At 68.2% G+C, this 86,453-nt stretch carries 94 protein-coding genes, 4 tRNA genes, 4 pseudogenes and 1 riboswitch; of the genes and pseudogenes, 55 read left to right on the forward strand and 47 right to left on the reverse strand.

From position 1 onward, the window contains the following. The coding region (locus PGN37_RS20535) for a phytoene desaturase family protein (RefSeq protein ID WP_335332846.1) at positions 1 to 1,186 on the forward strand (1,186 nt) is incomplete at its 5' end. 6 nt (positions 1,187 to 1,192) lie between these two features. On the opposite strand, the gene PGN37_RS20540 is transcribed toward PGN37_RS20535, so the two are convergent. The 6 genes from PGN37_RS20540 to pdxH all read right to left on the reverse strand — a co-directional run bounded on the left by PGN37_RS20540 (position 1,193) and on the right by pdxH (position 7,276). Beyond that, complete coding sequence (locus PGN37_RS20540) at positions 1,193 to 1,612, reverse strand: MarR family winged helix-turn-helix transcriptional regulator (RefSeq protein ID WP_335332847.1); 420 nt, start codon at positions 1,610 to 1,612, stop codon at positions 1,193 to 1,195. Continuing rightward, on the reverse strand, positions 1,602 to 3,035 hold the full coding sequence (locus tag PGN37_RS20545; RefSeq protein ID WP_335332931.1) for an MFS transporter: 1,434 nt from the start codon (positions 3,033 to 3,035) through the stop codon (positions 1,602 to 1,604). The genes PGN37_RS20540 and PGN37_RS20545 overlap by 11 nt, the downstream gene beginning before the upstream one ends. 176 nt (positions 3,036 to 3,211) lie before the next feature. After that, positions 3,212 to 4,516 (reverse strand): citrate synthase, encoded by a 1,305-nt coding sequence (locus tag PGN37_RS20550; protein ID WP_335332848.1) that lies wholly within the window; start codon positions 4,514 to 4,516, stop codon positions 3,212 to 3,214. 123 nt (positions 4,517 to 4,639) lie between these two features. Next, complete coding sequence (locus tag PGN37_RS20555; RefSeq protein WP_335332849.1) at positions 4,640 to 5,221, reverse strand: TetR family transcriptional regulator; 582 nt, start codon at positions 5,219 to 5,221, stop codon at positions 4,640 to 4,642. 127 nt (positions 5,222 to 5,348) lie between these two features. After that, positions 5,349 to 6,620: an MFS transporter gene (locus PGN37_RS20560; RefSeq protein ID WP_335332850.1), complete on the reverse strand. Its 1,272-nt coding sequence runs from the start codon at positions 6,618 to 6,620 to the stop codon at positions 5,349 to 5,351. After that, on the reverse strand, positions 6,620 to 7,276 hold the full coding sequence (pdxH, locus tag PGN37_RS20565) for a pyridoxamine 5'-phosphate oxidase (protein ID WP_335332851.1): 657 nt from the start codon (positions 7,274 to 7,276) through the stop codon (positions 6,620 to 6,622). The genes PGN37_RS20560 and pdxH overlap by 1 nt, the downstream gene beginning before the upstream one ends. Before the next feature lie 68 nt (positions 7,277 to 7,344). On the opposite strand from pdxH, the gene PGN37_RS20570 reads away from it, so the two are divergent. The 4 genes from PGN37_RS20570 to PGN37_RS20585 all read left to right on the forward strand — a co-directional run bounded on the left by PGN37_RS20570 (position 7,345) and on the right by PGN37_RS20585 (position 10,425). After that, on the forward strand, positions 7,345 to 8,463 hold the full coding sequence (locus tag PGN37_RS20570) for a citrate synthase 2 (RefSeq protein ID WP_335332852.1): 1,119 nt from the start codon (positions 7,345 to 7,347) through the stop codon (positions 8,461 to 8,463). Next, complete coding sequence (locus tag PGN37_RS20575; protein ID WP_335332853.1) at positions 8,460 to 9,074, forward strand: maleylpyruvate isomerase N-terminal domain-containing protein; 615 nt, start codon at positions 8,460 to 8,462, stop codon at positions 9,072 to 9,074. Before PGN37_RS20570 ends, PGN37_RS20575 begins: the two co-directional genes overlap by 4 nt. Positions 9,075 to 9,143: 69 nt before the next feature. Continuing rightward, the gene (locus PGN37_RS20580; protein WP_335332854.1) at positions 9,144 to 9,596 is read left to right on the forward strand and encodes a VOC family protein; all 453 of its coding nucleotides are present in this window, start codon (positions 9,144 to 9,146) and stop codon (positions 9,594 to 9,596) included. A 52-nt stretch (positions 9,597 to 9,648) separates the two neighbouring features. Next, positions 9,649 to 10,425 carry a bestrophin-like domain gene (locus tag PGN37_RS20585; protein WP_335332855.1) on the forward strand — a complete coding sequence of 259 codons (777 nt, stop codon included), beginning with the start codon at positions 9,649 to 9,651 and terminating at the stop codon, positions 10,423 to 10,425. Here PGN37_RS20585 and PGN37_RS20590 read toward each other — a convergent pair. Together PGN37_RS20590 and PGN37_RS20595 are read right to left on the reverse strand one after the other, a co-directional pair. After that, positions 10,422 to 12,095 carry a 4Fe-4S binding protein gene (locus PGN37_RS20590; protein WP_335332856.1) on the reverse strand — a complete coding sequence of 558 codons (1,674 nt, stop codon included), beginning with the start codon at positions 12,093 to 12,095 and terminating at the stop codon, positions 10,422 to 10,424. The genes PGN37_RS20585 and PGN37_RS20590 overlap by 4 nt on opposite strands. A 40-nt stretch (positions 12,096 to 12,135) precedes the next feature. Beyond that, on the reverse strand, positions 12,136 to 13,164 hold the full coding sequence (locus PGN37_RS20595; protein WP_335332857.1) for an AurF N-oxygenase family protein: 1,029 nt from the start codon (positions 13,162 to 13,164) through the stop codon (positions 12,136 to 12,138). Between the two features lie 216 nt (positions 13,165 to 13,380). Here PGN37_RS20595 and serC point away from each other — a divergent pair, with 216 nt between their 5' ends. After that, on the forward strand, positions 13,381 to 14,496 hold the full coding sequence (gene serC / locus PGN37_RS20600) for a phosphoserine transaminase (RefSeq protein WP_335332858.1): 1,116 nt from the start codon (positions 13,381 to 13,383) through the stop codon (positions 14,494 to 14,496). Between the two features lie 88 nt (positions 14,497 to 14,584). Beyond that, the gene (sepH, locus tag PGN37_RS20605) at positions 14,585 to 15,415 is read left to right on the forward strand and encodes a septation protein SepH (RefSeq protein ID WP_335332859.1); all 831 of its coding nucleotides are present in this window, start codon (positions 14,585 to 14,587) and stop codon (positions 15,413 to 15,415) included. Here sepH and PGN37_RS20610 read toward each other — a convergent pair. Beyond that, entirely contained in the window at positions 15,383 to 15,667 is a 285-nt protein-coding gene (locus tag PGN37_RS20610) for a DUF2537 domain-containing protein (RefSeq protein WP_335332860.1), read from the reverse strand. The two genes, sepH and PGN37_RS20610, sit on opposite strands and share 33 nt — an antisense overlap. After that, entirely contained in the window at positions 15,664 to 16,482 is an 819-nt protein-coding gene (locus tag PGN37_RS20615) for a TrmH family RNA methyltransferase (RefSeq protein ID WP_335332861.1), read from the reverse strand. The genes PGN37_RS20610 and PGN37_RS20615 overlap by 4 nt, the downstream gene beginning before the upstream one ends. 51 nt (positions 16,483 to 16,533) lie before the next feature. Between PGN37_RS20615 and PGN37_RS20620 the strand changes: the two genes are divergently transcribed. Then, positions 16,534 to 16,782: a DUF2530 domain-containing protein gene (locus PGN37_RS20620; RefSeq protein ID WP_335332862.1), complete on the forward strand. Its 249-nt coding sequence runs from the start codon at positions 16,534 to 16,536 to the stop codon at positions 16,780 to 16,782. A gap of 18 nt (positions 16,783 to 16,800) precedes the next feature. Continuing rightward, positions 16,801 to 17,253, forward strand: coding sequence for an SRPBCC family protein (locus PGN37_RS20625; RefSeq protein WP_335332863.1), 453 nt, complete (start codon positions 16,801 to 16,803; stop codon positions 17,251 to 17,253). A 3-nt stretch (positions 17,254 to 17,256) separates the two neighbouring features. On the opposite strand, the gene PGN37_RS20630 is transcribed toward PGN37_RS20625, so the two are convergent. Next, a complete protein-coding gene (locus tag PGN37_RS20630) occupies positions 17,257 to 18,003 on the reverse strand; it encodes a DUF3027 domain-containing protein (protein ID WP_335332932.1) in 747 nt (248 codons plus the stop codon). A gap of 311 nt (positions 18,004 to 18,314) precedes the next feature. Here PGN37_RS20630 and PGN37_RS20635 point away from each other — a divergent pair, with 311 nt between their 5' ends. Both PGN37_RS20635 and PGN37_RS20640 read left to right on the forward strand, forming a co-directional pair. Continuing rightward, entirely contained in the window at positions 18,315 to 19,982 is a 1,668-nt protein-coding gene (locus PGN37_RS20635) for an MFS transporter (RefSeq protein WP_442932973.1), read from the forward strand. Continuing rightward, the gene (locus PGN37_RS20640) at positions 19,979 to 20,461 is read left to right on the forward strand and encodes a DUF2771 domain-containing protein (protein WP_335332864.1); all 483 of its coding nucleotides are present in this window, start codon (positions 19,979 to 19,981) and stop codon (positions 20,459 to 20,461) included. Before PGN37_RS20635 ends, PGN37_RS20640 begins: the two co-directional genes overlap by 4 nt. On the opposite strand, the gene PGN37_RS20645 is transcribed toward PGN37_RS20640, so the two are convergent. Both PGN37_RS20645 and PGN37_RS20650 read right to left on the reverse strand, forming a co-directional pair. Continuing rightward, positions 20,462 to 21,478, reverse strand: coding sequence for a glutathione S-transferase family protein (locus tag PGN37_RS20645; RefSeq protein WP_335332865.1), 1,017 nt, complete (start codon positions 21,476 to 21,478; stop codon positions 20,462 to 20,464). It abuts the gene before it with no gap. 34 nt (positions 21,479 to 21,512) lie between these two features. Then, positions 21,513 to 21,923 carry a cold-shock protein gene (locus tag PGN37_RS20650; protein WP_335332866.1) on the reverse strand — a complete coding sequence of 137 codons (411 nt, stop codon included), beginning with the start codon at positions 21,921 to 21,923 and terminating at the stop codon, positions 21,513 to 21,515. A 178-nt stretch (positions 21,924 to 22,101) separates the two neighbouring features. On the opposite strand from PGN37_RS20650, the gene PGN37_RS20655 reads away from it, so the two are divergent. The 4 genes from PGN37_RS20655 to PGN37_RS20670 all read left to right on the forward strand — a co-directional run bounded on the left by PGN37_RS20655 (position 22,102) and on the right by PGN37_RS20670 (position 25,722). After that, positions 22,102 to 22,527, forward strand: coding sequence for a YccF domain-containing protein (locus PGN37_RS20655; RefSeq protein WP_335332867.1), 426 nt, complete (start codon positions 22,102 to 22,104; stop codon positions 22,525 to 22,527). Then, on the forward strand, positions 22,524 to 23,588 hold the full coding sequence (moaA, locus tag PGN37_RS20660) for a GTP 3',8-cyclase MoaA (RefSeq protein ID WP_335332868.1): 1,065 nt from the start codon (positions 22,524 to 22,526) through the stop codon (positions 23,586 to 23,588). Before PGN37_RS20655 ends, moaA begins: the two co-directional genes overlap by 4 nt. Before the next feature lie 3 nt (positions 23,589 to 23,591). Continuing rightward, positions 23,592 to 23,840, forward strand: a complete 249-nt coding sequence (locus tag PGN37_RS20665) for a MoaD/ThiS family protein (protein ID WP_335332869.1) — start codon at positions 23,592 to 23,594, stop codon at positions 23,838 to 23,840. Between the two features lie 282 nt (positions 23,841 to 24,122). Then, positions 24,123 to 24,291: riboswitch (cyclic di-AMP (ydaO/yuaA leader) on the forward strand. Between the two features lie 9 nt (positions 24,292 to 24,300). Further along, a complete protein-coding gene (locus PGN37_RS20670) occupies positions 24,301 to 25,722 on the forward strand; it encodes a transglycosylase family protein (protein WP_335332870.1) in 1,422 nt (473 codons plus the stop codon). A 24-nt stretch (positions 25,723 to 25,746) separates the two neighbouring features. On the opposite strand, the gene PGN37_RS20675 is transcribed toward PGN37_RS20670, so the two are convergent. Genes PGN37_RS20675 through PGN37_RS20690 form a run of 4 tightly spaced genes read right to left on the reverse strand, consistent with a single transcriptional unit; the run spans position 25,747 to position 27,330 of the window. Beyond that, a complete protein-coding gene (locus tag PGN37_RS20675; protein WP_335332871.1) occupies positions 25,747 to 26,172 on the reverse strand; it encodes a molybdenum cofactor biosynthesis protein MoaE in 426 nt (141 codons plus the stop codon). Further along, positions 26,169 to 26,675, reverse strand: coding sequence for a MogA/MoaB family molybdenum cofactor biosynthesis protein (locus PGN37_RS20680; protein WP_442932974.1), 507 nt, complete (start codon positions 26,673 to 26,675; stop codon positions 26,169 to 26,171). Before PGN37_RS20680 ends, PGN37_RS20675 begins: the two co-directional genes overlap by 4 nt. Continuing rightward, positions 26,663 to 27,133 (reverse strand): cyclic pyranopterin monophosphate synthase MoaC, encoded by a 471-nt coding sequence (moaC, locus tag PGN37_RS20685; protein WP_335332872.1) that lies wholly within the window; start codon positions 27,131 to 27,133, stop codon positions 26,663 to 26,665. Before moaC ends, PGN37_RS20680 begins: the two co-directional genes overlap by 13 nt. Before the next feature lie 2 nt (positions 27,134 to 27,135). Further along, the gene (locus PGN37_RS20690) at positions 27,136 to 27,330 is read right to left on the reverse strand and encodes a hypothetical protein (RefSeq protein ID WP_335332873.1); all 195 of its coding nucleotides are present in this window, start codon (positions 27,328 to 27,330) and stop codon (positions 27,136 to 27,138) included. Positions 27,331 to 27,385: 55 nt separating this feature from the next. On the opposite strand from PGN37_RS20690, the gene PGN37_RS20695 reads away from it, so the two are divergent. Beyond that, positions 27,386 to 29,650, forward strand: coding sequence for a helicase-associated domain-containing protein (locus PGN37_RS20695; RefSeq protein ID WP_335332874.1), 2,265 nt, complete (start codon positions 27,386 to 27,388; stop codon positions 29,648 to 29,650). Here the strand turns inward: PGN37_RS20695 and PGN37_RS20700 are convergent. Beyond that, positions 29,647 to 30,876, reverse strand: a complete 1,230-nt coding sequence (locus tag PGN37_RS20700) for a hypothetical protein (RefSeq protein WP_335332875.1) — start codon at positions 30,874 to 30,876, stop codon at positions 29,647 to 29,649. The two genes, PGN37_RS20695 and PGN37_RS20700, sit on opposite strands and share 4 nt — an antisense overlap. A gap of 316 nt (positions 30,877 to 31,192) precedes the next feature. Here PGN37_RS20700 and PGN37_RS20705 point away from each other — a divergent pair, with 316 nt between their 5' ends. The 4 genes from PGN37_RS20705 to PGN37_RS20720 all read left to right on the forward strand — a co-directional run bounded on the left by PGN37_RS20705 (position 31,193) and on the right by PGN37_RS20720 (position 35,843). Further along, positions 31,193 to 31,621, forward strand: a complete 429-nt coding sequence (locus PGN37_RS20705) for a hypothetical protein (RefSeq protein WP_335332876.1) — start codon at positions 31,193 to 31,195, stop codon at positions 31,619 to 31,621. 1,509 nt (positions 31,622 to 33,130) lie between these two features. Beyond that, positions 33,131 to 34,780 carry a DNA repair helicase XPB gene (locus PGN37_RS20710; protein ID WP_335332877.1) on the forward strand — a complete coding sequence of 550 codons (1,650 nt, stop codon included), beginning with the start codon at positions 33,131 to 33,133 and terminating at the stop codon, positions 34,778 to 34,780. Continuing rightward, complete coding sequence (locus tag PGN37_RS20715) at positions 34,777 to 35,136, forward strand: VOC family protein (RefSeq protein ID WP_335332878.1); 360 nt, start codon at positions 34,777 to 34,779, stop codon at positions 35,134 to 35,136. The genes PGN37_RS20710 and PGN37_RS20715 overlap by 4 nt, the downstream gene beginning before the upstream one ends. Positions 35,137 to 35,213: 77 nt before the next feature. Then, a complete protein-coding gene (locus tag PGN37_RS20720; protein ID WP_335332879.1) occupies positions 35,214 to 35,843 on the forward strand; it encodes a hypothetical protein in 630 nt (209 codons plus the stop codon). Positions 35,844 to 35,846: 3 nt separating this feature from the next. Here PGN37_RS20720 and PGN37_RS20725 read toward each other — a convergent pair whose 3' ends face one another. The 3 genes from PGN37_RS20725 to PGN37_RS20735 are packed head-to-tail and all read right to left on the reverse strand — an operon-like array spanning position 35,847 to position 38,006. Further along, the gene (locus PGN37_RS20725) at positions 35,847 to 36,839 is read right to left on the reverse strand and encodes an LLM class F420-dependent oxidoreductase (protein WP_335332880.1); all 993 of its coding nucleotides are present in this window, start codon (positions 36,837 to 36,839) and stop codon (positions 35,847 to 35,849) included. Positions 36,840 to 36,861: 22 nt separating this feature from the next. After that, a complete protein-coding gene (locus PGN37_RS20730; RefSeq protein ID WP_335332881.1) occupies positions 36,862 to 37,836 on the reverse strand; it encodes a helix-turn-helix domain-containing protein in 975 nt (324 codons plus the stop codon). A gap of 41 nt (positions 37,837 to 37,877) precedes the next feature. Continuing rightward, entirely contained in the window at positions 37,878 to 38,006 is a 129-nt protein-coding gene (locus PGN37_RS20735) for a hypothetical protein (protein WP_335332882.1), read from the reverse strand. Between the two features lie 64 nt (positions 38,007 to 38,070). On the opposite strand from PGN37_RS20735, the gene PGN37_RS20740 reads away from it, so the two are divergent. Next, the gene (locus tag PGN37_RS20740) at positions 38,071 to 38,496 is read left to right on the forward strand and encodes a pyridoxamine 5'-phosphate oxidase family protein (protein ID WP_335332883.1); all 426 of its coding nucleotides are present in this window, start codon (positions 38,071 to 38,073) and stop codon (positions 38,494 to 38,496) included. Here PGN37_RS20740 and PGN37_RS20745 read toward each other — a convergent pair. Beyond that, on the reverse strand, positions 38,493 to 39,038 hold the full coding sequence (locus PGN37_RS20745) for a TetR/AcrR family transcriptional regulator (RefSeq protein ID WP_335332884.1): 546 nt from the start codon (positions 39,036 to 39,038) through the stop codon (positions 38,493 to 38,495). The genes PGN37_RS20740 and PGN37_RS20745 overlap by 4 nt on opposite strands. 79 nt (positions 39,039 to 39,117) lie before the next feature. Here PGN37_RS20745 and PGN37_RS20750 point away from each other — a divergent pair, with 79 nt between their 5' ends. Then, positions 39,118 to 40,314: an FAD-dependent monooxygenase gene (locus PGN37_RS20750; protein ID WP_335332885.1), complete on the forward strand. Its 1,197-nt coding sequence runs from the start codon at positions 39,118 to 39,120 to the stop codon at positions 40,312 to 40,314. Positions 40,315 to 40,362: 48 nt separating this feature from the next. Here the strand turns inward: PGN37_RS20750 and PGN37_RS20755 are convergent, their stop codons facing one another. The 4 genes from PGN37_RS20755 to PGN37_RS20770 form a co-directional block, all read right to left on the reverse strand. Continuing rightward, positions 40,363 to 42,510, reverse strand: coding sequence for a 3-hydroxyacyl-CoA dehydrogenase NAD-binding domain-containing protein (locus tag PGN37_RS20755; RefSeq protein WP_335332886.1), 2,148 nt, complete (start codon positions 42,508 to 42,510; stop codon positions 40,363 to 40,365). Positions 42,511 to 42,526: 16 nt separating this feature from the next. Next, positions 42,527 to 43,738: an acetyl-CoA C-acetyltransferase gene (locus PGN37_RS20760; RefSeq protein WP_335332887.1), complete on the reverse strand. Its 1,212-nt coding sequence runs from the start codon at positions 43,736 to 43,738 to the stop codon at positions 42,527 to 42,529. A gap of 153 nt (positions 43,739 to 43,891) precedes the next feature. Next, positions 43,892 to 44,080: a hypothetical protein gene (locus PGN37_RS20765; protein ID WP_335332888.1), complete on the reverse strand. Its 189-nt coding sequence runs from the start codon at positions 44,078 to 44,080 to the stop codon at positions 43,892 to 43,894. A 51-nt stretch (positions 44,081 to 44,131) separates the two neighbouring features. Next, a complete protein-coding gene (locus PGN37_RS20770; protein ID WP_335332889.1) occupies positions 44,132 to 45,142 on the reverse strand; it encodes a helix-turn-helix transcriptional regulator in 1,011 nt (336 codons plus the stop codon). Positions 45,143 to 45,356: 214 nt separating this feature from the next. On the opposite strand from PGN37_RS20770, the gene urtA reads away from it, so the two are divergent. Genes urtA through PGN37_RS20805 form a run of 7 tightly spaced genes read left to right on the forward strand, consistent with a single transcriptional unit; the run spans position 45,357 to position 51,652 of the window. Next, positions 45,357 to 46,598 carry an urea ABC transporter substrate-binding protein gene (gene urtA, locus PGN37_RS20775; RefSeq protein ID WP_335332890.1) on the forward strand — a complete coding sequence of 414 codons (1,242 nt, stop codon included), beginning with the start codon at positions 45,357 to 45,359 and terminating at the stop codon, positions 46,596 to 46,598. Positions 46,599 to 46,602: 4 nt separating this feature from the next. After that, a complete protein-coding gene (locus tag PGN37_RS20780) occupies positions 46,603 to 47,310 on the forward strand; it encodes an urease subunit beta (RefSeq protein ID WP_335332891.1) in 708 nt (235 codons plus the stop codon). Between the two features lies 1 nt (position 47,311). Then, positions 47,312 to 49,027 (forward strand): urease subunit alpha, encoded by a 1,716-nt coding sequence (ureC, locus tag PGN37_RS20785; RefSeq protein WP_335332892.1) that lies wholly within the window; start codon positions 47,312 to 47,314, stop codon positions 49,025 to 49,027. A gap of 13 nt (positions 49,028 to 49,040) precedes the next feature. Beyond that, positions 49,041 to 49,661, forward strand: coding sequence for an urease accessory protein UreG (ureG, locus tag PGN37_RS20790; protein ID WP_335332893.1), 621 nt, complete (start codon positions 49,041 to 49,043; stop codon positions 49,659 to 49,661). After that, the gene (locus PGN37_RS20795) at positions 49,658 to 50,485 is read left to right on the forward strand and encodes an urease accessory protein UreD (RefSeq protein WP_335332894.1); all 828 of its coding nucleotides are present in this window, start codon (positions 49,658 to 49,660) and stop codon (positions 50,483 to 50,485) included. The genes ureG and PGN37_RS20795 overlap by 4 nt, the downstream gene beginning before the upstream one ends. Next, positions 50,482 to 50,973, forward strand: coding sequence for an urease accessory protein UreE (locus PGN37_RS20800; protein ID WP_335332895.1), 492 nt, complete (start codon positions 50,482 to 50,484; stop codon positions 50,971 to 50,973). The genes PGN37_RS20795 and PGN37_RS20800 overlap by 4 nt, the downstream gene beginning before the upstream one ends. After that, positions 50,954 to 51,652, forward strand: coding sequence for an urease accessory protein UreF (locus tag PGN37_RS20805; RefSeq protein WP_335332896.1), 699 nt, complete (start codon positions 50,954 to 50,956; stop codon positions 51,650 to 51,652). The genes PGN37_RS20800 and PGN37_RS20805 overlap by 20 nt, the downstream gene beginning before the upstream one ends. Positions 51,653 to 51,676: 24 nt before the next feature. Here the strand turns inward: PGN37_RS20805 and PGN37_RS20810 are convergent, their stop codons facing one another. Next, positions 51,677 to 52,783 (reverse strand): alkene reductase, encoded by a 1,107-nt coding sequence (locus PGN37_RS20810; protein ID WP_335332897.1) that lies wholly within the window; start codon positions 52,781 to 52,783, stop codon positions 51,677 to 51,679. Between the two features lie 59 nt (positions 52,784 to 52,842). On the opposite strand from PGN37_RS20810, the gene PGN37_RS20815 reads away from it, so the two are divergent. Next, on the forward strand, positions 52,843 to 53,760 hold the full coding sequence (locus PGN37_RS20815; protein ID WP_442932980.1) for a DUF5996 family protein: 918 nt from the start codon (positions 52,843 to 52,845) through the stop codon (positions 53,758 to 53,760). A 113-nt stretch (positions 53,761 to 53,873) separates the two neighbouring features. Then, positions 53,874 to 55,044 (forward strand): annotated as a pseudogene (locus PGN37_RS20820) (pyridoxal phosphate-dependent aminotransferase). A 10-nt stretch (positions 55,045 to 55,054) separates the two neighbouring features. Here the strand turns inward: PGN37_RS20820 and PGN37_RS20825 are convergent. Further along, positions 55,055 to 55,495, reverse strand: a complete 441-nt coding sequence (locus PGN37_RS20825) for an SRPBCC family protein (RefSeq protein WP_335332899.1) — start codon at positions 55,493 to 55,495, stop codon at positions 55,055 to 55,057. A 133-nt stretch (positions 55,496 to 55,628) separates the two neighbouring features. Between PGN37_RS20825 and PGN37_RS20830 the strand changes: the two genes are divergently transcribed. After that, positions 55,629 to 56,624 (forward strand): cation diffusion facilitator family transporter, encoded by a 996-nt coding sequence (locus PGN37_RS20830; protein ID WP_442932975.1) that lies wholly within the window; start codon positions 55,629 to 55,631, stop codon positions 56,622 to 56,624. Here the strand turns inward: PGN37_RS20830 and PGN37_RS20835 are convergent. Then, positions 56,621 to 57,061 (reverse strand): SRPBCC family protein, encoded by a 441-nt coding sequence (locus tag PGN37_RS20835; protein ID WP_335332901.1) that lies wholly within the window; start codon positions 57,059 to 57,061, stop codon positions 56,621 to 56,623. The genes PGN37_RS20830 and PGN37_RS20835 overlap by 4 nt on opposite strands. A gap of 71 nt (positions 57,062 to 57,132) precedes the next feature. Here PGN37_RS20835 and PGN37_RS20840 point away from each other — a divergent pair, with 71 nt between their 5' ends. Both PGN37_RS20840 and PGN37_RS20845 read left to right on the forward strand, forming a co-directional pair. Beyond that, a complete protein-coding gene (locus PGN37_RS20840) occupies positions 57,133 to 57,486 on the forward strand; it encodes a UBP-type zinc finger domain-containing protein (protein ID WP_046362304.1) in 354 nt (117 codons plus the stop codon). Between the two features lie 32 nt (positions 57,487 to 57,518). Continuing rightward, positions 57,519 to 57,674: a hypothetical protein gene (locus PGN37_RS20845; RefSeq protein ID WP_335332902.1), complete on the forward strand. Its 156-nt coding sequence runs from the start codon at positions 57,519 to 57,521 to the stop codon at positions 57,672 to 57,674. 1 nt (position 57,675) lies between these two features. On the opposite strand, the gene PGN37_RS20850 is transcribed toward PGN37_RS20845, so the two are convergent. Both PGN37_RS20850 and PGN37_RS20855 read right to left on the reverse strand, forming a co-directional pair. Next, a complete protein-coding gene (locus PGN37_RS20850) occupies positions 57,676 to 59,235 on the reverse strand; it encodes a phytoene desaturase family protein (RefSeq protein ID WP_335332903.1) in 1,560 nt (519 codons plus the stop codon). A 53-nt stretch (positions 59,236 to 59,288) separates the two neighbouring features. Next, a complete protein-coding gene (locus PGN37_RS20855) occupies positions 59,289 to 59,894 on the reverse strand; it encodes a TetR/AcrR family transcriptional regulator (RefSeq protein ID WP_335332904.1) in 606 nt (201 codons plus the stop codon). Positions 59,895 to 60,031: 137 nt separating this feature from the next. On the opposite strand from PGN37_RS20855, the gene PGN37_RS20860 reads away from it, so the two are divergent. Further along, positions 60,032 to 60,817, forward strand: a complete 786-nt coding sequence (locus PGN37_RS20860; protein WP_335332905.1) for an MBL fold metallo-hydrolase — start codon at positions 60,032 to 60,034, stop codon at positions 60,815 to 60,817. Here PGN37_RS20860 and PGN37_RS20865 read toward each other — a convergent pair. Together PGN37_RS20865 and PGN37_RS20870 are read right to left on the reverse strand one after the other, a co-directional pair. Continuing rightward, positions 60,790 to 61,383, reverse strand: a complete 594-nt coding sequence (locus PGN37_RS20865) for a TetR/AcrR family transcriptional regulator (RefSeq protein ID WP_335332906.1) — start codon at positions 61,381 to 61,383, stop codon at positions 60,790 to 60,792. The genes PGN37_RS20860 and PGN37_RS20865 overlap by 28 nt on opposite strands. 1 nt (position 61,384) lies before the next feature. Then, a complete protein-coding gene (locus tag PGN37_RS20870; protein WP_335332935.1) occupies positions 61,385 to 61,909 on the reverse strand; it encodes a chorismate mutase in 525 nt (174 codons plus the stop codon). Between the two features lie 274 nt (positions 61,910 to 62,183). On the opposite strand from PGN37_RS20870, the gene PGN37_RS20875 reads away from it, so the two are divergent. Then, positions 62,184 to 62,639, forward strand: coding sequence for a MarR family winged helix-turn-helix transcriptional regulator (locus PGN37_RS20875; protein WP_335332907.1), 456 nt, complete (start codon positions 62,184 to 62,186; stop codon positions 62,637 to 62,639). Positions 62,640 to 62,649: 10 nt separating this feature from the next. Next, positions 62,650 to 63,312, forward strand: coding sequence for an NAD(P)-dependent oxidoreductase (locus PGN37_RS20880; RefSeq protein ID WP_335332908.1), 663 nt, complete (start codon positions 62,650 to 62,652; stop codon positions 63,310 to 63,312). A gap of 26 nt (positions 63,313 to 63,338) precedes the next feature. On the opposite strand, the gene PGN37_RS20885 is transcribed toward PGN37_RS20880, so the two are convergent. The 3 genes from PGN37_RS20885 to PGN37_RS20895 form a co-directional block, all read right to left on the reverse strand. Next, positions 63,339 to 63,415, reverse strand: a tRNA-Phe gene (locus PGN37_RS20885). Positions 63,416 to 63,462: 47 nt separating this feature from the next. Next, positions 63,463 to 63,536: transfer RNA gene (locus tag PGN37_RS20890), tRNA-Asp, on the reverse strand. Positions 63,537 to 63,570: 34 nt separating this feature from the next. After that, a tRNA-Glu gene (locus tag PGN37_RS20895) sits at positions 63,571 to 63,643 on the reverse strand. Positions 63,644 to 63,768: 125 nt separating this feature from the next. Here PGN37_RS20895 and PGN37_RS20900 point away from each other — a divergent pair. Next, a tRNA-Lys gene (locus PGN37_RS20900) sits at positions 63,769 to 63,844 on the forward strand. A gap of 2 nt (positions 63,845 to 63,846) precedes the next feature. Here the strand turns inward: PGN37_RS20900 and PGN37_RS20905 are convergent. Beyond that, on the reverse strand, positions 63,847 to 64,743 hold the full coding sequence (locus tag PGN37_RS20905) for a serine/threonine-protein kinase (protein ID WP_335332909.1): 897 nt from the start codon (positions 64,741 to 64,743) through the stop codon (positions 63,847 to 63,849). Between the two features lie 75 nt (positions 64,744 to 64,818). On the opposite strand from PGN37_RS20905, the gene PGN37_RS20910 reads away from it, so the two are divergent. Next, positions 64,819 to 65,130, forward strand: coding sequence for a hypothetical protein (locus PGN37_RS20910; RefSeq protein WP_335332910.1), 312 nt, complete (start codon positions 64,819 to 64,821; stop codon positions 65,128 to 65,130). On the opposite strand, the gene PGN37_RS20915 is transcribed toward PGN37_RS20910, so the two are convergent. Further along, positions 65,096 to 65,746, reverse strand: a complete 651-nt coding sequence (locus PGN37_RS20915; RefSeq protein WP_335332911.1) for a L,D-transpeptidase family protein — start codon at positions 65,744 to 65,746, stop codon at positions 65,096 to 65,098. The two genes, PGN37_RS20910 and PGN37_RS20915, sit on opposite strands and share 35 nt — an antisense overlap. A 20-nt stretch (positions 65,747 to 65,766) precedes the next feature. Then, on the reverse strand, positions 65,767 to 66,780 hold the full coding sequence (locus tag PGN37_RS20920; protein WP_335332912.1) for an oxygenase MpaB family protein: 1,014 nt from the start codon (positions 66,778 to 66,780) through the stop codon (positions 65,767 to 65,769). Between the two features lie 58 nt (positions 66,781 to 66,838). On the opposite strand from PGN37_RS20920, the gene PGN37_RS20925 reads away from it, so the two are divergent. The 5 genes from PGN37_RS20925 to phoU all read left to right on the forward strand — a co-directional run bounded on the left by PGN37_RS20925 (position 66,839) and on the right by phoU (position 72,660). Next, positions 66,839 to 67,420, forward strand: a complete 582-nt coding sequence (locus PGN37_RS20925) for a TetR/AcrR family transcriptional regulator (RefSeq protein WP_335332913.1) — start codon at positions 66,839 to 66,841, stop codon at positions 67,418 to 67,420. A gap of 107 nt (positions 67,421 to 67,527) precedes the next feature. Further along, the gene (locus PGN37_RS20930; protein WP_335332914.1) at positions 67,528 to 68,535 is read left to right on the forward strand and encodes an acyl-ACP desaturase; all 1,008 of its coding nucleotides are present in this window, start codon (positions 67,528 to 67,530) and stop codon (positions 68,533 to 68,535) included. 77 nt (positions 68,536 to 68,612) lie between these two features. Next, positions 68,613 to 69,698 carry a tRNA dihydrouridine synthase DusB gene (gene dusB, locus PGN37_RS20935; protein WP_442932976.1) on the forward strand — a complete coding sequence of 362 codons (1,086 nt, stop codon included), beginning with the start codon at positions 68,613 to 68,615 and terminating at the stop codon, positions 69,696 to 69,698. Positions 69,699 to 69,936: 238 nt separating this feature from the next. Further along, positions 69,937 to 71,919, forward strand: coding sequence for an LCP family protein (locus tag PGN37_RS20940; RefSeq protein ID WP_335332915.1), 1,983 nt, complete (start codon positions 69,937 to 69,939; stop codon positions 71,917 to 71,919). Positions 71,920 to 71,991: 72 nt separating this feature from the next. Further along, complete coding sequence (gene phoU / locus PGN37_RS20945; protein ID WP_335332916.1) at positions 71,992 to 72,660, forward strand: phosphate signaling complex protein PhoU; 669 nt, start codon at positions 71,992 to 71,994, stop codon at positions 72,658 to 72,660. An 85-nt stretch (positions 72,661 to 72,745) separates the two neighbouring features. Here phoU and pstB read toward each other — a convergent pair whose 3' ends face one another. From pstB to PGN37_RS20975, 6 genes are all read right to left on the reverse strand, one after another. Further along, positions 72,746 to 73,522 carry a phosphate ABC transporter ATP-binding protein PstB gene (pstB, locus tag PGN37_RS20950; protein WP_335332917.1) on the reverse strand — a complete coding sequence of 259 codons (777 nt, stop codon included), beginning with the start codon at positions 73,520 to 73,522 and terminating at the stop codon, positions 72,746 to 72,748. A 9-nt stretch (positions 73,523 to 73,531) separates the two neighbouring features. Next, positions 73,532 to 74,449, reverse strand: a complete 918-nt coding sequence (pstA, locus tag PGN37_RS20955; protein ID WP_335332918.1) for a phosphate ABC transporter permease PstA — start codon at positions 74,447 to 74,449, stop codon at positions 73,532 to 73,534. Continuing rightward, positions 74,446 to 75,522, reverse strand: coding sequence for a phosphate ABC transporter permease subunit PstC (gene pstC / locus PGN37_RS20960; protein ID WP_335332919.1), 1,077 nt, complete (start codon positions 75,520 to 75,522; stop codon positions 74,446 to 74,448). The genes pstA and pstC overlap by 4 nt, the downstream gene beginning before the upstream one ends. Before the next feature lie 55 nt (positions 75,523 to 75,577). After that, positions 75,578 to 76,714 (reverse strand): phosphate ABC transporter substrate-binding protein PstS, encoded by a 1,137-nt coding sequence (gene pstS / locus PGN37_RS20965; protein ID WP_442932977.1) that lies wholly within the window; start codon positions 76,712 to 76,714, stop codon positions 75,578 to 75,580. 128 nt (positions 76,715 to 76,842) lie between these two features. After that, on the reverse strand, positions 76,843 to 77,751 hold the full coding sequence (mshD, locus tag PGN37_RS20970) for a mycothiol synthase (RefSeq protein ID WP_335332921.1): 909 nt from the start codon (positions 77,749 to 77,751) through the stop codon (positions 76,843 to 76,845). Further along, positions 77,748 to 78,554, reverse strand: coding sequence for a winged helix-turn-helix transcriptional regulator (locus PGN37_RS20975; RefSeq protein ID WP_335332922.1), 807 nt, complete (start codon positions 78,552 to 78,554; stop codon positions 77,748 to 77,750). Before PGN37_RS20975 ends, mshD begins: the two co-directional genes overlap by 4 nt. 169 nt (positions 78,555 to 78,723) lie before the next feature. On the opposite strand from PGN37_RS20975, the gene lmeA reads away from it, so the two are divergent. The 9 genes and pseudogenes from lmeA (at position 78,724) to PGN37_RS21015 (ending at position 83,370) form a co-directional block, all read left to right on the forward strand. Continuing rightward, positions 78,724 to 79,536 (forward strand): mannan chain length control protein LmeA, encoded by an 813-nt coding sequence (gene lmeA / locus PGN37_RS20980; RefSeq protein WP_335332923.1) that lies wholly within the window; start codon positions 78,724 to 78,726, stop codon positions 79,534 to 79,536. After that, complete coding sequence (locus PGN37_RS20985) at positions 79,533 to 79,955, forward strand: thioredoxin family protein (RefSeq protein ID WP_335332924.1); 423 nt, start codon at positions 79,533 to 79,535, stop codon at positions 79,953 to 79,955. Before lmeA ends, PGN37_RS20985 begins: the two co-directional genes overlap by 4 nt. A 29-nt stretch (positions 79,956 to 79,984) precedes the next feature. Beyond that, on the forward strand, positions 79,985 to 80,077 hold the full coding sequence (locus PGN37_RS27360; RefSeq protein WP_442932978.1) for an Ms5788A family Cys-rich leader peptide: 93 nt from the start codon (positions 79,985 to 79,987) through the stop codon (positions 80,075 to 80,077). Positions 80,078 to 80,160: 83 nt separating this feature from the next. Beyond that, entirely contained in the window at positions 80,161 to 80,634 is a 474-nt protein-coding gene (locus tag PGN37_RS20990; protein ID WP_335332925.1) for a DUF4395 domain-containing protein, read from the forward strand. Positions 80,635 to 80,651: 17 nt separating this feature from the next. Next, positions 80,652 to 81,486, forward strand: a pseudogene (locus PGN37_RS20995) (sulfurtransferase). A gap of 1 nt (position 81,487) precedes the next feature. After that, a complete protein-coding gene (locus PGN37_RS21000; protein ID WP_335332926.1) occupies positions 81,488 to 81,790 on the forward strand; it encodes a DUF1416 domain-containing protein in 303 nt (100 codons plus the stop codon). A 211-nt stretch (positions 81,791 to 82,001) separates the two neighbouring features. Continuing rightward, positions 82,002 to 82,322 (forward strand): DUF732 domain-containing protein, encoded by a 321-nt coding sequence (locus tag PGN37_RS21005; protein WP_335332927.1) that lies wholly within the window; start codon positions 82,002 to 82,004, stop codon positions 82,320 to 82,322. Positions 82,323 to 82,455: 133 nt separating this feature from the next. Beyond that, positions 82,456 to 83,086: pseudogene (locus PGN37_RS21010) on the forward strand (FABP family protein). After that, a complete protein-coding gene (locus tag PGN37_RS21015; protein WP_442932979.1) occupies positions 83,086 to 83,370 on the forward strand; it encodes a hypothetical protein in 285 nt (94 codons plus the stop codon). Before PGN37_RS21010 ends, PGN37_RS21015 begins: the two are co-directional and overlap by 1 nt. Positions 83,371 to 83,618: 248 nt before the next feature. Here PGN37_RS21015 and PGN37_RS21020 read toward each other — a convergent pair. Then, positions 83,619 to 84,484: pseudogene (locus tag PGN37_RS21020) on the reverse strand (aminodeoxychorismate lyase). Positions 84,485 to 84,550: 66 nt separating this feature from the next. Between PGN37_RS21020 and ygfZ the strand changes: the two are divergent. Together ygfZ and PGN37_RS21030 are read left to right on the forward strand one after the other, a co-directional pair. Next, positions 84,551 to 85,636, forward strand: coding sequence for a CAF17-like 4Fe-4S cluster assembly/insertion protein YgfZ (gene ygfZ, locus PGN37_RS21025; protein ID WP_335332928.1), 1,086 nt, complete (start codon positions 84,551 to 84,553; stop codon positions 85,634 to 85,636). A 130-nt stretch (positions 85,637 to 85,766) separates the two neighbouring features. After that, on the forward strand, positions 85,767 to 85,946 hold the full coding sequence (locus PGN37_RS21030; protein ID WP_335332929.1) for a DUF3073 domain-containing protein: 180 nt from the start codon (positions 85,767 to 85,769) through the stop codon (positions 85,944 to 85,946). A 25-nt stretch (positions 85,947 to 85,971) separates the two neighbouring features. Here PGN37_RS21030 and PGN37_RS21035 read toward each other — a convergent pair. Then, positions 85,972 to 86,453 (reverse strand): AIR synthase-related protein (locus tag PGN37_RS21035; protein WP_335332930.1); only part of this gene is annotated, 482 nt, incomplete at its 5' end.

The raw sequence follows: 86,453 nt of genomic DNA on the forward strand, positions 1-86,453 counted from the left end.
CCGGCGCGCCAACACGGTGACTTCGCGCGTCTGGCCGACGCTGACCGAGCCGTTGCGAACCCGTTCGGATCTTCGCCGGGAAGTACTGGCTGCCGGCGGTTCAGACGCGGACTGGGCATGGCGGGCACTCGTCGACGAGCCGGTCGGTGACGCCATCACTGCGGCGGTGCGCAACGACCTGGTCCGCGGAGTGATGGCCACCGATGCCCTGATCGGAACCTTTGCCGCGCTGGAGGATTCGTCGCTGCAGCAGAATGTCTGCTTTCTCTACCACCTGATCGGCGGAGGGACCGGAGACTGGGATGTGCCGGTCGGCGGCATGGGTGCGGTCAGCGGAGCGCTCGCCGCGGCGGCCGCGGGCTTCGGCGCCGACATCATCACCGGCGCCGAGGTCGAGGCGATCACGCCCGACGGTGAGGTGCGGTACCGCCACGGCGGTGTGCAGCATGGCGTCGTCGGCGAGCATGTCCTGGCCAATGTCACGCCCGCTGTCCTGGCGCGGCTACTCGGGGAGGACGTCCCCCACGTCGCACCCGGCGCGCAGGTGAAGGTGAATCTGATGCTGCGGCGGCTGCCCCGCCTGCGTGACGACAGCGTCACCGTCGAGCAGGCGTTCGGCGGCACCTTCCACATCAACGAGACCTACAGCCAACTCGAATCTGCCTATCGACTCGCCGCCGACGGCACTGTGCCGGAACCGCTTCCGTGTGAGATCTACTGCCACTCGCTGGCAGACCCGACGATCCTGTCCGATGCGCTGCGCGCCTCGGGAGCCCAGACGCTGACGGTCTTCGGCCTGCACACACCGCACCACCTGACGGCGAGCGGGACCCCCGAGCGGTTACGCGACACGCTGACCTCCGCGGTGCTGACGTCGTTGAATTCGGTTCTCGCCGAACCGATTCACGACGTCCTGATGGAGGACGCCGCGGGCCGGCTGTGCATCGAGACCAAGACCACGGCCGATCTCGACGACGCCCTGGGCATGACGAACGGCCACATCTTCCACGGGGCGCTGACGTGGCCCTTCGCCGAGGACGACGAACCGCTGTCCACGCCGGCGCAGCGGTGGGGCGTGGCGACCACGCACGAGCGAATCCTGCTGTGCGGATCGGGTTCCCGCCGCGGCGGTGCCGTCTCGGGCATCGGGGGGCACAACGCCGCGATGGCGGTGCTCGGCCGCTAGCTCACCTCAGCGGCCCGCGAGCTTGTCCAGCAGCGAGCGCAGCGTCGCCAGGTCGTCGGCGTCGAGACCGGTCAGCATGTCCGGTGCCGGGTCCCGGACGTCGTCGATGGCGCGCACCAACTCGCGCCCCGCATCGGTCAGCGACACCACCTTGCAGCGCCGGTTCTGCGGGTTGATCTCACGGATCACGAGACCGCGCTGTTCGAGGTCGTTGATCGCGACCGTCGCAGCGGGTGCGTCGACTGTTGCCGCGGCGGCGATCTCCTTGACCGTCATCGGCTTACGACGCAGCCGCATCAGGATGCGCACCCGGCTGAACGGCAATCCGGAGCGGTCCACGACGAGGCGTTTCCACCCGTCGAGGTTGTCCATGACCAGTGCGGACATGTCCCGCCACACGCCGTCGGCCATCGTGTCACCGGACACGAGCGCTCACCGGGGTCGGCGTGCCGGCGATCAGTGGCGCCAGTCGGTCGGCAGACCGTTGCGCGCGTTGCGATGTCGAGAACACCCCGAGGCCCAGGATCACGAATCCGAGCGCCACACAGACGAACCAGAGCGGTCGGGCGGCCGACGCGAAATCCGCGCCACCCATCGTGATCGCGGAACCGGCAACCGAACCGCACAGCGCGACGCCGATACTGACGCCGACCTGCCGGCTCGTCGAGGTCACCGCCGATGCGGCCCCGGCGCGGTCCAGCGGCATCCCGCCGACCGCGGCATTGGTGATCGGTGCGTTGACCATGGCGAACCCGATGCCGAAGACCGCGAACACGATCACCAGCCACCACACCGGCGTCGATGCTGTCAGGAACGTCAGCATGGTGGCCGCCGCCGCGATCAGCGCCCCGGCGATCACCAGGGAGGGGCGCGCACCGAACCGGCCGACGAGGCGACCGGACAGCGGAGAGAAGACCAGTGCGCCGATCGCGATGGGCAGGTAGATGAGGCCGGTGTGCATCGCCGAGAAGCCCCGCTCGCCCTGCAGGTACAGCGACATCATGAACAGGAACGCACCCCACGCGGAGAAGGCACTGACCGCCGAGATGGTGGCGGAACTGAACGGGATGCTGCGGAAGAACCGCAGATCCAGGAAGGGGTCGTGGCGGCGTGATTCGTAGCGCAGGAACGCGGCGAGCGCCACGACGGCGACGACGGCGACGGTGAGGACCCGGTGGTGGGTCCACCCGAGCACCGGACCCTCGATCAGCGTGTAGACGATGCCGAACAGCGTCACGACAGCCAACAGCTGCCCGATCGGGTCGACGCTGCGCATGGTGGCCGATTTCGTCTCCGGCACGAAGATGGCGGTGAGGATCAGCGCGGCCGCGCAGATGGGGAGGTTGATCCAAAACACCGAGCGCCAGCCGACCGTCTCGATGAGCAGGCCGCCGACGATCGGTCCGAGCGCCATCGAGATGCCCGTCACCCCGCCCCAGATACCCAAGGCCCGGGCCCGTTCCTGACGTCCGACGAAGATCTGCGAAATGATCGACAGTGCAACGGGATTGAGCATCGAGCCACCGATGCCCTGCAGGAAACGGGCACCGATCAGGGCGTCGATGCTGGGCGCCAGGCTGCAGGCCAGCGAGCCCAGTGCGAAGAGGGTCAGGCCGATCTGGAACACGCGCCTGCGGCCGAACCGGTCACCGGTGGCCCCGGACAGCATCAACAGCGAGGCCAGCACCAGCGTGTAGACGTCGAGCACCCACTGCATCTGCGAGGGCGACGCCGAGAGATCGGTGCGGATGGCCGGGATCGCGACGTTGACGATCGTGGCGTCCATCGAGACGATCAGCAAGCTCAGGCAGCAGGAGACCAGAACGATCGTCTTGCGCCTGGGCGTCAGGTTGCCGACAGTTTCATTCACACAACAATTGTGAAACTACAACTGTCACGATCGCAAGTGACGTCAGTGTGACGCTCGGCGCAATCGAGCGCGCGCAGAATGCCGGGAATTGCGGCGCGTCGGCGTGCAAACACGCGCGTTCGCCGAAGGGGGCGCCCCCAGCTCGCCGAAGGGGGCTAGCGGGCGTCGAAGTCGATGTAGTCGCGCTCGGTGTAGCCGGTGTAGATCTGCCGCGGACGGCCGATCTTGTTGGGCTCGCCGTGCATCTCCCGCCAGTGCGCGATCCACCCCGGCAGGCGGCCGAGTGCGAACAGCACGGTGAACATCCGCGTCGGGAAGCCCATGGCCCGGTAGATCACGCCGGTGTAGTAATCGACGTTCGGGTAGAGCTTGCGCTCGACGAAGAAGTCGTCGGTCAGGGCGATCTCTTCGAGCTCCTTGGCGATGTCGAGCAGCTCGTCCTGCACACCGATCTTGCCCAGGATCTTGTCGGCCTGCTCCTTGACGATGCGGGCCCGCGGGTCGTAGTTCTTGTAGACCCGATGGCCGAAGCCCATCAGCTTGACGCCGTCCTCGCGGTTCTTGACCTTCTTGACGAACGTCGCGACGTCGTCGTCACCCTTGCGGATCTTCTCCAGCATCTCGAGCACGGCCTGGTTCGCGCCGCCGTGCAGCGGACCCCACAGCGCGTTGATACCGCCGGAGATCGACGTGAACAGGTTGGCCTGCGAACTGCCCACCAGGCGCACCGTCGACGTCGAGCAGTTCTGCTCGTGGTCGGCGTGCAGGATGAAGAGCATGTCGAGCGCGCGGACGAGCTCGGGATCGACCTCGTAGGGCTCGGCCGGGAACCCGAACGTCATCCGCAGGAAGTTCTCCACCAGCGTCAGCGAATTGTCCGGGTACAGGAACGGCTGCCCCTCGGACTTCTTGTAGGCGTAGGCGGCGATGGTCGGCAGCTTGGCCAGCAGCCGGATCGTCGACAACTCCACCTGCTGTGGGTTGAACGGGTCCAGCGAGTCCGGGTAGTAGGCGCTCAGGGCGTTCACCGCGCTCGACAGCACTGGCATCGGGTGGGCGTCGCGGGGGAAGCCGTCGAAGAACCGCTTGAGATCCTCGTGCAGCAGTGTGTGCCGCTGGATCTGGGTGGTGAACTTCTCCAGCTGATCGGCGGTGGGCAGTTCGCCGTACAGCAGCAGGTAGCTGACCTCGATGAAATTGGACTTCTCCGCGAGCTGCTCGATCGGGTAGCCGCGGTAGCGCAGGATGCCGGCATCGCCGTCGATGTAGGTGATGGCGCTCTTGGTCGCAGAGGTGTTGACGAAGCCGCCGTCGAAGGTGGTGTAACCGGTCTTTGCCAGCAGTGACCCGAGCGCGATGCCGTCGGCACCCTCGGTCGCTTTGACGATGTCGAGGTCCAGCTCCCCGCCGGGGTAGGAGAGGGTGGCGTGCTCTTTCCCGGTTTCGGCGTGATCGGCCACTGGGATCCCTTCGGGTCGGTTCTAACGGGAATCGCGAGGTCTGACTGCAAGTCTGACTACAGAAGGTAGTCGCATTCCCACGAGGGCGCCCGCGGGGGTCGCCGACGACGGATCACGCGCTCGTCACACCGGTTGCCCGAGCCCAGCGAACTCGACCAAGAAGTCATCGCAGACCGACTCGAAGGCGGCGATCGTCTCGTCCACAGCGACGTTGACCAGCGCCGACGGATGCCGCGTGACCTCCTGCAGCGCCGTCATCAACACACCGCCGAACACGGCTGCCATCAGCCTGACCCGACGGTCACCGACCGGCACTCCCATTCGATCGGCGATCGCCACATCCACCGGGTTGGCGCGGAACTCGACGGCCGCCTGCTGCAGCGTCCCCGAGGACACCGTGATCCGCAGGATCTGCATCAACCGGTACGACGACAGCGCTCCGGCCGGCGCCAGCTTCGAGCTCTGCGCCATCCCGACGTAGGACCGGCGCAGTGCCTCGAAGTGACCGATCTCGGGTGGCTGGGTGAGCAACTCCGCGGCCACCCGGTCGAGCACCTCGTCGATCAGTGCGAGCGCGATCGCGTCTTTGGTGGCGAAGTACCGGCTGAAGGTGCGGGGCGAGACGTCGGCATCCGCGGCGATCTGATCGACGGTCGTTCCGTCGAAACCCTGTCGATCGCACAGCGCGACAGCGGCGTCGATCAACGTGGCCCGGGTACGGCGCTTCTTGCGCTCACGAAGCCCGAGGACGGGCTCCCCCCCTCACATCACCCACGAACGTCGATGCTAATCGGCGAGGAGGTGCCGCGAGGGGCGATCTGAGGTGCAGGAATCAGCGAATTCCCGGGACCCGATACCGCACGAACGCCGGCACCGCCAGGGCCGCCAGCACCACCCCGACCACCACGAGGACACCGCCGCCCGCCGCGGCGACGGTGGTGCCGACGGCAGCCGCGACCGCGCCGTGCGCGGCGTCGGCCAGCCGGGGTCCGCCCGCGACGACCACGATGAAGACGCCCTGCAGCCGCCCGCGCAGCTCGTCGGACGCCGCCTCCTGCAGGATCGTCGACCGGAACGCCGCGGACACCATGTCCGCTGCGCCGCCGAAAGCCAAGCAGCCCAGCGCTATCCACATCATCACGCCTGCGGTGCCGTTGGCCGCCCCGGCCGCCAGCCCGAAGCCGACGATCGCCAGCCCCCAGGCCACGATCGCGCCGACCACCGCGAGCCCTTGCCTGCGCACCCGGGGTAGCCAGCCGGAGAAGACGCCGCCCGCCACCGCGCCCGCCGACATCGCGGCTGCCAGCAGCGCCATCGTGGTGCCGCCGTCCACGGGACCGCCGAAGCTCTCATGGGCCATCTGCGGGAACAGCGCCCGCGGCATGCCGAAGATCATCGCGATCAGGTCGACCACGAACGACATCAGCACCACGCGGTTGCCCGCGAGGTAGCGGAAGCCGTCCAGCACGGCGCCGAAGCCGTAGCCCGGTGCACCCTCACCGGTGAGCAACGGCGGCATCGGGGTCAACCTGACGGTCGCCCACACCGCGGCGAGGCAGGTCACCGTGTCGATGAGATAGAGAGTCGACAGGTCGACCCAGTGCAGGAGCACACCCGCGAGCAGCGGGCCCGCGATCGCGCCGAACTGCATGACCGTCATGTTCAGCGCGTTGGCCGCCGGCAACTGCGGCGTGGGCAGCATCCGCGGGATCGCCGCCGATCGAGTCGGCGAGTTCACCGCGAAAAAGGCCTGCTGCACCGACAGCAAGCTCAGCACCACCCACACGTTGTCGATCGCGAGCGCCGCCTGCAGCCACAGCAGCGCCGAGGACACCGTCAACCCGGTGGAGGTGATGATCAGCAGGGTCCGGCGATCCATCGCGTCGGCCCATGCGCCTCCCCACAGCCCGAAGACGACCAGGGGCACCAGCGCGAACAGTCCGGCCAGTCCGACGTACAGCGAATTCTGGGTCAGGGCATAGAGCTGGACGGGGACCGCGAAGATCGTCAGATTCGCGCCGATCACGGTGACGATGCCGGCCGACCACAGCCGCCGGAAGTCCGGTGTCTGCAGCGGCGTCGTGTCGGCGAAGAGCCGCCCCACTACGGTTGGAGGCGTTCGATGCAGCCCGGGCGGACGCGAATCCTGTTGTGCAGCCGATTTTCTCGGCCCTGCCAGAATTCGATCTCCTCGGGCGCGATGCGATAACCACCCCAGTGCGGCGGGACGGGTACCGCCTCGGCGTCGGCGAACCGTTCGGTCACCTCGGCGAGCTGACGGTGCAGCTCATCGCGCGAGGCGACCGGCGAGCTCTGGGCCGACGCCCACGCCCCCAGCTGCGAACCCCGGGGACGCTGGACCCAATAGGCGGCGGTCTCGGCGTCGGGCACCTTGGTGACTGCCCCGCGCAGGTGTACCTGCCTGCCGAGCGCGTACCAGGGAAACGTCGCCGAGGCGTACGGCTGGGCGGCCAGCTGCGCGCCCTTGGCCGAGGCGTAGTTCGTGTAGAAGGTCAGGCCGGATGCGGTCACGCTCTTGCACAACACGGTGCGGGTGACGGGCCTTCCCGCCGCGTCGACCGTGCCGACGACCATCGCGTTCGGTTCGACGACCCCGGCCTGTTCGGCGTCGGACAACCAGCTGGTCAGCAGGGCGAGCCAGCCCCCGTCGAGCCAGGTCTCGTCGAGGTCGGCGCTGCCGTCCTTTTCCACCGATCCGTACTCCACCCGCATGCGCGCGAGGTGATCCGATGTGCTCACGCGATCACGCTACGCCCGAGGTACGACTGACAGTTTGGGCGGCGGGGGGTGGTGCGACAATCACGCCCATGACTGCGGTGCCCAAGGATTTCGCCCCCGGACTCGCGGGCGTGGTGGCGTTCGAGACCGAGATCGCCGAACCGGACAAGGACGGCGGCGCCCTGCGCTACCGCGGCGTCGACATCGACGACCTGGTGTCGAACCGGGTCACCTTCGGCGACGTCTGGGGGCTGTTGGTCGACGGCCGGTTCGGCCCGGGACTTGCGCCCGCCGAACCGTTCCCGCTCCCGGTGCACAGCGGCGACGTCCGCGTCGACGCCCAGGCCGGGCTGGCGATGCTGGCCCCGATCTGGGGGTTGCAGCCGCTGCTGGACATCGACGACCAGACCGCGCGCGACGACCTGGCACGGGTCTCGGTGATGGGCCTGTCCTATGTCGCGCAGTCCGCCCGCGGGATCGGCAAGCCGGCCGTCCCCCAGCGTCTCATCGACGAATGCCCAACGGTGACAGCACGATTCATGACCAGGTGGCAGGGCGAACCCGATCCTCGGCACGTCGAGGCCATCGACGCCTACTGGGTGAGCGCCGCCGAGCACGGGATGAACGCGTCGACGTTCACCGCACGGGTCATCGCATCGACGGGCGCAGACGTCGCCGCGGCACTGTCCGGCGCGATCGGCGCGATGAGCGGCCCGCTGCACGGCGGCGCCCCCGCCCGCGTCATCCCGATGATCGAGGAGGCCGAGCGTACGGGTGACGCGCGCGGGGTCATCACCGGCATCCTGGACCGCAAAGAGAAGCTGATGGGCTTCGGCCACCGCGTGTATCGGGCCGAGGATCCCCGCGCCCGCGTGCTGCGGGCCACCGCGCAACGGCTCTCGGCACCCCGGTACGAGGTCGCCGCGGCGCTGGAACAAGCCGCGCTGACCGAGTTGCGGGAGCGCCGCCCCGACCGGGCGATCGAGACCAACGTCGAGTTCTGGGCCGCGGTGATCCTCGATTTCGCGCAGGTGCCGCCGGCGATGATGCCCGCGATGTTCACCTGTGGGCGCACCGCTGGATGGTGTGCCCACATCCTCGAACAGAAGCGTCTCGGCAAGCTGGTACGCCCGTCGGCGATCTACGTCGGCCCGTCACCGCGCAGCCTCGAATCGGTCGAGGGCTGGGACTCGCTGGCCCGGCCATGACGACCGAACGGATCGTCTTCGCCTCGGCCGCACGGTATCTGGCGACGCTGGTGCGTCAGATACCGGCGGACCGGTGGGACGATCCGGGGCTCGGCGAATGGTCTGTGCGGGATCTGGTCGGGCACACGTCACGGTCGCTGATCACCGTGAGCACCTACCTGCATTCCTCGGCATCCCACGAGGATGTGCGCGAACCGGCCGAGTACTACGTGCGCATCCACGCCCTCGCCGCCGGCATCGGCGCCGAGGCGATCGTGGAGCGGGGCCGCCAGGCCGGTCGTGACCTCGGGGCGGATCCCGCCGCCACGATCGACGGTCTGGTCGAGCGGGTACTCGGCGACATCGACGCCGCAGGCGATCCCCTGATCGAGGTGATCGGTGGACTGGGCGTGCGATTGAGCACCTACCTGCCGACCCGAACCTTCGAGATCGCTGTGCACGGCCTGGATGTCGCCGCCGCCGTAGGGCTGACGGTGAGCCCGCCGGTCGAGGTGCTCGCCGAGGCCGCCGCCCTGGCCGGCCGCATCGGCGCCCATCTGGGGCAGGGCCCAGCGGTCCTGCTGGCGTTGACCGGACGCAGCGCGCTGCCCGCGGGATTCTCCGTCGTCTGAGCCGATGAGTTCTGTGCACCGGGCGGGTCAGTACCGACGACCGACCTGACCATCACCGAAGGAGACCCCATGGCAATCGACAACACTCCGATGCTCGTCCCCCACCTCGTCGTCGGCGACGCCGCCGCCGCACTGGACTTCTATGCGCGAGCCTTCGGCGCCGAGGAGATGGTGCGACTACCCGGACCCGACGGCAAGCTGATGCACGCCTGCATGCGGATCAACGGGTCAATGGTGTTCCTCAACGACGACTTCCCGGAGTACCACGACGGGGTGTCGACCACCCCCGCCGCGCTGGGTGGCACGCCGGTCACACTGCACCTGCACGGCGCCGACGTGGACGGCCGGTTCCAGCGGGCACTCGACGCCGGCGCGGTCGTGGTCAACCCGCTCGAGGACCAGTTCTGGGGTGACCGCTACGGCGTGGTGCGTGATCCGTTCGGCCACCACTGGGCGCTGGCCGAGTCGGTGCGGGAGGTCGACGTCACCGAGATCGCCGCGCAGATGAGTGGCGCCGAGTAAACCTTTGGTGTGTTTGCCAGGCTAGGCGGGGCGGGCCAGCGATAATCCGACGATGATCTGGTTGCTCCAGTTCCCGCCCGTGCTTCTCGGCATCCTGTGGGTCGTCGTCATCGTGGGGATTTCCGTCGGCGGGCTGGTGCTGTTCCGCAAGGCGATGTCGCACACCCGGCTGGAAACGGCGAACCCGGTGTCCAGCGCGGTGTTTCAGGTCGCGGGGGTGCTCTACGCCGTACTGGTCGCGTTCGTCGTCGTGGTGGTGTGGGAACAGATGGGCGACGCCGAGGACGCCAGCGGCAAGGAGGCCTCGGCGGTCGCCGATTTGCTCCGCGATTCCACTGCGCTACCGGCCGCGAACCGTGACGAGGTGGAACGCAGCCTGATCGCCTACACGCGGAACGTGATCGACAACGAGTTCCCGAGGATGCGCCGCGGCGAGCCCATCTCTGAGCAGTCCGAGGCGCTCGACAACGTGTGGAACGCGTATCTGAAGGTCCAGCCGGAAACGCGCAACGAGATCGCGTTCTTCGATCATGCGATCGTCCGACTCAACGATCTGAGCGCCAACCGGAAGTTACGAGTGTCCACGGGCGAGGCCTCGGTGCCGGCCGAACTGTGGGTGCTGCTGATCGGCGGTGGCGGCGTGTTGATGGCGTTCACCTATTTGTTCGGCACGCGTGACCTGCTGGTCCACGGACTGGCGATCGGGTTGACGGCGTCCTTGCTCGCCTTCGTGATGTACCTGATCTTCGCGCTCGAGCATCCGTACGTCGGCGCGCTGTCGGTGCAACCCACTGCGTTCGTCAACGTGCTGAACTACTGGAACAGCTAGCGCAGCAGGCCGGCCAGCAGCCGCCGGTGCATCGGTTCGACCGGCGCGGTCGCCGCCACCCGCAGCATCTCCTCGACGTCGGTGAACTTCACGCGGGGGCGCCGGCCGTCGCCGCGCGCCACCTCGGCCGCGTCGATCGCCCGCCATCCGGCGGCGTCGACGACCTCGGGCTGGCGTCCGCGCACGAAACGCTCCACGGCCGACGGCCGGTGACTCGGTTCGGGCAGCAGCCCCGCGTTGTAGTCGGCGACCAGGGTCTGCACGGTCTCTGCCGCGCACGACTTGTTCGTGCCGATGAATCCCGTGGGGCCGCGCTTGATCCACCCGGCGACGTAGCCGCCGTGTACTGGCGCATCACCGTCGAGAACGCGGCCGCCGTCGTTGGGCACCACACCGGCGGTCTCGTCGAACGGGAGCCCGCGAATCGGCATGCCTCGGTAGCCGATCGACGTCAGCAGCGTGCCCGCCTCGATCGTGACGACGTCCTCGGTGCCGGTGACCGCGAATTCCATCCCCGTCACCCGCTGCTCGCCGAGCACGCGGCGCGGAGTGAGCCGGTACGCCAACCGAATCCGGGGTCGAGTGACCGGCGCGGTGCTGTCACCGAGCGTGGTGAGGATCTCCAGTTTGCGGCGAGTCAGGTCGTCGGTGACCTCGGCCAGGTCGTCGCGCACCCGCTGGTGATCGGCTGGGTCGAGCACGACCTCGCTTCGAGCCGTGAGCCCGATCAGTTCGGGCAGCGTGAACGCCGACGCCGCAGGGCCACGCCGGGCGACGATCACCACCTCGGACACATTCGACTCACGCAACGCCGCCAATGCATGATCGGCGATGTCCGTGCGCCCCAACGCATCCGGGTCGGTGGTGAGTACGCGCGCCACATCGAGGGCCACGTTGCCGTTACCGACGACGACCACGCGCTCACCGCTGAGATCGACCGAGAGATCGGCGAAGTCCGGATGCCCGTTGTACCAGGCCACGAATTCGGTGGCGGTGCAGGCACCCGGGAGGTCCATGCCGTCGGCGTCGAGGCGCTTGTCGGTCGGCGCGCCGACGGCATAGAGCACCGCGTGATGGTGGTCCAGCAGCTCGTCGTGCGTCAGGTCCGATCCCACTTCGACGTTGAGGAAGAACCGGAAGTCCCGGCGGGCGGCGATCTTGTCGAACAGCGCCGTGACCCGCTTGGTCGCCTGGTGATCGGGAGCAACCCCCGCGCGGGCCAAACCGTAAGGGGTGGGCAGCTTCTCGAACACGTTGACCTGCACGCCCGCTTGCGTGAGCAGCTCGTCGGCGGCATACATCGCAGCCGGCCCGGAACCGACGATCGCGACTCGCAACGGGCCGCCACCGCGGGCGTGCACCATCGGCGCCTCCGGCACCGGCGCGAGCTTGGACGTCGGCGGGAGCTTGCCGTCCCGCTTCGGATAGAACCCGGCGTTGATCTCCACGAACGGCAACTGCTCGGCACTCAGCCGGCTGTCGGGTGCGATCGCACCGACCGGGCACGCCGACACACACGCGCCGCAGTCGACACAGGCGTCCGGATCGATGTAGAGCATCTCGGCGGTTGCGAAGCCCGGCTCATCCGGCGACGGATGGATGCAGTTGACCGGGCACGCGAAAACACAGGACCCGTCGCTGCAACACGACTGGGTGATCACATGGGGCATCGTCGTTCTACCGCTGGTCTCTCGCTGGTCTCCGGCCGGATTACGCGACCGAAGCCAGGTGTGCGCGCTGCGGCTCGCTGCGGTACCGGCTGGGCCGCCCGGCGATCCGGCAGATACGCCACATGAGCTTGGCGAACGGGTTCATCAGCCCGGTGTCGTGGGCCAGCATCCGGACATCACCGAACATGTCCTGCAGCATCTGCCTCGACTCCGGCGAATGGAAGAAGATGTCCTTGCGCACCGAGCGCGGAATGTCGAATTCCTTCCAGAACGCCCGCGGCGGGACGATGATCGCCGAACACAGCACGCGCATCACGACGGGAACGTAGAGCGAGAGCCAGAACCGCTTGCGGCGCGGCAGATCCGGAACCCGCTTACGCAGGTACTCGTGGGCGAACGAGATGTGGCGGGCCTCCTCGGCGACGTGAATCGCCATGACGCGCTCCATGATCGGATGCAGCGCCTTGCCCTCGCGCAGCACGTTCTTCTGAGTGTGGTCGATGGGCTCCTCGCCGGCGAGGATGCCGAACCAGAACGGGATCGGCAACGGGCCCGCAACCAGCGGGATCGCAGGCTGCACCCACTTGAGCAGCTTCGGCATGCCCGGTACGTCAGCGCCGATCCGATTCACCATCTCCTGGAACATCAGGGTGTGGTTACACTCCTCCACCGCCTCGTGCAGGCAGTAGCGGTACTCAGGCGAGCCGTTGGGCGTCCAGAACGCGTACTCCATCAACCCGCGGATCAGGATCGACTCGAAGTGCAGACCGACCTTGGCGACGTTGGCCTGACGCCACATGCCGATCTCGATCTGGCGCTGCTTGGGCTGCGAGCGGTACCACTCGTGCTTTCCGATCGGGTCGGTCGCCGGGAGAATCCAGCGCTCGTCGTTCGGTGTGACGGCGAACTCGGGCGAGTCCCAGTCGATGTCGGTGTAGGGGTTGAAGTTGCGCCGCACCGACCCCTCCGAGAGGGTCTGCAACGTGTTGACGTACTCCGCGTCGTCGAACACGTCCATGTTCTTGCGCCAGCGGCGGATGATCTTCGTGCGTGCTTCTTTGACTGCCATCGGGAGCCTCCATCCCTCGCGTGAGGTTTACATTCCAGTACCCGTTGTCCAGCGACAGTACCCGCGGTCCCACAAATTGAACAGGGCAATTTCCTGATTGTGCGCTGAGCACGTTATCCCGATCACACGTGACGTAGATCACAACTCCGGCCCGGCGGTGCAGACGTATTCCCACCGGATTCGATCGCTACACCTACCCGGTTCTACGCTTGCCCCATGGCTGCCGACCTCACGATTCCCGACGACCTCAAGCCCCGCGACGGACGGTTCGGCTGCGGACCGTCCAAGGTGCGCCCCGAGCAACTGACCGCGCTGGCCGAGGCGGGCCACCTCTTCGGTACCTCGCATCGGCAGGCCCCGGTGAAGAACCTGGTCGGGCGCGTCCGCGACGGCCTGAGCCAGCTGTTCTCGCTGCCCGACGGGTACGAGGTGATCCTCGGCAACGGCGGCTCCACCGCATTCTGGGACGCCGCGGCGTTCGGACTGGTCGACAAGCGCTCCCTGCACCTGACGTACGGGGAGTTCAGCGCGAAGTTCGCCTCGGCGGTGGCCAAGAACCCGTTCGTCGGAGACCCCGTGGTGATCAAGGCCGACGCGGGTAGTGCGCCCGCCCCGACCGCGGACCCGTCCGTCGACGTCATCGCATGGGCACACAACGAGACCTCGACCGGCGTCGCCGTCGACGTGCAGCGTCCCGAGGGCGCGGGCGACGCGCTGGTCGTCATCGACGCCACCTCGGCCGCCGGCGGCCTGCCCGTCGACATCACTGACGCCGACACCTACTACTTCGCCCCACAGAAGAACTTCGCCGGCGACGGCGGGCTGTGGATCGCGCTGATGTCGCCGGCCGCGCTGGCCCGTGTCGAGGCCATCGCCTCGGCCGGCCGCTGGGTGCCTGACTTCCTGTCGCTGCCGATTGCGATCGAGAACAGCGTCAAGAACCAGACCTACAACACCCCCGCGATCGGCACGCTGGTCCTGCTCGCCGAGCAGATCGACTGGCTGCTCGGCAACGGCGGTCTCGACTGGGCGACCAAGCGCACCGCGGACTCGTCGTCGCGGCTGTACTCCTGGGCCGAGGCATCGTCGTTCGCCACCCCGTTCGTCACCGACCCGGCACTGCGCTCGGCCGTCGTCGGCACCGTCGACTTCAACGACGACGTCGACGCCGCCGCCGTAGCCAAGACGCTGCGCGCGAACGGCATCGTCGACACCGAGCCGTACCGCAAGCTGGGCCGCAATCAGCTGCGAGTGGGCATGTTCCCGGCCGTCGAGCCCGACGACGTGAGTGCTCTGACCGCCTGCATCGACTGGGTCGTCGAGAGGATGTAGCGACTGCCGCGTGTCACCGCGGTAACGGCGAGATAACGCAGTAGGGTGACCGCGTATCGGGCTCAGCGCAGCCCGAGAGGAGGTCGTCATGCGGGAACTGAAAGTCGTCGGACTCGAAGTCAACGGCACTCGGATCATCTGCGAGACCGACGACTCCGGCGAGAAATTCGTCCTGCGCTCCGACGAGCGACTCAAGGCCGCCGTGCGCGGCGACCGGGCCGGCTCCAACCAGACCACGATCGATGTCGAGGTGCCGAACGTGCTGCGCCCCAGGGAGATTCAAGCCAAGATCCGCGCCGGAGCCTCGGTGGAACAGGTCGCCACCGCCGCGGGCGTCGACATCGCACGGGTGGAACGGTTCGCCCACCCGGTCCTGCTCGAGCGCTCCCGCGCCGCGGAGCTGGCCACCGCCGCGCACCCCGTGCTCTCCGATGGCCCGTCCGTCCTCACGCTGCTCGAGACGGTGACGGCCGCGCTGATCGCCCGTGGCCTCGACCCCGAGGCCACCGAATGGGATGCGTGGCGCAACGAAGACGGCCGCTGGACGGTGCAGATGGCGTGGAAGGCCGGTATGTCCGACAACGTCGCGCACTTCCGGTACGCGCCGGGCGCGCACGGCGGCACGGTGACCGCGTTCGACGACGCCGCCTACCAGCTGATCGACCCGAGCTATGCCCGGCCGCTCCGGCCGCTCGCCCCGGTGGCGCAGCTCGCCCTCGGCGACCCCGAGCCCATCGCTCCGGCCCCGCCGGCGCCCGCTCCCGCTCCCGCGTCGGTGCGCGCACCAGAACCCGAGCCGACCGTCGAAGAGCCCCCCGCCCCGGAGGCGAAGCCGGCGCGCCAGAAGAAGGCGCGGCCCACGGTGCCCGCGTGGGAGGACGTGCTGCTAGGCGTACGTTCCAGCGGCGGCCAGCGCTAGCAGCCCGATCCACGCGGCGGCGACTCCGACGATCGCGCCGAGCACGAACCACCGCCACACCGGCGCCGTGCGGTAGCCCCATACCGTCGGAGCGAGTCCGCCGACGGCGACGAGATTCAACCCGACCGCCAGGAGCGGACTCACCCGCATGAGCCCGATGCCCAGCACGATGAGTACTGCGGCGAGCACTGCGGCGACGAACGCCGCGACGGTGAGCCCGGTACCCCAGGGGGTCGGCTCGTGGGGCTTCACGGCGCGAGCCTATCCCGCTCGTAGAAGGCCAGCGCCGCTGCTGTCGCGACGTTGAGCGAGTCCGTTCCGCGCGACATCGGGATGCGGGCGCGGACGTCGCAGGCGCGCATGGTGTGCTCGGTCAAACCCGGTCCCTCGGCCCCGACCAGGATGCCCACCTTGTCGTCGACCAGGCCATCCATGGCGTCAGCCAGCCGCTGGGCACCAGCATCGGGGGTCATCGCGATCAACCGAAAGCCGTTGTCGCGCAGTGTTTTGAGATCAGCTGGCCAGTTCTGGGCCCGCGCGAACGGAACCAGCAGCGCGTGCCCCATCGAGACGCGCACCGCACGTCGGTACAGCGGATCGGCACACCCCGCGCCGAAGATCACCGCCCCCACCCCCAGGCCCGCGGCATTACGGAAGATCGAGCCGAGGTTCTCGTGATCGTTGACCCCCTCCAGCACGGCCACCGTCCGCGCACCGTCGAGCACCTGGGGCACCGTCAGCTCGTCGGCGCGCGACGCTGAGGCCAACACACCGCGGTTGAGATGGAATCCGACCACCTCTGCCATCACCTCGGCGCTCGCCCGGTAGTACGGCGCGGTGAGCCGGTCGAGATCGGCGCCGAGCTCAGTCAGCCGGCGGTCGGTGCCCAGCAGCGCCCGCGGGCGGAACCGGGACGCCAGCATCCGCTGCACCACCAGTACGCCCTCGGCGATCACGAGTCCTTTGCCGCTCGGCAGGTCGGGTCGCCGATCGACGCTGTTGAGGTCGCGGAAATCGTCCAGTCGCGGGTCGGAGGGATCGTCGACGTCGATGACGAGGGCGGGCACGGCGACCGACACTACCGACGCGGCTGCACCGATCGATTACGTTGGGTCGCGATGACGACGACACCCCCGGAACCGCCGCCGCTGCCACGCGCCCTGACCTCCCCGTGGCCTGTGATCGTCGTGATCACCGTCGGGTGGCTGATCACGGCCCTGCTCGCGTTCACGATCGAATCGTTGGCGCCGTGGCGGCCCGTCAGCCTGGCCGGGCTCGGCGTAGGTGTTCTTGGCACCTCGATCTTTCTGTGGCAACGTCACGCCGTGCGCCGCGGATCACGCGGTGCGCAGAGCGGTTTGGACTGACTAGAGGAGAACACCGTCATGGCGGCGCCCATTCTGCAAGCGCAGATCGACATCAACGCACCGGTCTCGACCGTGTGGAAGCTGGTCTCCGATGTGGAGCGGATGCCACAGTGGAGCCCGCAGTGCCGATGGATGAAGGCGATCGGCGGAGTTCGCCAGGGAGCCCGCACCATCAACATGAACCGCCGCGGAATGTTGTTCTGGCCCACCACATCTCGTATCACCGAGTACGTGCCGGAGAAGAAGCTGGCGTTCAAGGTGAACGAGAACAACACCGTGTGGAGCTACGAACTCGAGCCCACCGACGCCGGCACCCGGCTCGTGGAGACCCGCCACGCCGAGAACGGCACCACCGCGGTGTCGACGTTCGCGGTCGACAAGTTCATGGGCGGAGTGAGCAGCTTCGAACAGGAACTCATCCAGGGCATGAACGCCTCGCTCGCGCGTATCAAGGCGGCCGCGGAGAACTAGCGGCTAGGACCGCTCCTCGGTGCGCTGCACCAGATCCAGCACACCGTCGTCGAACGGGTCGTACTGCGGCGAACCCGCTCCCTTCGGCGGCGGCGTGTCGGAATGGGCGCCGCACCCGTACTCGGCGTCGACCACACGGCCGTCGGCGGCGTACTCGTTAGCGCACACACCGAACAGCACGCCCAGCGCGCCACCGAGGGGAACGTAGAACCCGCAATCCCGGCACTGCCGACGCGTGGCGCGCGCCATCGCCGAGCCGGGGCCGAAGTCGCCGTCGTGCCAGCGCTGCGCGGCATCGGCGCGCCCCCACAGGCTCAGAACCTGACGCCGACCGAGTCCGACCTCGACCGCCACCTCGTCGATCTGCGGATCGCCGGTGCCCATGAACCCGGGAACGAGGCGCGGATCGTCGGCGGGCGGCGCGAGCAGGTCACCCGGCCCGAGATCGCCAGCGCGGACCCGCTCGTCCCACGGCACCCACTGCGGTGCCAGCAGCGCCGACGGTCCGGGGACCAGGACGACCTCGCTGATGGTGACTTGCGCGGCGCCCGGCCAGGCCGCCACCACGACGGCCCACTGCCAGCCCCGGTACCCGGGTAGCTCCGCGACGAACCGGTGCGTGGCCGAGGAGTGGTCCTCGACCTCGGCGCCGAGGTAGTCGCCGACGGTGTCGGGGCCGCCGAACTCCACGATCGCGGAGCGGGCGTCGCCCTCGGCGCCGAGCAGCATCGCCTCGAGTTCGGCGGGCATCGGCTCAGGTTCGGCGGGTTCGTCGGGTTCAGCCGCCTTTGGCTCGGCCGGTTCGACCGCCTCCGGCTCCGTCCGCTGCGGTTCGGCCGGCTCGACCACCTCAGCAGCCTCAGCCGGCTCGACCGTCTCAGCGGACGGCTCGGCGGCCGACTCGGGTGCCTTGGTCGGCTGCTCGACCGGCGGCTCGGCCTCGGGCGAGGAAGGTTCGGTCACGCTGTCCATCGGTGTTCATCTTGCCCGACGCAGCCGGTCGCGAGCCACACCGGTTGGCTGCACGTCCGCTGTCGCCTCTATGAGGGAGAATCGAGCGCGTGACAGGAGCGCGGCGCGACCACCAGGACCCCGCCGGTCCGACCGGCGGACGCTACTACCCGCCGCGTCCGCCCGCCGGGGAACACCCGGGGATGGCGAACTACCCCAGCGATCCGGTGTCGGCTGGCGGAAGGCGCACCTCACCCGCCGCCAACTCCAGTGGTAATCGCTGGTTGCCGCCGCTGGACGAGCACGATCGTCGTCGCACCTACGACCGGTTCGACGAGGATCGGGCCGCCGGCGCCGAGAAGGTGACGGTCACTCGCGCGGCGGCCCAGCGCAGCCGCGAGATGGGCTCGAAGATGTACGGGCTGGTCCACCGCGCGGCCACGGCCGACGGCGCCGACAAATCCGGTCTCACCGCGCTGACGTGGCCGGTGGTGGCCAACTTCGCGCTCGACGCCGCAATGGCGGTCGCCCTCGCCAACACGCTGTTCTTCGCCGCCGCGACCGGGGAGAGCAAGAGCCGGGTGGCGCTCTACCTGTTGATCACGATCGCCCCGTTCGCGGTCATCGCACCGCTGATCGGACCCGCTCTGGACCGTCTGCAGCACGGCCGACGCGTCGCCCTGGCCGCATCCTTCGGGCTGCGCACCGTGCTCGCGGTGATCCTGATCGCGAACTTCGACAGCGCGACGGGAAGCTTCCCGTCCTGGGTGCTGTACCCGTGCGCACTCGGCATGATGGTGCTCTCGAAGTCCTTCTCGGTGCTGCGCAGCGCCGTGACGCCGCGGGTCCTGCCCCCGACCATCGACCTGGTCCGCGTCAATTCCCGGCTGACGATGTTCGGCCTCCTCGGCGGCACGATGGTGGGTGGCGGCATCGCCGCGGCGGCCGAGTGGGGGTTCCAGCTGTTCTCGATGCCGGGCGCGCTCTACGTCGTGGTGGCGGTGTCGATGGCGGGCGCGGTGCTGGCGATGCGCATTCCCAAGTGGGTCGAGGTCACCGAGGGCGAGATCCCGGCGACGCTGAGCTACCACAGCAGCACCGACGGGGCATTCCGCGAGCCACCCGCCGCGAAGGCGCGACAACCGCTGGGCCGCAACATCATCGCCGCCCTCTGGGGCAACTGCACGGTCAAGGTGATGGTCGGCTTCCTGTTCCTCTACCCCGCGTTCGTCGCCAAGGCCCACGACGCGAGCGGTTGGGAGCAGCTGCGCATCCTGGGCCTGATCGGCGCAGCGGCAGCGGTGGGGAACTTCATCGGAAACTTCACCGCGGCGCGGCTCAAGCTCGGCCATCCCGCGCAACTGGTGGTCCGGTGCGCGATCGCAGTGACCGCGATGTCGCTCGCGACCGCTCTCACCGGCAGCCTGCTCGTCGCCGCGGCGACGACCCTGGTCACCTCGGGAGCCAGCGCCGTCGCCAAGGCATCCCTGGACGCCTCACTGCAGGACGACCTGCCCGAGGAGTCACGCGCGTCGGCGTTCGGGCGCTCCGAGTCGCTCCTGCAATTGGCCTGGGTGATCGGCGGCGCGACGGGCGTACTGATCTACACCGAGCTGTACGCGGGCTTCACCACGATCACCGCGATACTGATGCTCGGTCTGGCCCAGACGATCTTCAGCTACCGCGGCGAATCGCTCGTTCCGGGGCTGGGCGGCAACCGCCCCGTCCACGCAGCCGCGCAGGGTGTGCGCGCCGAGCCGGCGGTGACGGGCGAGTGAAGCGCGTCATCGCTGTTCTCGTGGCCGTCGCGCTGCTCGCCGCCGCCGGCACCGGCGTCGTGGTGTGGCGGCTCTCCCGCGACGCGGGACCGGAGCTGCCGGAGATCTCGGCCTTCAGCTCCGGCCAGCTGACCCGCGTCGGGCCGTACCGCTTCTGCCAGGTGCTCAACCCCACCGACTGTGTCGTGCCCGCGGATCAGGGTGAGCTGCCGGTGTCGGGGCGCCACCCGGTGCAGCTATCTCTGCCTGCGGAGATCGCGAAGGCGCCGTGGGTGCTGTTGCGCGCCTACGAGGACGGTGACGTCATCGAGGAGTTCCGCCCCGATACCCGTCTCGCGGTGACGATCCCGACCGTCGACGCCCAGCGCGGACGGCTCACCGGATTCGCAGTGCAGCTGCCGACGCTGGTGCGCGATCAGGACGGAAACGAATTCCCGGTGCCGCACGCCGAGTGGTCGGTGCGTACCGCCTGGAGCTGATCAGCCGGCGCCGTGGGCCGCGGGTACCTGCTCGCTCTCGCGAGTCGGCCCCGGCGGGGTCCCATCCCCGAATGGTCTGCCGCCCAGCGCTTCTCGACCGTGCGGGGTGAGCCAGTTCGCCAGTTCCGGGCCCTTCGGCACCACACCGGTGGGATTGATGTCGCTGTGCACGATGTAGTAGTGCTGCTTGATCTGCACGAAATCGATGGTGTCGCCGAAGCCGGGCGTCTGGAACAGATCCCGCGCATAGGCCCACAGCACCGGCATCTCGGAGAGCTTGGCGCGGTTGGTCTTGAAGTGTCCGTGATAGACCGGGTCGAAGCGTGCCAGCGTGGTGAACAGCCGGATGTCGGCCTCGGTGATGGTGTCGCCCACCAGGTATCGCTGATCTGCCAGCCGGTCGGTGAGCCAGTCCAGCGCGGTGAACAACCTGTCGTAGGCACGTTCGTACGCGCGCTGTGAGCCCGCGAAGCCGCAGCGGTACACGCCGTTGTTGACCTCGGTGTAGATCCGCTGGGCCACCTCGTCGATCTCGGCGCGCAGCGGTTCGGGGTACAGCTGCGGGGCACCGTCGCGGTGATAGGCGGTCCACTCCGTCGACATGTCCACAGTGATCTGCGGGAAGTCGTTGGTCACGACCTCGCCGGTCGGCACGTCGACGATCGCGGGCACCGTGACGCCCTTCGGATAGTCGGGGACGCGCTTGTTGTACGCGTCCCGTAGGAAGTGGATGCCCAGCACCGGATCGACGCCATCGGGGTCCAGATCGAAGGTCCAGCTGCGCTCGTCGTGCGTGGGTCCGCAGAAGCCGATCGACAGCGCGTCCTCGAGCCCAAGCAACCGACGCACGATGATCGTCCGGTTCGCCCACGGGCAGGCCCGCGCGACCACGAGGCGGTAGCGCCCGGACTCCACCGGATAGCCGTCCCGGCCGTCGGCGGTGATGCGGGTGGAGATGTAGTCGGTGTCCCGATCGAAGTCGCCGCCGGAACTCGACGGGTCGGCCACGTAGCTCATGGACTCTGTCTTACCCCGTCGGGGGACCGACGACTCAGGCGTCGAGTTCGCGGGCGACGGCCTTGACGACCTCGGAGACGCGGCGGGCCACCTTGCGATCCGGGTAGCGCCCCTTGCGCAGCTCCGGCTGCACCGCGCCCTCGAGCAGCGTGATCATGTCCTCGACCATGCCGTGAAGCTCGTCGGGGGTGTGCTTGTGCTCGACGGTGGCCGCCTCGCGGCGGGTCCGGGTCAGGCTCGGGGGCGGGTCGATCAGCTTGACGCTCAGGGCCTGTGGGCCGCGACGGCCGGCGGCGACACCGAAGTCCACGCGCTGGCCGGCCTTGAGACCTTCGACACCGGCGGGCAACGCCGAGGACCGCACGTAGACGTCCTCACCGTCTTCCTGCGAGAGGAACCCGAAGCCCTTCTCCGCGTCGTACCACTTCACCCGGCCGGTCGGCACGTCTCTCACCTGCTTGTCTGTCTGAACCGATACGTCCGCACCCCAACGGGGTACAGACCGTTTACATAGAGGAAGCGCCCCGCATGCGCCGGGACGCGTCGCCACGATCCTACTCGGACGTCACCGCAGCCAGCACCCCCTTAACTCGGTAGGCTTCTGGGACCGCGGGAGGAAGAAGATGCGCCTGATCCTGAACGTCATCTGGTTGATCTTCGGTGGCCTGTGGCTGGCGCTGGGCTATCTGGTCGCCGCCCTGATCTGCTTCGTGCTGATCATCACGATCCCGTTCGGCTTCGCGGCGCTGCGCATCGCGGTCTACGCGCTGTGGCCGTTCGGCCGGACGATCGTCGACAAGCCCGGCGTGCGGCCCGGCGCCTTGCTCGGCAACATCATCTGGCTGCTCGTCGCCGGGATCTGGCTGGCGATCGGACATGTGTTGACCGCCATCGCGATGGCGATCACGATCGTGGGCATCCCGCTGGCCCTGGCCAACCTGAAGCTGATCCCGGTATCGCTGATGCCGCTGGGCAAGGAGATCGTTCCGGTCGACGGACACGGCGCCACCGGTGTCACCCCCGGCGCGGTGAGCGGATATCAACGATGACGGCCGTCGCGCTCGGTGTGCCGTCGGTGCGTGGGCTGCCGCGCGGCGCACCTGCCGACGGTCCGCTGGTCGACACGTTCGGGCGGGTGGCCACCGACCTGCGGGTGTCGCTGACCGACCTTTGCAATCTGCGGTGCACCTACTGCATGCCCGCCGAGGGACTCGACTGGCTGCCGTCGGAGCAGAAGTTGGGGGTCGAGGAGCTCGTCCGGCTCCTACGGCTCGCGGTGACCCGCCTCGGAGTCACGAGCGTGCGCTTCACCGGCGGCGAGCCCCTGGTGGTCCCGCACCTCGAGCAGGTGATCGCGGCGACGGCAGCTCTGCGTCCCCGCCCGGAGATCACGTTGACCACCAATGGAATCGGCCTCGCGGGACGCGCCGCTGCGCTGAAGGCGGCCGGCCTGGACCGCATCAACGTGTCGCTGGACACCGTCGATCCGCAGCGCTTCGCCGCCATCACCCGTCGTGACCGGTTGGACGCGGTGCTGGCCGGCCTGCGCGCAGCGAGGGACGCGGGCTTGGCCCCGGTCAAAGTCAACGCAGTGCTCGATCCGGTCAGCGGTCTCGATGACGCGGTCGCGCTGCTGCGGTTCTGCCTGGCCCAGGGGTACCAGTTGCGCATCATCGAGCAGATGCCGCTCGACGCCGGCCATTCCTGGCAGCGTGAGCGCACGGTGTCCGCCGAGGAGATCCTGGCCACGCTGCGCCGCGACTTCACGCTGACCCCGCACCCGGCGCCGCGGGGCTCGGCCCCCGCCGAGCTGTGGCAGGTGCGGGACGACGACGGCGAGGTGATCGGCGACGTCGGCGTCATCGCCTCGGTGTCGCATGCCTTCTGCGCCAGCTGCGACCGCACCCGGCTGACCGCCGACGGCCAGGTGCGCAACTGCCTGTTCGCGCGCGACGAGACCGATTTGCGGGACCTGCTGAGGTCCGGCGCCGACGACGACGCCCTCGAGGCTGCGTGGCGTGCCGCGATGTGGGGCAAGGCGGCCGGGCACGGCATCAACGATCCGGGGTTCGTGCAGCCCGACCGTCCGATGAGCGCGATCGGCGGCTGAGACGTGACGGTGACGGTGCGCTACTTCGCCGCTGCGCGCGCTGCGGCGGGCGTGGAGCACGAGGCGGTCGAGGTGGGCGACTCTGCGACGGTGGCCGACCTGCTCGAGACGCTCCGTGCGCGCGGGCCGGAGTTGGAGCGTGTGTTGGCGCGCTGCTCGTATCTGCGGGACGGGATCGCCGTGCGCGACATCACGACTCCGCTGGGCCGAACGCAGACGATCGACGTGCTGCCGCCGTTCGCCGGAGGCTAGCTGCCCCTCCAGTCTCCCATGTATTCCGTGATTTACGTCACATCACGGAATGATCACGGGATGGCTACGGCGAGGTAGCGGCGCCCGGCACCTGCAGGAACAACGCGTCCGCCAGGCATTTTAGAGAATTTTTAGTATTTGCCGAGGTCGGCGACACGGTGATGGCGACGAGGTGACGAGAATCTGGCGAGCCGTTACCGTTCTGGACCAGGCCGGTCACCCCCACAGACCGGCTCGCTGCGAGACCAGTTGCGCCGAGCTCCATCCGCTGGTCCGCGGGGACGACGAGACCCACCTGGATGGAGGCGGGGGACCCACCGGTCCACCGACAGGACCTGGAGCCGACACCGGCTCCTAGGGGTGAAGCCGACGTCGTTTCGACGCCGCCGGCCGGGCGACCTCTCCAGCCCGAACCCGACAGCTGACCTCGCGGGCGCATACGAGAGGACCACGCGCACCTATGAGTGGACGGCATCGCAAGCCCACGACTTCATCCGTAAGCGTCGCCAAGATCGCCGTCACCGGCGCGGTCATCGGCGGCGGCAGCTTGGCTCTGGCCGGTACCGCAGGCGCGGCCACCGACGGCGAATGGGACCGGGTCGCCAGCTGCGAATCCGGCGGCAACTGGGCGATCAACACCGGCAACGGATACCAGGGTGGCCTCCAGTTCTCCCCGAGCACCTGGTCCGGCCACGGTGGCGGCGAATTCGCTCCGTCGGCTCACCTGGCCACCAAGGACGAGCAGATCGCGGTCGCCGAGCGTGTGCTCGCATCGCAGGGCAAGGGCGCATGGCCCACGTGCGGCGGGCCGCTCTCCGCCGCAACACCCCGCAACGTCGTCGACGAGGCCGCCAACCAGGCGCCTGCCCCCGCCGGTCCTCTCGGCCTGCTTCTGCCGCCGCCCCCGCCCGCCGACCCCATGGCCCCGCCGCCGCCCGCACCGTTCGACCCGATGGCCGCCCCTCTGCCCGCTCCGCCGGTCGATCCGATGGCCCCGCCGCCTCCGGCCCCGGCACCCGTCGACGCCGCACCGCTGGACGCACCCCTGCCTCCCCCGGCCGACCCGATCGCTCCGCCGCCTCCGGCTCCCGCACCCGTCGACGCCGCACCGCTGGACGCACCCCTGCCTCCCCCGGCCGACCCGATCGCTCCGCCGCCTCCGGCCCCCGCACCCGTCGACGCCGCACCGCTCGACGCACCCTTGCCTCCCCCGCCGGCACCCGAGGTGGTCGACGTCGCGAACGTCGCACCGGCCGACCCGATGGCCCCGCCGCCCCCGGCTCCCCCGGCGCAGCCCGTGGTCAACGCCGCCGACTGGGATGCCGCGCAGAACCCGGCACCGGCCGACCAGCCCCAGGTGTGGGCCCTGCACCCCGGCGATCTGCCGCTGCAGCCCGCCCCCGCAGCTCCCGTTCCTCCGCCCGCGCCTGCTCCGGCCGCTGCTCCCGTGGCGGCGCCCACACCGGTGGCGGCGCCCGCACCGGACCCGCTGGCTCCGCTCAACGCGGTTCCGGTTCCCGCGCCGGCCTACGACGTGGCGAACCAGGCCATCTCCGGGGATCTGCCGATGCCCGACGGGATGCCGCATCTGGCCAGCCCGACGAATCTCCCGCCCGGCACCACGGCCGACCCCAATGCGATCGCCGACCCGAGCCCGAACGTCACGTACCTCAAGGACATCTGGCACGCCATCCAGACGCAGGAGATCTCGGGCAAGGACGCGCTGCTCGCGCTCACGCAGCGTCCGCTGACCAGCGGTCCTGCCGCGCTCGAGCCGGTCGCTCCTGGCGCGCCCATTCCGGGTGCGCCGGTCGACCCGGCCGCGGCACCGCCCGCCCCGGGTGCCCCGGTTCCGCCGGCTCCGGTACTGCCCCCGGCCTGAGCTCCGCTATCGTCCTGAGCTCCGCTACGCGGAGTTGACCCACTCGTCGGTGCCGTCGACGAAGAACTGGTGCTTCCACACCGGCAGCAGTTCCTTCACGCGGTCCACCAGGCGTGCGCAGGTTTGAAACGCCGCGCCTCGGTGGTCTGCGGCCACGACGGCGATCAACGCCGCATCACCGATCTGCAGCAGACCCACGCGGTGGCTGACGGCCAGCGCTCGCACCCCGCTGGACTCCGCGGCCACCTCCGCGGCGACGTCGGCAAGCACCTGGGCCGCCGTCGGGTGCGCCGAATACTCGAGCCGGGTCACCGATCGTCCGCCGTCGTGATTGCGCACCACACCCGCGAACGACACCACAGCGCCCGCGGCGTGGTGCGCGACGAGGGCCTCGTGTTCGGCGGCGTCGATCGGATGCTCAGTCAGCTCGGCTCGGACGATCTCGGTCACTGTCGGTGATCTCCGCCCCGCAGCTGGTCGAGTGCATGGTCGAGAACGTCGTCGAGGACCCCGAGCCCGTCGCGTACGCCGCCGAGGGAGCCGGGGAGATTCACGATCAACGTCCGCCCGGCCACCCCGCACACTCCACGGGACAGCACCGACGTCGGCACCTTGGGTAGACCCGAGCGCCGAATGGCGTCCGCAAGTCCGGGGACCTCGTAGTCGAGTAGGGCCGCGGTCTGCTGCGGCGTCGCATCGGTGGGCGAGATGCCGGTGCCCCCGGAGGTGACGATGACGTCGGGACGGCCCTTCAGTGCCTCCGTCAGCGCCGAACCGACGGGCTCGCCGTCAGCGACCACCACGGCGGGCGGAGTAAGGATCGTGCGCGCGTTGAGCCAGTCGACGATCACCGGACCGCAGCGATCGGTGTAGACGTTGGAGGCGGCGCGGGTGGAGGCGATGACGACCACCCCTGACCGCTGCCGAGACGACGATGAGGTCACCTCGACCACGGGCCCGTCTTGCCGCCCTCCTTGTGCAGCACCCGAACACCGTCGATCGATGCGGCGCGGTCGACGGCCTTGATCATGTCGTAGACCGTCAGAGCGGCCACGCTGACCGCCGTCAGCGCCTCCATCTCGACCCCGGTGCGGTCGGTGGTGCGGACCGTCGCGGTGATGCCGACTTCCTCGCCGGCGACGTCGAAGTCGATGTCGACCCCGGTGATCGCCAACGGATGGCACAGCGGCACCAGGTCACTGGTGCGCTTGGCCGCCAGGATGCCCGCGACGCGGGCCGTCGCCAGCGCATCTCCCTTGGGGAGACCGTGGGTGCTGATCAGGTCGATGACGTCGGCACGGGTGCGCACCGTGCCGTGAGCCACCGCGACGCGCTTCGTGACGTCCTTGGCGGTGACGTCGACCATGTGGGCGGCGCCGGTCTCGTCGAGGTGCGAGAGGCGGTCCGCCATCGCTACTTGTTGATGACGGTCGAGGACTGGACGAACGGAAGATCCTCGGCCGGCAGGGGGAACGTGATGTCGCCGAACGGCGACAGTGCCCCGGTGCGGTCGGCGGCGAGCTCGCTGACGGCGTGGTCGTCGGCGTCGCTCGTGGGCCAGCCCGGATCGACGTATCGGTTCTTCTTGTCATCAGCCACGGATGACATTGTGGCAGGCCGATCGCCGGCTGGCGAGGGTGGGAGGCTGCTTTACGCTGGTCAGGTGAGCGCCAAGAGCCCCGGTGTGCCGTTGGGCGTGTGGTTGGCCGAACGCGACGACGAGGCACTGATCACGCTGCTTCGGCTGCGCCCCGACCTCACCCAGCCGCCGCCGGGCACGATCTCCGCGTTGGCGGCCCGCGCCGCTGCGCGGCAGTCCGTCAAAGCGGCCACCGATGACCTCGACTTCCTGCACCTCACTGTGCTCGACGCGCTGCTGACCGTGCACGCCGAGACGACGGCGGTCACGTTCGGCGAACTGGCCGCGGCGTTGGGCGAACGCACCGACGACGCCTCCGTGCGCGCTGCCGTCGACGACCTCGCCGCGCGTGCGCTGGTGTGGGGCGACACCGATGGACAGGGTGCGCTGCGGGTCGTCGCCGAAGCCGCGAACGGGTTGCCCTGGTATCCGGGCCAGGCGACGCTCGAACCACAGGGCCTGTCCGCGGCGGAGGTCTCCGGGGCCCTCGACGCGCTCGACGGCGCCGCGCGCGATCTGCTCGACAAGCTGCTCGAGGGCTCCCCGATCGGCCGTACCCGCGACGCGCTGCCCGACGCTCCCCCGGACCGGCCCGTCCAGCGCCTGCTGGCCGCCGGGCTGCTGCGCCGGCTCGACCCGGACACCGTGATCCTGCCGCGGCTGGTGGGGCAGGTGCTTCGCGGCGAGACGCCCGGTCCGGTGAGCCTGACCCGACCCGACCCGACGGTGACGACGACGACCACAGCCGAGGTCGACGCCGTCGCCGCCGGCGCCGCGATCGACCTGCTGCGCGACGTCGACCTCATGCTCGAAAACCTGAGCGCCGCACCGGTTCCCGAGCTTCGCAGCGGCGGCCTCGGGGTGCGCGAGGTGAAACGACTGACCAAGTCAACGGGTATCGACGAGCGCCGGCTGGGGCTGATCCTCGAGGTGTCGCTCGCCGCGGGACTGATCGCGGCGGGCGTTCCCGAGCCTGAGCCACCGGACACCGGTTCGTACTGGGCGCCGACGGTGGCCGCCGACCGGTTCATCGAATCGCCCACCGCGGTCAAGTGGCACCTCCTCGCGGCGGCGTGGCTGGATCTGCCGGGCCGGCCCAGCCTGGTCGGCAGCCGCGGACCGGATGGGAAACCTTATGCGGCGCTGTCGGATTCACTGTTCTCGACAGCTGCACCGCTGGATCGCCGGCTCTTGCTGGCCATGCTCGCAGGCCTCCCACCGGGATCAGGTGTCGACGCCGCGAGCGCGTCGCGTGCCATGGTGTGGCAACGGCCGCGCTGGTCAGCACGGCTGCAACCCGATCCGGTGGCCGACCTGCTGACCGAGGCGCACGCCGTCGGCGTCGTCGGCCGTGGGGCGCTGGCCGGCCCGCTGCGCAAACTGCTCGCCGGCGAGGACGACCAGACGGTGATCGCCGCGATGGACAAGGCGCTGCCCTCGCCGATCGACCACTTCCTGGTGCAGGCCGACCTGACGGTGATCGTCCCGGGACCCCTGGAGCGGGACCTGGCCGACCAACTGGGCGCGGTCGCCGCCGTCGAATCGGCCGGCGCGGCCATGGTGTACCGCATCGACGAGGCTTCGGTGCGACGCGCTCTGGACACCGGCAAGACAGCGGGCGAGCTCCACGCGCTGTTCGCTCGGCATTCGAGAACGCCTGTGCCGCAGGCACTCACGTATCTCATCGACGACGTCGCGCGCCGGCACGGACAGTTGCGGGTGGGTATGGCAGCGTCGTTCGTACGGTGTGAGGACGCGGCGCTGCTGACCGCCGCCGTGTCGGCGCCCGCCACCGAGATGGTCGAATTGCGCCTTCTCGCACCCACGGTTGCGGTGTCGCAGGCCCCGATCTCCGAGGTGCTCGCCGCGTTGCGCAGCGCCGGGTTCGCGCCGGCGGCCGAGGATTCCACCGGGGCGATCGTCGATCTGCGCAGCCGCGGTTCCCGCGTTCCGGCGCTGGGCCGACGCCGCACCTTCCGGCCCGGCACCTCGCCGACCGACCAGACGCTGGGTGCGATCGTCGCCGTACTGCGCAAGGTCGCCGCCACGCCGGCCTCGGGTCTGCGGCTCGATCCAGCGGTCGCGATCTCCGAATTGCAGTACGCCGCACATCATCAGGAGTCGGTGGTGATCGGCTACGTCGACCCGGCTGGGGTCGCCAGCCAGCGTGTGGTGTCGCCGATCAACGTGCGCGGCGGGCAGTTGACCGCCTACGACCCCGCCTCGGGACGGGTCCGTGAGTTCGCGATCCACCGGGTGACATCGGTGGTGTCGGCCGATCCGGGCTAGATCAGCGACACCGTCGTCAGCACGAGTCCGGCGACCAACGCCGACAGGTTCGAGTCGTCGGTGACGTTCACGGTGATCGTGCGGGTGGGCAGCGTCCCGAGTTGCGTCGCTTTGAAGGTGACCGCCTCCAACGCCTGCTTGTACTGAGCGATCGTGCCCTCCCCGGATAGCGTCAGCACACCGGTGCTCGAGTTGTAGGTCGCCACAACAGGGTTGCCGCTGATCCCGGCGTAGGCGAGCGTGTCACCGGTACGCAAGCCCGCGGTGATCGCCACCGACGCACCGCTCAGCATTGTCGAGTCGCCGTCGAGGATCGTGGCCGACGTGATGGGTTTGACCGTGTTGTTGACCTTCACGATCGTCGCACCGACTGTGGCGATCGTCGGCCGGTCCGGGGTCTTCACGCCCACGAGCACCGCCGCGGGCAGGAGCGTGCCGACACCGGAGTCGTCGACCACATCGATGGTGACCGTGCGTGTTTCGAGCAGACCCGCGCCTCCGGTGGCGGTGAACGTCACGGCTTCGAGTGCGGCTTCGTACTGGGCCAGCGTGGCCGTCCCGGACAGGGTCAGCGTGTCGGTACCGTTCCACGTCGCGGACACCGGGTTGCCGCCGATCGGAGCGAAACTCAGCAGATCGCCACCCTCCAGGCCACCGGTGATCTTCACTGTCGCGCCGGTGAGCGTGGTCGAGTCGAGGTCGCCGATCTCGACGTTGGATGCGATTTTGACCCCGGCCTTGCCCAGCGTGTAGGTGGGCGGCAGCGAGAGCACGGTGAGCAGGGGCCTCACCGGTGCAATCGTATTCGCGAACACCACGCCGGGAACCGGACTGGTGTCGCCGTCCTGCTCGGTGACGGTGATCGTGACCGAGCGGGTGAGGCCCACCTGCGTGGCGCTGAACGAGATCGCTTCGAGCGCGGCGGTGTACTGCTCGACACTGGCCAGGCCGGTCAGCTCGACGGTCCAGTCGTTGGGCCGGCTCACCTGGATCGTGGAACCCTGGGGGGCGGTGTAGGAGAGCTTGTCTCCGGTCAGCCGGCCCGCACCGATGACAATCGTTGCACCGGTGAGGTTTCCGCCATCGGCGTTGGCGATCAGCACCGAAGACAGCAGTGTCACCGGCGGCTTGCCGATGGTGTGGATCGGCGCTCCGATCGGGGCCACCGTCAACGGGAGTTCGACGACGATCGCGGGCAGCACGCCCATCACGAACGTCGCGGCCACCAGACTGTCGTTGCCGTCGGTGTCGGTCGGGGGTGACGGTCACCGTACGCAGGCCAAGCCCGAGTTGTGTTGCACTGAAAGTGATGTCCTTCAGCGCGGCCTCGAACTCGGCGAGAGTGACGGGTCCGGTCAGTGTCACCGAGCGGTTGTCGTCGCTGAAACTCGCCGTGATCTGACTGCCGTCCGGCGCCGTGTAGGACAACACGTCTCCGGTCTGCTTGCCGGCGCCCAGCGACACCGTGACCGACTGCAGTGACGACGAGTCGGCATCAGTGATCTCGGCGATCGACAGCAGTTTCACCGGATCGCCACCCAATTGGAACGGCCCGCCGCCGACCGCGAACAGCGACGGCGGGAACTGGATCGCCGGCAGGAGCAGGAGCAGTACGCCCGCGGGTACCAGGTTCTCGACGCCTTGATCGTCGGTGAGCGTGATTTCGATGGCGCGGGTCGCCAAGCCGAGCTTCGTGGCGCTGAAGGTGATGGCCTTGAGCGCGGCTTCGTAGTCGGCCAGGCTGGCCAGGCCGGACAGTGTGACCGTGCCGTTGTCGTCGCTGAAGACGGGGGTGATGATGCTGCCGGAGGGCGCGGAGTATCCGAGCACGTCACCGATCTGTTTACCAGCGGCGATCGAGACCGTGACGCTCTGCAGTTGGGTGGAGTCGGGATCGACGATGGCGGCTGCGGACAGAAGCTTCACCGGATCGCTCTTCACGACGTACGGCAGCGCGGGCGTCGCGAGTAGCGACGGCGGGAGCTGAACCAGCGGATCGACGGTGAACGCGACCGTCTGGCGGTAGGTGTCGGTCTGCGCCAGCCCGATCACGCGAGCCACCGTGTGCAGCAGGCCCAGCAGCCCGGGGAGGTCGACGGAGCTGTCGCTCACCACGGCGGTGAATTCGACGGGGCGGGAATCCCCGACGACCGGGGTCGTCGGCGTGTACAGGAAGGAGCCGTCGAGCGGATTGCGGACGACGAGGCCGCCGCTGGCGGGTTGCTCGATGGTGTAGGTGAGCGGGTCGTCGTTGGGGTCGTAGGCGTCGATCCGGATCACGACCTGTCCGGTGACGATCTGCTCGGTGGTCACCGAGCGCACCACCGGCGTCTTGTTGAACAGCGTGTGGGTGATGAGCCGGCGTACGTAGGCCAACAGTGCGTCGTCTGCCGGAGACGACGCGGGCGCCGTCGAATCAGAGAGTGTCGAATCGGACAGTGGAGCGACGTGCTTGGCCGTCGCGGGCTCGGGCGGACTCACGACCTCGGCAGGTGCGGCCTCCGGCGTCGGGTCCGACAGCCGAGCGAAGATGCGCTTCCTGGGTGCTGTCGCGAGCGGCGCCGCATCGGCCACGTCGCCATCCACACTCGGCTCGCCGACGTCGGGATCGGTTGTGCCGGTCGCTTCGACGTCGCGACTCTCGTCGCTGTCGGCATGCTTGCCGGGCCGGGGACCGTCGAGCAACGGGCGCCACCTGCGTGGTGCGGCGTCCTCTGCGCTGTCGGCGTGCTTGGCGCCGCGACTTCTCCCCTTGGCCGTTGTTGCGCCGGCCGTCGCGTCGGTGCCACCCCGTGCGGTGTCCTGGGTTGCGCTGCCGGGCGAGGAGACGGTCGTGTCGGTCTCTCCATCGCTGGCTGCGGCGACGCCCGTGGCGGCGTGCGCGACGGCGAACCCGATGCCCAGAGAAACCGCGAGCGCGCCCACCCGCCCGACGGCGATCGCCGACCACTGCTGCCCGGCGCGGTGTCGGGCAGCTCGTCGCGGTCCCGTGTCTTCGAGGAGTCGCGCGGCCGCCCAGAACTGTCCTGGGACGGCGTTCCGCGACGTCCGATGCCCGTCGGTATTCACATTCATGCGCCCGGCCTCCGTACTGCGTCCAGTCCCCCGTGACTGTTCGCCCCCCGACCACATCGCCGGGCACAGGCCGTGCTGTTGGTGGCCTTTCACCCCGCGCAGCGAACATTAGGGCAAATTGACGCGCACGACTATGGTTTCTGTGAAAGTTGCGCGGGGAACCTGTGCGGCGCCCGACAACGGCTCCTGAACTGGCCTTCGACGTCTGCTGCACCATGCGACCGGTGTGTCGTGCCGGCTCGTCGGAGCTGGTTTGCTCCCATCTCGGCAGATCACGCAACCCGGGATGCCACCCACCGACGGCGCCGCTCGGTCGCGTCCATGGCCTTTGCCGGAGTGGACGGCAGGGCCACCTGTCGTGATCGTGCGGATAATGGGCAGGATGACTTTCTCCCGAGGCCGAGCATGACCGACGGCCCTTTGATCGTGCAGTCGGACAAGACTGTGCTTCTCGAGGTCGACCACGAGCAGGCCGGCGCCGCACGGGCAGCGATCGCGCCGTTCGCCGAGCTCGAGCGCGCCCCCGAACACGTGCACACCTACCGCATCACGCCGCTGGCGCTGTGGAACGCGCGCGCCGCCGGCCATGACGCCGAACAGGTCGTCGACGCGCTGGTGTCGTTCTCTCGCTACGCGGTGCCCCAGCCGCTGCTCGTCGACATCGTCGACACCATGGCGCGCTACGGCCGCCTGCAGCTGGTCAAGCATCCTGCGCACGGCCTGACCCTGGTCAGCTTCGACCGCGCGGTGCTCGAGGAGGTGCTGCGCAACAAGAAGATCGCCCCGATGCTGGGTGCCCGCCTCGACGACGACACCGTGATCGTGCACAACAGCGAGCGCGGGCGTGTGAAGCAGATGCTGCTCAAGATCGGGTGGCCGGCGGAGGACCTCGCGGGTTACGTCGACGGCGAGGCGCATCCGATCGCGCTGGAGCAGGACGGCTGGGAGCTGCGCGACTATCAGCAGATGGCCGCCGACTCCTTCTGGGACGGCGGTTCGGGCGTCGTCGTGCTCCCCTGCGGCGCGGGCAAGACCCTGGTCGGTGCGGCGGCGATGGCCAAAGCCGGTGCGACGACGCTGATCCTGGTCACCAACACCGTCGCCGGCCGTCAGTGGAAGCGCGAGCTGATCGCCCGGACCTCACTGACCGAGGAGGAGATCGGCGAGTACTCCGGGGAGAAGAAGGAGATCCGGCCGGTCACCATCGCGACGTACCAGGTGATCACCCGCCGCACCAAAGGCGAATACAAGCACCTCGAGTTGTTCGACAGCCGGGACTGGGGGTTGATCGTCTACGACGAGGTGCACCTGCTGCCCGCTCCGGTGTTCCGCATGACCGCCGATCTGCAGTCCCGCCGGCGGCTCGGGCTCACCGCGACGCTGATCCGTGAGGACGGCCGTGAGGGCGACGTGTTCTCGCTGATCGGCCCGAAACGCTATGACGCGCCGTGGAAGGACATCGAGGCGCAGGGGTGGATCGCGCCTGCCGAGTGCATCGAGGTCCGCGTCACGATGACCGACAACGAGCGCATGCTCTACGCCACCGCCGAACCGGAGGAACGCTACAAGCTCTGCGCGACCGCACGCACCAAGATCAACGTGGTGAAGTCGATCCTGGACCGCCACCCCGGTGAGCCGACCCTGGTGATCGGGGCCTACCTCGACCAGCTCGACGAACTCGGCGCCGAATTGGACGCCCCGGTGATCCAGGGATCGACGAAGACGGCCGAGCGAGAGCAGCTGTTCGACGCGTTTCGCACCGGCGAGATCCGCACCCTGGTGGTGTCCAAGGTGGCCAACTTCTCCATCGACCTGCCCGAAGCCAGTGTCGCCGTGCAGGTGTCGGGCACATTCGGCTCCCGTCAGGAGGAAGCCCAGCGGCTGGGGCGCCTATTGCGCCCGAAGGCCGACGGTGGCGGGGCGGTGTTCTACTCCGTGGTGTCGCGCGACAGCCTCGACGCCGAGTACGCCGCCCACCGGCAGCGCTTCCTCGCCGAGCAGGGCTACGGCTACGTGATCAAGGACGCCGACGACCTGCTGGGTCCGGCGATATGACGGTCGGACGCGTCGTCCCCATCGTGTCGGTGACCGACCTTCCCGCCGCCGTCGCGCAGTACCGCGCGGTGCTCGGACTCGAGGTCGTGATGGACCACGGCTGGATCGTGACGCTGGCCGACGCCGAGCGTCGCCACCAGCTCAGCCTGTTGACCGAGGATGCAACGGCGCAGGTCAACCCGACGGTGTCGGTCCAGGTCGACGACGTCGACGCGGCCTACCGCAGCGCTGTGGAGGCGGGCATCCGCATCGTGCATCCGCTCAGCGACGAGGAGTGGGGCGTGCGTCGGTTCTTCTTCGAAGACGACGCAGGCAACGTTGTGAATGTGCTGTCCCATCGCGCCGGTTCGACCTGACCGGGCGCGCGTCGGCCGCGAACCGGCTAGCCTCAATCCTCGAGTCGGGACGCACTCGAGGCATGACGAAGGAACCCATGACGACAGACAGGCGCGTCCTGCGCGCCAGAACTCTGCGCTGCGCCGCCGGCGTCGCCGCCGCGGTGACGTTCGGTGTGCTCGCGCCTGCCGCCCTGGCCGGCGCTCAGCCGGTCCCGACTCCGGTTCCCGGACCGGACGGCGCGCCTGCCGCGCCGGGCCAGCCGGTGGCTGTGCCGGTCGATCCCGCGGTCGCGGCGCCCCCGCCCCCGCCGGCCGGCCCGCCGATGGTGCCCGAGATCCCCAACGCCCAGTACGGGTCCGGTGACGGTCCCCTGGGCTTCCTGCGCGACGCCTGGCATCAGGCCCGCGATCCCTACGGCTTCATGGGGACCGCCGACATGCCGAACATGCCGCCGGCCGGCGCTCCGCCACCAGGCGCGGGCCCGCCACCGCCGCTTCCGCCCGGCTACAAGTCCCTCAACGCTCCGGGGTCGGAGACGCCTGCGACCGCCCCGTCGGGCGGCGGACCGGCGCTGCCTCCGGGGTACTACCCCGTCAGCGGCCCGATGCCGCCGGGATACGAGTGGGGTGTGCCGCCGCCACCGCCGCCGCCGGACCCGAACGCGCCGAAGCCGTACGTGCCGGTGGTGTCTCCGCCACCGCCGCCGCTGTTCCCGACGCAGTAGCGCTCACGCGAGCGCGGGCATGACCTCGCGCTCGAACAGCTCGATCCCCGAGCGGTCATACGCCGCCTCGGGGAAGTAGCAGATGACGTACTCGCAGCCGAGATCGTGGAGTTTCTTCAGCGCGTCGACGATCTGCTCCGGAGTGCCGCTGCCGGACTGCGGGGTGCTCATCGAGCCGACCATGGCGTCGGCGGCGGGGTCGCCCGCCAGCGCGGCGATGCGGGCACGGACCGCGTCACGACGCTCGGCGACCTCGGCCTCGGTGCTGCCGACGATCATGTTGAGATTGGCCGAGCGGACGATCGCGTCGAAGTCGGTGCCGACGTCTCGGCAATGTGCGGCAAGCACATTCGACTTGTGCTCGAAGCCTTCCGGCTCGGAAGTGAAGTTCGTGTACCGGGCGTACTTCGCCGCGATACGCAGCGTGACCTTCTCCCCGCCGCCCGCGATCCACAACGGAATCCCGCCGTCCTGCAACGGTTTCGGCGCGACGATCGCGCCGTCGACCTGGTAGTGCTTACCGGAGAAGCTGACCGCTCCCTCACGCCACGCGTCGGCCATGATCTGCACACCCTCGTCGAGGCGGGCGAGCCGCACCCCCGCGGACGGGAACCCGTAACCGTAGGCGCGCCATTCGTGTTCGTACCAGCCGCCGCCGATACCCATCTGAATCCGGCCGCCGGAGATGACGTCGCACGTGGCCGCGACCTTGGCCAGGTACACCGGATTCCGGTAGCTCATCGCGGTGCACATCTGGCCCAGCTTGATCCGCGAGGTGGTGGCCGCGTACGCGGCCATCAGCGACCATGCCTCATGGGTGGCTTCGGCCGTCGGCACCGGAACGGTGTGGAAATGGTCGTATACCCACAGCGAGTCCCAGCTCTCGCCGCTGTCGACGTAGGCGGCGAGATCGCGCATCACCTGCCACTGCGCTCCAGGGTCGATGCCGACCAGGTCGAGTCGCCAGCCTTGCGGGATGAACAATCCGAAGCGCATACCCCGACTGTAGGCGTAGCGGCTACGACGCGGACGAGCCGGCGAAGCAGCTGCGGTACTCGCTCGGTGTCGTGCGCATCTGCCGGACGAAGTGGTACCGGTAGGTCACCGCGGATTCGAAGCCGACACGTGCGGCGATCTGCTCCACTGACAGGGCGGAGCCTTCGAGCAGCGGCAAGCTGGCCTGGACGCGCTGCTCGATCAGCCATTTGATCGGTGTGCTTCCGGTGGCCTTCGCGAATTGCCGCAGGAAGTTGCGCCGCGACATCGCGCTCTGTGCCGCCAGATCGTCGAGCGAGATGGCCACGTCGAGGTGTTCCAGTGCCCATGCCATGGCGGCAGCGATCCGTCCGTCGGACGACGGCTCGGGTACCGGTGTCTCGATGTACTGCGCCTGCCCGCCGGCGCGATGAGGTGCGATGACCAGTCGCCGCGCCACGTCGTTGGCGGCGGCCACGCCGTGATCGGAGCGCACGATGTGCAGGCACAGGTCGAGGCCGGCGGCGCACCCCGCGCTGGTGAGCACGCGCCCGTTGTCGACGTAGAGGGGCGCACGGTCGATCTCGACGTTCGGATAGCGCCGCGCCAGGATGTCGGCGTAGAGCCAGTGGGTGGTCGCGGACCGGCCGTCGAGCACGCCCGCCTCGGCGAGCGCGAATGCGCCGGAACAGATCGAGACCAGCCGCGCGCCGCGCTGATCTGCGGCGTGCAATGCGGCGATGAGCTCAGGCGACACGGGCGCGTCGATGTCGCCCACGCTGGGGATGACGACCGTGTCGGCCTCGGCCAGCGCGTCCAGCCCGTAGGACAGGCGGACCGTCGCGCCGCCGAGGAGGCGCACCTCAGGCGCCTCGCCGCACAGCTGGACCGAATACCAGGGCCGCGCGATGCCCGCGGAGAACCTCTCGTTGAGTTCGGTGATTCCGAAGATCTCGGCGGCCAGGCCCGACTCGAATCCGGTCATGCCGTCGTAGGCCAGGATCGCGACAGTGTGCATGGCACTATCCTAACGAATAGCGGCACTGAGGCCACTGTTTGTCAGGAGTGCCGCCGCCGCAGGATCGAGACATGTTCTACAAACGACCACCTCGCTTGACTGACCATCGACTCTTCGGCGTGCTCCGCGAGTTCGTCGCGGGTATCCACGCCGGCCACGGCGTCGCCCACGGAGTCACCCCGCCGGCCACTTCGGCCGCCCGGAATTGTCAGGGGCCGTCCCTACGCTGACGCCATGCCCCTGCCTGAACGTGAACGACAAGAGTTCCTGGCCGAACCGCACGTCGCAGCGCTGTCCGTGTCCGCCGGTGACGCCCGAGCTCCCCTGACGGTGCCGATCTGGTACCAGTACCGGCCAGGCGGAGAGGTCTGGGTGCTGACGGGCGCCGGCTCCCGCAAGGCCGAACTCATCACGGCCGCCGGCCGGTTCTCACTGATGATCGACCGCACCGAACCGACGACGCGCTACGTCACCGTCGAGGGTGCGATCAGCAGGATCGAACCGGGCACGGACGCGCAGATGGCCGAACTCGCCCATCGGTACCTGCCGGCGGATGCCGCCGAGCGGTATCTGGAGTTCGCCCGCCACAACCTGGGCGACCACGTCGCCGTCTTCATGCGGCCTCAGCACTGGCTGTCCGCAGACATGGGCTCGTTCTAGAGACCCAGTGCCGCCATCCCACCGGTGACGGTGGCATTCTTCAGCGCCTCGTACGGTGCGTCGGGAAACTGTAGGCAGCAGTCCTGTAGGCCGCCGAAGGCGATCACTGCCCGGGTGGACTGCTCGAGCGTGGGCCTGCTGCCGAACACCAGGCGGGTGAGCCGCTCGCGCCACGACAGCAGCAGATCGATCAGACCCAGATCTGCCAGTGTGGTCAGCTCCGACACCACCAGAAGCATGTCGGCCCGGTGTTTGTAGTGGAAGTCGAAGTATCCCTCGAGCAACTCCTGCGGGGTGGCGCGAGCCCGGCCCCTTCTGCGCTCGTGCTCGGCGACGAACAGCTGCCCCTCGTCGAGCAGCGGCGCCAGGATGCTGCGAACGAGATCTTCGCGCGACCTGAAGTGGTAGTACAGCGCAGGTTTGGTGATGCCGAGACGATCGGCGATGTCCTGCAGGCTCGTCCGCTGGACACCCTTCTGCGTGAACAGTTCGCGAGCGACCTCCTGGATTCGGTCACGCGTGCCCGACGCCGGCCTGTTCACGTACACACCCTAGCTGACTTAACGATCGGTAAGCTACGGTGGTCAGCACTTACCGACCGTTAAGTAAAAGGAGGCGAACGTGCGCGCACTCATCTCTGGGGCGAGCATCGCCGGGCCCGTCACCGCGTTCTGGCTCGCCCGGCACGGGGTCGACGTCACAGTGGTCGAGCAGGCGCCCGCGCTGCGCAAGACCGGCGGACACGCCGTCGACCTGTTCCGGCCCGCGATGGAGATCTCCGACCGCATGGGTCTGGCCGAACGTGTCCTCGAACGGGCAACCGGCACACACGTATTCGAAGTCCACCGACCGTGGCGGTCACACCCGGCGCGGATCGACTACCGCAAGCTGATCGGTGTCATGTCCGATCGGCACGTCGAGATCATGCGCGACGATCTCAGCCAGATCTACTACGAGGCCAGCCGAGACTATGCGGAGTACCGCTTCGGTGATCGCATCACGTCGATCGCCGACGACGGTACGGTGACGTTCGAACACGCTCGGCCCGAAGCGTTCGACATCGTCATCGGGGCCGACGGCCTTCACTCCGGAGTGCGCAGGCTGACGTTCGGCGACGACGTCGTCGAACGCTTCCTGGGCGGTTACCTCTCGGTCGTGTCGGTTCCGAAAGCATTCGCCCGCGAGGGCGAAATGGTCGGCGTCTATGAACCGCGGCGCATCGCGATGGTCTACACCGCAGATCATCTCGACGATGCCCGCGCGGTGTTCTTCTTCCGGCCCGAGCACGCGGTGGACTACGACCATCGCGATGGAGCACGGCAACGAGAACTGCTGCGCGCCGGGTTCGCCGGCATGGGCGCCGCGGTCGACCGCTGGCTGGCCGAACTGGACAGCACCCCGGCGTTCTACTTCGACGCGATCACCCAGCTGCAGATGGACACCTGGACGCGCGGGCGCGTCACCCTGGTCGGCGACGCCGGCTACTGCCCGGGCCCCGGAGTCGGCGGCAGCACCAGCCTGGCCGTCTACGGCGCCTACGCGCTGGCCACCGAGCTGGCGCGCTGCGACGATCCCGCCGTCGCTTTCCGCGCCTACGAGGACGTCATGCGCGCGCCCGTGCTCGGCAGCCGGTCCCTGGCGCAGTTCAACATGAAGACGATCGTGCCCACGAGCAGATGGGGTGTGAACGCGTTGGTCGCCGTCGGCCGGCTCATCACGGTCGCACCCGGCCGCCTGACCCGAATGCTGGTGCAGCGCAACGACAAAGGGGTTCGTCTCTACGAAACAATGCCCCTCCCTGCCGCTACCGCCATATGAAGAATCCCCCGGAGCTGTTGCGGCTCCGGGGGATTCGACTCTCAATGCCTAGCTGGTCAGCGACGACGGCGGGGTGAACCGCTCACCGTACTTGGCCGCCAACTCCTTGGCACGGGCGACGAACGCCTCCTTGCCGACACCGCCTGCACCCTGGTAGCCGACGATGAACTGCGCCGACCCACCCGTGTAGGGCGGGTAGCCGATGCCCATGATCGAGCCGATGTTCGCATCCGCAGTCGAGGTCAGCACACCCTCGTCGAGGCACTTCTGCGTCTCGAGCGCCTCGGCGAACAGCATCCGGTCGATCATGTCCTGCAGCGGGATATCGGCCTTGCCGGCACCGAACGTGTCGGCCAGGCCGGGCCACAAGCCCGCGCGCTTGCCGTCGACATATTCGTAGAAGCCGGCGCCCTTGAGCCGCGACGGACGACCGATCTCGATCATCTTGTTGACGACCTCTTCGCCCGGGTGCGCCTCGTAGGTGCCGCCGTCCGCTTCGGTCGCCTTGCGCGTCTCGTTGGCGATCTTCTGCATGAGCTCCAGGTTGAGCTCATCGGAGAGCTGCAGCGGAGCCGCCGGGTAACCGGCCTGCGAACCGGCCTGCTCGATGCTCGCCGCGGAGACACCCTCACCCAGCATGGCCAGCGCCTCGTTGACGAAGGTGCCGATCACACGCGAGGTGAAGAAGCCGCGGCTGTCGTTGACCACGATCGGGGTCTTGCCGATGGCCAGCGTGTAGTCGAACACCCGGGCCAGCGCCTCGTCAGAGGTCTTCTCGCCCTTGATGATCTCAACCAGCGGCATCTTGTCCACGGGTGAGAAGAAGTGGATACCGATGAAGTCCTCCTGGCGCTTCACCCCGGTCGCGAGACCGGTGATGGGCAGCGTGGAGGTGTTGGAGCCCAGCAGCGCGTTGGGCTCCACGATGTCCTCGATCTCCTGGAACACCTTGTGCTTGAGGTCCTGGTTCTCGAAGACGGCCTCAATCACGAAGTCGACGCCCTTGAGATCGGCAGCATCGGCGGTCGGGGTGATGCGATCGAGGAGCGCGTCAGAGCGCTCCTTCGTGGTGCGGCCACGCTCGAGCGCCTTGGCTTCGATCTTCTCGGAGTAGTTCTTGCCCTTGTCGGCGGCTTCCTGCGACACGTCCTTGAGCACGACGTCATAGCCGGCCTTGGCCGAGACGTAGGCGATGCCCGCGCCCATCATGCCTGCGCCGAGCACACCGATCTTGCGGATCTCCTGCTTGGCGATACCGTCGGGCCGCGATGCGCCGCCGTTGATGGCCTGCAGATCGAGGAAGAACGCCTGGATCATGTTCTTGGCGGTCTGACCGGTCACCAGCGTGACGAAGTAGCGGCTCTCGATGCGGGTGGCGGTGTCGAAGTCGACCTGTGCACCTTCGACGGCCGCGTCCAGGATCGCGCGCGGCGCCGGCATGGGCGCACCCTTGAGCTGCTTCTTGAGCAGGGCCGGGAACGACGGCAGGATCGCGGCGAGCGCGGGATGCGACGGCGTGCCGCCGGGCATCTTGTAGCCCTTCTGATCCCACGGCTGGGTGTGGGCTTCAGGATTGGCTTTGATCCAAGCCTTGGCGGCCGGCACCAATTCCTCGACGCTGCCGACCAATTCGTCGACCAGGCCGACATCCTTGGCCTTGCCCGGCTTGAAACGCGTTCCCTGCGAGAGGATCTCCATGAACGCCTTCTGGATGCCGAACATCCGCACAGTGCGGGCCACGCCACCGCCGCCGGGCAGCAGGCCCAGGGTGACCTCGGGCAGGCCGATCACGACGCCCTTGGTGTCGGCGGCGATGCGGTGGTGGCAGGCCAGTGCGATCTCCAGGCCACCGCCGAGGGCGGCACCGTTGATGGCGGCGACCACGGGCACCCCGAGGGTCTCGAGCTTGCGCAGGTCGGCCTTGATGAACTCGACCTCGGCGAACGACTCCGCGGCGTTCTCCGGGCCAACCTTCATCATGCCCTTGAGGTCACCGCCGGCGAAGAACGTCTTCTTCGCACTGGCGATCACCACGCCGGTGATCGAATCCTTCTCCTGCACAAGCTTTTCGACCGCGTTGTGCATGGATTCTTTGTAGTGCTCGTTCATCACGTTGGCCGAACCCGTGGGATCGTCCAGCGTCAGGGTGACGATGCCGTCGGCATCCTTGTCCCACTGAATAGTGTTCTCTGCCATGGTTGTTCAGGCCTTCCTAGACTCGCTCGATGATGGTGGCCACGCCCATGCCGCCGCCGATGCACAGCGTGATCAGTGCACGCCGCGCGCCGCGGCGCTCGAGCTCGTCGACCATGGTTCCGGTGATCATGGCGCCGGTGGCGCCGAGCGGGTGGCCCATCGCGATGGCACCACCGTTGACGTTGAGCTTCTCGTCGGGGATGTTCAGGTCCTTCTGGAACTTCAGCACCACCGAGGCGAACGCCTCGTTCAGCTCGAACAGGTCGATGTCGTCGACCGTCAGGCCGGCACGGTCGAGCACCTTCTTGGTGGCCGGCGTCGGGCCGGTCAGCATGATCACCGGGTCGGCACCGGACGTCGCGGTCGCGACGATGCGGGCGCGCGGGGTCAGCCCTTGCGACTGGCCGGCTTTCTCCGAGCCGATCAGCACCAGCGCGGCGCCGTCGACGATGCCCGAGCTGTTGCCGCCGGTGTGGACGTGGTTGATCTTCTCGACGAAGTGGTACTTCTGCAGCGCCACGTCGTCGAAGCCGCCCATCGCGCCCAGCCCTTCGAACGCGGACTTGAGCTTGCCCAGGCTCTCCAGCGAGGTGCCGGGACGCATGTGCTCGTCATGGTCGAGCACGACCAGACCGTTCTGATCCTTGACCGGGACGACGGACTTGGCGAAGTAGCCGCCCGACCATGCGGCCGCGGCGCGGTCCTGCGAGCGCACGGCGTAGGCGTCGACGTCCTCGCGGGAGAAGCCCTCGATGGTGGCGATCAGATCGGCACCGATGCCCTGTGGCACGAAGCCGATGCGGTAGTTGGTCTCGGGATCGCCCGCCCAGGCGCCGCCGTCAGACCCCATGGGCACGCGGCTCATCGACTCGACGCCGCCGGCCAACACCAGGTCGTCCCAGCCGGAGCGCACCTTCTGCGCGCCGAGGTTGACCGCTTCGAGGCCCGAGGCGCAGAACCGGTTGAGCTGGAATCCGCCGGTGGTCTCCGGCAGGCCGGCCACCAGGCCCGCGGTGCGGGCGATGTCGCCGCCCTGATCGCCGACCGGGGAGACGACGCCGAGGATCAGGTCGCTGATCAGGTTCTCGTCGAGGTCGGGGTAGCGCGTGCGGATCTCGTCGATCAGGCCGACGACCAGGTTGACAGGCTTGATTTCATTGAGCGATCCGCCGCGCTGCTTACCGCGCGGGGTGCGAATCGCCTCATAGATGAAGGCTTCTTCGGACATGTGGTCTCCAGGTCCTGTTCAAATCGGAATCCGCGGCGCATCCATGCCGGACGCCGCGGGGAGGCTGCTCCTCTAGCGGCATGCTAGCAGCCTCGCCCAACCGCTTGGTTGGGCCCTGGAGAGAGGGGTCACCGCCCCCTGCCGAGCAGGGGGTCAGTCGGAGGTGCCTTCGGTGTCGTCGAAGAACGACCACTCGCCGTCGTGTTCGACCTCCATGCGCCACCCCAACTCGGAGTTGTCCGCCTTCTGGTCGACGAACCAGGCGTGTGCGTCCTCCGCGCTCTCGATGTCCTTCGTGTCGACGACGTCGCCCTGGGGGTTGAGCACACGGTAGGTAGCCATGCGCATTGTGTTACCCGGCATCGGATGGCGCACACCAACAGAAGTCTTACGTCAGACGGCCACGGAATCCCTGCCGACCAGACCACGCAGCACGTGGGCCGACAGCAGACCCAGCGCCACCGCTTGGGACGCGCAGGCCGCGCGGTTCGGAGCGCCCATCTTCACCGAGGCACTCTCCAGATGATGGCCCGCGGTGCGGGCGCTGATGTAGAGGTGCCCCGCGATCTGGGTGTTGGTCAGGCCGCACACAGCCAGGGTCAGCGCGTCGAGTTCGCGTGTGGTGATCCCCAGCGGCAGCGGCGCCCGCGTCACCAACAACACGGCCCCCAGGCTGTCGCCGCGGAACCGTGGCGAAGTCCCGATGCGGCGCACGTGCAGCCACGCGGTTCCGTCGTGGATCCGCAGTCCGTCCACGGCGAACGTGGCGGCGGTACGGAACATGCACGCGAGTTCTCCGACGACTGCCGGATCGAGCTCCTCGGTGGTGGTGTCACCCCGCCGCAACAAATGGACACGGCCGTGATCGTCAACCGCCCACGCCTGCGCCTGCGGCGCCACCAACTCGGCCACCATCCTCGGGCGCACCGAGAAATCGAGCTGCGCAGCCATCTGCTCGCGCAAAGTGTTGATCTCGGCGACGTCGGAGTCGCTGGGATATCGGGAATCGTCACAGTTGACATGGAGAGTGCCGACGTAGGTGCCGTCAGCAGTGACCAGGCGGGCAGACAATCCTTCGTCGAACCCCGCCGGACGGAACACGTTGTTGACCGAGTACCCCTCGCGATAGGCGGGGAAATCGCGCCAGCGCAGGGCCCCGAGACCATGCACGCGCATCGCATCGAAGAGCGGATCGTTGTCGACGAACCACGAATTGAAGTGCTCCATCACCTGTTCGGGATAGTCACGGTTGGCGACACCCACGTGCTGGCGCTGGATCGGATCCCATAGGCAGATCGCCGACGCCGACGACGCGGCGCGGGCACCCAGCGCGTCGAGCATGTCGTGGGCGCGAGTCTCCATGCTCAGCGCACTTCCGAGCACGTCACCGTAGATTCCCGCCATACCCATGTGTTCCTTCGCCGTCAGCCCGTGAGGCCATCATGTGCAGACGGTGTTTCGGGGGCGTTTCCGGTTCGAGGCAGCGCGGAAACGGTCGGCTGATTTGGGAGATTTCTCCCATGGTCGTCGTTCGGCAGCCTTCCTAGGCTGGTCGGCACCCGACAGTCGTCCCACAGCGTGGTGTGGACATCGACACACCTCACCGAGGGGCGACCCCATGAACAGAATCCGTAGCACTGTCGCGCTGCTCGCCGCGGCGGCGACCGTACTCGCCGGGTGTGGCAGCCGGGCGGGAGACGAGAACACCTCTGCAGCGCAGACCGGCTGCGCAGACACGTCCGGCGATGTCGTCAAGATCGGCGCGATCAACTCGCTCTCCGGCGGGCTCGCGGTCAGTGAATCGGTGATCCGAGACGCGATCGTGCTGGCAGTCGAACAGGTCAATGCCTCGGGCGGTGTGTTGGGTAAGCAGTTGCAGCTGGTCGGTGAGGACGGCACGTCCGAACCCACCATCTTCGCGGAGAAGGCCCAGAAACTGGTTCAGTCCGATTGTGTGGCAGCAGTTTTCGGCGGTTACACGTCGGCCAGCCGCAAGGCGATGCTGCCGGTCTTCGAAGACAACGACGCCCTGCTGTACTACGGCCAGCAGTACGAGGGCCTGGAGAGTTCGCCCAACATCTTCTACACCGGCGCGACCACGAACCAGCAGATCATCCCCTCGCTGGACTATCTCAAGGCGCAGGGCGTCAAGTCGCTCTACCTGGTGGGCAGCGATTACGTGTTCCCCCGCACCTCGAACGCGATAGTCAAGGCCTATGCCAAGGCCAACGGCATCGAGATCAAAGGCGAGGACTACACGCCGCTGGGCTCGACCGACTTCTCGACCATCGTCAACAAGATCCGCACCGCAGACGCCGACGCCGTGTTCAACGTCGTCGTCGGCGATTCCCTGGTCGCATTCTTCCGCGAGTACCAGAACTCCGGCCTGACCGCCGAAGCCATGCCGGTCATGTCGATGTGCGTGGGCGAAGAGGAAGTCCGCAGTATCGGCGCACGAACACTCGAGGGCCAGCTGTCGTCGTGGAACTACTACCAGACGCTCGACACGCCGCAGAACACGAAGTTCGTCGCGGACTTCAAGAAGCGGTTCGGCGCCGACCGGGTGACGTCGGACCCCATGGAGTCGGCCTACGCCGCCGTCTACGTGTGGAAAGCGTCGGTGGAGAAAGCGAAGTCGTTCGCCACCAATGACATCCGCAGCGCCGCCGGCGGCGTGTCCATCGACGCTCCCGAGGGCACGATGACCGTCGACGGCGAGAACCACCATGTCACCAAGACCGCGCGGATCGGCCGGGTGGGGCCGGACGGCCTGATCTACCAGGTGTGGCAGTCGCCGGCGCCGATCGAGCCCGACCCCTACCTGAAGGGCTACCCCTGGGCCGCGGGAATCACGGGCTGACACCATGCACCTGACACCCAAGGACGAGGACCGGCTGCTGTTGTTCCTGGCCGCCGAACTGGCGCGCAAGCACCGGTCGGCCGGCCTGACCCTCAGCTACGCCGAAGCGCGCGCGTTGATCGCCGACGAGGTGGTCGAAGCGGCACGGGCCGGCGCATCCGTCGCCGAAGCCGCCGCGCATGGTGCGGCGGTGCTGACCGATGACGACGTCATGCCCGGGGTACGCACCCTACTGGGCTCGGTCCAGGTGGAAGCGTTCTTCGCAGACGGCCAGAAACTGGTGACTGTGCACGACGCCATCGGTCCCGGAACCGCATCACCATCCGAGCCGGACGTGGTTCCCGGTGAGATCCTGCCCTGCGCCGGCGAACTGGAACTCAACGCGGGCCGCACCGAGGTCACCCTCGTCGTCGGGAACACCGGGGACCGACCCATCCAGGTGGGATCCCACTTCCACTTCTTCGAGGTCAACCGCGCACTGCGCTTCGACCGGGCCGCCGCGTTCGGTATGCGCCTGGACATCCCGTCCGGCACCGCCGTGCGTTTCGAGCCCGGAGAGGAACAGCAGGTGGCGCTGACCAGTTACGGCGGCGAGCGCGTCGTGATCGGCCAGAACGACGTGACCAACGCCTCGACGACGACGGCTCCCGGCGATGACCTGATGGGCCGAATCCGCGATCTGGGCTTCCTCGACTCCGCTCGCGAGGTGTGACGTGGGACATCGGATCAGCCGCAGCCATTACGCCGAGCTCTACGGACCCACCACCGGTGACCGTGTCCGGCTCGCGGACACCGAACTGCTCGCGAAAGTCGAACACGATGCCACCGTCTACGGGGACGAGTCCGTGTTCGGCGGCGGAAAGACGATGCGCGAAGGCATGGCCGTACACGGCGACATCACCAACGCCGACGGCGCGTTGGATTTCGTCATCACCAACGTGCTCATCATCGACGCGGTGCTGGGAATCCGAAAGGCGGACATCGGCATTCGCGACGGACGAATCGCCGGGATCGGCAAGTCCGGGAACCCGAGGACGATGGACGGTGTCGATCCCGACCTGGTGATCGGCGCCGGCACCGATATCCGCGCGGGCGAGGGAATGATCGCCACGGCGGGTGCCATCGACATTCACGTGCACTTCGACAGTGCAGGGCTGGTCGAGGAGGCCATCTCCAGCGGCGTGACCACGATGATCGGCGGCGGGCTGGGGCCCGTCACCGTCGGCATCACCTCGTCGGGGCCGAACAACCTAGCCCGGATGTTGCGGTCGGCCGAAGGATTTCCGATGAACTTCGGGTTCATCGGCAACGGCAGTGCGTCCAGCGTCGCGCCGCTGATAGAGCAGGGCTTGGCCGGCGCTATCGGCTACAAGATCCACGAGGACTGGGGAGCCACACCCGCGGCCATCCGAGCCTCACTCGACGCCGGCGACGAACTCGACCTGCAGGTGCAAATCCACACCGACACCCTGAACGAGTCGGGCTTCTTCGAAGACACCATGGCGGCGATCGGCGGCCGCCCGATCCACACCTACCACGCCGAGGGCGCCGGCGGCGGCCATGCGCCCGACATCATGCGGGTCGTCGGAGAGCCGTATTGCCTTCCGTCATCGACGAATCCGACGAATCCCTATACGCTCAACACCTTCGATGAACACCTCGACATGGTGATGGTGTGCCATCACCTCAACCCACGGATACCCGAGGACGTCGCGTTCGCCGAGTCACGAATTCGCCGCGAGACCATCGCCGCCGAAGACGTCCTGCACGACCTCGGCGCGATCTCCGCGATGGGTTCGGACTCCCAGGGCATGGGCCGCATCGGCGAGACCATCGCCCGCACATGGCAACTCGCCTCCCACATGAAAGCCACCCGCGGGGCGTTGCCTGCCGACGAGGGCACCGGCGCCGACAACGCGCGCATCTTGCGCTACATCGCCAAGCTGACGATCAACCCCGCCCGCCTGTTCGGGATCGACCACGAGATCGGCTCGCTGGAACCGGGCAAGCTCGCCGACATCGTGCTGTGGGAACCGAAGTTCTTCGGCATCAGGCCCGAGGTGGTGTTCAAGGGCGGTTTCCCTGCGTGGTCGGTGATGGGTGAGGCCAATGCGTCGTTGATGACGTGCGAACCTCTGCGTTACCGGCCCCAATGGGCGGCGTTCGGCCGCGCGCCCGCCGATGTCTCGGTGAACTTCGTCGCCGGCGCAGCGCTCGACAGCGGACTGGGTGAGCGCCTCGGGCTGGCCACGCGATTGGTGGCGTGCCGGGGTTCCCGCGCTCTCACCAAAGCGGATCTGCTGCACAACGACTATCTGCCCGACATCACGATCGAGCCCGATACCTACCGCGTGATCGTCGACGGTCGGCCGTGCGTCAGCGAGCCGATGACCCGGGTGCCCCTGGGCCGCCGGTACACCCTCAAGTGAGCAGGAGCGGGACATGTCCGACGTCGTACGCGTGGGTATCGGTGGTCCGGTCGGGTCCGGGAAGACCCGGCTCGTCGAATCCCTGGTGCCCGATCTGATCCGCGCCGGCCTCAGCGTCGCGGTGATCACCAACGACCTCGTCACCGACGAGGACGCACAGCGGGTGCGGCGCAGCGGCGTCATCGACCCCGAACGTGTTCTGGCGGTCGAGACCGGCGCCTGCCCGCACACCGCCATCCGAGAAGATCCCTCTGCCAATCTTGCCGCAGCACAACGGCTATGCCGTACTTTCCCCGACCTCGACGTGATTCTGATCGAGTCCGGGGGTGACAATCTGGCCGCCACGTTCACCTCGGACCTAGTGGATTACTGGGTCTTCGTCATCGACACCGCGGGGGGCGACGACATTCCACGCAAGAAGGGAATCGGCCTCCTCCAGGCGGACCTTCTGGTCGTCAACAAGATCGACCTGGCGCCATTGGTCGGCGCCGACCTGGACAGGATGGCGCGGGACTGTGCGGTGGCCCGGCCGGTCAAGCCGACCGTCTTCACCGACTTGAACTCGGGCGACGGCCTCGCCCGGCTGACCGAACTGGTCATCGACGGCGCGATGCTGGAGGTGGCCATCCGGTGACGACGATCCACCCCGGCACACTCGACATCCACGTCGTGGCCGACGCCTCGGGGCGCACACGTGCGGCGAGGCTGCACCAACGCTATCCGCAGCGCGTCACGACACCGCTGCACTGCGATCCCGACCGACCGGGCGCAGCCACGCTGTGTGTTCAAAGCCCCAGCGGCGGAACGTTTTCCGATGACAATCTGATGACTGTGGTGCGGTGCGGCGCACGCAGTGAGTTGCGCCTGACCACGCAGGCGGCCACCCAGGTCTTCGCCGGCGATGGTCCCGGCTCGCGGCACCGCATGGCCTTCACCGTCGACGCCGGCGCGCACCTCGAGTACTGCCCCGGCACCGTCATTCCGCACGCCGATTCCTCCTTCACCCAGCGGCTGCGCGTCGACGTCGAGACCGGGGGGATCTACGTCGGGTGGGACGCGGTCGCCGCCGGCAGGATCGCGCACGGCGAGCGGTTCCGCTTCGCGCGCTACGACAGTGCATTCGAGATCGGTGTCGACGGTCGGATCGTCGCCCGGGACCGGCAGCTGGTACAGCCCTGCGATGGCCACGGCGGACCGCTGATCGAGGGCGACTACCTGGCCACGTTCGTGGTTGCGACGCCGGGCCGTGCGACGGGCGCGCTCGTGCGGGACATCAGACATGCGCTCGGCGACTGCCCCGGTGGAGCCAGCTCACTGCCCGGCGACAACGGGGTCTTCGTGCGCGTGGGTGCGCCGCACGCCCCCGAGCTGGCTCGCGTGCGCGAGCGGTTGTTCGCTGCCTGCCGCGCCTGGTCGACATCCGTCGCGCCGACGCTCACGCCCGGGCACGCCGCGTGAACGCGATTGCCGACCTGGGCGATGCCGACGACGGCAGGTTCGACGGGCGCGTGCGCCATCACGTCGACATCGGGTGGGGCGATGCTGCCAAACACCGCCAAGTGGTCACCTCCGACACCGGCCTGCAGATCCGCATCACCCTCCCGCGGGGGTCGTTCCTGCGGGCCGGCGAGGTGATCGCCGACGACGGGACAGCGATCGTGGTGGTGCGTCGGCCCGCCGAACCGGCCGTGACCGCCGGTTTCGCCGACCACGCCGACGCTGACGGAGCACGCCGAATGCTGTTGCTGGGATACCTGCTGGGCAATCAACACGCGCCGATCGACGTCTCCGACTTCGGAGTCGCCGCACCCCTGTTCACCAGCGAGCAGGCTGCGGTCGAGCTCCTCGCCGAGCTCGGGATCGTCGGCACCGTCACATCTGTGCGGCTGGCCGCCCTGGGCTGGTCACGGACGTCGTCGAGTACCCATGCCGGCCATCACCACTGAGCCCGCGGCCAGCCTCGCGCTGTGGATGCAACTGCACGACAGCGCGTTTCCGTCAGGTCGCATGGTGCACAGCCACGGGCTGGAGGAGTGGCTGACCGAGCGGGCCGACGCCGGGCCCGCCGACATCGCCGAGGCGGTCATGGGCTATCTGTCCGAGAGTTACGCGCCGCTGGATGCGACGTTCGTCGCAGCTGCGTGGCGGGCCCACGCGACAGATGGCAGCCTGCTGGAACTGGATCAGCGCCTCGATTCCTACAAGCTGTCCGACAACGGCCGCACCGCGTCGACATCGACGGGCCGGCAACTGGCCTCGGCCGCGCACGCCACCGGGCTGGCCGCCGAATCCGACTACCTCGTCGCGGTTCTCTCAGCTGCCACACCGGGCCACAATGCCGTGGTCGAAGGAGCACTCCAGGCGCAATTGGGTATCGCGCTCGGCGCGGCGGTGATGGGCTCACTGAGAACTCAGCTGGCCGCCATGTTGAGCGCCGCCATCCGGCTGGGGCGACTCGGCCCCCTGGCGAGCCAGCGGACACAGGTCCGTGCCGTCGACCTGATCGTCGACCTCGCCGCGCAGGCATGCCGGCGCGCTCTCGAGGACGTGAGCAGCACCGCGCCCACCCTGGAGATCAGCGGCATGCGTCACGAAACCCGCACAGCCCGACTGTTCGCCACCTAGGCCACCCGACCGGGGGCCGTAGCGTCACGCCGACTGGGACGTCACCAATTCGTCCAGGGTCGGATAGTCGATGTAACCGGCCGGTCCCGGGGCGTAGAAGGTCGCCACGTCGGGCTCGTTGAGCTCTGCTCCCACCTCCAGGCGCGTCACCAGATCGGGGTTGGCCAGGAACCCGCGTCCGACGGCGGCAGCACTGATCACGCCCCATTTGGCGAGGTTCTCCAGCGTCTCGAAATCGGTGTCGACGGTGCGCGGGGTGTTCAGCACCAGGGTGCCCTCCCACTGAGTGCGCAGCGCGGCGAAAGGCTCGGCGGACGGCTCACTGACGATGTGCAGATAGCCGATGCCCAGCGACTTGATCCGGCACAGCAGCAATTCGTACGCGCTGATCTGGTCGATCTCCGACATGTCACCGGCGGTGTTCCCGGGTGAGATGCGCAGACCCACGCGGTCGGCACCGATCTCGTCGGCGACGGCCTCGACGACCTCGGCGGCGAAGCGGGCCCTGTTCTGCGGGGAGCCGCCGTAGGAATCGGTGCGCTGATTGACGACATCGGAGAGGAACTCGTGCAGCAGATAGCCGTTGGCGGAATGGATTTCGACTCCGTCCATTCCGGCGTCGACAGCCCGGCGAGCAGCAGAGCGGAACTGCCCGACGATCGAGGCGATCTCCTCGACGGTCAGCGCCCGCGGCACCGGCAGCGGCTTCTTGCCGGTGGGCGTGTGCGTCACCATGTCGGCGGCGATCGGCGACGGCGCCACCGCGTCGAAGCCGCTGATCTCCGGATGGGCCATCCGGCCGACGTGCCACAGCTGGACGAACATCTTGCCGCCCGCACGGTGCACCGCCGACGCGATCTCCGACCACCGGTCCTGCTGACGATCGGTGTAGATACCCGGGGTGTTCAGGTAGGCGCCGTTGGCCTGCTCGCAGACCGCGGTGGCCTCGCTGATGATCAGACCGGCCTGCGCGCGCTGCGAGTAGTACTCCGCGGCCAGCGCTGACGGCGTGCCGTCGGCGTCGGCTCGCGATCTGGTCAACGGCGCCATGAAGAGTCGATTCTCCGTGGAGAGCGCACCGAACTGAAGGGGCTTGCGCAGCGCCGCATCCGCGCCGAGGGTGAACGTCATGCTTCTCTCAAGCGCGGGCAGACTCGGATCCATTCCCGCCGCCCGTCGTCGATGATGGTCTGATGACACAAGCGAACGGTTGGCCGGCACTGGTGGTGGCGGAGTGGCAGGACACCCGGGACACGGTTCATCTGTGGACTCAGATCGTCGGGAAGGTGAAATTGGCGGCCACGCCGACGGTCAACCACTGGTGGAACTCCGTGTTCTACGTCGACGCCCGAGGATTGACGACCTCCCTGATGCGTTGGCAAGGAACGGCTTTCGACGTCAGCTTCGACCTCGTCGAACATGTGCTGCACATCCGGGTGACCGATGGTAGGTCGCGCAGCATGGCGCTGCAGCCACGTAGTGTGGCCGACTTCTACGCCGAGTTCCGCGGCCACCTCGACGACCTGGGCATCGACGTGCCGATCAGCCCGACTCCCGTGGAGCTGCAGCACGCCACCCCGTTCGCCGAGGACACCGAGCACGCCAGCTACGACGCCGCCGCGGTGAGGAACTTCTTCACCTCGCTGGTCAGCGCCGATCGCGTGATGACCGACTACCGCGCGGACTTCACCGGCAAGAGCAGCCCGGTGCACTTCTTCTGGGGTGCCTTCGACCTGGCCGTGACGCGTTTCTCCGGTCGGCAGGCGCCACCGCATCCGGGCGGTGTGCCCAATTGCCCGGACTGGGTGATGACAGAGGCCTACAACGCCGAGGTTGCCAGCGCGGGCTACTGGCCGGGCGGCGCGGAGGAAGGCGTTTTCTACGCCTATGCCTACCCGCAGCCCGACGGCTACGACACCGCCGACCTCGGCGTCGAGGGCGCCTCCTTCGACGCCGGGCTCGGCGAATTCGTGCTGCCGTACCGCACCGTCCGGACGTCCGACGATCCCGAACGGCTGCTGCGCCGATTCCTCGACGCGACGGCCGCGGTGGCCGGCGACTTGGCCGAGTGGCCCGAGCAGCCGGTCACCCCGCCGCGCCACCTCTGAGAACCCACCCCCGCCCAAACCGACGTTGGGGCGGGTAAAGCCGAGACGAGCTCGCCATTTCGTCCATCTCGGCCCGGGCCACGCATGCCGGCTGAGCTATTAACCTCGGAACAATGACGGTTGAGCGGCTGCACCCGTACGCGGTGACGATCTTCGCCGAGATGTCGGCTCGCGCTGCCGAACTCGGCGCGGTCAACCTCGGCCAGGGATTTCCCGACGAAGCCGGGCCCGACGACATGCTCGCGGTGGCGGAGAAGGCGATCGCCGACGGCGACAACCAGTACCCGCCCGGCCTGGGAATCGCACCCCTGCGCCGGGCCATCGCCGACCAGCGCCGGCGACGCTACGGAATCTCCTACGACCCCGACACCGAGGTGCTGGTCACCGTCGGCGCGACCGAGGCGATCGCCGCGTCCATCCTGGGTCTGGTCGAACCGGGCTCCGAGGTGCTGCTGATCGAACCGTTCTACGACTCCTACTCCCCCGTCATCGCCATGGCGGGGTGCCACCGGCGTGCGATACCGATGCGCAACGACGGTGGACGGTTCACCATCGACGTGGACGCACTACGCGCGGCAATCACCCCGAAAACTGCTGCCATCATTGTCAATTCACCCCACAACCCCACCGGCGCGGTGGCCGGTGACGACGAGCTGAAGGCTCTCGCCGAACTGGCGGTGGACGCCGACCTGCTGGTCATCACCGACGAGGTCTACGAGCACCTGGTGTTCGACGGCCGCACACACCGTCCCCTGGCCGGCTATCCGGGCATGGCAGAGCGCACCGTCACGATCTCCAGCGCCGGAAAGATGTTCAACGTCACCGGCTGGAAGATCGGGTGGGCGTGTGGGCCGAGCCATCTGATCGCCGGACTACGGGCGGCCAAGCAGTACCTGAGCTATGTGGGCGGGGCGCCGTTCCAGCCCGCCGTCGCCGCGGCGCTCGACACCGGGGACGAGTGGGTGGACGCCCTGTGCCACTCCTTCGAGACCCGACGTGACCGGCTGGCCGCCGCGCTGCGCGAGATCGGCTTCGGCGTGTTCGACAGCTTCGGGACGTACTTCCTGACCGCCGATCCGCGACCGCTGGGCTACGACGACGGCAGGGCGTTCTGCACCGAGCTGATCGAGCGAGTGGGGGGTGGCGGCCATTCCGATGTCGGCGTTCTGCGATCCGGCCGCGTCGCACGCCGGCGACTGGAACCACCTGGTCCGGTTCGCGTTCTGCAAACGCGAGCAGACGCTCGACGAGGCGATCGACCGGTTTGGCGCGCTGCGTTCCTAGCGCACCGTTCCTAACGCGCGCCGGCCATGACCCGCTGCCGCAGGTTCTCCAACGCGACGTCGAGGACCATCCGCTTGGCCCGCTTGACCAGGAATGCGGGGTACGGCGCCGCGAGATCGAGGATCAGGTCGAAGCGCACCCGCGTGCGCTCCTCACCTTCCTGCACCAGGTTGTACTCGCCGTGCTGGCAGCGCTGCCGAGACGTCCGCTGTGCGTCCCACACCACCCAGTCGTCGCCCCAGTGGTACTCCAGCAGCTCTTTGTCGTTCATCCCCATGATCTTCACCGTCGCCTTGACGTGGTGAGGACGACCGTCGGGGTGCCGGTCGATGACCTCTGCCGCCTTGTGCAGCGCCGACCAGGATGCGACCGCCTCGATGTCGGCCAACGCGTCGAGGATGACCTCGGGTGGCGCCTCGATCACCACTTCGCTGGAAGCACGGACAGCCATGCGGCAAAGCATAACGGTGGTCCCGAACATGCGCAGGATATTGTCCAGCTAATTTTATGACAGTTCTTAATATGGCGCGGACCGCCACGTTTGTGCCCGCTCGCGGCGGGCAATGCACGCTGCCATGAACGCTGTGCCCGACTCTGGGCCCGACACCGGGCCCGACCCCGCACGTACCGAGGCCCAGCTCGACTCACCGAGCGGCGGGGAGAGCACGCGGACGGTGGTCATCGCGCTCGCCGCGAACTTCGCCGTCGCCGTCGCCAAAACCGTCGCCGCGGTCATCTCCGGATCGGCCTCGATGACCGCGGAAGCGACTCATTCCTGGGCCGACACCGCGAATCAAGGCTTCCTGATAGTCGCCAATCGGCGCAGTGCCCGGCCGCCGGACGGGGATAGGCCCCTGGGCTACGGCCGAGAGGCCTATGTCTGGTCGCTGCTCGCCGCGGTGGGCCTCTTCGTCGTCGGCGGCACGGTGTCGGTATGGCACGGCATCACCGAGATCCTGCACGGGGAGTCGGGCCCGGAGAACTACCTGGTGGCCTACATCGTGCTCGGTGTCGCGTTCGTCCTCGAGGGGTCGTCGCTGTTGCAGGCATTCCGTCAATTGCGCTCAGAGGCAAGCGTTTACGACCGAGAACTGCTCTCCCATGTGCTCGACACCTCCGATCCGACCACGCGCGCGGTGTTCGCCGAGGACACCGCGGCCCTTCTCGGAATTCTGATTGCGCTGGCCGGCATCGGTCTGCACCAGCTGACCGGCGACGCGATTTGGGATGCGATCGGTTCCATCCTGGTCGGCCTGCTGCTCGGCGTCGTCGCGGTGATCCTGATCGACCGCAATCGCCGCTTCCTGGTCGGCGAATCGGCGAGCCCGCGTCTCCGTCAGGCCGCGATAGCTCAGATCGAGCGGATGCCAGAGGTGGCCTCCGTCCGATTCATCCGACTGGTGTTCGTCGGGCCCAAACAGCTGTTCCTGGTGGCCAGCGTCGATCTGGTGGGCGACGCCGCGGAATCGCGGATCGCCGAGACGCTACGCGATCTGGAGAACAGGTTGCAGGCCGAGCCGACCATCGTCGACGCCGTGCTGACAATTGCCGAGCCCGATGCGCTCGACCGGCTCGCTTAGCCTTTGACGACTTTGAGCACCTGCTTGCGCAGCCCCTCGGTTGCCGTCTCGACACCGCCCTTGATCGTGCGCTTGACGATGAAGCCGGGCAGCGGCACCGACAGATCGATCGCGATGTCGAAACGCACCCGCGTCTTGTCGCCGTCAGGGGTCAGTGTGTAGCTGGCGTCCTGCGCCTTGAGCTGGCCGGCCGACACGAGAGTCCAGCTGACTTCGTTGTCACCCCAGGTGTATTCGATGATCTGCTCGTCGGTCAGGCCGGCCGCCTTGACCACCATCTTCACCTGTTTGGGACGGCCGTCGTCGAACCGGTCCAGCACCTCGGCCCTCTCGTACTGCGGCGACCACGTCGGGGTCGCTTCGACGTCGGCGATGACGTCGAGAATCTGTTCCGGCGTTGCTTCGATCACGACTTCGCGCGAATCCTTGGTGGCCACGGGGGAACCATAGAGCACCGAAGCTGCTGTTCGGTCGAGATCAACGGACCGGGCCCGTAGGCTCGTCGACTGTGAGCAGTGACATCGACCCTGCTGCGCCGCCCAGCGGTACCGGTTGCGTCGAGTGCGACGCCGCAGGCGGCTGGTGGGTGCATCTGCGCCGGTGCGCCGCGTGCGGCCACATCGGCTGCTGCGACGACTCGCCGCAGCGCCACGCTGCAGCGCACTGGCGCGCGAGCGGCCACCCGATCATCCGGTCCTTCGAACCGGGCGAAGACTGGTTCTGGGACTACTCGACCGAGGCCTATTACGACGGACCCGAGCTGGCCGCGCCGCAGAGTCGGCCTGTCGACGAGACGGTGCCGGGCCCGCGGGGACGTGTCCCCGCGGACTGGATGGCCCAGCTGCAGGCGCGCCGCGAGTGAATGGAATGCCAGCGCCGGGGTAGACCTGGCAGGTGAGCACAGATCCCCGCACCACTGACACCGATGCCGGCGCCGACGAGGCCGACGACGACGTGATGAGCGACCCGTCCAAGGGCGCCGACGACGACCGCGTCGACTGGTCCGACGAGGGCGGCGCGACCTCCGGCGGGCCGGCACCGGCCACGTAGGTCACCTCCGGGCGAGAACCTCCTGCGCCGCGTTGTAACCCGGGATGAACGTGATGCCGGGCCCGCCATGGCAACCGGCCCCGGCCAGGTACAGGCCGTCCGTCGGAAGCGGTTGATCGACATGGCCTGTGGGTCCCGGCCGGTTCGGTCCCATCTGCTCAGGGTGGATCAGGCCGTGGCAGTAGTCCCCGCCGGGTGCGCCGAACATCGTGCCCATGTGTTTGGGCGTGAAGGTGGTGTGGCGCAGAATGAGCCGCTCGAAGTTCGGGGCGAGACGGGTGATCTTCTCGATCACGCGCTGCCCCATCTCGGTCTTGCGATCGCCGTAGCTCGCGGCCTCCTCGGTGAGGGGGAACCACAGTGAGAAGGCCGACACCGCATGCTTGCCGGGTGGCGCCAGGGTGGGGTCGTTGGCCGAGGGGATCTGTAGCGCGATGGCCGGATCGGCGGGAACGATGCCCCGTTTGGCGTCCTCCCACTGCCGCTGCAGTTCCTCCGGGGTACTGAAAAGGCCGATGGCCGAATGATATTCGGGGGCGTTGAGGACCTCGTAGGGCGCCGCGAATTCCAGCGGACCGTCGAGCGCGAAGTGCATCTGGAGATAGCTGCCGCGGTGGTCGACGCGGGCGTATCGCTCCCTGATGTCGGCGGGTACGACGGCGGGATCGAGGAGTCCGTTGACCGTGAGATCGGGGGCGAGGGTGGAGACGACGACGGGAGCGGTGAGCGTCGAACCGTCCTCCAGGCGAACACCACCGACATGGCCGTCCGCGGTCAGCACCTCGGCGACCTTGCTGCGCAACCGGAGTGCGCCCCCTGCGTCGGTGAACATCGTCAGGAGATGCTCGGTGACTGCGCCCATTCCGCCGCGGAACTTCTTGATCAGTGTGGCGTTCTCGTCGGGCACCGCAAGCCCGAACGCCAGCGCCGCAGCGCTGCCGGGTGTTTCGGGTCCGCGGAAGGTGGTGTTGACGGCAAGGAAGGCGAGCATGCCGCGCAGCGCTCCGTGCTTCTCCCGGTCGGGCAGGTGGCGGTCGAGGACGTCGCTCACCGATCCGAACAGCATGTCGCTGATCGCTTGGCGTTCGAATTCGTTTGTCGCACAGGCATACATCTCATCAAGCGTCTTCGGCGGCCGTGCCGCGTCGAAGCGTCCGAGGGCCCGCGTGGGGGCCTGACACCACGCCATCAGGCCGGCCATACCGTTGACGGCCTCGGCGCCGTGCACCTCGTTGAGGTGGGTCAACAGCCTCATCGGATCGGTGTAGTAGATGACCGGGTCGTCGCCGACGCCACGCAGTTGCACGCTCATCACGTCGAGGTCGACAGTGGGCAGGGCGTCGAGTCCCAACGCCTCACTGACCACAGCCGACGTGGGCACTTGCACCGACCCGGCGATCTCGAACCGGAACCCGTCGAAGAGCTCCACCGTCGAGGCCATCCCGCCGGGGTAGAGCTTGGCTTCCAGACAGAGGGTGCGCAGGCCGGCACGTTGCAACAGTGCGGCCGCGGTCAGGCCGTTGTGCCCCGCGCCGACGACGATCACGTCGAAGTCCGTCATCGCCTGAGGCTGACACGCACCCTCATGTTTTGTCAATATTGACAAAACATGGATCAGCCGGGGTTTCCGACCCCCGTCTGCAGCAGCGCCAGCGCCTCGCGACACAGCCTGTCCAACTCGGGCAGAGAGCGGTCCTCCCCCAGCATCCAGACTTCCATCGCACCGAACACCGCCGCCGCGATGCACCGCGCGGTCACCGTGATGCGCATGCGCTTCTCCGTGCCGGGTGCCTGCGGATCCTTGACGGCCATTCGCTCTTCGATGGCCTCCGCGAAGTCCGCCTCCACCTGCCGGATGTGCCGCACGATCCGGCCGGGATCGAGATCCTGAGCCCGCATCGCCGCGATCTGGGTGACGGCTGAATCGTCGTACGGGGCAGCCGAGATCGCGGATTGCACCGATTCGATGATGGGTTCGTCGGGTGATCGCGCAGACAGCGCCGCGCGGAACCAGTGCAGTCCCGCGTCGTAATCGGCGAACAGCAGATCGTGCTTGGACGAGAAGTGCCGGTAGAACGTCCGCAGCGAGACGCCGGCATCGGCGGCGATCTGCTCGGCCGAGGTCTCCTCCACCCCCTGGGCCAGGAAGCGCACCGTCGCAGCCTGCCGGAGCGCTTCCCGCGTGCGCTCGCTGCGCGCCGTCTGGGCAGGCCGGACCATGTCGGTAAAGTACCGCAACCGCGGCGCTGCCCCAGACGGGCCGACGCACGTTGCCCGGGTGCTCCGCCCCGCGCACGCTAGGGTTGCCCGACAATGTGAGAAAATCACATCGGTCACGACGCGGGGGGCGACGACTGGTGAAAGTCCACCATCTGAATTGCGGCACGATGCGGCCCTGGGGCGCAGGCACTCTGGTGTGCCACGTGCTGTTGGCCGAGGCCGAGAGCGGATTGGTGCTCGTCGACACCGGATTCGGCACGCTGGACTGCCGGCGACCGGCGCGCTTCGGCCGGTTCCGGCCGTATTTCTTCCGACCGTCCTTCGACATGGCAGAAGCAGCGGTGAACCAGGTCGAGGCCCTCGGCTATCACCGCACCGACGTGCGCCACATCATCACCACGCATTTCGACGCCGACCACATCGGCGGTCTGGCCGACTTCCCCGACGCCAAGGTCCACGTCACCACGACCGAGGTGGACCAGGCCGTGCGCTCGCCCGCGCTGCCTGATCGAGTCCGATACCGGGCCGAGCAGTGGGCCCACGGCCCTCATCTCGTCGAGTACGACATCACCGGGGAAGCGTGGCGGGGGTTCGCGGCCGCCCGGGAGCTCACCGACATCGGCCCGGGTTTCGCGCTCATCTCACTGCCCGGCCACACCCGCGGGCATGCCTGCGTGGCCGTCGACGCCGGCGACCGCTGGATACTCCACGCCGGCGACGCATTCTTCCAGGCCGGCACCCTCGAGCAGAATCCTCGGGTGCCCGCACTGACGGCGTTCGAACAGGCCGTGGCGGAGAACCGAAAGCAGGTGGCGGACAACCACTCCCGGCTGGTCGAGTTGCACCGTCGCAACGAACCGGACCTGATGATCGTCTGCGCCCACGATCCGACGCTCTACGAGCAGGCCGCGGCTCCGCGCTGATCCCGGTGCCCCACCAGGGCGATGGACGCCTCCACCGCCTCGTCGGTGATGTCACTGAGCCGGCCACCTTCCTCGACGGTGATCGCGGTCAGTTCACGCAGCCCGCCGAGAAGCATGACGGTGCGCCGACGGGGCACGGGACCGATTCCGGCCGAACGGAATTCGGCACTGTCACTCAGCGCGTCCACCATGTCGATGAAGTGGTCGAGGGCCTCGCGTTGCAACCCGCGCGCGGCACTGCCCAGCGCCGGGACGTCACGAATCCAGCTGAGCATCAACGCCGATCGCGCCTCGGCCGAAGCAATCCACGCCTCGATGGCTTGGCGAACCTGCTTCTGCCACGGCGCGGCCGGATCGACCGCGGCGCGGATCTGCTGGATCTGATCGGCGTTGGCCTCCGACAGCAACGCGACGAAACACTCGTCGCGACTGGTGAAGTGCTCGTAGAACGTGCGCCGGGACGTCCGGGCCCTGCGCACGATCTCGGCGACCGTGGTCTTGGCGTAGCCCTGCTCGGCAATCGACGCCTCCAGGCCGTCCAGCAGCCGCTGGCGGAAGTCGCTCATGTCACCGGCAATAGCTGCGGGTCGCGAAATCCAGCGCTTGGCGGTACAGCGGATCGAGGCCACGCGCGGTCGCCACCGACGACTTCGCCGCGTCGAGTTCGGCAGGGCACTGCGGCGAGTGGAGCTTGGGCCACTCCTCCGCCATCAGCGTCACCATCTCGCGGTTGAGCGCGTCGATGATCTCCCGCGACTTCGCGAGGTCGGGCGCATCGGCGGGTGCAGCGGCGGGGTCGAACGTCCACTGCGCCAACCGCTGGTACTCGATGCCGACGGTGGCGTCGAGCTGATCGCGGAACGCGGTGGTGACGTAGGTCGGGTCGATCTGGAAGTCCCGCGCCTGACCGGCGACGTTGTCGAGCACCTGCTGCTCGCGCGCAGGGTCGACGACGGCGGTGCGGGTGTGGAACTTGTTGGCCGCGACCGGCTCGGCGATCTGCAGGCGACGCACCGCGGCGTCGACGAGGTCGGTCACCGTGTGGGTGGGTTGCGCCGAGGCGGGCGCGGAGATTCCAGGGATGAGGGTCATGGCCAGACCGGCGGTGACCGCAGCGACGGCACCACGGATGCTCGTACTGGCCACGGCCGGGATCACGCCCGCGACCTTCCGCTGTTCATGGGGACTCATGGTAGCCGCGCACTCGCGTGGCCCGATGGGGCGCGAGCGGCAGGTCCCATATAGATAACAGCACGTAGTCATTTGCCAAGCCAGCAGCAGCTGGAGCATCGAATTTTCCGACCTATGACCAGAAGAGGGTCACAGCCGCCATTATTTAGATAATGCAGTGATGTATATTGGCCGCATGACAGAGCCGCACGCTGACATCGCCGAAGCCGTTCGGCAGACGGCGTTCTTGGCGACGCGCCACCTCCTCAATCGCGATGAGCTCAGCGTGACCGCGATGGAGGTGCTGCACACCGTGAGTGTCGACGGCCCGACGAGGTTGACGACGCTGTCCGACGCCATCCACGTGAGCCAGCCGGCCATGACGCAGCTGATCCAGCGGCTCGAGCGCCGCGGCCTCGTGACCCGCGCAGCCGATCCCGACGACGGCCGCGCGACGATCGTCGACATCACCGAAAGCGCGCGGAATCTGTTGCATCGCTTACGTAGTGAAGACGATCAGAAACTCACCACACTCCTGGCCACGCTCTCCACGAGCGATCAACAGTCACTACGACTCGCTTTGCACGTCGCCGGACCGATCATCCGACAACTCAACGACAACGCCGCGCTTCTCGCGCAGGCCGTCCATTGAAGGAAAGACCATGACCACTCTGCTCGTCCTCGGGGGCAGCGGCCGCACCGGAATCCACGTACTCGCCCAGGCCGCCGCACGCGGCCACCATGTGCGCGCGCTGGTGCGTGACCCCGACGCTGTCCGGGCCCCGGCCGGCGTGGAACTCATCGCGGGCACGCCGGCGCGTATCGACGACATCCGCGCGGCCGCCCAGGGCACGGAGGCGGTGATCAGCACGCTCAACAATTCGCGTGCGTCGGACAACCCGTGGGCCAAGCCAGTCAGCCCGCCGATGTTCATGACCGACGCGACCCGCAACGTGCTGACCGTGATGGGCGAGCAGGGCATCCGCAGGATCGTCGTCAATTCGACGATGGGCGCGGGCGACGACTGGGCTCGCCTCAACCCGCTGGCACGATTGTCTGTGAACATCTCCAACATCAAGGCGGGCTTCGTGGACCACAGCGGCGTCGACGAGGTCGTGCGCGCCTCCGGTACCGACTGGACTCTCGCCAGGGCGGTCGCGCTCACCGACAAACCGTCCCGTGGTCCCGTGCGCGCCGCGCTGGCCGGCACCGAGAAGCCCGGCATACGCATTAACCGAGTCGATCTGGCCGGGTTCCTCGTCGACACCGTCGAGAACGGCAGCTGGATCCACTTGGCACCGCTGGTCTGGAATTCCCGAGGCTGACAGGCGAGCAACCGCATCGCCGACAATGGTGGCCAGGGCCGGGATCGAACCGGCGACCTTCCGCTTTTCAGGCGGACGCTCGTACCAACTGAGCTACCTGGCCGGAAGGCGCCGGTCTTTCGACCGGACCAGCCTTACGCCGCATTACTGCGACCCTGACGGGACTCGAACCCGCGACCTCCGCCGTGACAGGGCGGCGCGCTAACCAACTGCGCCACAGGGCCTTACTCGTGCAACCCGACCAACTCGCGTTGCGCGTACCCCCAACGGGATTCGAACCCGTGCTACCGCCGTGAAAGGGCGGCGTCCTAGGCCACTAGACGATGGGGGCCAAGTCCGAATTCCTCCGGGGTACTCACAACCAAGTTCGTTGGGAGCTTCGATAGCTTAGGGTACCGGCACCCGGATCTTCAAACGGCCACCCCCGCAGTATCCTTTTGCAGGCACACACGCCACGCCCCTATAGCTCAGTCGGTAGAGCTACGGACTTTTAATCCGCAGGTCCCAGGTTCGAGCCCTGGTGGGGGCACCACGTCACCCAACGATCAGCACGAGCGCTGCGACCAGCACCGCGAGCACTGCCGCCACGCCCGCGAGCACCGCCACGACGCGCTGCGGCGCCTGCGCCGCTCCGTCCAGACATGCCCGCATCTGCTCGGCCGTCGCGAAGCGCCACCGCGGGTCCGGCGACATCGCGCGTTCGACCGTGGTCACCAACGCGGGGTCGAGATCCGGCCGCAGCACCGACAGCGGTGTGATCGCTCCTGCCGCGATCGCGTCGGCCAACCCGGTCAGCGTCTCCTGCGGGTAGGCCCGGCGACCGGTGAGGGCCTCGTAGGCCACGACGCCGAGCGCGTACAGATCGTCGCCGGGCACCGCGGGCCGGCCGGAGATCCGGTCCGCCGGCATGTAGGCCATCGTCCCGAAGACCCGGTTGGTCAGCGTCTGCGGCGTGTCCGCGCTCTTGGCCACCCCGAAATCGGCGACCTTGACGGTGCCGAACCAGGTGTAGAGCAGGTTGGCCGGTTTGATGTCGCGATGCAGCACTCCGCGGGCGTGTGCGGCGCCCAGTGCGTCGAGGACGTCGCGAAGAATCCCACGGACGTGCTGCGCCGGCATGGGTCCGCCGCGGGCCAGCGCGTCGGCCACGCTGCGCCCCGGCAGGCGCTCCAACACGATGTAATCGCGGCCGCGATGAACACCGGTGTCGTGTACCGCGACGACGTGAGGATTGTCGACGACGGCCGCTGCGCGGGCCTCGGTCGCGAACCGGCGACGGGTGTCGGGCTCGCTGACCGACGGGTACAGGAGCTTGACCGCCACCGGGCGGCCCAGCCGCAGATCCCAGCCGTCGCGCACCTCGGCCATGCCACCACGGCCCAGAATGCCTCGCAGCTCGTAGCGACCGCCCAGAACCTCCGGCGCGTGCATCCTTTCAAGCTAGCCCGAACGGCGCCGATGCAAACCTGACGCGGCCGCGGCGAGCCCCTCGTAGGATCGGCGTCGATGCTCACTCCACGCTCGCAGCGGCCCTGGTATCCGCGCCATCCCGTGCTCACGGCGACCGCTGCCGCAGTGGCGCTCTGGTGGTTGTGGCTCGGGTGGTACCCCGCGGTGATCTTCGTCACCGGCGCGGTGTTCGTCCTCGCCGCCCGCCGTCGTAGGAAAGCGGCCGTCATCCGCGACGCCGGGTTGCGCGCCCGAGCCGATTACGAACACCAGTTGACGCTGGCCGGCGATCCGCACGGCACCTACGGCCGCTTCCCACCCGCCGACTGGTTCGTCACGCCGGTGCGGGCACTCCCACCCCGATGGTGATCTCCGGCCGCTGTGCGGGATCGAGCCACTGCAGGACCGACCGCATCTGATCGCGCCCGATCGCGACGCATCCCCACGTCGGCTCACCGTCGGTGACGTGCAGGAAGATGCCGGCCGAACGCCCCGGGACGCGCTGCGGGTTGTGCTCGATCAGCACGGCGTAGTCGTAGATCACCCCGGAGTCGTAGAGGTTCTCCGCATCCTCCGAGTCGATCTCCGCGGCGTGCACGTGGGTGTTGTACGTCGGCGAATCCACGTCCTCGTCCCACCAGTCCTCGTCGGTCGCGACGAAGTACGGCATGCGGGTGCCGGGGTTCTCGCTGCGTCCGAACGCCTGTCCCAGCGGGAACGTGCCCACCGGCGTCCGGAACACGTCATCGGCCGGGGCGCCCACCCCGAGCCGGCCGAGATCGGCAGGCGTGGGGCCCAGCACCACGCGCCAGCGTCCGTCGACACGCTCGTAGGTCGTCAGCTCGCCGACAGCCGAATCCGCTTCCGGCGCGCTGACCACGATGCGTTGCGTCGACGCGTCGTCGCGCGGTTCGGCGGCGGCAGAGCCGGCGGTGCCGGTCGCCAGGATCATCAGCAGCGGAGCGACGGTCAGTTTGCCCAGCACACCGTCGAACGTACGCGCGCTCAGACCTTCGGGCAGTAGAAGTGCGGGTCGTCGCGGTACTCGACCGGCGGAAGATTGCGCGCCGGGGTCTCCACCAGCGGCGCGTCGGCGGGTAGCCGGCCCTGCGACCGATCCCATGCCGAGCGTTTCCGCGGGTGCATCAGCATACGCTTCGGCATCAGCCTGGTGCTCAGGTAGACCGCGCGGCCGAAGAGTGTGTGCAGCCGCTCCTGCCGCGGCGACCACGAGTACCCCATGAGTTCGCGCACCGGCGGGTCGTAGAGACCGACCGTCGCGAAGTTGAAGAACCGCTGCATCACGGCGATGTTGAGCCGCCACAGTCCGTCCGGCAGCCAGTCGAGCGACGGGTGCTTGGGCATCGTCGAGAGGTCCATCACCTCGCGGGCAGCCCAGTTGTCCTCCAACACGGTGCGGCACATGTGGTCCCAGTACCGCTCGAAGTCCTCCCAGCTGGCGGGCACCGGCCGCATGCTCATGCCGTACATCCGGTACCACGTGACGTGCTCGTCGAAGAGCTGATGCTTCTGCGCGTCGGTGAGTCCGCCTCCCACCCACTCGGCCGCCAGCAGCGTGGACTTGAAGAACGTGGCGTGCGCCCAGTAAAAGACGTCGGGGTTCAGCGCGCTGTACCGCCGGCCCTGGTCGTCGACGCCCTTGATGCCGACGTGGTAGTCGCGGACCTGCGCCCCGGTGCGCGGTGCCCGGTCCCCGTCGAAGACCACCCCGCCGATGGGATACACCGACCGGAACAGCCGAGGCATCCGCTCGAGGAAGAAGATCGAGTGCTGCTGGACCGCCGCGCCGAGCTGCGGATGCATGTTCTGCATCGAGCCGGCCCACGGGCCCTGCAGCATTCCGGTCCACTGCCCGAAGTACTTCCACGTCAGCGAGTCGGGGCCCAACGCTGCCGGCAGGTCGTCGTATCCGCCCGTCACCGGGCAGCCGGAGGCGACCGCTGTGTCGGCACCGGACTCGCTGGTCACCGGGCACGTGGCAGACGTATCTTGAGTCACTGTTCGCGCTACCCCAATTCTGACTACATGCGTTGTCAAAACGGAGTCTAGGAGGACCGTGTCGTCCGGTCAACGGCAGGGCAGATGGTCGGGCGTCCCCGTGCGGGAGCGCCCTGCCCTGCGCCGCGACGATCTGATCGCCGCGGGCATCGAGCTGCTGGGCAGCCCGGGCGGCCCCAGCCTGACGGTACGGGCCGCGTGCCGCGCGGCGGGACTGACCGAGCGCTACTTCTACGAGAGCTTCACCGACCGGGACGACTACGTCGCCGCGGTCTACGACGAGGTCGGCAGCGCGGCGATGGCGACGTTGGCGAAGTCGGAGAGCATGCGCGACGCGGTCGAGCGGTTCGTCGCGATGATGGTCGACGATCCGGCGCGGGGCCGCGTCCTGCTGCTCGCCCCCGAGGCCGAGCCGGTCCTGGCCCGCTCGGGAGCGCGGTGGATGCCGAACTTCATCGAGCTGCTGCAGCAGAACCTGACCCGCATCACCGACCCGACCTCGCAGGCGATGGTTGCCACCGGGCTGATCGGGGCACTCACAGCACTGTTCACCGCTTACCTGGACGGTCGGCTCTCCGCGACGCGCGAGCAGTTCATCGATCACTGCGCGGAACTGCTGCTGCACGCCGCCACGCGCTGACCCACCTCGCGCGGCGCACATGTGACCTCCGGCGCGGCGACTTGAATGTCACCGGCATACACAGATATATTGACTGCAACTACGAGGTACAGATAATCGGAGGTGTCATGGCCAAGGATCTGACCGATCTGCAGCTGCTGACCGAGCTGGAGCCCGTCGTCGAGCCCCTGGTCAATCGGCACATGAAGATGAAGAAGGACTGGAACCCCCACGACTTCATCCCGTGGTCCGACGGCAAGAACTACTACGCCCTCGGCGGCCAGGACTGGGACATCGAACAGTCGAAGCTCTCCGAAGTGGCGCGGGTCGCGATGCTGACGAACCTGCTCACCGAGGACAACCTGCCGTCGTATCACCGCGAGATCGCGATGAACTTCAGCATGGACGGGCCGTGGGGCTTCTGGGTCAACCGGTGGACCGCCGAGGAAAACCGGCACGGCATCGCGCTGCGCGACTACCTCGTCGTCACCCGCAACGTCGACCCCGTCGAACTGGAGATGCTGCGCGTCGAGCAGATGACCCGCGGCTTCTCCCCCGGCCAGAACCAGCAGGGCGGTCTCGAGCTGTTCGCCGAGAGCCTGTTCGACTCGGTCATCTACGTGACGTTCCAGGAGCTCGCCACCCGCGTCTCACACCGCAACACCGGCAAGGCCTGCGACGATCCGATCGCCGACCAGCTCCTGCAGCGCGTCTCCGCCGACGAGAACCTGCACATGATCTTCTACCGCGACGTCTCCGAGGCCGGCTTCGAGATCGCGCCCGACCAGGCGATGAAGTCGCTGCACAAGGTGCTGCGCAACTTCAAGATGCCCGGATACACAATCCCCGACTTCCGGCGGCGCGCGGTCACCATCGCCTCCGGCGGTGTCTACGATCCGCGCATCCACCTCGAGGACATCGTGATGCCGGTGCTCAAGAAGTGGCGCATCTTCGAGCGTGAGGACTTCAACGGCGAGAGCGCCAAGATGCGTGACGATCTCGGCCTGCTCGTCGAGGAACTGCAGGAGGCCGTCGACAAGTTCGAGATCGCCAAGCAGCGTCGCGAGGAGCGGCTGCGTCAGATGGCGGAGAAGAAGGCCGCCAAGGCTCAGCTGGTGGGATCATCGACGTCGTAGCACCCAACTCGTCCCGAACGGCCCGGTCCCTGCGGATCGGGCCGTTCGACCTTCGCAGCCCGGTCGTCCTCGCCCCGATGGCCGGGGTGACCAACGTCGCCTTCCGGACCCTGTGCCGAGAACTCGAACTCGCCCGCGCCGGCACCGTCAGCGGGCTCTACGTCTGCGAGATGGTGACCGCCCGCGCCCTCGTCGAGCGGCATCCGGTCACGATGCACATGACGACGTTCGCGCCCGAGGAATCCCCGCGGTCGCTGCAGCTCTACACCGTCGACCCGGTCAATACCTATGCCGCGGCCAAGATGATCGTCGACGAGAACCTCGCCGACCACATCGACATGAACTTCGGCTGCCCGGTGCCCAAGGTGACCCGCCGCGGCGGCGGCGCCGCCCTGCCCTACAAGCGGCGGCTGTTCGGGCAGATCGTCGCAGCCGCAGTCAAAGCCACCGAAGGCACCGACGTCCCCGTGACCGTCAAGTTCCGCATCGGCATCGACGACGAGCACCACACCCACCTCGATGCCGGGCGGATCGCCGCCGAGGAAGGCGCCGCAGCGGTCGCACTACACGCCCGCACGGCCGCGCAGCGGTACTCCGGGACCGCCGACTGGGAGCAGATCGCCGCACTCAAAGCCCACGTCACCGGTATTCCAGTGCTCGGAAACGGTGATATCTTCGACGCTCGTGACGCGCTGGCCATGATGGCCGCGACAGGCTGCGACGGCGTTGTGATCGGCCGAGGCTGCCTGGGGCGGCCGTGGCTGTTCGCCGAGTTGTCCGCCGCCTTCAACGACGAGACACCGGCGACCCCGCCCACCCTGGGCGAGGTGGCGTCGATCATTCGTCGACACGGCGAGCTGCTCGCTGCGCACTTCGGAGAGGACAAGGGAATGCGCGACATGCGCAAACACGTGGCGTGGTACCTGCACGGGTTCCCCGCGGGAGCGGACCTGCGACGGTCGTTGGCACTGGTCAAGACCATCTCCGAGCTCGACGATCTGCTCGGCGAGCTCGAGCCCGACGTGCCCTTCCCCGCTGCCGCGAACGGCCCCCGCGGACGCCAGGGGTCGGCCGCGTCGGTGTCACTGCCGGAGCACTGGCTCGACGATCCCGACGACTGCGCAGTCCCCGTCGGCGCCGACGCCATGCATTCGGGCGGCTGAGCACCTGTTTGACATGTGTCTCGAGTGCATATCGATCCTCGGCTGACGGCTTCCGTCGGCTAGCTCTCTCTCAGGATGTCTCAGTACGATGAGACGCCAGCGAAAACGCTGAGGCACCCGGCCCCGAACACGGGGGCGGGACCAGTGCTTATTGAGTTGGGACGGCGCCCACCCCACGGTGCGTGCGCCGTCATCGAGACGCCCGCGGGAGCAGTGGGAGTTGAAAGGCCGGTAGACGATGAGTGACGGTGATCACGCCACTCCCGGCCGCCCGGATTCCGACGATCCCAACCGCGACAACGAATGGCTTACCCGATCGTCGCGGCCGGCACCAGGCGCCGCGCCGTGGGAGCGCGGAACCGACCCTGTTGACGAGGACTCCGCCGCCCCCGGACGGGGCGACGACGAATCCGCGCCGATCACCGTCGCCGACCTCATCGCCAAAATCCACGGCGAAGACGCACCGATCCCCGAACCCACCCGTCACCGTGCTGAACCCGAGGCTGAACCCGAGGCCGAACCCGGGCCGGAGCTCGAACCCGAGCCCTACCCCGCCGACGAGTTCGACACGACGATCCTGCCCGCCCTGCACACCGCCCCCTCGGAACTGCCGAACCTGACCGCTGCGGCTCCGGCACCCGAAGCGCCGAAGGCAGAGCGTCCACGGCATCACCGCAGCGTCATCGTCGGCAGGGTCGTCGCAGCCCTGGTCGCGGTGCTGGCCCTGGTGCTGACCGGCGGCGCCTGGCAGTGGCAGTCGTCGAAGAACAACCTGCTCAATCGGGTGTCGGCGCTCGACCCCGACTCCCGCGACATCGTCGACCCCAATGCGCAGTTCGGCGACGAGAACTTCCTGATCGTCGGCACCGACACACGCATCGGCGACAACAGCGAGATGGGCGCCGGAACCACCGAGGACGCCGCCGGGGCCCGCTCGGACACCGTGATGCTGGTCAACATCCCGGCGAACCGTAAGCGCGTGGTCGCCGTGTCCTTCCCTCGGGACCTGAAGATCGAACCGATGAAGTGCGAGGTCTGGAATCCCGAGACCCGCCAATACGGGCCCATCTATGACGAGGACACCGAGTCCTGGGGACCCGAAGAGGCCTACACCGAATACAAGCTGAACTCCGCATTCGCCGTCGGCGGACCCAAATGCCTGGTCAAGGTCATCCAGAAGCTGTCAGGTCTGCACGTCAACCGGTTCATGGCCGTCGACTTCGCCGGCTTCTCCAAGATGGTCGACGCGCTCGGCGGCGTCGAGGTGTGCAGCCCGACACCGATCGAGGACTACGAGCTGGGCACCGTGCTGGCCAACTCGGGCCGCCAGGTCGTCGACGGGCACACGGCCCTGAACTACGTGCGGGCCCGCCAGGTGACCACCGAGACCAACGGTGACTACGGGCGCATCAAACGCCAACAGCGGTTCCTGTCGTCGCTGCTGCGGTCGTTGATCTCCAAGGACACGTTCTTCTCGCTGTCGAAGCTCAACAACGTCGTAAACATGTTCATCAACGACAGCTATGTCGACAACCTCGACACCAAGGACCTGGTCGACCTCGGCCAGTCGGTGCAGGGAGTCAACGCGGGCCGGATCACGTTCGTCACCGTGCCGACAGTCGGCTACGCCGACGAGTACGGCAACGAGATTCCGCGCACCGATGACATGCGCGCGTTGTTCGACGCGATCATCAACGACGACCCGCTGCCCGAGGAACGCAACGCCGACAACACCCCCGTCCCCGGCACACCCACGTCCCCGACCAACGGCGCACCCGCGTCGCCCGCGCCGACGGATGGCGAGGTCATCGAGGCCGTCGCGACCAACCCCGCCGACGTGACCGTGCGGGTGTCGAACTCGACCTCCGAATCGGGTTTGGCCTCCACCGCCGCGGATGCGCTGCGGACCCACGGCTTCGTCATCACCGATCCCGACGACTACCCCGGCCCGCTGGACCACACCACCGTCTTCTTCTCCCCCGGGAACGAAGAGGCGGCCGCGACCGTGGCGTCGTCGTTCCCCGACCCGACGATCGAACGCTCCAGCGGCCTCGGTGACGTCGTGCAGGTCGTCCTGGGCAAGGACTACTCGTCTGTCGGGGCGCCGATTCCCAGTGGCGCGACCGTCAAGGTGCACGTACTGCGCGGGTCCAAGAACACCGCCAGCGCGCTGCCCGAGGACCTGACGGTGACCAACGCCGCGGACACGTCTTGCGAATAAAGGGCGGCATTCACCTGGCGTTCACTCCCCGGCTCGTGACGATCTGCGCAGGTAACCCGTAGGCTTTTGGTCATGCGTACCGCTTACCACGAGCAGCTCGAAGGCCTCAGTGCCCAGCTCGGCGAGATGTGCGGACTCGCGGGCGTTGCCATGGAGCGCGCCACGCAAGCCCTGCTGCAAGCCGACCTCGCCCTCGCCGAGCAGGTGATCACCGACCACGAACAGATCGTCTCGATGAGCGTGCGAGCCGAAGAGAGCGCGTTCGTGCTGCTGGCCCTGCAGGCCCCGGTGGCCGGCGACCTCCGCGCGATCGTCAGCTCGATCCAGATCGTCGCCGACGTCGACCGGATGGGCGCCCTCGCCCTGCACGTCGCCAAGATCGCCCGACGCCGCCATCCTCAGCACGCGCTGCCCGAGGAGGTCAACGGTTACTTCGCCGAAATGGGCCGCGTCGCAGTCGAACTCGGCCAGAGCGCCCGCGAGGTGCTGGTGTCGCGCGACCCCGAGAAGGCCGCGCGCATCCGCGAAGAAGACGACGCGATGGACGACCTGCACCGCCACCTGTTCACCGTGCTGATGGACCGCGAGTGGCGCTACGGCGTGGCCGCGGCGGTCGACGTGACATTGTTGGGCCGCTTCTACGAGCGCTTCGCCGACCACGCGGTGGAGATCGCACGCCGCGTCATCTTCCAGGTGACCGGACATGCTCCCGACGAAGCGGAGCTGCCGGCCGCTCGCTGAGAAAGCCGCAACAAGAAAGCCCCCCGGGACATGTCCTCCGGGGGGCTCACTTGTTGCGAGGGTGGAATTTGTTGCGAGGGTCGCCTCAGCCGAAACGGCCGGAGATGTAGTCCTCGGTCGCCTTCTGCGTCGGGTTCGAGAAGATCTTCTCGGTGTCGTCGATCTCGATGAGCTTGCCGGGCTTGCCGGTCGCCTCGAGGTTGAAGAACGCCGTCTGATCGCTGACGCGGGCGGCCTGCTGCATGTTGTGGGTGACGATCACGATCGTGAAGTCCTGCTTCAGCTCGGCGATGAGGTCCTCGATCGCCAGCGTGGAGATCGGGTCCAGCGCCGAACACGGCTCGTCCATCAGCAGGACGTCGGGCTGCACAGCGATCGCTCGGGCGATGCAGAGGCGCTGCTGCTGCCCGCCGGAGAGTCCGCCGCCGGGCTTGTCCAGCCGGTCCTTCACCTCGGTCCACAGGTTCGCACCCTTGAGCGAGCGCTCAGCCACCTCGTCGAGGGTCTTCTTGTTGCGCACGCCCTGCAACTTCAGGCCCGCCACCACGTTGTCGCGAATCGACATGGTGGGGAATGGATTCGGCCGCTGGAACACCATGCCGATGGTCTTGCGCACGCCGACCGGATCGACGCCCGCACCGTAGATGTCCTCACCGTCGAGCAGAACCGAGCCTTCGACTCGGGCGCCCGGGATGACTTCGTGCATCCGGTTCAGGGTGCGCAGCACCGTCGACTTGCCACAGCCCGACGGTCCGATGAATGCGGTGACGCTGCGCGGCGGCACTGCCATCGACACGTCGGCGACGGCGTGGAAGGCGCCGTAGTAGATGTTGACGTCTTTGAGATCGAGTCGCTTGGCCATGGGTTTCTCCTAGACCTTCTTGGGGGAAAAGAATTTGGCGATGAATCGGGCGCCGACGTTGAGCAGCGCGATGACGATGATCAATGTCAACGCCGCGCCCCACATACGGTCGGTGGGAACCGGATTGGCGCCGGCACCGGCGGATGTCTGGTCGTACATCATGCCGGGCAGCGACCCCATGAACCCGCTGAACATGTCGAAGTTGATGGCCTGCGAGTAGCCCACCAGGATCAGCAGCGGAGCCGTCTCTCCCATGACTCGGGCCAGCGAGAGCAGGATGCCGGTGACGATGCCCGACATCGCAGTCGGGATCACGATGGCCGCGATCGTCTTCCACTTCGGGACGCCCAGTGCGTAACTGGCTTCGCGCAGGTCCATCGGGACGATGCGCAGCATCTCCTCGGTGGAGCGCACGATGACCGGAATCATCAACAGCACCAACGCAAGTGACACGGCGATGCCTGACCGCTCGAACCCCAGCGTCGCCACCCACAGCGCGTAGATGAATAGTGCCGCGACGATCGACGGCACACCGGTGAGGATGTCGACCATGAACGTGGTCAGCTTGCCGAGTCGGGTCCCGCCGCCGTATTCGACCAGATAGATCCCCACGAACACGCCGATCGGGATCGAGATCACCGCGCACACGGCGGCCTGCAGGAGGCTGCCGACGATCGCGTGATAGGCGCCGCCGCCGGCGGCGAAGGCCGTCATGCCCGCCTGGGAGTTCATCCACCAGGTGCTGGAGGTGATCACGCCGATCCCCTTGGCCACCACGGTGTAGAGCACCCAGAGCAGCGGCACCAGAGCGACGACGACCGAGGCCGTCACCAGTACGGTCGCCACGGAGTTGGTGACCTTGCGGCGCGTGCTGACGCCTTGGAACGTCGGCGCTTTGACGGGGCGGTCCAGAGTCGGCGAACTCATGATGCAGACCGGTCCTTTCCGGAGACCGCGGCCCGGGCCAGCGAGTTCACCACGAAGGTCAGGATGAACAGCACGAGCCCGGCCGCAATGTAGGCGCCCGCCTTGTACTGGTCGTTGAATTCCGATGCGGCAGCGGCAATCTTGCTGGCGAAGGTGTAGCCGGCATCGAAGAGCGTCCACCCGAACGCGGACTGGGTGCCGCGCAGGATGATCAGCAGGGCGATCGTCTCACCGAGCGCGCGACCCAGGCCGAGCATCGCGCCGCTGATGTAGCCCGACATCCCGAACGGCAGCACGGTGGTGCGCACCACCTCCCAGCGCGTCGCGCCGAGTGCCAGCGCCGCCTCGATCTGTCCGCGCGGCGTCTGGACGAACACCTCGCGCGTGACGGCGGTGATGATCGGAAGGATCATCACCCCCAACACGATTCCGGCGGTGAAGATCGTGCCGCCGCCGGCGACCGAGGCGTTGCCCGTCCCGAACAGGAAGAACCAGGCTCCGACATTCTCGTTGAGCCACAACGCGACCGGCCTGATCACCGGCGCCAGCACGTAGAGGCCCCACACGCCGTAGATGATCGACGGCACCGCGGCGAGCAGATCCACCATGTAGGCGAGCGGACCGACCACCCGCTTGGGCGCGTAGTTCGTCAGATAGATCGCGATGCCCAGCGCGATCGGCATGGCGAGAACCAGGGCGAACACCGACACGAACACCGTGACCTGCAGCAGGTCGAGGATGCCGAACTGCATCGCCGACGTGTCGGTGGTGATCCAGTTCCCGCCGTACAGGAAGAAGTTCTGCTCGTTGCGCGCCAGCGCGGGGATCGCCCGCCAGAGCAGGAAGATCCCGATCGCGGCGATGATCGCGACGATCAGAACGCCCGAGCCCTCGGCCAGTCCGCGGAAGATCCGGTCGCCCAGGCGCACCACGCCATTGCGGGAAGGGTCCGTGGAGAGCGGCGTCGGCTCGGGGTGGGGTGCGGCCAGGGCCTCACCCGACCCCGCGCCCGTCGGATTGGGGATAGTCACAGAAGTTCCGTCAGAACCCTTCTCGATACTGTTGAACGTCATCAGTGTCTGGCACCCATCCTCGCCTCGAACTCGTTACCGCGCCAGCGAACAGTGGTTACTTGATGGCGTCGATGGACGTCAGCAGCCGCTCCTTGAACTGCTCGGGCAGCGGCACGTAGCCGGCGCTCGACAGTCCGCCCTGGCCGTCGTTGGCGGCCACGGTCAGGAACGACTTGACCGCAGCGGAGGTGTCCGCGTCGTATCCGGCCGAGCAGACGATCTCGTAGGTGGCCAGCACCAGCGGGTAGGCGCCAGCTTCCTTGGTCCCGTACAGCGAGTTCAGGTCGAGGGTCAGGTCGTTGCCCTCGGCGGCGAACTTCGCGGCGTCGATCGCCTTGCCTGCGGTCTCGTCGGTCAACTCGACCGCGCCGGCACCGGTGTCGATCTGGGCGTACTTCAGACCTGCCTGCTGGGCGAAGCCCTTCTCGACGTAGCCGATCGAGCCGGGCGTGGCCTGCACCGCCTGGGTGACACCCGCGGACTTCGAGGCGCCCTCGCCGGCGCCGCCGTTGAACTCGCTGCCGGCGTCCTTGGTCCAGGTCTGTGGCGCGGCGGCCTTGAGGTACTTCTGGAAGTTGTCGGTGGTGCCCGAGGAGTCGGAGCGGTAGATCGGGGTGATCGCCGTGTCCGGCAGGGTGGCACCGCTGTTCAGCGCGGCGATCGCCGGATCGTTCCACTTGGTGATCTGGCCCTGGAAGATCTTGGCCAGGGTGTCACCGTTGAGCACCAGCTTGTCGACGCCGTCGAGGTTGTAGGCCATCGCGATGGGCCCGAACACCAGGGGCAGATTCCATGCCGGGTTGCCACCGCAGCGCTGCGCGGCGGCGGCCACCTGGTCACCGGAGAGCGCGGAGTCCGAGCCGGCGAAGTCGACGGTCTTGGCGATGAACTGCTCGCGGCCCGCGCCGGAACCGGTCGGGTTGTAGGACAGGTTCTTGCCCTGGCACTTCTGACCCCAGACCTGGTTGAACAGAGCGACGGCGTTCTGCTGGGCGGTCGAACCTTCGGCGGTCAGCGAGTTCTTGCCACCACAGTCAGCGGGGGCCGAGCTGCTTCCCGACACGGCGCTCGACGAGCCTGAGCCTGCCGACGGCGCGTTGTTGTCGCTGCCGCATCCGGCGAGGGTGATCGCGGCGACCGCCGCGACCGAGACCGTCGTGCCGAACGTCTTGCCGATGCTCTTGCGCTTCACTGATCCCACTTTCGTCATCCACGTGTGTCGGCGGCCGGTGCGGCTCCGAGCTCACCCGGCAAGCTATGCGGCGGTCATTGACATACTGCGGATGACGAATGAACGAGAGGTGAACAGGTACAGCGATTTCACAGGTGATCGGTGGTGCGGCGGCTGTAGGCGGCGTCGACGGTCGCGACCTCGAAACCCAATCGTCGGTAGGTCTTCACCGCGGCGGCGTTGTCCGATTCGACGTAGAGCATCACCTCGGCGTCGCGGCCGGGGGTGGCCAGCCGGTCGGCGAGATGGTGCAGGCCGGTCAGCGTCAGCGCGGCGCCCAGACCCCGGCCCTGCGCGGACGGGTCGACCCCGACCACGTACACCTCACCCAAATCGTCGGAATGTGTTTTGGTCCAATGGAATCCGAGCATTTCCCCACTGGCCACGTCGTGAGCCAGGAACAGCCCTGCCGGGTCGAACCACGCCTCAGTGCGCCGCTCGGCGATGTCGGCGTCGGTCCAGCCGCCCTGTTCGGGGTGCCAGGCGAACGCGGCGTTGTTCACCCGGAGGAGGTCGGCGTCGTCGGCCGGGCCGGAGTAGGTGGTGATCCGCACCCCGTCCGGCGCCGGCGTCGGGGGCAGGTCGGCCAGGCTCCGTCGCATCTGCCACAGCTCGCGCACCACGACGAGGTCGAGCGCGTCGGCGGTGGCTCGGGCCGGCGCGAGGTTGCCGTGCGCCCAGATGCGGGCGTCTGCCCCACCGGCCGGCAGGCCGGTCTCGATCATCTCCGAGCCGATCCCGCGCCGCCGCGCCTGGGGGTGCACGACGAGCTCGGCCATCGCCGGGGCGTCGTCCCCGGCGGGCGCCAGATTGAGATACCCCAGCACCGCGTCGTCGCCCTCGGCGAGAAGATGCCGGGTGCGGTCGTGGGCGAGTTCGCGCAACACCTGATCACCGACGGGCGCGATCCCGTCGTGCTGGGCCGCCGCGGAGATGAGATCGCGGATGAGGTGCTGCTGGTGCTCGGAGAGTCGCTCGTGCCAGCCGACCGTCGTCACGATCTGCGCAGGGCGTCGGCGGGAGTTCCCGGGACGTCGGCATGATCCAGGCTGTCCATGTCGGCGACGTCGTCGTCGTAGGGGTCCTCGTCCATGTCGTCGACGAGGTCGGCATCCGCAGCGGGGGGACGCCCCCGGGCAGGACGGACGGCCTTGTAGCCGACGTTGCGCACCGTGCCGATCAGCGACTCGTACTCGGTGCCGAGCTTGGCGCGCAGCCGGCGGACGTGCACATCGACCGTGCGGGTGCCGCCGAAGAAGTCGTAGCCCCACACTTCCTGCAGCAGCTGGGCCCGGGTGAAGACCCTGCCCGCGTGCTGAGCGAGGTATTTGAGCAGCTCGAACTCCTTGTAGGTGAGGTCGAGCGGGCGACCACGCAGCCGGGCTGTGTAGGTCCCCTCGTCGATCACCAGTTCCCCGAGGCTGATCTTGCCCACGTTCTCCTGGTTGGCCATCCCGCCTCGACGGCCGACGAGCAACCGCAATCGGGCATCGATCTCTGCGGGGCCGGTGCTGGGCAGCAGGATCTCGTCCAGGCCCCATTCCACGTTGACCGCGACGAGGCCGCCTTCGTTGACCACGGCGACGACGGGAACTGCCGTCCCGGTGGTGCCGAGGAGCCGGCACAGGCCGCGCGCTGCAGCCAGGTCGGTGCGGGCGTCGACGATCGCCACATCCGCGGTTCCGGCTTCCAGCAAAGACGACACTTCGGTGGGCGCCGTCCGCACGTTGTGCGCCAGAAGCGACAACGACGGCAGGACGGATTCGGGATGCGGGTCAACAGTCAGTAGTAGTAGGTCCAACTGTCCCCTCCAGCGCCGTGGAGATCATCTGGGACCTCGCCGGTACGCCTTTGTCGCGCGGTGACTTCCCAGATTCATATCTGACATACGGCCGTTACTCGGCCGATGGCTTCCTAACGATAGCGTGCCACCTGCTCTTAAGCCGCGCCGAACGTGCGACCGCGAGTGCGTGGGCAACAATGTCGGCGTGCGTAGGTTCGTCGTCGGTGCCATCGCCACGCTGGTCGTGGTCCTCCTCGGAGCGCTCGGAGTCGATTTCGGAACCGCGATCTACGCCGAATATCGCCTGGCCAGGAGCGTGCGGACGGCTGCGGATCTGCAGTGGGACCCCTCGGTGGCGATCCTCGGTTTCCCTTTTCTGACGCAGGCGGCCGATCACCACTACAACGAAGTGGAGATCAAGGCCAGTGGCGTTGATCACCCTGTCGTCGGGAAAGCCTCGCTGGAGGCGACCCTTCATTCGGTGGATCTGGGTGATTCCTGGCTGATCGCGCCGGACGCCACGCTGCCCGTCGGCAAGGTGGAAAGCCGGATCATCATCGACTCCACCCACGTCGGCCGTTTCATGGGCATCCCCGATCTGCTGGTCGAGGCGCCGACCCGCGAAACAAACGATTCGACCGGCGGAACCACCGAGTCCGGCATTTCCAGCAACAAGGGCGTCGTGTTCACCGGTACCCCGCGCCAGGCCGGTGTCGACGAGCGCGTGAGCATCGCTGTCGACCTGTCGGTGACCGGGCCCGCGAAGACCACGTTGACGGTGACCGCGACCGGCGTGCTGACCGGACCGGGCACGGCTGATCAGGACGTCCCGGCCGACAAGTTGCCCGCGGTGCTGGCCGCGTTCTCCACCGAGCTGCCCGGGCAGAAGCTTCCATTCGGGATCGCCCCGACCAGCGAGGGCGCCCGCGGCTCGGACGTGATCATCGAGGGCATCGCCGAGGGAGTAACGGTGCCCCTCGACGGGTTCAGGTTGTCATGAGCTCTTCGTGGGTGGCCGTGGTCGCGGTCTTGATCGTCGCCATCGGTGTCGCGGTCGTCGTCGGACGGCTGCTCAACCGGCGGTCTGGCGTGATGACCGCGACCGACGATGCGCCTGCCGTGGACACCAGCGAGTTGGGCCTGTCCGGCACCGGACCGACGATCGTGCACTTCGGCGCGGTGTGGTGCGGTCCGTGTGCGGGGGTGCGCCGTGTCGTCGACCAGGTGTGCGCAGGGCTGCCCGGCGTGGCGCACGTGGAGATCGACATGGACGCCAATCCCGAAGCCGCCCGCCGCCTTTCCGTGCTGTCGCTTCCGACCACGTTCGTGTTCGACGCCGAGGGGCGGCAACGCTATCGGGCGTCCGGCGTGCCGACGGCCGCTGACCTGCGGTCGGCACTGCTGCCGCTGTTGGCTTGATCACGTGGTTGTTCGGTAAGCTGTCAGCCGTGTCAGCCCGTGTCGAGCTCCGGCTCACCAAGCGCCGCGCAGTCGATCTGTGCCGCGTTGCGGGTTGTTGCTGTTGTTGTCGTAGCTGCTGAGTAGCTGCGCGGTCGTTCGCGCCGCACTCTCCGGGCGTCTCGTAGGAGTCGCACCAGCCAGTCCAGACAACAGGAGCATTTCTATGTCGCACGTGTCGAACACCACACAGAACCGCGCACCGGACCAGGTCGACGTCCGCGGTCCGCGCTTCGTCGCGTGGATCACCACCGCCGTCCTGGTCGCCACCCTGCTGCTGTCGGCGGTCAGCACCACTGCTGCCGCTGCGCTGCTCGCAGTCCAGGCGGTCGTGTTCGCCGTCGGCGCCACGCTCGGTCCGCGGCGGCACCCGTACGGGGTCCTGTTCGCGCGTGTCGTGGCACCGCGGCTGGGCCCCGTCACGCAGCGGGAACCGGTGCCTCCGCTGAAGTTCGCCCAAGCGCTGGGTCTGGCATTCGCCGTCGTCGGTGTTGCCGCCTTCGTCGCCGGGCTGCCGACGCTCGGACTGGTGGCCACCGGGTTCGCGTTGGCCGCCGCATTTCTCAACGCAGCCTTCGGCATCTGCCTGGGCTGCCAGCTCTATCCGTTGTTCCTCCGCCTCACACCCACTCATTCGTAGTCGAAAGGATCCCCTCCATGGCACGCTCCGACGTCCTGGTCACAGCAGACTGGGCCGAGAGCAATCTCGACGCGCCGAACACCGTTTTCGTCGAGGTCGACGAAGACACCAGCGCGTATGACACCGGGCACATCCCGGGCGCGATCCGGCTCGACTGGAAGACCGATCTGCAGGATCAGGTCAAGCGCGACTTCGTCGACCAGCAGCAGTTCTCGAAGTTGTTGTCGGACAAGGGAATCAGCAACGACGACACCGTGGTGCTCTACGGCGGCAACAACAACTGGTTCGCCGCCTACGCCTACTGGTACTTCAAGCTCTACGGCCACGAGGACGTCAAGCTGCTCGACGGCGGCCGCAAGAAGTGGGAGCTCGACGCCCGCCCGCTGTCCACCGACACGGTGACCCGCGAGAGCACCAGCTACACCGCCAAGGAGCCGGACACGAGCATCCGCGCGTTCCGCGACGAGGTCATCGCCGCGATCGGCACCAAGAACCTGGTCGACGTGCGCTCCCCCGACGAGTTCTCGGGGAAGATCCTGGCGCCCGCGCACCTGCCGCAGGAGCAGAGCCAGCGTGCCGGGCACATCCCGTCGGCCATCAACGTGCCGTGGAGCAAGGCGGCCAACGAGGACGGCACCTTCAAGTCCGACGACGACCTGGCCAAGCTGTACGCCGACGCCGGCCTGGACGGCGAGAAGGAGACCATCGCCTACTGCCGCATCGGGGGAGCGCTCGTCGCACACCTGGTTCGTGCTGCAGGAACTGTTGGGCCACAAGAACGTCAAGAACTACGACGGCAGTTGGACGGAATACGGCTCCCTGGTGGGCGCCCCGATCGAGTTGGGAAGTTGATATGTGCTCTGCACCGAAACAAGGACTGACGTTGCCCGCGAGCGTCGACCTGGAGAAGGAAACGGTCATCACCGGCCGCGTCGTGGACGGTTCGGGCCAGGCGGTCGGCGGAGCGTTCGTGCGGCTTCTGGACAGCTCTGACGAGTTCACCGCCGAGGTCGTCGCATCGGCGACCGGTGACTTCCGGTTCTTCGCCGCGCCGGGCACCTGGACGCTGCGCGCGCTGTCGAAGGTCGGCAACGGCGATGCGACCGTGGCGCCGTCGGGCGCGGGGATCCACGAGGTCGACGTCAAGGTCGCCTGACGGAGTCAGGCCATCAGGCACAGCGTGACGACGTAGGAGTCGCGCCATCAGGCACAGCGTGACGACGACGGGAGCCGCGCCCCTCGGGGCGCGGCTCCTGACAAGTCCCTGTTGATCTTGCTGTGAAAATCCTGCGCGATTAGCTGATGTCGGCGACGATTGGTGCACTGCCCGCGCACCCGCGTAGGCCACCACCTTCGAGGACCCGACAATGAAGATCACCATCGCCTTTGCTGCGGCCGCGGCGTTCGCCTCGGTCGGCTTGATCAGCGCACCCGCCGCCCTCGCGGATCCCGAAGGCGATTTCCTCACGGTGATCGGCAAGGGCGGCATCACCTGGCCTTCGGACAAGACCCAGCAGGTGCTCGACACCGGCCGCGCGGTCTGCCAGGACTGGGAGAACGGCGCGTCGTTCGAACAAGAGGTCGCCGATCTGACCAGCGTCACCGACTGGTCGGACTATCAGGCCGGGTATTTCGTCGGGGCGGCCACCGGCGCCTTCTGCCCCGAGTGGGAGAGCAAGGTCAGCTGATTCCAGCTGATCGGTGAGCGGAAGCTAGACTCTCCCTCGTGGTGCTGTTCTACGAACTTCTGCTCGTCGCGGCCGTCGTGGTGATCACGTGGTTCGCGCTGTATGCGCTGTACCGGCTGATCACCGACGAGTCGTGACTTCTGGCGACGAGGCGGTCGCCGCTGCTGCCGAGCGCGCCCGGCAGACCGCCACGCGCAACATTCCGTCGTTGGGCGATCTCCCCCGTACCCGCCGACACCGCAAACCTCCGTGAGGGCGCCGATCTCGACGATCGTCTGCTGGCCCTGCTGCCGCTGGTGGGGGTGTGGCGCGGCGAGGGCGAGGGGCGCGGTGCGCACGGTGATTACCGGTTCGGACAGCAGATCGTGGTCTCCCATGACGGCGCCGACTACCTGAACTGGGAAGCGCGCTCCTGGCGGCTGACCGACGACGGCGAGTACGACGGTCACACGCTGCGGGAGACGGGTTTCTGGCGCTTCGTCAACGATCCGGGCGATCCGAGTGAGTCGCAGGCCATCGAGCTCCTGCTGGCTCATTCGGCGGGCTATGTGGAGTTGTTCTACGGGCGGCCGCTCAACCAGTCGTCGTGGGAGCTGGTCACCGACGCGCTGGCGCGCAGCAAGTCCGGGATTCTCGTGGGCGGCGCGAAGCGGCTGTACGGGATCGTCGACGGCGGCGACCTGGCCTACGTCGAAGAGCGGGTGGACGCGGACGGCGGCCTCGTTCCGCATCTGTCCGCCCGCCTGGCTCGGTTCGTCGGTTAGTGCGGCGCGCGACGGCCGTGGCGGTGTGCGCGGCGAGCATGGCCACGGCGTATGTCACGGCGTGTTCAGCCCCCGCCCAGCAGCAGCCTGCGCCGTCGTCGACGACGGTGTCTCCCAGCGTCGGGCACGGGTCGCTGGCGTACTGCCTCAGCCAGCACGGAATGCCGAGCGCACCCGGGCCGATGACGGGCCCGCCGGCTGGCGTGGATCCGGCGACATGGGAAGCCGCGATGAAGGAGTGTTCGTCGCTGGCGCCGGGTCCGGACGCGCCGGCCCAGCCGTAGAAATTCAGCCCCAGAAACGGAGCAGCCCCCGAGCCGTGGTCCTCGGTCGGACTCAACCGAGGGGCTCGGGGGCCGGGTGGCTGCGGGGAATTCGCCAGCGCGCGCAGTAGGCGTCAAGCGCTCCCCGGCGCTGCTAGCTCGCAGCCACCTCACATGTCCATAAGTCAATCAATTTGTCGGACCACCTCCTTCCCTGTGTACAGGCGAAGGTACTCGCGCTCTGGCTGCGCGACAAGGGAATTACTCTGTCAGCGATCGCTGACGATGGCGGCGTCGACCAGCGCGGCGATGTCGGCGGCCATCGGGGCCGGCGCCAGCGCTGTGCCATCGAGGGTGTGCACGCGCGCCGCCAGCGTGATGCTCGACACCAGCCACACCCCTTGTGCCGCCACGAGATCCGCGGGTCGTAGAGCCTGGTAGTCGCAGTCGTAACCGGCGGTGCGCGCCACCTCGAACAGCGCCCGCTGCGTGGTGCCGCGCAGAATCGGATACCAGGGCGGGGGCGTCAGCAGGCAGGGCCGGCCGTCGTCGGAGGTCGTGGCGATGACGACGGTGGACCGGGGACCTTCGAGGACGTGGCCGTCGGAGCTGACGAAGACGACGTCACCGGCGCCGTGCCGCTCGGCGTGGCGCAGGGCGGCCATGTTGACGGCGTACGACAGCGTCTTGGCTCCGGCGACGAGCCACGGCATGGTCTCGTCGGCGTTCGAGGCGAGGCCGCGGTCGAGCGTCAGCGCCCCCCACGCCGGCGCGGCGAGCCTCCGCCACGCGTGGGGCCAGCGGGCCGACGGTCGCGTAGGCGGTTCCGGTCGGGTCGCTTTCCCCGGCCGCGGCTGTACACCAGCCGCAGCACGCCTTCGTCGCCACCGTCGGCCAGCCATCTGGCGACAGCCTGGTCGATGACCGACCGCCACGCCGGCAGGTCAGGGGCGGGTAGGTCCATCAGCTGCGCCGAGTGGGTGAGCCGCGCGAGATGAGCCTCGAGCAGACAGGGCCTTCCGTCACGGATCAGCAGGGTCTCGAAGATCCCGTCGCCGCGCACGGCCGCGAGGTCGTCGGCGTGCAGCAGAGGCGCAGACGGATCGACGACGCCGCCGTCGAGGGAGACCACCACGCTGAGTCCGGCCATGGGGCATCAGCGTAGCCGCGCCCGCGAACGGCCGGCTCGTAGAGTTGAGGCATGTCTGCGCACACCTCAGCGGTTCCAGCGCCCGAGAACGGACCCGACTCCGGCGCGGTCTGGCATTACGGCGATCCGCTGGGTGAGCAGCGGGCGGCCGCCCACGGCGCGATCGTGGTGGACCGGTCGCACCGGGCGGTGCTGCAGCTCACCGGAGCGGAACGCAGGAGCTGGCTGCACACCATTTCCAGCCAGCACGTCAGCGATCTCCCCGACGGCGCGGTGACGGAGAATCTCAGTCTCGACGGGCAGGGACGCGTCGAAGATCACTGGGTGCAGACGCAGCTCGACGGCGTCACGATCCTCGACACCGAAGCGTGGCGTGGCGAGCCGCTGCTGACCTTCCTACGCAGGATGGTGTTCTGGGCTGACGTGGTCGTGGAGCCGGCGGACCTTGCGGTGTTGACGCTGCTGGGCCCTGCGGTGGCCGATGCGGCGGTGCTCGAGGCGATGGGGGTGCCGGCATTGCCGGTGTCCGGCACCGCCCTCGCTCTGCCGGACGGCGGCTTCCTGCGTGCGCTGCCGGGTACGCACGACGAGGTCGACCTCGTGGTGCCACGCGACCAGGCGGCGTCGTATCTGCAGCGGTTGGAGGCGGCCGGGGTGCGCCGCGCCGGGGTGTGGGCCTTCGAAGCGCATCGGGTGGCGGCGCTGAGGCCTCGTCTGGGCGTCGACACCGACGAGCGCACGATTCCGCACGAGGTCGGCTGGATCGGCTCGGCGGTGCACCTGGACAAGGGGTGCTATCGAGGCCAGGAAACGGTCGCACGGGTGCACAACCTCGGCAAGCCGCCGCGCATGCTCGTGCTGCTGCACTTGGACGGCGCCACTGATCGGCCCGCGACGGGCGACCCGGTGCTGGCCGGTGGCCGCACCGTGGGCCGGCTGGGCACCGTGGTCGAGCACGTGGACGAGGGCCCGGTCGCGCTGGCGCTGCTCAAGCGTGGTCTCCCGGCGGACACGGCGCTGGTGACCGGCGGCGAGGTGGCAGTGTCGGCGACCATCGATCCCGATTCCCTGCCGGCCGCCGACGTGGCGGGAGCAGGCAGGTTGGCGGTCGACCGGCTACGCGGCGCCGCGCGGTGACCGGGGCAAAACGGGGCCTGCCAGCGCCGCGGCGTTCGGCACGGTAAAGTGTCGGCAGGACAATAGACACACTCAGATCGGAGCCGCCTAGTAATTAGGCCGCTCCGTTATTGCGCGAGGGGGTTCCCCCATGGGCCGCGGCCGGGCAAAGGCAAAGCAGACCAAGGTTGCTCGTGAGCTCAAGTACAGCTCACCGCAGACTGATTTCGAGCGGCTCCAGCGCGAGCTGGCCGGTGGTGACGACGACCGCCTCGGCGGTGACGTCCCGTCGGACGATCGCTGGGTAGACGAGGACGACTGGCGGCCCTAGCCGCCGGTGCGTCCGGCTCCCCCGGTCAGAATCGGGGGTGTTGGCCCACGAGCACAGCTCGTGACGCGTCCTTGCTGCCCTTCTCGATGGTCCCGAGGGTCCAGCAGCTCAGGTGACGAGCAGTCAGGACGGCCAGTGCGCGGTCGGTGTCCTCCGGCGCGACGACGGCCACCATCCCGACACCCATGTTGAACGTCTTCTCCATCTCGACGCGTTCGATGCGGCCGCGCTGAGCGATCATGGCGAACACCGGTGCCGGGGTCCACGTTCCGCGGTCCAGATGGGCGACCAGACCGGGCGGGATGACCCGCTCCAGGTTTCCGGCCAGTCCACCGCCGGTGACGTGGCAGAACGTGCGCACCTGCGTTTCGGCGGCCAGCGCCAGGCAGTCCTTGGCGTAGATGCGGGTCGGCTCCAGCAGCTCCTCGCCGAGAGTGCGGCCGAACTCTTCGACGTGACCGGCCAGGTTCATGTGGTCGATCTCCAGCAGCACGTGCCGGGCCAGGG

This window comes from Mycobacterium kyogaense, from assembly GCF_036946525.1.
Lineage (GTDB): Bacteria > Actinomycetota > Actinomycetes > Mycobacteriales > Mycobacteriaceae > Mycobacterium > Mycobacterium kyogaense_A.

What these genes read in the sequence shown, in the direction of transcription:
- PGN37_RS20940 (WP_335332915.1), top strand. Translation starts at nt 69,937, where the DNA reads ATGAGTGACGGTGATCACGCCACTCCCGGCCGCCCGGATTCCGACGAT.
- PGN37_RS20655 (WP_335332867.1), top strand. Translation starts at nt 22,102, where the DNA reads ATGCGCCTGATCCTGAACGTCATCTGGTTGATCTTCGGTGGCCTGTGG.
- PGN37_RS21030 (WP_335332929.1), top strand. Translation starts at nt 85,767, where the DNA reads ATGGGCCGCGGCCGGGCAAAGGCAAAGCAGACCAAGGTTGCTCGTGAG.
- PGN37_RS20690 (WP_335332873.1), bottom strand. Translation starts at nt 27,330, where the DNA reads ATGTCATCCGTGGCTGATGACAAGAAGAACCGATACGTCGATCCGGGC.
- PGN37_RS20740 (WP_335332883.1), top strand. Translation starts at nt 38,071, where the DNA reads ATGCCCCTGCCTGAACGTGAACGACAAGAGTTCCTGGCCGAACCGCAC.
- PGN37_RS20870 (WP_335332935.1), bottom strand. Translation starts at nt 61,909, where the DNA reads ATGACCCTCATCCCTGGAATCTCCGCGCCCGCCTCGGCGCAACCCACC.
- PGN37_RS21000 (WP_335332926.1), top strand. Translation starts at nt 81,488, where the DNA reads ATGTGCTCTGCACCGAAACAAGGACTGACGTTGCCCGCGAGCGTCGAC.
- PGN37_RS20710 (WP_335332877.1), top strand. Translation starts at nt 33,131, where the DNA reads ATGACCGACGGCCCTTTGATCGTGCAGTCGGACAAGACTGTGCTTCTC.
- sepH (WP_335332859.1), top strand. Translation starts at nt 14,585, where the DNA reads ATGCGGGAACTGAAAGTCGTCGGACTCGAAGTCAACGGCACTCGGATC.
- PGN37_RS20725 (WP_335332880.1), bottom strand. Translation starts at nt 36,839, where the DNA reads ATGCGCTTCGGATTGTTCATCCCGCAAGGCTGGCGACTCGACCTGGTC.
- PGN37_RS20720 (WP_335332879.1), top strand. Translation starts at nt 35,214, where the DNA reads ATGACGACAGACAGGCGCGTCCTGCGCGCCAGAACTCTGCGCTGCGCC.
- PGN37_RS20875 (WP_335332907.1), top strand. Translation starts at nt 62,184, where the DNA reads ATGACAGAGCCGCACGCTGACATCGCCGAAGCCGTTCGGCAGACGGCG.
- PGN37_RS20905 (WP_335332909.1), bottom strand. Translation starts at nt 64,743, where the DNA reads ATGCACGCGCCGGAGGTTCTGGGCGGTCGCTACGAGCTGCGAGGCATT.
- ureG (WP_335332893.1), top strand. Translation starts at nt 49,041, where the DNA reads ATGTCCGACGTCGTACGCGTGGGTATCGGTGGTCCGGTCGGGTCCGGG.
- PGN37_RS20850 (WP_335332903.1), bottom strand. Translation starts at nt 59,235, where the DNA reads ATGACGGACTTCGACGTGATCGTCGTCGGCGCGGGGCACAACGGCCTG.
- PGN37_RS20575 (WP_335332853.1), top strand. Translation starts at nt 8,460, where the DNA reads ATGACGACCGAACGGATCGTCTTCGCCTCGGCCGCACGGTATCTGGCG.
- pstA (WP_335332918.1), bottom strand. Translation starts at nt 74,449, where the DNA reads ATGAGTTCGCCGACTCTGGACCGCCCCGTCAAAGCGCCGACGTTCCAA.
- PGN37_RS20810 (WP_335332897.1), bottom strand. Translation starts at nt 52,783, where the DNA reads ATGACGTTCACCCTCGGCGCGGATGCGGCGCTGCGCAAGCCCCTTCAG.
- PGN37_RS20620 (WP_335332862.1), top strand. Translation starts at nt 16,534, where the DNA reads ATGACGACGACACCCCCGGAACCGCCGCCGCTGCCACGCGCCCTGACC.
- PGN37_RS20910 (WP_335332910.1), top strand. Translation starts at nt 64,819, where the DNA reads ATGCTCACTCCACGCTCGCAGCGGCCCTGGTATCCGCGCCATCCCGTG.
- PGN37_RS20630 (WP_335332932.1), bottom strand. Translation starts at nt 18,003, where the DNA reads ATGCCCGCCGAACTCGAGGCGATGCTGCTCGGCGCCGAGGGCGACGCC.
- PGN37_RS20585 (WP_335332855.1), top strand. Translation starts at nt 9,649, where the DNA reads ATGATCTGGTTGCTCCAGTTCCCGCCCGTGCTTCTCGGCATCCTGTGG.
- PGN37_RS20990 (WP_335332925.1), top strand. Translation starts at nt 80,161, where the DNA reads ATGTCGCACGTGTCGAACACCACACAGAACCGCGCACCGGACCAGGTC.
- PGN37_RS20570 (WP_335332852.1), top strand. Translation starts at nt 7,345, where the DNA reads ATGACTGCGGTGCCCAAGGATTTCGCCCCCGGACTCGCGGGCGTGGTG.
- pstC (WP_335332919.1), bottom strand. Translation starts at nt 75,522, where the DNA reads ATGACGTTCAACAGTATCGAGAAGGGTTCTGACGGAACTTCTGTGACT.
- urtA (WP_335332890.1), top strand. Translation starts at nt 45,357, where the DNA reads ATGAACAGAATCCGTAGCACTGTCGCGCTGCTCGCCGCGGCGGCGACC.
- PGN37_RS20825 (WP_335332899.1), bottom strand. Translation starts at nt 55,495, where the DNA reads ATGGCTGTCCGTGCTTCCAGCGAAGTGGTGATCGAGGCGCCACCCGAG.
- pstB (WP_335332917.1), bottom strand. Translation starts at nt 73,522, where the DNA reads ATGGCCAAGCGACTCGATCTCAAAGACGTCAACATCTACTACGGCGCC.
- PGN37_RS20985 (WP_335332924.1), top strand. Translation starts at nt 79,533, where the DNA reads ATGAGCTCTTCGTGGGTGGCCGTGGTCGCGGTCTTGATCGTCGCCATC.
- PGN37_RS20780 (WP_335332891.1), top strand. Translation starts at nt 46,603, where the DNA reads ATGCACCTGACACCCAAGGACGAGGACCGGCTGCTGTTGTTCCTGGCC.
- PGN37_RS21005 (WP_335332927.1), top strand. Translation starts at nt 82,002, where the DNA reads ATGAAGATCACCATCGCCTTTGCTGCGGCCGCGGCGTTCGCCTCGGTC.
- PGN37_RS20730 (WP_335332881.1), bottom strand. Translation starts at nt 37,836, where the DNA reads ATGCACACTGTCGCGATCCTGGCCTACGACGGCATGACCGGATTCGAG.
- PGN37_RS20670 (WP_335332870.1), top strand. Translation starts at nt 24,301, where the DNA reads ATGAGTGGACGGCATCGCAAGCCCACGACTTCATCCGTAAGCGTCGCC.
- moaC (WP_335332872.1), bottom strand. Translation starts at nt 27,133, where the DNA reads ATGGCGGACCGCCTCTCGCACCTCGACGAGACCGGCGCCGCCCACATG.
- PGN37_RS20865 (WP_335332906.1), bottom strand. Translation starts at nt 61,383, where the DNA reads ATGAGCGACTTCCGCCAGCGGCTGCTGGACGGCCTGGAGGCGTCGATT.
- serC (WP_335332858.1), top strand. Translation starts at nt 13,381, where the DNA reads ATGGCTGCCGACCTCACGATTCCCGACGACCTCAAGCCCCGCGACGGA.
- dusB (WP_442932976.1), top strand. Translation starts at nt 68,613, where the DNA reads ATGGCCGGGGTGACCAACGTCGCCTTCCGGACCCTGTGCCGAGAACTC.
- PGN37_RS20765 (WP_335332888.1), bottom strand. Translation starts at nt 44,080, where the DNA reads ATGGCTACCTACCGTGTGCTCAACCCCCAGGGCGACGTCGTCGACACG.
- PGN37_RS20580 (WP_335332854.1), top strand. Translation starts at nt 9,144, where the DNA reads ATGGCAATCGACAACACTCCGATGCTCGTCCCCCACCTCGTCGTCGGC.
- PGN37_RS20930 (WP_335332914.1), top strand. Translation starts at nt 67,528, where the DNA reads ATGGCCAAGGATCTGACCGATCTGCAGCTGCTGACCGAGCTGGAGCCC.
- PGN37_RS20595 (WP_335332857.1), bottom strand. Translation starts at nt 13,164, where the DNA reads ATGGCAGTCAAAGAAGCACGCACGAAGATCATCCGCCGCTGGCGCAAG.
- moaA (WP_335332868.1), top strand. Translation starts at nt 22,524, where the DNA reads ATGACGGCCGTCGCGCTCGGTGTGCCGTCGGTGCGTGGGCTGCCGCGC.
- PGN37_RS20625 (WP_335332863.1), top strand. Translation starts at nt 16,801, where the DNA reads ATGGCGGCGCCCATTCTGCAAGCGCAGATCGACATCAACGCACCGGTC.
- PGN37_RS20760 (WP_335332887.1), bottom strand. Translation starts at nt 43,738, where the DNA reads ATGTCCGAAGAAGCCTTCATCTATGAGGCGATTCGCACCCCGCGCGGT.
- phoU (WP_335332916.1), top strand. Translation starts at nt 71,992, where the DNA reads ATGCGTACCGCTTACCACGAGCAGCTCGAAGGCCTCAGTGCCCAGCTC.
- PGN37_RS20590 (WP_335332856.1), bottom strand. Translation starts at nt 12,095, where the DNA reads ATGCCCCATGTGATCACCCAGTCGTGTTGCAGCGACGGGTCCTGTGTT.
- PGN37_RS20855 (WP_335332904.1), bottom strand. Translation starts at nt 59,894, where the DNA reads ATGGTCCGGCCTGCCCAGACGGCGCGCAGCGAGCGCACGCGGGAAGCG.
- ygfZ (WP_335332928.1), top strand. Translation starts at nt 84,551, where the DNA reads ATGTCTGCGCACACCTCAGCGGTTCCAGCGCCCGAGAACGGACCCGAC.
- PGN37_RS20880 (WP_335332908.1), top strand. Translation starts at nt 62,650, where the DNA reads ATGACCACTCTGCTCGTCCTCGGGGGCAGCGGCCGCACCGGAATCCAC.
- PGN37_RS20770 (WP_335332889.1), bottom strand. Translation starts at nt 45,142, where the DNA reads ATGGCGGGAATCTACGGTGACGTGCTCGGAAGTGCGCTGAGCATGGAG.
- PGN37_RS20645 (WP_335332865.1), bottom strand. Translation starts at nt 21,478, where the DNA reads ATGAGCTACGTGGCCGACCCGTCGAGTTCCGGCGGCGACTTCGATCGG.
- PGN37_RS20805 (WP_335332896.1), top strand. Translation starts at nt 50,954, where the DNA reads ATGCCGGCCATCACCACTGAGCCCGCGGCCAGCCTCGCGCTGTGGATG.
- PGN37_RS20715 (WP_335332878.1), top strand. Translation starts at nt 34,777, where the DNA reads ATGACGGTCGGACGCGTCGTCCCCATCGTGTCGGTGACCGACCTTCCC.
- PGN37_RS20755 (WP_335332886.1), bottom strand. Translation starts at nt 42,510, where the DNA reads ATGGCAGAGAACACTATTCAGTGGGACAAGGATGCCGACGGCATCGTC.